Genomic DNA, 103,309 nt, shown 5'->3' with positions numbered 1-103,309 from the left:
GGACGGACCCGGGATGGCGGGATGTGCACGCCCGCGGACCCCAGGACGAGGAAGCGGCCACCGGCCTGGGGGTGGGTGGCCGCTTCCGCGTCCTGTGTCCTGCGGCGCCGACTACTTCTTGCGCGTCTTCGGGTCGAGCGCCTCGCGCAGCGACTCGCCCAGCAGGGTGAAGCCCAGCGCCGTGATGACGATGCACGCACCCGGGAGGAAGGCGAGCTGGGGCGCGACCCCGAGTTCCGCCTGCGCGTAGGTGAGCATGCGTCCCCACTCGGCGGTCTGCGGCAGCCCGCCACCGAGGCCGAGGAAGGCCAGCGCGGCGGCGTCGATCACGGCGGTAGCCAGGCTGAGGGTGGCCTGCACGATCACGGGACCCATGCTGTTGGGCAGCAGGTGGCTCATCGTGATCGTCCGGCGGCTGAGGCCCAGGGTCTGCGCCGCGAGGATGTAGTCGGCGCCCCGCTGCGACAGCATCGTGGAGCGCAGGAGCCGCGCGAAGATGGGAATCTGCGAGACGCCGATGGCGATCATGATCGCGTAGGTGCTCTGGCCCAGCATCGCGGCGATGCTCACGGCGAGGAGGAGACTGGGGACGGACAGCAGGATGTCCACGAAGCGCATGATCACGCTGTCCACCCAGCCGCCGAGACCGCCGGCCAGGACGCCGAGCAGCATGCCTCCCGCGAGACCGAGCGCTGTCGAGACGACGCCGATGAGCAGCGAGGCCCGGGCACCCCAGATGAGCTTGCTGAGGACGTCCCCGCCGAAGCGGTCCAGTCCCAGCGGGAATCCGTCGATCTCGCCGGGACCGGGAATGCTGGTGGGGGTGATCGACGTGCGTCCCGGGAGCTCGTCGCCGCCATAGGGCGCGAGGATCGGCGCGAGGATGGCCACGAGCAGGAACAGCCCGATGATGACGGCACCGACGATCGCCTGCGGGTTCCGGCGCAGCCGGAGGTAGGCGTCCTTCCACAGGCCGGTGCCGCGCCCGGTGTCGATGGCGGGATCGTTCGGGGCCACGGAACCGTCCGCGGCGGGGGGCAGGATGGTACTCATTGCACACGCACCCTCGGGTCGATGACGGAGTAGGAGAGGTCGACGATCAGGTTGATCAGCGCGTAGAGGACGGCGATGAAGATGATGAAGCCCTGGAGGACCGGGTAGTCCAGGCCGAAGATGGCATCCCGCAGGAACCGGCCGATCCCGTTGAAGGCGAACACCGTCTCGGTCAGCACCGCACCGGAGATGAGCAGGCCCAGCTGGAGGCCGATCGTCGTGACGACGGGGAGCATCGCGTTCCGCAGGATGAAGCTGCCGCGGATGGTGCTCTCCCTGAGCCCCTTGGCCCGAGCGGTGCGCACGTAGTCGGCGTTCTGCACCTCCAGGACCGAGGCGCGGGTGATGCGGACGATGATCGCGAGCGGGATGGTGCCGAGGGCGAGCCCGGGCAGGATCAGATGCAGGAAGGCGTCCCAGGCGGCGTCGTACTCGCCGGTCAGCAGGCCGTCCAACACATAGAACTGCGTGTAGTGGGTGGCATCCATCCGGGGGTCCTGTCGTCCGTCCGGGGGCAGGAGCGACCACTGGATCGCGAACAGGTACTTGAGGATGAACGCCAGGAAGAAGACCGGCACGGTGATGCCGATCAGGCTGAGGACCACCGAGCCGTGGTCGATGAACCGGCCGTTGTGCCGCGCGGCGAGGTACCCGAGCGGGACGCCGACACCGATGGCGAAGATCAGGGCGATGATCGTCAGTTCGACGGTGGCGGGGAACCGGGTGGCGAACTCCTCGAGGACGGGACGACCGGTGTTGATCGAGACGCCGAAGTCGCCCTGGAGCAGCCTGCCGATATAGGTGAGGTACTGGGTGATCAGCGGGCGGTCGAACCCGTACAGCTCGTTGATCCGGGCGACGGCCTCCGGGGTCGCCTTCTCCCCGAGGAGGGCCGTGGCCGGACCTCCGGGAAGGCTCCGGACCCACAGGAACAGCAGGACGGACAGGCCGAACAGGGTGGGGATGAGCAGGGCTAGCCGCTTACCGATGACGCGTAACACTGGGGATCCTTCCGGGGAAACCGGGATGCAGGGCGGGGGTAGGACAGAGCGGGCCGGCCACCGGGATCAGTGGCCGGCCCGCACTGGGTGAGGCTACTACTCGCTCAGCTCGATCTCGGTGAAGACCTCGTCGTTGACGGGGCTCGCCGGGTAGGAGGTGACGCGCGGCGCGAACGCCAGCGACGGAGCGGGATGGGCGAGCGGGATGGCCGGGTTGAACTCGGCGATCTGCTCATTGATCTCCTTGTACAGCTCGGTCTGCTCGTCGCGGTCGCTCATTCCGCGGGCCTCGTCGAGGGCCTCGAACAGCTCGGGGTTGTCGAAGCCGAACTCCAGCTTCTCCTGGCCGAAGAAGACGCCGATGAAGTTGTCGGTGTCGTTGTAGTCGCCCGTCCAGCCGAGCAGGTGCAGGCCGTGGTCGGGCGTCGCCTGGATCTGGTTCAGGTAGTCCGGTGACCAGGCGGCGGGAGCAGGCGTCACCGTGATGCCCACCTCGCTGAGCTGGGCCTGCAGGTTGGTGAAGACCTGCTCCGGGGTGGGCATGTACGGACGCGAGACGTTCGTCGGGTAGTTGAACGTGACCTCGAAACCGTCGGGGTAGCCGGCCTCGGCGAGCAGTTCCTTGGCGCGCTCGGGATCGAAGTCGTAGGTGGTGATGTCCTCGTTGTACCCGTCGACGACGTCGGGGATGAACTGCGTGGCCACCTTGGTGCCTTCGGGCAGGGTCTGCGCCACAAGGGCTTCCTTGTCGATCGCGTGGGCGATGGCCTCGCGGACCTTCGGTTCCTTGAGCTCGGGGATGGCCTGGTTCATGCCCAGGTAGAGGATGGTGAACGGATCACGGGGCGTGATGTTGTAGCCGGCGTCCTTCAGGGACTGCGTGTCGGCGGGCGCCACGAGGTCGTACCCGTCGATGTCGCCGGCTTCGAGGGCCTGGCGGCGTGCCTGCGGGTCGTCGATGATCCGGAAGATCGTCTTGGTGATCTGGCCCTTCTCGCCCCAGTAGTCGTCGTAGATCGAGATCTCGAGCTGCTGGCCGACGTCCCACGAGTCGAACTTGAAGGGGCCGGTACCCACGGGGTGGCCGAGGGCGTATTCGCTCAGCGAGGGAGCTTCAGCGGTGCCGCCGATCTCGTCGGCCGAGTACTCCTCGAGCGCCGTCGGGCTCTGCATGGCGAAGGCCGGCAGCGAGAGCGCCGGGATGAAGCCGGCGAAGGGCTTGGCGAGGTTGATGGTGACTTCGTTGTCCCCATTGGCCTCGCACGACTCGTAGATGGCGTTCTCGGGGCTGTCGGCGAAGCCCCGGAACAGCGACCCGTAGTAGTACGACGTCGACTCGGCCTGCTGGATGCCGGTCCAGTTGTACCAGCGGTCGAAGTTGAAGCAGACGGCCTCGGCGTTGAACGGGGTGCCGTCGTGGAAGGTGACGCCCTCCTTGAGCTGGAAGACCGTGGACAGGCCGTCCTCGGAGGTCTCCCAGGACTCCGCGAGCAGCGGCGCGGGGTCGGCGGTGCCGGGTTCTACGCCGATGAGGCCCTCGAAGATCTGCCGGCTGACGCGGAAGGACTCGCCGTCGCTCGCGAAGGCGGGGTCGAGCGACTTCGGGTCGGAGGACGCGGCGAAGACGAAGGTGGAGTCGACGGCGGAGTCGCCCTCGGCGCCGGTGTTCTCCTCGCGCTGGCTCTGGACGCAGCCGGTGAGGAGGAGTGCAGCGATGGAGATTCCCGCGGTGAGTGCAGCGCGTTTCCTGGCGAAACCTGCGCCGCGCACGGATGTGCCTCGGTTGGACATGTAGTACTCCCTGGTGACGAGTGATTCCTGGCGGCTGTGCCGGATCCCGGGAGACCGCGACGACGAACGCGCTGATAGGTGTGATGAGCCTAACTTCCAGACGGGGTCCGGACAGCATTTCGGAAGACCGGGTGGTTACGATTTGATATCGACGACACGCCCCGCGGGCCCGCCGACGGCGCCAGGGACCAGGAGGACCGCCGGCCCGTCCTCCTCCTCGGTGCCGCGCGCTGCGCCGGGGCACCCCTCGGCGACTACTCCACCTTCCGCTCCTTCGTCCTCGCCCAGTGGAAGCCCATCCGGGAGGTCATGGGGCGCCGGACCACCCAGACCGACGAAGCCGGACCGGGACCGCTTCGCCGGAACCATGCTGAGGCTCACGGCAGGCAGGGCGAGAGGGACGGCCTGTTCGTGCTGCGGCACAACGGCCGGTCGGTGGCCCGGACGGGCCCGCACGGACAGTCCACCACCTGGCTCCGGGCCCTCCCGGTCAGGCGACTATCCGCGCGTGCACTGTCCCGCGGAGACGGTGTCGCCCAGGTTCCCTGCGCTCTCGGCGATGGGTTGCAGTTCCTCGAGGGAGAGCGCATACCCGACGGGCGCGTCCGCCGTGGACTTCGCGAAGACGACGCCGACCACCCGGCCCTGCAGGTCCAGCAGCGGACCTCCCGAATTCCCCTGCTGCACGTTGGCGGCGAGGCTGTAGATCTGCAGGGGTTGGGGGTCCGCGCCGTAGATGTTGTTGACGAGCACGGGCGAGAGGACCTGGACGCTCGCCGGTTGGATCCGGTAGGGGCCGCCCGCGGGGTAGCCGGCGAAGGCCGCCGTCGACCCGTTGGAGAGCTCCTCGCCGAGGGGCAGCGGCGGGGCCTGCAAGCCGTCGACGGCGATCACGGCGACGTCGCGCACGGTGTCGAGCTGCACCACCCGGCCCTGCAGCGCGCCACCGCCCGGTACCTCCACGACGGGCCGTTCGACGCCGGCGACGACGTGCGCGTTCGTGATGACTCGGCCGGGCGCGATGACGAAGCCCGAGCCGGTCTGGTTCTGCCCGCACTGGAAGGCCGTCCCGGTGATGCGGACCACCGACGCGCCCGCTTCAGCGAGCTCGGGCGTGTCCACCGAGGCGTCGGGGACCTCGGCGGGGGCTGCGGGCCCCACGCTCTCGAGGATGGTGGGGATGCCGTCGTCGACCGCGATGGACCTCAGCTGGGCCATCCACGTGCGGACAGGCCCGGGGGTCGCCGAATCGATGGTCCGGATGACCTGCGAGGACGCGAGCTGCTGGGACAGGAACGGAACGCCCAGGGTCCCGACGCTGAAGGCCAGCATCGACAGCACCAGGGCTGCGACGACGACGTTCACCACCCCGCCGAGGATGCGGTCGATGAGCCGCAGGGGCGGGAAATCGGACCAGCGGCGGATGGACGCCCCGAGGGCGGAGCCGATGCCCTGCCCGACGATGACGAGCACGATGACCGTGCCGATGACCGCGATCAGGCGCCACGGATTGTCGGGCACCCAGCCGCTGACCAATGGCACGGCGAAGAAGGCGGCGACGGCTCCGGCGACGAAACCGGCGATGCCGCCGAGGGTCACGAGGAAGCCGTTTCGGAGCCCGGCGACGAGATAACCGAGGAGGACCACCACGAGGATGATGTCGAGGAGGGTGAACTCCCCGAGGTTGACTTCCGGCACGTACATTCTCCCCTGGCTTCGGGTGCGGGACGGCGGCGCGGGTCCCGGCACTGCGAGCGATTCTAGCGGCGAAGCTTGGGAGAAGGCGGGGAGGAATCCCCGCTCCCCGCCTGCAATCCGGGCCGGGAACGTGTAGCGGTCGTCACAACAGCCCGGGTACGGCAAGATGGACAGGAGAAGGCGGCGGTGACCGCCGCGGGACGACGCACTACACACGCATCAGGAGAATCAATGGACATCGAGGTACTGCGCCGGGCACCCCTCTTCGCATCACTGGGAGACGACGTCTTCGCTGCGCTCACGGACGAGCTGATCGAGGTCGATCTGCCCCGCGGGTCGTCGGTCTTCCGCGAGGGCGATCAGGGCGATCAGCTGTACTTCATCGTGTCCGGCAAGATCAAGCTCGGACGCACCGCCCAGGACGGGCGCGAGAACCTCCTCGCGATCCTCGGCCCCGGCGAGCTGTTCGGCGAAATGGCGCTCTTCGATCCGAGCCCCCGCACCGCGACCGCGACGGCCGTGTCCGAGACGCGTCTCGCCGGGCTGAAGAACGAGAACCTCCGCGCCCTGCTCGAGACGCGCCCCGAGGTCTCGGCCCAGCTGCTGCAGGCCCTGGCCCGCCGCCTGCGCCGCACCAACGAATCGCTGGCCGACCTCGTGTTCTCGGACGTCCCGGGCCGCGTCGCGAAGGCCCTGCTCGACCTCGCTGACCGGTTCGGTCGACCGGCCACCGACGGCGTCCTCGTGGCCCACGAACTGACGCAGGAGGAACTGGCGCAGCTCGTGGGGGCGTCCCGCGAGACGGTCAACAAGGCCCTGGCCGAGTTCGTCCAGCGCGGCTGGCTCCGCCTCGAGGCGCGCGCCGTCGTCATCCTCGACATCCAGCGGCTGCGCCAGCGCAGCCGCTGATCGACGGCGCCTTGTCGGCGCCGTCCGCCCCTCTCCCAGCGCGCGGCACCGGACGGGGAAGAGGGGAAGTCCCGGCGAACGCCGGAGCCGGGACGCCCGAGGAGCACAGGAGCCGCGGTCAGCGCCCGCGCTGGACCGACCCGCCCTCAGTGAGCTTGGGGCACTCGACCTGCAGCATGAGGTCGCCGTCGTGCTCGGCGAGCTCCGGATAGTAGAGCTTCACCGGGCGCTTGTGGGAGAGGTAGGCGATGCAGCCGCGCGAGGAGCCGATCTTCTCGAGGATGATCTCCACAGCCGGTACCGCGAGCTCGCTCAATGTGCAGCCCACGGTATTCGGCTGGGCCACCTCGTCGCCGAGCCGGGTGGTGTCGCGGTCGGCCACCTCCTGGGCGGCCCACCGCCATCCGCCCCAGACACCCTTGCTCTCGAGGATGCTCGGCTCCTGGTTCACGGGCTGCGCGGCGGCGAAATAGTGCGTGTCGAACCGGCGGTGGGCGAAATCCGGGGTGACCCAGTGCGACAGTGGCTTGATGAGGTCCGTCCGGACACCGAGACCACGTCGGCTGAGGATGTCCGTGAACCGGCATTCCCCCTCGTTGATGGCCTCGCGTGCTCTCATCCACTCCCTGGCCTGGGTGCCCTCGACCATCGACGACGCATCAGGCCCGGCCAGCAGGACACCTGTCTCCTCGAAGAGCTCACGGATGGCACACAGCACGTGACGCCTCGCCACCCGGTGGTCCTCCATGCCGAGCGTCTTCGCCCACATCGCCGGTGTCGGGCCGTACCAGGGGAGCTCGTCGTCGTCGGACTCCTCGATGCTGCCGCCCGGGAAGCCGATCACGCCCAGCGGGGACTGCCCGCGGCGGTAGGAGAGGTAGGTCTCGGTGCCGATCGCACTGTCTCGCAGCAGGACCACGGACGACGCCGGACGCGCCTTGAGCGGCGTGCGTTCCCCGTGGTCGACCCAGCTCTGCGCTGCCGTGCGCTGGTCAGGGTGTACAGGGAAGAACCTGGTGCTGAGACGGTCCACGATCTAGGCGAACTCCGCGATGATCTCGACCTCGACGGGCGAGTCGAGAGGCAGGACGACCACACCGACGGCGGACCGGGCGTGCACGCCGGCGTCACCGAGGGCGTCGCCCAGGAGGTCCGACGCACCGTTGATCACACCCGGCTGGCCGGTGAACGAGGGATCGGAGGCGACGAAGCCCACGACCTTCACGATCCGCGTGATGCGGTCGAGATCGCCGATCGCGCTCTTGATCGCTGCCAGCGCGTTCACCGCGCAGATCGCCGCGAGGTTCGTGGCGGTCGCGGCGTCGACACCCGCTCCGACCTTGCCGGAAGCTGTGAGTTTGCCGTCAATGAAGGGGAGCTGCCCCGACGTGTAGACGTGCTGGCCGCTCACGACGGCGGGGACATACGAGGCGACCGGCGGGACGACGGCGGGAAGGGTGACCCCGAGGTCGGCGAGACGCGCCTCGACCCCGGAGATCACGGGATTTCCTGCGGACACTGCTAGCTCTTTTCCCTCTTGAGATAGGCGACGAGGCCGTTGCCGTCGGGTCCGGGAACTACCTGCACCAGCTCCCATCCATCGTCACCCCACTGATCCAGTATCTGCTTCGTCGCGTGGATGATGAGCGGAATCGTGGAGTACTCCCATTTGGTCATGAAGAAAGCCTAGCGCGTGCTTGTAAACTGGAATAATGGCTGCGCGCAAATCACCCCTCTTCGACACGGCTACCACTCTCGGCAAGATCATTGCATTCCTCGGAATCAGTGGGCTCGCCGGTGTGCTCGCCGCAGGCCTCCTCGTACCGGTTGCCGCGGCTGCCGGAACGGGGGCTTCCGCTTCGATCCAGTTCTTCGAGGAACTACCGGCCGAGCTGGAACGCGAGGCACTGGCCCAGCCCACGAAGATCCTCGCGGCCGACAACTCCCTCATCGCTACCCTGTACGAGGAGAACCGGCAGCCGGTCACGCTCGACCAGGTGTCGCCGTCCATGAAGGACGCCCTCATCGCGATCGAGGACTATCGCTTCTACGACCACGGCGGGGTGGACCTCGAAGGGATCTTCGGTGCGATCGCCAGCAACCTCACGAGCGACACGACCCGCGGAGCCTCGACCCTCACGCAGCAGTTCGTCACCAACGTCCTCAACGATACGGCCCGCCAGAACGGCGGCACCGTCACGCTGAGCGGCGGGAAGTCCGTGGGCGACAAGCTCCGTGAGATGAAACTCGCCATCGCCGTCGAGAAGGAGCTGTCGAAGGAGGAGATCCTCGAGGGGTACCTCAACATCGTGCAGTTCAGCGGCACGAGCTACGGGGTCCAGGCGGCCTCGAAGTACTTCTTCAACGTGGACGCGAAGGACCTCAACATCCAGCAGAGCGCCCTGCTCGCAGGCGTCGTCAACGGGCCCACCGTCTACAGCCCCATCGAGAACCCCGAAGGTGCCCTGCAGCGCCGCAACCTCGTCATCGACGCCATGCTCACGCGCGGCAAGATCACGCAGGAGGAGCACGACGCCGCCATCGTGACGGACCTCGGCCTGAACGTCACCCCGACGCTGAGCGGCTGCGTCGGTGCGGCCCAGGCGCCGTACTTCTGCGACTACGTCTCCCACCTCATCCTGAACGACCCTGCTTACGGCGAGACCCAGGAGGACCGCCAGAAGGTGCTCTACCGCTCCGGGCTCACGATCAAGACCACGCTCGACGCCCGCGTCCAGGCCGCTGCGCAGACCGCTGTGACCGAGACCGCCAACCCGGACACGACCGACGGCAAGGTGGGGCACACGATGGTGAGCCTCGACCCGAAGACCGGCAACATCCTCTCCATGGCCCAGAACACCCGGTACAACCCGGAAGCGGGCTCGGGCAACACGGTCCTGAACTTCAACGTCGACCAGTTCGACGGCGGCGACCCCACCAAGAGCCTCGGCGGCGGCGGCGGCTTCCAGCCCGGCTCGACCTACAAGCCCTTCACGGTCGCGGCATGGCTCGAGGACGGCAGGGCACTCAACCAGTACGTCGACGGCAGCAAGCGCACCTACCCGCAGGGCGATGAGTGGGATGCCAGCTGCGCACGCGGAGGCGAGTTCGAGATCCAGGAGGAGGACGGCTACACACCGCAGAACTACGGCGACACGAACTACACCGACACCACGATCCTCGACGGCCTCGCGAAGTCCCTGAACACCATCACCATGTCCAGCGCGCGGGAGCTCGATCTGTGCCGCATCCGCGACATCGGCTACGACCTCGGCGTCCACCAGGCCAAGAGCTCCGAGGGCGAGGAGGAACGCTTCGCCTACCAGCCCTCCGCCCTCATCGGCGGCGGCGGCGAAGCGGCTCCCATCTCGATGGCCAAGGCCTTCGGTGGCTTCGCCAACGAAGGCGTGGTGTGCGACCCCCGCGCCCTGACCGAGGTCACCGCGGTGGACGGCACGAGCTACCCGGTCCCCGCCGTCGCCTGCGAGCGGAAGATCCCCCAGGACGTGGCACGCGGCGTGAACTACGCCACCCAGCGCGTGATGACCCAGGGCTCGGGCCAGCTGCTCGAGTACGGCGACATCCCGATGGCCGGCAAGACGGGCACCAACGACGCCCGGTCGCAGACCTGGTTCATGGGGTACAACTCGGGCATGGTCACCGCGAGCTGGATCGGCAACTGGCAGGGCGAGGGCCCCGACAGCTCACTGAGCGGCCTGCAGATCGGCGGCCAGGTCTACCCCGAGATCGACGGCTCGCTCATCGCCGGCCCCTCCTGGGCCCGCTTCATGCAGCAGATCCCGGGACTGTACGAAGGGAAACCCTTCGCTGATCCTCCGGCCCGTATGATCAACGGTCCGCAGCGCGGCACCACGCCGGGCGGGAACAACCGCGGGAATGGCACGGGCGGGTCCCCCGGTGGTACCACTGGTGGAACGGACAACAACAACGGAGGAAACGACTAGCGTGACATCGACTCAGACATCCCGGAGCGGGGCACCGCTCGGCTGGGCGGCAGGGCTCATCCTGACCGCCGGGGCCGCAACCCTCGCCTATGCTTCGGCCGTCGAGCGCACGCTCTATGAGGTGCGGGAGGAGACGCTTCCCCTCCTCCCGCCGGGCGCGGCTCCCCTGCGGGTCCTGCACCTGTCGGACATCCACATGGTGCCGGGGCAGAAGTCGAAGGCCGACTGGCTGCGGAGTCTCGCGAGCCTGAAGCCCGATCTCGTGGTCAATACGGGTGACAACCTCAGCCACAAGAAGGCCCTGGGTCCCCTCCTCGATGCACTCGAACCGCTCCTGTCGGTTCCCGGTGTCTTCGTCCCCGGCTCCAACGACTACTACGCGCCGATGCTCAAGAATCCGCTGCGCTACTTCGCGGGTCCGTCGATCGCACCCAAGGAGTCGACGCCGCAGGATCTGCCGTGGGCGGACATGTTCAGCGCGTTCGGTGCGGCCGGGTGGGTGGACCTGACGAACCGGTCCCAATCGATCGGCTTCGGGAACCTGCGCATCGATTTCACCGGTGTGGACGACCCGCACCTGGCCCGGGACCGGTACGTGCCCTACCCGTCCGGAAGCAGCACGTCGGCCGAGGCGCCACACATCCGGGTGGCCGTAGCGCATGCGCCCTACCAGCGCGTCCTCGACTACTTCACGACCGGCGGCGCGGAGCTCATCCTGGCCGGGCACACGCACGGCGGACAGGTCTGTGTGCCGGGCTACGGCGCCCTGCTCAGCAACTGCGACCTGCCGACCTGGCGCGCCCGCGGGCTCACCCAGTGGGAGTCGGACGGGCGCTCCGTCCCCCTCAACGTTTCGGCGGGCATCGGGACCTCCCGCTTCGCACCCATCCGTTTCGCCTGCCGGCCCGAAGCCGTGCTGTTGACGCTCACGGCCCGGAGCGGCAACTAACCGGTACCCGCCTGCCTGCTCGCCACGGAGGCTGTGACCCGCGTTACAGCCTCCGTGGCCTAGGATCGTTGCTGAGGGACACCAACAACCATCGATCACCGAAGAGTTGGCATGAAGAAGCAGAACACCCTGTGGGAATCGCTCGGCCGTCTGTACCCGCACGTCAAACCCATCGTTCCCCGGCTGCTCCTCGGGCTGCTCTGCGCGCTCGGCGCGAGCCTCATGGCCCTCGCGATCCCCCAGGTGCTCCGCGTCCTCATCAACGACGCCCTGGCGGAGGGCGGGTCCGCGCGCACGGTCTGGATCGCATCCGGCGTCGTCCTGCTCCTCGGCGTCCTCGAGGCGACCTTCGTGGCGCTGCGGCGCCAGTTCGTCATCGCACCGGCGACGACGGTCGAGACGGCGATGCGCACGTCCTTCTACCGCCACCTGCAGAACCTCACGGTCGAGTTCCACGACCGCTGGGGCAGCGGGCAGCTCCTCTCCCGCGCGATGAGCGACCTCAACCTGATGCGGCGGTGGATGGCCTTCGGCCTCATCATGCTGGTGGTCACGTCACTGACCGTGGTGATCGGCGTCGTCATCATGTTCTTCATGAGCTGGATCCTGGCCCTGATCTTCCTCGCGGCCGCCGTGCCGCTGATGGTCTACGGCTACCGCTTCCGCACCTCCTACAGCCGGGTGTCCCGCAAGAGCCAGGACCAGGCCGGCGACCTCGCGACGACGGTCGAGGAATCCGTCCACGGCATCCGGGTGCTGAAGGCGTTCGGCCGCAGCCGCGAGGCCCTCGAAGGCTTCGAGGAGCAGGCCGAGGAGCTCCGCCAGACCGAGATCCACAAGGCGAAGTCCCTCGCGACCTTCTCCATGGTCGTCACGCTGCTGCCCGAACTCGCCCTCGGCGCCTCCCTGATCGTCGGAGTGATGCTGGCCGCGGCCGGTGACGTGAGCATCGGCGCCCTCGTGGCGTTCTTCGCGACCGCCGCCGCGGTGGCCGGGCCGGTCGAATTCATCGGCCCGCTGCTCGCCATGACCTTCACGGCGAAGACCGCGATCGACAGGCACTACGAGGTCATGGAGTCGGAGAACACCATCACCGACCCGGCCACACCCGTGCACCTCGAGGCGCCCCGCGGCGACGTCGTGTTCCATGCGGTCCACTTCCGCTACCCCGACGCGCAGGACGACACCGGTGACGTGATCGCCGGCGTCGACCTGACCCTGCGCGCCGGCGAGACCATGGCGCTGGTCGGGGTGACGGGGTGCGGCAAGAGCACGCTCCTGCAGCTCGTCCCCCGCCTGCACGATGTGACGGCCGGCAGCATCACCATCGATGGCGTCGACCTCCGGGAGTTCACACTCGGCGAACTGCGGACCCTCGTCGCGGTCGCCTTCGAGGACACCACGCTGTTCTCGAACTCCGTCCGCGACAACGTCCTCATGGGTTCCGACGCCACGGGCGCGGAGGCCGAGCGGGTCCTCGCCGAGGCCCTCGACGTCGCGCAGGCCCGGTTCGCCTACGACCTTCCCGAGGGCCTCGACACCCTCATCGGCGAGGAGGGCCTCAGCCTCTCCGGCGGCCAGCGCCAGCGCCTCGCACTGGCCCGCGCGATCGCCGCGCAGCCGACCGTCCTGGTCCTCGACGACCCCCTGTCCGCGCTCGACGTCGCCACCGAGGAGCGCGTCGAGGTGGGCCTCCGCGCCATGCTCCGCGCCACCACGACGCTCATCGTCGCGCACCGGCCGTCCACCGTCGCCCTCGCCGACCGGGTGGCCCTGATGCAGGACGGGCGGATCGCCGACGTCGGCACCCACTCCGAGCTGCTCGCCCGCAACGACCACTACCGCTACGTCATCGCCAGCCTCGACGACGAGGAGATCGCCCAGCTCGGGCGCATCGGTGAACCCGTGCACGACGACGAGGAGGCGCTGGCATGAGCCGCACCACGTCGGCGCCCGGCGAGGCGCCGAAGGACAGGGACGGGCGGGGCTCCACCTCCGCCGGCGTCCTCAACGAGGACGACGTCCTCCTGAACCGGGCGCAGAGCAAGTCCGTCCGGTCGCGGTCCTTCCGCCTCCTCGGCTCGCTGATCCGACCCAACCGCCGCCAGTTCCTCTGGACCGTCCTGCTCGTCGTCGTCTCGCAGGCGGCCCGGGTGGCCGGACCGGCGATCATCGCGTTCGGCATCGACCGCGCCCTGCCCGCCCTCCTGGCTGGCGATCCCCGCCTGCTGTGGTTCGCCGGCGGCACCTATCTCCTGGCGGCGGTCCTCGCAGCCGTCCTGACGGCGGGCTACGTGCGGGCGACGGCGCAGCTCAGCCAGGCGATGCTGCTGGATCTCCGCGTACGGGTCTTCCGGCACACGCAGCGCCTCAGCCTCGAGTTCCACGAGAAGTACACCTCCGGGCGCATCATCTCCCGGCAGACCTCCGACCTCGAGGCGCTCCGGGAGCTGCTCGACTCCGGCGTCAGCTCCCTGGCCTCCGGCGCCATCTTCATGCTGTTCACCGCCGCCACGATCTTCGCCCTCGACTGGCGTACTGGCCTGCTGATCCTGGCCGCGGCGATCCCCATGTTCTTCCTCGCCCGCTGGTACCAGAAGCACTCGCAGATCGCCTACCGGGAGTCCCGCGTGGTGTCCGCGAGACTCATCGTCCACTTCATCGAGACGATGACCGGCATCCGCGCCGTCAAGGCGTTCCGCCGGGAGAAGGTCAACGCCGATCGCTACGACGAGCTGGCGGAGGACTACCGCCGGGTCACGGTCCGTTCCATCAACCTCAACGGCGTCTTCCAGCCCGGGCTCGTGCTGATCGGCAACGTGACCCTGGCCGTCGTCCTCGTGGTCGGCGGCTTCCGGGTCCTCGACGGCACCCTCGAGGTCGGGGCGCTGCTCGCGCTGCTGCTCTACAGCAAGCGGTTCTTCCAGCCCGTGGACCAGATGGCCATGTTCTACAACTCCTTCCAGTCCGCCGCCGCGGCACTGGAGAAGGTCTCGGGCCTGCTCGAGGAGGTCCCGACCGTACGCCCCCCGAAGCATCCGGTCCCCCTCCCCGATCCCCGGGGCGCCATCGAGTTCCGCGACGTCGAGTTCCGCTACGGCACCGGACCCGTGGTGCTGCCACGCCTGGACCTGACCATCCATGCCGGGCAGACAGTGGCCCTCGTCGGCCAGACCGGGGCCGGCAAGTCCACGCTGGCCAAGCTCATCGCCCGGTTCTACGACGTGTCCGAAGGCCGCCTCACGCTCGATGACGTCGACCTCCGCGATCTCGCGCCTGCTGACCTCCGGCGCGCCGTCGTCATGGTCACCCAGGAGGCCTTCCTCTTCAGTGGCTCCGTGGCGGACAACATCGCCCTCGGCAAGCCCGAGGCCCGCCGTGAGGAGATCGTCGCGGCCGCGCGCGCCGTGGGGGCCGAGGAGTTCATCCTCGAGTTGCCCGAGGGCTTCGATACGGACGTCAACAAGCGCGGCGGCCGCGTCTCGGCAGGGCAGCGGCAGCTCATCAGCTTCGCCCGCGCGTTCCTCGCCGATCCGGCGGTCCTGATCCTCGACGAGGCGACGTCGTCCCTGGACATCCCGAGCGAGCGCCTGGTGCAGGAGGGACTGCAGAAGCTCCTCGGGAACCGGACGGCGCTGATCATCGCACACCGGCTCTCCACCGTGGCCATCGCCGACCGCGTGCTCGTGGTCCACGACGGCCGGGTCGTGGAGGACGGGACGCCCGCCGAACTGATCGGCGGCACGGGACGCTTCGCCACGCTGCATGCGGCGTGGAAGGACTCGCTGGTCTGACGCCCGGCGGGTCCGGTGCCGGTTTTCCTCGCCGCTCATCCTCCGCTATCCTTGGACAGTTGATGTTCGGGAGGTCAGCCTCCCGGAAGCGACATCGGGGTGTGGCGCAGCTTGGTAGCGCGCGTCGTTCGGGACGACGAGGTCGCAGGTTCAAATCCTGTCACCCCGACCACTGGCACGAAGGGCCGTTGACCTGCACACATGCAGGTCAACGGCCCTTCGCGTTTCGCGGCTCGTTCGTGGAGCCCGGATCCACGGCCTACCTCGGCGTGCGGTGTGGCTCCTTGTCGGGGGTGGTCGGCATGGTCGCCGATGATGCCGCGCCGCGGGGCCAGGTCCAGGCGGAGCGCAGGATGAAGGCCAGGAGCAACACTTCGACTCCGATGGAGACGCCGTAGAAGGCGGCCCACTCCCAGGTCGCGCCCGCAGCGTTGAACATCGAGTACGGGATGAGGAGCGCTGCGACGACGAGGTTCGTCACGCGGCTCACCCGGGCGGGCAGCGTCATGGAGAGCACCACCATCAGGGCAGGGACCGACACGGACACGAGGAAGACGGTCAGCAGCGTCGCGCTGATGTCGAACTCCCAGACGAGGCCGTTCAGGATGCCGTCGACGACGCCGGGCTTGTAGAAGTTGAAGATGTCGACATAGACGTAGAGAAACGTGAAGCTGGTCCATGCGGCGGCGATCCTGGCCTGCACGGGCATGCGCCGGTCCTCCAGCGGGGAGCGGGACTGCGGGTCCTTCGACGCGGTGTGGGATTGAGATGTTCTCATCGGAAGCTCCATCTGCAGTGGTCGGGTGGGTGCTTCCACCTTCACGGATGCCGGCGTCGGGCACATCGGCCCGAGGGCCTGATCCGACCTGGCCGTCGGCAGGGCCGAGCTCCTGTACTTTCGGCCGATACCCCGATCACGCGCGCTGCCTAGACTGATCAGATGGCCATCACCGCACTCCACGCGCTGTGGGCCGAACCTCGACCACTGCACCCCCCGGACCCGGGGCCGAGGGACTGGGCGCTTGTTACTGCACTGCTCTGCTGGTCCGTGCTGGAAGCCGTCCTTGGTCAGGACCTGGCACCGCGCCCGCTGCTGCTCATCGCTACGCTCGCGGTCCTCGGCCCCCTGCTGTGGCGACGCACGCATCCGCTCGTCGCGGTTGTGGTGTCCTTCGGCACACTGGCGATCATCGAGACCGTCAGAGTCCTCACCGGGCTGCATGGCGCTCTGCCCTCAAGCGTCTCGGCCACCCTGGTCCTGACCTACGCCCTGTTCCGCTGGGGTTCCGGTCGGGAGGCCGCAGGTGGCCTGGGCGTGATTCTGGTGTGGCTGCCTATCACCCTCGTCGCCAACCCCGCCGGCCTGGTCGAAGCGGTCGCCGGATACGCCTTCTTCCTGTTCGCCGCAGCTCTGGGCGCCGCGATCCGCTATCGCGCGACGACCCGCATCCGCGACATCGACCAGGCCAAGGCCCGCGAACGCGAACAGCTCGCTCGGGAGCTCCACGACACCGTCGCCCACCACGTCTCGGGCATCGCCATCCAGGCCCAGGCAGGACGCGCCATCGCGGCCTCCCACCCCGAGCGCGCCGTCGAGGCCCTGGCCATCATCGAGGATGCGGCGACCCGGACCCTCACCGAGATGCGCGCCCTTGTCGGCGTGCTCCGCGGCTCACAGGACACCGAGTTCGCGCCGCAGCCGGGCGTCGCCGAGGTCGAGCAGCTCGCCACGGACGGCCGGACGCGCCCCCGCGTCACGGTGACGCTCTCCGGAGAGTTCGACGACCTCAGCCCGGCGGTCGGGGCGGCGATCTACCGCATGGCGCAGGAGTCCATCACCAACGCACGACGGCATGCCCGCCACGCGACCCGGATCACCGTCGCCGTCACCGGTGGCGCCGACCGGGTACGGCTGACCATCGACGACGACGGCTCCTCCGGCGCCGGCGGCCGCGCCCCAGCAGGCTTCGGCCTGGTGGGGATGCGGGAACGCGCGTCACTGCTCGGCGGAACCTTCGATGCAGGCCCCGCCGAGCGGGGCTGGCGCGTGGAGGCGGTCCTGCCCCGAACCGGGACGCCAGGATGAGCATCAGGGTCCTCATCGCCGACGACCAGCCCATCGTGCGCACCGGGCTGACGATGCTGCTCGACGCACAGCCCGACATCGACGTGGTCGGCGCTGCCGCTGATGGGCGCGAGGCAGTCCGTCTGGCACTCGAGCTGCGCCCCGACGTCGGCCTGTTCGACATCCGCATGCCGCTGATGGACGGCATCGAAGCCACCCGCCGTCTCGCGGGCCCCGACGTCGCCGACCCCCTGCCGATCGTGGTGATCACCACCTTCGACCTCGACGAGTATGTCCACGGAGCGCTCAAGGCCGGCGCCCGGGGGTTCCTGCTCAAGGATGCCGGACCCACCCTGCTGACCCAGGCCATCCACGCGGCCGCCGACGGAGACGCGCTGATCGCACCGAGCGTGACCGTCAGACTCCTCGCAGCGTTCGCCCACGCACAGCCCTCGGCACCGAGGCAGCCGCTGGAGCCCCTCACCACCCGGGAGGAGGAAGTCCTCGTGCCTGTAGCCCAGGGCCGCACCAACAACGAGATCGCCGGCGAGCTCTACATCACTCCGAGCACCGTCAAGGCGCACGTCGCCAGCGTCATGCGGAAACTCGGCGCCCGGAACCGCGTCGAGGTCGCCATGTGGGCCCACGAGACCGGCCGCATCTGACGCCGCAGGCTCCCGCCGTCTGGGCAACAGCCCGCACGGGCGGGCCGCTTGCCCGGGTGAGGTCGGCAGCCCCGGGGCCCATCACCAGGCATCACCCCTCACGGATGAGGCCCCACTCCGGGCGCACCGGAACGGCGGCCCGGAGAGGGGTGGCGGACCGGCGGCGGTCAGCGCGCGGAGACGGTCACCACCTCGTACCCGTCGGGATCGACGACGCCGAACTTCGCGTTGACGAGGGCCAGGGTGTTGCCGAACAGCGCCACCGTGGTCGGCACCTCGAACAGGGGGCTCGTGATGATGTCCTCGACCTCTCCGCGGGTCAGGTCCCTCGACAGATCGATCCGGCTGACCTGGTTGATCCTGTTCTGGACGGCGTACACGGTGTCCCCCTTGGCGAGGATGCCGTCCACGTTGGGGAGCGCCCCAGTGGCGATGTCCGCGCTGATCCCCGTGTGCGGGTCGACGGTGTAGATGGCCTGGTTCGCCGAATGCGCCACGATCAGCGTCCTGCCGCGGTCGACCGACGTGATGCCGTTGAGGTTGAAGCCGGGCGTCACCGCTGCTGCGGGCCCGGACAGGGCGATCGTCTCGGGTTCGCCGAGTGCCCCGTCACGGCCCACGGGGACGAAGTACAGCTCCGCACTCCGCGAATTGGTGAAGTAGGCGCCGTCCCTCGTGAGTGTGACGTCGTTGATGAAGGCATCGCCCGTAGCGAGCTGGAAGTCCGCTACGGGCGCGCCCGTGTCGGTGTCGTAGACATAGGCCTGGCCCGTCGGTCCGCCCGAGACGAACAGGAGGCCGTTCCGCACATCCGCCTCGAGGCCGACGGCGGCCCTGCCGTCGGGTGCGTCGATGAACAGTTCGGCCGTCCCCTTCCGGAGGTCGCCGCGGAAGATGTCGCCGAGGCCGAGGTCTCCCGCATAGAACGTGGAGCCCTTGCCCTTGGCGATGCCCTCGGCGGAAGAGGCACCGGGCAGCGGGATGCTGGTGTCCTGCTGCCGATGGGACGACACCGCCGCCGGGAAAGACGACGTCGGGGGTGCGGCCACGGCGCCCCCCGCCGGCAACAGGAAGGCTGTCGCAGCGAGGGCGACGGCCGCCCGGGTCGCGTGTCGGGTGGCCGGCGTGCGGCGCGGGGTGTGCTGGGTGCTGTTCACGGTGCTCCTCGAAGGGTCGGCGCCGGTCGCGACCTCGAGGATCGGCACGGCGCTGGGTCGAACAGGGCTGGACCGAACAAAGCTGTGCCTGTGGAGCCGGGGCGGATGAAGCTGGGTGGAGCCTCCACCGACCGGTCGGGCATTACTCCGGACCGACACGACAACGATCCGCACCCCGGCATCGTCCCCGGGGCGAGCCGCGGTCGCCGTCACCGTCGGGCGCCGTCGGGAGGAGGGCCGTCAGGCGAAGGTGAGGCCGGTCAGGCGCTCGTACGCCTCGATGTAGCGGGCGCGCGTACGGTCCACGACGTCGGCGGGTAGCGCCGGGGGTTCCGACTGCCGGTCCCAGCCGGAGGCGTCGGACGACAGCCAGTCCCGGACGAACTGCTTGTCGAACGAGGGCTGCGCCTGCCCGGGCGCGTACAGGGCGGCGTCCCAGAACCGGGAGGAATCCGGCGTCAGCACCTCGTCGCCGAGGGTGATGCGGCCCGTGGACGGATCGAGGCCGAACTCCACCTTCGTGTCGGCGAGGATGATGCCGCGCTCCCGGGCGATCGCCTCCGCCGCGGTGTAGATGTCCAGAGTGAGCGTCCGCAGCTGTGCCGCCGCGTCGTCGCCCACCGCCATGACGACGGCGTCGTAGGTGATGTTCTCGTCGTGCTCGCCCACCTCCGCCTTCGCCGACGGCGTGAAGAGTGCCGGCTCGAGCCGGGAGCCGTCCACGAGCCCTTCGGGCAGCGGCAGGGAGCACACGGTCCGGGACCGCCGGTACTCCAGCAGTCCGCTGCCGGTCAGGTAGCCGCGGGCGATGCACTCGATCGGGTACATGACGAGGCGGCGGCAGATCATGGCCCGACCCTCGACGGCGGCGGGCACACCGCCGGCGACGTCGGACGCGATCACGTGGTTCGGGATCCCGGCGAGCCGCTCGAACCACCAGAGGCTCAGCTGCGTGAGCACGCGCCCCTTGTCCGGGATCTCGGTGGCCAGGACGTGGTCGTAGGCGCTGATGCGGTCGCTCGCCAGCACGAGCACGACGTCGTCGCGCCCGTCCTCCGGCTCGTACAGGTCACGGACCTTGCCGGAGTAGACATGCCGCCAGCCCGGCAGGTCCGGGTGCTCGGGCGCGAAGGTGCTCATGCCGTGGCGGCCGCGACGCCCGCGACCTCGACCTCGGAGCGGGAGGCCTTGAGCGCGATGTCCGTGCGGGACTGCCCGCCTGCGAGGTCGATGCACTGCAGGCTCTCGTAGGCGGTGGCCCGCGCGTCCGCCAGTGAGTCCCCGAGCCCCACGACGGCCAGCACGCGGCCGCCCGAGCTCACCACCTTGCCGTTCCGCAGGGCGGTGCCGGCGTGCAGGACGTGCGCGCGTTCCACCTGCGCGGCCCGCTTGAGCCCGCGCACGCGCCGGCCCGTGACCGGGGCGTCGGGATAGTTCTCGGAGGCGAGCACGACGGCGACGGCGGTCTCGGGCGACCAGTTGAGCGGGTCGATCTGGTCGAGATCGCCCCGTGCGGCGGCGAGGAGCACCCCGCCGAGCGGTGTGGTGAGGCGCGCGAGGACGGCCTGCGTCTCCGGATCCCCGAACCGTGCGTTGAACTCGATGACCCGCAGTCCCCGCGCCGTGAGCGCCAGACCGACGTAGAGGACACCCGCGAAGGGTGTGCCGCGGTGCGCCATCTCGTCGATCACGGGTTGCGCCACGCGCGTGACGACCTCCTCCACGAGGCCGGCCGGCACCCACTCGAGCGGCGAGTAGGCGCCCATGCCGCCCGTGTTCGGGCCCTGATCGCCGTCGTGGATGCGCTTGAAGTCCTGGGCGGGCGCCAACGGGACCACGGTGTGCCCGTCGGAGAGGACGAACAGGGAGACCTCGGGACCGTCGAGGTACTCCTCGATGACCACGGTCCCTCCCGCCGCGAAGCACGCGGATGCGTGGGCGCGGGCTTCGGCGAGATCCTCGGTGACCACCACTCCCTTGCCCGCGGCGAGGCCGTCGTCCTTGACGACGTAGGGGGCGCCGAAGGTGCAGAGCGCCTCGTTGGCCTCCTCGTCCGTGGCGGCGACCCGGGCCATCGCGGTCGGCACGCCCGCGGCCGCCATGACCTGCTTGGCGAAGGCCTTGGAGGCCTCGAGCTGCGCGGCGGCGCGCGTGGGGCCGAAGACGGGGATGTCGGCGTCGAGCAGGGCGTCCGCGACGCCGGCGGCGAGCGGCGCCTCGGGTCCGATCACCACGAGGCTCGATTCCAGGCGGCGGGCCAGCCCGACGACGGCGGCGGGATCGCTCGCGTCGATGTCGTGCGTGGGCACGTCCGCGGCGATTCCGGCGTTGCCGGGGGCCGCATGCACCTCCCGGACGAAGGGGTCGGCCACCAGGGCCCGGACGATGGCGTGTTCGCGGCCTCCGGGGCCCAGCACAAGAACCTTCACAGTCCCCCAGCGTACTGGAGGGTCCTCCCACCCGACACCTGAAATATGCCGCGTTACGGCAGACGGTGCGACCCATACCGTCCACGGGCCTCTCCGAATACTTCCCATGAGCAACCTTCCGACGTCCCGCCGCGGTCCGACCCCGCTGGCGGCACTCGCCGGCATCATCGCCGCCGGCGTGGTGCTCGGCGTTGCCGAACTCGTAGGCGCCTTCTTCCGGGCGAGCGCCACTCCCGTCATCGCCATGGGCTCCACCTTCATCGACTTCACCCCGCCGTGGCTGAAGGACTTCGCCATCGCGACGTTCGGAACCAACGACAAGACGGCGCTGCTCGTCGGCATGGGCATCACGATCACGCTGCTGGCCGCCGTCCTCGGCATCGTGGCGTTCCGGCGGTGGGCGCTCGGCGTCGCCGGGGTGCTGGTCATGGGTGCCGTCATCCTGGCCTGCGTCCTCTCCCGGGCCGGCGCCTCCCTGCCCGACGCCCTGCCGACCGTCGTCGGCACCGCCGCCGGGCTGCTGGCGCTGCGCCTGCTGACCGCCCGACTGCGGCGTGCCGCCGTACTCCCCGCGGCCGACGACGCCGACGCAGGGGACGCCGCCGGTCCGGCAGCCGTCCGCATCGGGGATCCCGCCGGGAGCGACACCGCCCGTACCGGGTCCGTCGCGACGGCGCCGCCGAACTCCGGCGCACAGGCCTCCGGCGGAACATCGCGCCGCGGGTTCTTCGCCGCCGCGGCAGTCACCGCCGTCGTCGCAGCGGCCGCTGCCGGCGGCGGCCGGCTGCTCGCGGGGGCACGCACCAACGTCGCCGCCCTTCGCGACGGCCTCCGGTTCCCCGCTCCGGCCAGTCCTGCTCCGGCACTGCCCGCCGGCGTGCAGTCGCCCGTCCCGGGCGTGACACCCTTCGTCACCCCGAACGCCGACTTCTACCGGATCGACACGGCGCTCAGGGTCCCGCAGCTCAGCACCGACGACTGGGTGCTCCGCGTGCACGGCATGGTGGAGGAGGAGTTCGAGCTCTCGTTCCAGGACCTCCTGGACGCCGATCTGATCGAGCGCCACATCACCCTCACCTGCGTCTCCAACCCCGTGGGAGGCTACCTCGCCGGAACGGCGAAATGGCTCGGCTACCCGCTGCGTGAGGTCCTCGCGCGGGCCAGGCCCCTCGACGGTGCGGACATGGTCCTGTCCACGAGTTCGGACGGCTTCAGCGCGTCCACCCCCCTGCCCGTGCTGCAGGACGACCGCGACGCCATCCTCGCAGTCGCCATGAACGACGAGCCGCTGCCCGCGGAGCACGGCTTCCCGGTCCGCATGGTGGTCCCCGGACTGTACGGCTACGTCTCGGCGACGAAATGGGTGGTGGACCTCGAGGTCACGCGCTTCGCCGACCGCACGGCGTACTGGACCGACCGCGGCTGGTCCGAGAAGGGCCCCATCAAGACGATGGCGCGCGTGGAGGTGCCCAAGTCCTTCGCGCAGGTGGACGGCGGCACCGTGATGCTCGGCGGCGTCGCCTGGTCCCAGCAGCGGGGCATCACCGCGGTCGAGGTCTCGGTCGACGGCGGTGACTGGGAGCCCGTGGACCTCGCCGCCGAAGCCTCCGTGGACACCTGGCGCCAGTGGTCGCACGAGGTCTCCCTCGGGTCCGGACTGCACACGGTGAGGGCGCGGGCCACGGACGCCGTCGACGGCCTCCAGACCGAGGAACGAGCCGACACCGTCCCGAACGGCGCGTCCGGATGGCAGTCGGTGCAGTTCACGGTGACGTAGTGCCAGGTCCCCGGGGGACCTCGCGTTAGATAGGGGATACTGGCATCATGCCCTCCACTTTCACTACGGCTGACGCCGTGGACTTCGCCGTCCTGGAACGCAACGGTTTCATCGAGTCCCGCCACGTCGGGGCCGCCGTCGTCCTCGCCGCCGACGGCGCCGTGGTGACCGAACTCGGCGATGTCACGAGCCCGATCTTCCCGCGCTCCACGCTCAAGCCGTTCCAGGCCCTCGCCAGCATGAAGGCGGGGGTCCCGCTGCGCGGACCGCAGGTGGCCCTCGCGGCGGCCAGCCACGTGGCCAGCCGGGAGCACATGGACGTGGTGCGGACCATGCTCGACGCCGCCGGTGTCACCGAGGACCACCTGCAGTGCCCGGAGGACTGGCCGCAGGACGAGGAGGCCCGCCACGAGCTCGTCCGCAGCGGCAAGGGCAGGCAGCGCATCGCCTTCAACTGCTCCGGCAAGCACGCGGCGTTCCTGTGGGCGTGCACGGAGAACGGCTGGGACACCGACACCTACCTCGACCCCACGCACCCGTTGCAGCGCTCCGTGGCCTCCGTCATCGAGGAGTACACGGAGGAGTCCGTGGCCGCGTGGGGCGTCGACGGCTGCGGTGCGCCCGTCGCCGCCGTGTCGCTGACCGGCCTCGCCCGCGGGATCGGGAAGGTCGCGAAGGCCCCCTCCGACAAGCACGCAGACGCCCGGGCCGCGACGATCGCCACCGCGATGCTGGACTACCCCTGGGCGGTCCACGGCCACGGTATGGAGAATTCGGTGGTCATGGAGGACCTCGGCGTGCTCGCCAAGAGCGGGGCCGAGGGCGTCCTCGTCCTCGCAGCCCCGACCGGCGCCTGCCTGGCCCTGAAGGTCCTCGACGGCAACGCCCGCGCGGCGACCCTCGTGGGCCTCACACTCCTCGCGGCGTCCGGGGCGATCGACGCCGACAAGGTCGGGGCCACCCTCGAGAAGGTCGTCACCCCGATCCTGGGCGGCGGCCGCTCCGTGGGCAGCCTGCGCCTCGCCGCCCCCGTCCTGGCCCTGCTCGACTAGGAGCGGCAGCGCATGGCACGACGACGCATCACCGGTGAGGACGGCCACCGCGCCCTGGCACAGGTGGCCGAGGGCTCGGCCGGCCGGCCAGAACTCGCCATGGCAGTGCGATTCACCCTCGAGGAGCTTGCGGAGATCGCGCCCGGGAACAGCGTCGAGGTGCGGGTCCCCCCGTTCGGCGTCACGCAGTGCGTCGAGGGCCCGCGCCACACCCGCGGCACGCCGCCGAACGTGGTAGAGACCGACGCCGCCACCTGGCTCGCGCTGGTCACCGGAACCACGGCGTGGCCCGACGCCGTCGCGGCGGGTCAGGTGGCGGCCTCCGGCCAGCGCGCAGACCTCAGCGCGTGGCTGCCCCTCGTCGGGCGCCGCCCGTGACCGGTGACGCGCCGAGCGCCGACCTGACGCCGTCGAGTCCGACGCCCACCGCGGGATCGGCTCCGGGTCCGACGCCCGCCGCGTCGGCTCCGGGAGCAACGCCGGCCGCCCGGCGGCGTCGCGCCGACAGCCCGGACCCGACGCAGGAGGACCGCTCGTCCCTGCTGGGCCGCACGGGAGCGGCGCTCCGCCGGCAGCCGCCCGGCGCGTGGCTGACCGGCGTCGCGGCCACCCTCGTCTACACCCTGTTCTCCGTCACCCAGTGGAACCGGCTCGATTCCCCGTCCTGGGACCTCGGGATCTTCACGCAGCTCGCGAAGGCCTATGCGGGCCTCGACGCCCCGATCGTCCCCATCAAGGGCGAGGACTTCAACCTCCTGGGGGACCACTTCCACCCGTTGCTCGTGCTGCTGGGGCCCGCGTACGCGGTCGCGCCGTCGGGCCTGACCCTCCTGATCGTGCAGAACCTGCTCTTCGGGCTGTCCGTCGCGATCGTCACCCGTGCCGGCGTGCGGATCCTCGGGACGGCCGCCGGGATCGCCGTCGGGATCGCCTACGCGCTGTCCTGGGGCCTGCAGTCCGCCGTCGCGGCGCAGTTCCACGAGATCGCGTTCGCCGTACCGCTCCTGGCCCTCAGCCTCGAAGCGGTGCTGGCGCGGCGCGTGCTGCCCGCCGTCCTCTGGGGCGGGCTGCTCGTCTTCGTCAAGGAGGACCTCGGGCTCACCGTCATGGCCCTCGGGCTGGTCGTCGCGTGGCGGCTCCGGACGGTGGCCGGCCTGTGGCTCACCGCCTGGGGCGCGTTGTGGCTGGTCCTCTCCGTGCGCGTCATCCTGCCGGCGCTCAACACCGCCGGCCAGTACGACTACGCGGACCGGATCGACGCCGGGGCCATGATCGCGGACCCCGCCGGCGCCGTCGTCGACCTCCTCACCGGCACCGCGAAGCATGAGACCCTCCTGCTGCTCCTGCTCGCCGGGGGCATCCTGTTCCTCCGCTCGCCGCTCGGCCTGATCCTGCTGCCGACGCTGCTGTGGCGGTTCGCCGCCGGCCAGGACGAGTACTGGGGCTCCGACTGGCACTACAGCGCGGTGCTCATGCCCGTGCTCTTCCTCGGCCTGATGGACGGTGTGCACTCTCTCCGGACGAGACCGCGGCGCTGGGTGCGGTCCGCGGCGCTACTCGGCGTCCCTGCCGCCGTCACCGCCTGCCTGATCCTGCTGCCCAGCCAGAAGTTCGCCGTCCTCGCCGAACCGGACACGTACCGGCAGTCCGACCGCTGGGAGGCCGCCCATCGCATGATGGACCTCATCCCCGAGGGCTCCACGGTGGAGAGCGGCGTGGTCCTCATGGCGTACCTCGCTCCGGAGACCCGTGTGTACTGGCTCGGCAACACCAACCCCGCACCGGACTACCTCGTCGTCGATGCCGACGACTGGAGCTGGGGCGCAACCCGTCCGGCCGACGCCGAGGCCCACGCCGAGCAGCGGTTCCCGGGGACGGACTACACGCTGGTGTTCGACGAAGCCGGCTACCAGCTCGTCCGGCTGGCACGCTGACGCCCGGTAGCCTTAAACCATGACCTCCGAGCAGCAGCCGCCGCCTCCCTCCCCCGAACAGCCGGATGCACCGGCCGACGGCGCCCGTCCCGTCGTGGGCACACCGGTCGCCCGTCCCGCGGACGCCGCACCGGCTGCCCGCACCGTTGACGCCCGGCCTGCCGCTCCGGCCGTCCGCGAGGTGACCGTCCGCCGGGCGCCGAAGTTCGTGCCCTTCATGCTGCTCGGCGCGCTCCTCGGCTTCCTCGCGGCCCTGGTGCTCGCCTACACCGGCCCGGTGGACCCGACCCTCACGCGCGAATCGATCCTCGGCTTCTTCACCGTGGCCTTCGCCCTGCCCGGGGTGCTCCTCGCCGCCCTGCTGGTGCTCCTCATCGACCGCCGGAGTGTGAAGCGCGCCGAGCGGGCGCGGGCCGAGCGCACCGACGACGCCTGAGGTCCCCTGCCCGGATACTGCTTACACCGCGGCCCCGGGTGACGACAGTAGGGACCGATGGGGGGTCATCGAGCCGGAGAAGAGGACTGTGCCATGAAGGCATTCGCGTGTGGAGATGTCGTACCGGGCTGCGAGGCCCGCTGGGTCTGCAGCACCGCGGACGAGGTGCTCGCCCAGGTCGGCGCGCACGCGGCGTCGGCGCACGGCCTGACCGAGATCACGCCCGAGCTCGTCGGCGCGGTCCGCGGCAGCATCGTCACCGTCTGATCCCCCTCCCGATGGCGGCCCTGGGCCAGGCACCGGCCGCGCAGGAGGCCTCCGAGCTCGCCGCCGCGTGCCTCGGTGAGGGCATCACCTCCGCCTACCAGCCCATCATCGACACCGCCCGGGGCACGGTGGTCGGCTACGAGGCCCTCGTGCGCTTCCCCGGGTACACGGAGAAGAATCCCGAGGTGTGGTTCGCCCGTGCGCGGCGGCAGGGGTGCGCGGCGGCACTCGAGGCGGCAGCGCTCCGCAGCGCCTTCGTGCACCGGGGGGCCCTCCCGGTGAACTGCTTCCTCACCGTCAACGTCTCCCCCGCCCTGCTCTTCTCACCCCTCGTGCGGCAGGTCTGGGCCGAGCAGGGGAACCTCGCGGGCGTCGTCGTGGAACTGACCGAGCAGTCGCCCATCGAGTCCTACCTCGCCCTGGAACCCCACCTGGACACGCTGCGTGCGGCCGGCGCCCTGATCGCGGTCGACGACGCCGGGTCCGGCTACGCGGGCCTGCAGCACCTGCTCGCCCTGCGGCCCGCCATCATCAAGATGGATCGGGAGCTCGTGCGTGACATCGACACGGACGAGGCCAAGCGTGCACTGATGGAGATGATCGGGCTCTTCGCCGGCCGGGTGGACGCCTGGCTGCTCGCCGAGGGCATCGAGCGGGTCGAGGAACTCGACACCCTCGCCGCCCTCGGGGTCCCCCTCGTGCAGGGGTACCTCCTGGGCCGGCCCGCGCCGCCCTGGCAGGACCTCGATCCCGACCTCGCGCTCCGCCTGGCCGCCCGGGAGCGCGGGACCACCGCGTCGACGGTGCGCGGCGTCGTCGAACCGGCGGCGACAGCACCCTCCCCGGGCGCGGCGGCGGCCCTGTTCGCCGAGAACCCGCACCTCACCGACGTCGTCCTCCTCGACGGGCGGAGGCCGCAGGCGGTCCTCACCGAGGACGCGGCGCGCCTCGGCGTCGTCACCACCGGCCTGGTCGTCAACGTGGACACCCCGATCGACGAGGCCCTCACGCGCTCCGTCACCCGGGAGGCGGCCTCCCGCTTCGCCCCGCTGCTCGTGACGGACAACGCCGGGCGGTTCGTCGGGATCGCCCGGATGGAACGGCTGATCGGGAAGCTGGCCGGCACGCAACAGGCGCATCCGGAAGAGGGTCGGCAGTCCGTGGCGTGAGAGAATGGCGGCATGCTGCGCGGCGACGGACAACTCTCCCACGATCTTCTTCCCGGCGAAAAAGGACCCCAGGACGCCTGCGGCGTGTTCGGCGTCTGGGCCCCCGGTGAAGAGGTCGCCAAACTCGCCTACTACGGCCTGTACGCGCTGCAGCACCGCGGCCAGGAGTCGGCGGGCATCGCCACGAGCGACGGCCACCGCATCAACGTCTATAAGGACATGGGCCTCGTGTCCCAGGTCTTCGACGAGGCCACGCTCAACACCCTGACCGGCCACATCGCCGTCGGCCACTGCCGCTACTCCACGACCGGCTCCTCCCACTGGGCCAACGCGCAGCCCACCCTCGGCGCTACCGCGGCGGGCACCGTGGCCCTCGCCCACAACGGCAACCTCACCAACTCGGCCGAGCTCTACGAGATGGTCCTCGCGCGCCACGGCAAGCCGCGCGCCGGCGAGATGGCACAGGGCAACACCACGGACACCGCCCTCGTCACCGCGCTCCTCGACGGCGACGACGACCGCTCCCTCGAACAGACGGCCCTCGCCCTGCTGCCGAGCATCCGCGGCGCGTTCTGCTTCGTCTTCATGGACGAGGGGACGCTCTACGCGGCACGGGACACCTACGGCGTCCGGCCCCTCGTCCTCGGCCGCCTCGAGCGCGGGTGGGTCGTCGCCTCGGAGCAGGCCGCGCTCGCCACCGTCGGCGCGAGCTTCATCCGCGAGATCGAGCCCGGGGAGTTCATCGCGATCGACGAGGACGGCGTGCGCAGCAGCCGCTTCGGTTCCCCCACCCCCGCGGGATGCGTCTTCGAGTACGTGTACCTCGCCCGGCCCGACGCCGCGATCGCCGGGCGCTCCGTGTACGAGGCCCGCGTGGAGATGGGTCGCCAGCTCGCCCGCGAGAACACGGCAGAGGCGGACATCGTGATCCCGGTCCCCGAATCCGGGACGCCCGCCGCCGTCGGCTTCGCGGAGGAGTCCGGCATCCCGTTCGCCCACGGTTTCGTGAAGAACGCCTATGTAGGGCGCACGTTCATCCAGCCCAGCCAGACGCTGCGCCAGCTCGGCATCCGGCTCAAGCTCAACGCCCTCGAATCCGTCATCCGCGGCAAGCGCATCATCGTCGTCGACGATTCGATCGTGCGCGGCAATACGCAGCGCGCCGTCGTCCGGATGCTGCGCGAGGCCGGCGCCGCGGAGGTCCACGTCAAGATCTCCTCGCCGCCCGTGCGCTGGCCTTGCTTCTACGGCATCGACTTCGCGTCCCGTGCGGAGCTCATCGCGAACGGCGCGGCGATCGACGAGATCAGCAAGTCCGTGGGCGCCGACAGCCTCGCCTACATCTCCGAGGACGGCATGATCGACGCCACGCAGCAGCCCCGCGAGCGCCTCTGCACGGCCTGCTTCACCGGGACCTACCCCATCGAACTGCCCGTCGACGACCGCCTGGGCAAGAACCTGCTGGAGCGCCTCGATCCGGCCGACCGGTCGGGTGCCGGGGGCTGCGACCCGGGGCCGGACGCCGAATTCGAAGCCGTACTGACCGCCGACGACAAGAAGGAGCGGGTATGAGCGCCCCCAACCCCATCACCTACGCCAGCGCCGGAGTGGACGTCGAGGCGGGTGACCGCGCCGTCGAACTCATGAAGGACGCCGTCCGGGCCACGCACGGCGCGCAGGTCATCGGCGGGGTGGGCGGTTTCGCCGGGCTCTTCGATGCCTCCCGCCTCCTCACCTACACGCGGCCGCTGCTCGCGACGTCGACGGACGGCGTGGGCACCAAGGTCGCCATCGCGCAGGCCCTGGACATCCACGACACCATCGGGTTCGACCTCGTGGGCATGGTCGTGGACGACATCGTGGTGGTCGGTGCGGAGCCGCTGTTCATGACGGACTACATCGCCTGCGGGAAGGTGGTCCCCGAGCGCATCGCGGACATCGTCCGCGGTATCGCGGCCGGCTGCTCGGTGGCCGGCACCGCCCTGGTGGGTGGGGAGACGGCGGAGCACCCGGGGCTGCTCGGCGAGCACGAGTACGACGTCGCCGGAGCGGCGACCGGCGTCGTCGAGGCGGACCGCGTCCTCGGCCCCGACCGCGTCCTGGCCGGCGACGTCGTGATCGGCATGGCCTCCTCCGGCCTGCACTCCAACGGCTACTCCCTGGTCCGCCGGGTCATCGACCAGGCGGGGTGGGCGCTGGACCGGCAGGTCCCCGACTTCGGGCGGACGCTCGGCGAGGAACTGCTCGAGCCCACCCGTGTCTACGCCTCGGACTGCCTCGCCCTCGCACGGAACGACGCCGCGCAGGTGCACGGGTTCAGCCACGTCACCGGTGGCGGGCTCGCGGCGAATCTCGCCCGCGTGCTGCCCCGCGGACTGGAGGCCACCGTGGATCGCTCCACCTGGGCGGTGCCTCCGGTCTTCAGGACCGTCGCACAGCTCGGATCCGTCCCCCTGCCGGACCTCGAACGCACCCTCAACCTCGGCGTCGGGATGGTCGCGATCGTCGGAGCCTCGGGCGCCGACGCCGCCCTCGCGCAGCTGAACGCGGCCGGTGTGCCGTCCTGGGTCATGGGCAGCGTGCAGGTCGCCGGTGACGGGAGCACCGACGGACCGGACTACGTCCAGGGCGCCAAGGGCGTGGACGGCGGTTCCGTGCGGCTCCTCGGCGCGTACGCTTCCTGACCCAGGAGCCGTCGTCGCCGGCTCTGCCCATCTCCGCGGCATCGGTGCGCGTCATGCAGCACCCGCAGTCGCGCTTCCGCCCAGCGACTCGCCCGGACCGGTGGGCATCCGCGCTCATGCCCGCCGGGCAGCCCGCTCGAATGGGCAGAAGCGCGGCGCCCAGCACGCGGACCACGACGAAGCCCCCGCCCTCAGACGAGGACAGGGGCTTCGTGCGACCCGGGTGCCGGAATCGTCAGGGCTTCCCGGGCTGCTTGCGGGTCACGACGACGTCGAACGAGCTGGTCCGGGTGTTGCCGGCCTCGTCCGTGGCGGTGCACGTCACCGTGGTGGTGCCGATGACGAAGCGTGCGCCCGGCGCCGGATCGCAGTCCAGCGGGACCGCGCCGTCGAGGGTGTCGATCGCGGACGGCAGGGTGTACTTCACCTTCGCGCCGCTGGCACCGCTGGAGACCGCATGGATGTCCGACTGGCCGGCGATCCGCGGCGCCAGCACGTCGGCCGGCCGCGCCGGGAGCCTGGCCGGGTCGACGATCCCCCAGTACGCCGGGGTGACCTGCAGGTCGTCGTCGAACGGCAGCGGCTGTTCCCACGGCCGGGCCATCGGCCACGTCCGCAGCCAGGTGCGGGCATTGCTGATGCCCCAGAAGGTCACCGAATCGACGGACTCGTTGTGTTCGCGCAGCATGGCGAACAGGTCGCGGTAGTAGTACCCGACCTCGGCCGCCGCGTCCGCATCGTCCTCGAACGCCGGACTGTACGGATCCTGCGGGGCACCGCTGACATCGGCGCCCTGATTCTCCGTGGAGGCGTTCACGTCGAGTTCGGTGATGGCCTGCAGCAGGTCCGGGTTCAGGCGCTCGACGGCCACGATGGAATCCTCGAGCCACTCCACCGGCCGGGCGACGTCCACGTGCGCCTGGTGCCCCACCCCGTCGATCGGCACGTTCCGTGCCTCCAGCGCGCTGATCAGTGAGAGGTAGTCGGCGCGCTTCTCCGGCATCTCGGTGTTGTAGTCGTTGATGAACAGGGCCGCATCGGGGAAGTAGCGGTCGGCGAGGCGGAAGGCCTCGTCCACGAACCCCTCGCCGAGCACCTGGAACCACCGGCTGTCCCGCATGTCGTGCGGATTGGCGGTGTCGCCGTCGGCGATGACCTCGTTGACGACGTCCCAGGCCCAGATGGGGCTGTCGCCGTCGGGGTAGCGGGCGTCGATGTGGTCCGCGATGCCCTTGATGTGGGCTTCCAGGCGGGCCTTCAGCAGTGCCTGGTCGGCGGGGCTGTCCGTCAGGTCGCGGGTACCGTCCTTGAAGAACCACGCCGGGGTCTGCGAGTGCCACGCCAGGACGTGCCCGTAGACCTGCACATCATTGGCATCGGCGAAGTCCAACAGCTGGTCCAGCTGCGCGAAGGAGAACTGACCCTCGACCGGTTGCACGCTCTCGGGCTTGCCTGCGTTCTCGGGGGTGACGGCGTCGTAGTGCTTCCGCACGAGGTCCGCCGCCGTCCCCACGGTCTCCCGGGCGTCGATGGCCACACCGACGTGCTCGATCCCCTCCGCCCCGAGGACGTCCTTGAGCCCGGGTACATCGGTCTGGATGGGCTTCTCGCCGAAGGCCGCAAGGCTGAAGTCGTCGAGGAGGAAGTCGACGCCGACGGGCCCCTCGACGTAGATCTGGGCCTTGTCGGCTGCCGCCCCGAGGGTGTACGTACCCTTCAGCTGCGTCCAGCTGTCGGCCGTGACGGTCGCTGCGGCGCCGGCCACACCCTCGTACGCACTCGCGCCGCCGTTGTCGCGCTGCACGGACACCTTGAGGGAGGCAGGTGGCTGGCCCGGAGCGAGTTTCGCCCAGACCGACACCTCCACCGCTGATCCCACGGCCAGTCCCGCGGTGACGTCGAGTGCCGCGCCGTGCCAGGGCTGGGTGCGGTGGGTGACGAGCAGACTGCCGGTCCCGGTGCGGGTGTCGCTGCCGGGAGCGACCTGCACGCCGTCGCCCCGGGCCGTCCAGCCGTCGGTCCCGGTCTCGAACCCGCTCGTGACCCCGGTCGCCTGCCCGGCGCCGCCGGTGGGCAGGGCGAAGGTCCAGCCCTCGGCCTGCTTCTCGCTCACGACCGTCGCCACGGCCTTCACGGTGTTGGAGCGGTCGCCACCGCCGTCGTGCGCGAGCACCACGGCGCCGGGGGTGAACGCCCCACGGAGATTCGCGGTCAGTGTCGCCTCACTGAGGTCGTTGCCGTCCCAGTCGGCGATGACGTTCCCCAGGCCGAGCGGCTGCATGCCGAGCGCCGCAGCAACCTCGCCGGTGGCACCCCAGCTGCCGTTCGGCGCCCGGAAGTAGGGCACCTGCAGGGAAGGGTCCCCCGCAGCCGCACGGATGATGCGGAGGTTCTCCTTCAGGTCCGCCTCGACCTGCTCCTGCGTCCACGACCCCATGTCCGCAAAGGACGTGCCGTGGTTGCACACCGTGTGCCCTTCGGCGACGATCCGCTTCAGCAGGTCCGCCCCACCGTCCGCCTGGATGTTCTGTCCGATGACGCAGAAGGTCGCGGTGATCCCCTTGCTCGTCAGGAGGTCGAGGAGGGCGGCGGTCTCACCTGGATTGGGGCCGTCGTCGAAGGTGAGGGCGACGACGTTCCCGGTGCCGCGGGCCGCGGCGAGAGGCGTGGAGGTGGGGTTGGCGGCACCGCCCGGAACGAAGGCGGGATCCGGCGTGGGCTGCCAGGTCCCACCGTCCCCCGGCGCGACGGTGCCGGTGATCACGACGTCGTCCACGAGGTAGTCGTACGGTGCACCGAGGTCTCCTGTCCCGAGGAAGGCACGCAGCGCAGACGGGTCGGCGCCGGCAGGGGCGGTGAACGTCCCGCTCACCGTGGTCCACGCGTCGGCCGACACCGTGGTGTTGCCCACCCAGGTGTACGCGGGTTCGACGACGAAGCGTGCCGACGTCGTCGTCCCGGCAGCGGCAGCGAGCTTCACCTGCGCGGAGAAGGAGTAGGTGCCACCGGCCTGCAGGAGGTCGGCGGGCGTCTTCACGCCGTCGTAGTCGTTGGTCCTGCCCTTGACCAGCAGGGCCTTGTCACCGTCGGCGTCGACCACCGACAGGGTTGCCCCGCCGTTCTGGACCAGCGGCCCGAAGGCGCCGTCCTCGAAGTCCTCGGTGAGGAGCACCGCGGGCTCCTCTGCGTTCGCCGGCAGCGCCAATGCACCGGCCCCGGCCACCAGGCCGAAGGCCGTGGCGCCCGCGATCAGACAACGTCGTCTCATGGTTGTTCCTGTTCTGTCGTCGATCACGGGTCAGCGGTTGCCGCGCCCGGGGGATGCCTGCTCGAGGGTGTCCTGCAGCGCGTAGTAGGCGGGCTTGCGGGTGAAGTCGTTCCACATGACCGTCGCCTCACCCTCGCCGCTGAAGAACACGGGCACCCAGGAGTACTTGTCGGTGAAGCCCCAGATGGTGAACGAGTTGCACTCGTCCACGGAGACGCAGGCCTCGAGGGCCCGCTGGTAGTAGCTCGCCTGCGTCGCGAGCTGCGCATCCGTGGGCGACGTCCCCGCGGCCACGTCCATGCGCACGTCGATCTCGGTGATCGCCGTCTCCAGGCCGAGATCGTCGAAGCGCTGCAGGTTCGCCTGCAGGTCGCCCGGGAACCCGTAGCGGGTGCTGAGGTGGCCCTGGATGGCGAAGCCGTCCACGGGCACGCCCTGGGCCTGGAGCCGAGGGATCAGTTCGAGGTAGGCGTTGCTCTTCGCATTGATGCCCTCGACGCCGTAGTCGTTGAAGAACAGCTTCGCCGTGGGATCCGCCTCGTGTGCCCAGCGGAAGGCGTCAGCGATGATCTCCGGGCCGAGCTCGCGGATCCAGATGTTGTCGGTGGTGCGCAGCGTCCCGTCGCCGTTGAAGATCTCGTTCGCGACGTCCCACTGCTGGATCGTGCCCGCGTACCGTCCCACCACCGTCTGGATGTGGTCCTTGAGGATGGCGCGCAGTTCGTCCTTCGTGAAGTCGCCCTCCTCGAGCCAGGCCGGGTTCTGGCTGTGCCAGAACAGGGTGTGGCCGCGGACCACCTGCTTGTTCTCCTGCGCGAACTCCACGATCGCGTCCATCTCGGCGAACCGGTAGGTGCCCTGCTCGGGGTGGACGAATTCCCACTTGAGCTGGTTCTCCGGCGAGACGGAGCTGAACTCGGCCGCGAGGCGCTTCCGGTACTCCTGGTCGAAGGTGAAGGGATCGGGGTAGGGCTGGGTCTCGTGGTGGCCGCCGCCCGCGACTGCAGTGCCGATCTTCAGGTCCTGCGGTGCCACCCAGCGGAGGGTGTCCTTCTTCTCGATCCCCTGCGGGCGGGGCGGCTGGTGATGCGCGGCGAGGGCGGGCGCTGCCGCGGGAAGGACCATGGCGGACGCCAGGACTGCTGCGGCGATGGACGAACGAACCTGCATGAGCTCTCCTTTGAGGTACCTGAGGCATGACGACCGATCCGGTGATCAGTCCATTTCCGGAAACTTCCGGAAATGCCGTTGCTGTAGGTTAGGAACACCGCACCCCGGAGGTCAAGGGTGTGGAGGTTTTCGACCCCGGCGACGCCCTGCTGTGGCGTCGGGGCTTCCCGAGGAGGACGACATGCAGGACAATGCCCGGCCCGCGGTGACGATCTCCGCCATCGCCTCCGCGGCGGGCGTGTCGATCCCCACGGTGTCCCGCGTCCTGAACGGTCGGTCCGACGTTGCCCCCGCGACCCGCGAGCGCGTCGAGGTCCTGTTGCGGGAGTACGGCTATCGGCGGCGCGGGGCGGGGCGACCGGCGCCGTCCGGACTCGTGGACCTCGTGTTCAACGACCTCGACAGCCCCTGGGCGGTGGAGATCATCCGGGGCGTCGAGGAGTCGCTCAACGCGGAGGGCCTGTCCGTGGTGGTCTCCGCGATCCACCGCCGCGGTGGCAGCGAATCGACGCGTCGGTGGCTCGACACCCTGGGCGCCCGCCCGAGCGACGGCGCCATCCTCGTGACGACCGATCTGGACTCGTTCCTGCATGCGGAACTGCAGCGCCTCAATCTGCCCCTGGTCGTCGTCGACCCGGCCGGGGTGCCGGATCTGGAGGTGCCGACCATCGGGGCAACCAACTGGACGGGCGCCGTCACCGCCACCGAGCACCTCCTCCACCACAATCACCGCCGAGTCGGATTCGTGGCCGGTCGCCCGGGTCTGTGGTGCAGCAGGGCGCGCCTCGACGGTTACCGGGCGGGGCTCGATGCCGCCGGGGTCGCCTTCGACCCGGCGCTCGTCGTCGGCGGCGACTTCGACTACGCGTCCGGATTCTCCGCCGGCACGGAACTCCTCGCGCTACCCGACCGGCCGACCGCCATCTTCGCGGCCAGCGACCAGATGGCCCTCGGGGTGTACGAGGCCGCCCGCCGGCAGGGACTGCGCATCCCGGACGACCTCAGCGTCATCGGCTTCGACGACCTCCCCGAGGCCGGCTGGGCCTCACCGCCCCTGACGACCGTCCGCCAACCCCTCTCCGAGATGGGAAGTCTCGCGGCCCGCACCCTCGTCCGGCTCATCGAGGGCCAGACGGTCGAGAGCCCGCGGGTCGAGCTCTCCACACGGCTGGTCCAGCGCGCGAGCGTCCGCGCACTGCACGGATAGAGTCCTCGGGAAGCGCGCTGACCCACTTGACTCTGGGCGCAAACCTAATATGTTTGTAACGGCAACATATTGGTCACACACACTTCCTGGAGCACTCAATGACGATCGAGCCCACCCGCGACGACAAATTCTCCTTCGGCCTCTGGACGGTGGGCTGGGAGGCCCAGGACCAGTTCGGTTCCGCGACCCGCCCTCCCCTCGACGTCGTCGAGGCCGTCAACCGCCTGAGCGACCTCGGCGCCTACGGCATCACCTTCCACGACGACGACCTCTTCCCCTTCGGCTCGAGCGCCGGCGAGCGGCAGGCGCAGATCGACCGCCTCAAGGGAGCCCTCGGCTCCACCGGATTGATCGTCCCGATGGTGACGACGAACCTCTTCAGCCACCCGGTCTTCAAGGACGGCGGCTTCACCAGCAACGACCGCGGCGTGCGCCGCTTCGCCCTGCGCAAGGTGCTGGACAACATCGACCTTGCCGCCGAGCTCGGCGCCACGACGTTCGTCATGTGGGGCGGCCGTGAAGGCAGCGAGTACGACGCCGCCAAGGACATCCGCGGCGCCCTCGAGCGCTACCGCGAGGCCGTGAATCTGCTCGGCGACTACGTCACCGACAAGGGCTACGACATCCGCTTCGCGATCGAACCGAAGCCGAACGAGCCCCGCGGCGACATCCTCCTGCCGACGCTGGGGCACGCGATGGCCTTCATCGAGACCCTCGAGCGCCCCGAGCTCGTGGGCATCAACCCGGAGACAGGCCACGAGCAGATGGCGGGCCTGAACTTCACGCATGGCATCGCCCAGGCCCTCTACCAGGGCAAGCTGTTCCACATCGACCTGAACGGGCAGCGCAGCATCAAGTTCGACCAGGACCTCGTCTTCGGCCACGGCGACCTGCAGAACGCGTTCTCGCTCGTCGACCTGCTGGAGAACGGCGGCCCCACCGGCGGCCCGTCCTACGACGGACCCCGCCACTTCGACTACAAGCCCAGCCGCACCGAGGACATGGACGGCGTGTGGGACTCCGCGGCCGCGAACATGCAGACCTACCTGCTGCTCAAGGAGCGCGCGGCCGCCTTCCGCGCCGACCCCGAGGTCCAGGCGGCGCTCACGGCGTCCCGGGTGTCCGAGATCAACGAGCCCACGCTCAACGAGGGCGAGGGTTACGAGGCCCTCCGCGCCGACCGGGCCTCGTACGAGGACTTCGACGCCGACGCCTACTTCAACGGCAAGGGCTTCGGATTCGTGAAGCTCCAGCAGCTCTTCATCGAGCACCTGCTCGGAGCCCGCTGACCCATGGCCCTCGTCGCCGGCGTCGACTCCTCGACGCAGAGCTGCAAGGTCGTCGTCATCGACACCGCCACGGGCGCCGAGGTCCGCACCGGCCGTGCCCTCCACCCGGAGGGCACGGAGGTGGACCCCGAAGCGTGGTGGCAGGCGCTGCGCACGGCGCTGGGCGCCGCGGACGGACTCGGGGACGACGTCGACGCCCTCGCCATCGCGGGCCAGCAGCACGGGATGGTGCTGCTCGGCCATGACGGCAGGGTCCTCCGCGACGCGCTGCTGTGGAACGACACCCGGTCCGCGGACGCCGCCCGGGACCTGATCGGCGAGCTCGGCCTGGGGGAGATCGTCGCCCGCACGGGGTCCGCGCCCGTCGCGTCCTTCACCGGCACGAAGGTGCGGTGGGTACGTGACGCCGAACCCGACGTCGTCCCCGCCATCGCCGCGGTGGCACTCCCCCACGACTGGCTCACCTGGCGGTTGCGCGGATTCGGCCCCGAGGGCGAGTCGCCGCTCGGTCCGGTGCTCGAGGAACTCGTGACCGATCGCTCCGACGCGAGCGGCACCGGCTACTGGAGCCCCGCGGCGGACGCGTACGACCTCGCGTTGTTCGAGCACATCCTGGGACGCCCGGCCCGCGAAGCTCAGACCGACCCCGCCGCGGACGCGGTGATCCTCCCCCGCGTGCTCCGTGCGGCTCAGACCGCCGGCGCCGTCCACCCCTCGTTCGCGGCCTCGGGCGACCGGCGCATCGTGGTCGGCGCGGGTGCGGGTGATAACGCGGGGGCGGCGCTCGGGCTCGGCGCGGAGGAGGGCGACGTCGTCGTGTCCCTCGGCACCAGCGGAACCGTCTTCGCCGTCGCGGCCGACCCCGTCGCGGATGAGAACGGGGCTGTCGCCGGTTTCGCCGACGCCAGCGGGCTCTTCCTGCCTCTCGTGGCCACCCTCAACGCGGCCCGCGTCCTGTCCTCGGTGGCGGGGATCCTCGGGGTGGACCACGACGGCCTGGCGGAGCTTGCGAGAACCGCCGCGCCAGGCTCGGACGGCGTGGTTCTCGTGCCGTACTTCGAGGGGGAGCGCACGCCCAACCTCCCGACGGCGAAGGCCAGCTTCCACAACCTCAGCATCGCCTCTGCCACCCCGCCGAACCTGGCCCGGGCGGCGATCGAGGGCATGCTGTGCGGGCTGGCTGACGCCCTGGACGCGGTGCGTGCCACGGGCGTGCAGCCGCGCCACCTGCTGCTCATCGGTGGTGCCGCCCAGAACCCCGCCGTGCAGGAGGTGGCGTCCCAGGTGTTCGACCTGCCCGTACGCATCCCGGCACCCGGCGAATACGTGGCGCGGGGCGCGGCCGTGCAGGCCGCGTGGGCCCTGACGGGCTCGCGGCCGTCCTGGTCGCTCGACGCCGGGAACCGCGCTGTCGACTGTCGACCCGTGATCCGCGACCAGTACCGGACGGCGACCGGTTCTCTCCGGTTCTGAGGCCCGGAACGCCGAGAGGCACCACCCGTCCGGGTGGTGCCTCTCGTGGTCTGCGGTGTGCGGTGTCTGCTAGCCGCGGGTGCGGTGGTCGATGCCGACCTGGTCGACCTTGCGGTGGAAGTGCATGCCGGCCTTGCCGCCGAGGATCGCCGCAATCAGCGGGACCAGGACGGCGATGGCGAGGCCGATCAGTCCGCTCGCGGTGAGGGCGCTGCCGTCCACGGGGATGCTCGGTGCACCGTTGAGGTTGGACAGCACGTTGAACTGGTCACCGGCGATGACGGCGAGGATCGCGAGGACGATAGCGATGATGATGCCCCAGAGCCAGACGGCGAGGCCCTGCTTGGCACCGTCGAAGCGGGCCATGCGGCCGGCCACGTAGCCGCCGCAGTAGTAGGCGACGAAGAGGATGATCGCCAGGACGATCCCGCTGACGATGCCGATGGTCTCGGCGTTCTCGGCAGCCTGGTTCGCGGCCTCGCTCGCCGTGCTCGACTCGGAAGCCCCGATGCCGACGCCGATCGCCGTCGCGAGGGCGCTGAGGATGACGGTCAGGCCGATGGCCGTCAGCCAGCCGAAGAACGCCGACCCGAACTTGATGCCGCCGAACTGCTCCTTCTCGGCGGCCACGACGTCGTTGCGGCGCCCCTTCGGGGTGCTCGCGCCTGCTGTGTTCTCTGATGCCATGATGCTGGTCCTCCTCGATAGTGGGGATGATCGTGCCCTGCGCGGATTTCACTGCGCGACAACGTAATCAGTCTGCTTACTATGTTGGTGGACGTGGGCGCCGGATGCAACCGGCCACGTCGGGTTGACCCGTCGGGCGCGGTGTGAAGCCCTCCTAGGAAGCGTTCTCCTGCGCGGGGAGCTCACCGCTGGTGAGGAGGTGATCGGCGACGTCCTTCAGCGTGGTATCGGTCCTCTGGCTGGTCATCGACAGCACCAGGAAGGCCTGGTCTCCGGTGACCTTGTGCCGTTCCATGAGGATGCCCTTGGCCTGACCCGTCTCCGTCTGCAGGGCATCGATGCGCGCCGGAATATCGCCCGACGCGCCACGCGAGCCGATGCTCTCCCGTCCGACGACGATGCTGACCGACCCCTCATCGGCCCCAGGGACCAACGGACGCATCGCTCGCATCACGGGCTGTCCCCGTCGGACCGGCACGGCCGCGATGAGCACGTGGCACGGCCGGCCCGTCGGGGTTACCCGGTCCGACCGTGCCGCAGGAAGCCGGTGATGGCGGTTGCCACGGCACCGGCGGCGCTGTGGTGCGCGGCGTGGGGCGCACCGCCGATGGTGGCGGATTCGCCGCGTTGCGCAGTGCGCGCCAGGCGGTCCGACCAGCCGGCGCCTGCCACGACGTCGCGCGAACCGCGTAGGACGAGCACAGGCTGCTCCGCCCTGGGCAGCCGTTCCTCGAGGGGGTAGCTCATGGCCAGTCCGAGCTGGGCGACGTACCACCGCGGACCGCACCGCAGGACGTCCAGGAACTGCACCGCGCTCAGCAGCGGCTTCTCGAGGATGGAGTTCACACCGAGCCTCAGGGCCTGCTGGTGGGTGGTGCGGCGCTCGACGTCCACAGCCGCGCCGATGAGCACCAGGTGGGAGACCAGGTCCGGGCGTTCGATCGCCAGCTCCGTCGCGCTCTGCACGCCCATGGAGTGGCCGACGACGACGCAGGACGAGTGGCCGGCTTCGTCGAGCAGCTTCCCGATCAGATCCGCCGTCCCCTCGTTGGTCGTCGCGTGTGCCGGTCGCCGCGTCCATCCGTAACCCGGCAGATCGATGAGATGCACCTCGCCGTACGCGGAGAGGAGCGAGCCGAGCCGTCTGAAGTACCGGTGGGACATGCCGATCCCATGGATCAGCACGAAGACCGGCGCGGGTGCCCCGTCGTCACCTGCGACAGGGCCGATGTCCGGGTCGGGACCGTCGGGGTAGGAGCGGCACTGCCGGTCACGCACCGTCACGCTGCGCATCTCGACGACCTCGTCGGGCGTGCGCGGTCCCGGAGCGTAGGTCCGCGACGTGAGCCTGCCGTGGGTCGGAGCCTGGTCCGCGTGCCCGGACGCAGCGGACCACGACGATCCGTGGGGTGGCCCCTCGCGGCCGGGGAGGGACGCGAGGATCGCGTCCGCGATGGCTACGGCGCCTCCCCGGTGCGCAGTGTGCGGCCGGCCCTCGAGCTCGACGAGGCGGCCATGGCGGGCCGAGCTGCTGAGCCTTTCGCACCAGTCGTGTCGCGCGATGGTGTCGAGGGCGCCCCGGACCACCAGGACGGGACAGTCGACCAGCGGCAGTCTCTCGTCGAGGCGGTAGCCGAGCATGACCTGCAGCTCCTTCAGATACCAGCGGATGCCGCATCGGGCGTACGCCGCCGCGACCATCAGGGTGTTGATCGGGGGTTCCACGAGCGAATCGGCGGCGAGCATGAGGGCGTGCCGACCCACGGAGTTGCGGGCAGTGTCGGTGACCGGACCGATCAGCACGAGTCGTGACACCAGATCGGGCCGGCTGACGGCGAGTTCGGTCGCGAACTGGGCGCCCATCGAATGGCCGATGGCGATACACCCCTGCGCTCCCTCCTCGTCCAGCATCCGGGCGATGACCGCCGCGTAGTCGTCGACGCCGAGCTGACGCTCCGGGGTGGGTGTGCCGCCGAAGCCGGGAAGATCCAGGACGAGGGTGTCGCCGTGCTCGATGAGCGCGCGCTGCAGCCGGTCGAAGTAGCGGGAGGACATTCCGAGCCCGTGCACCAGCACGAAGAGCTGCCGCGGGACCCCTGGTTCCGGTGCGCGCCGGGCACGGTGTACGCGACAGGACAGCCCGTCCTGCAGCGGCAGGTCGGTAACCGCGGCGGCGGGGACAGGGGTGTCGTCGAGGGTGCCGCCGGTGCTGCCGGCGGAGGGATGAAGTGTGGTCATGGTGTTCCGGTGGTTCGCGATCGGTCCCTCATGGGCGGCGGTAGCGGTTGAGCATGGGGCAGTCGAAGGGGTCGCGGGCGGCGAGGCCCACGCGGTTGAGGTAGCCCACGACGGCGCCGTAGGACGCGGCGACGCCGACCTCGGTGTAGGGGACGCGGAGGCGTTCGCAGTGTTCCTTCACGATGACGGCGGCGCGACGCAGGTGCGGACGCGGCATGTCGGGGAAGAGGTGGTGTTCGATCTGGAAGTTCAGCCCGCCGAGGGCGTTGTTCACGAAGGAACCGCCGCGGATGTTGCGGGACGTCAGGACCTGCTTCTGGAAGAAATCCAGGGTGCTGTCCTTCGGGAGGACGGGCATGCCCTTGTGGTTGGGCGCGAAGCTGGCTCCCATGTAGACGCCGAACACGGCGAGCTGAACGCCGAGGAACGCGAACGCCAGGCCCACGGGAAGGAACCAGAACAGGACGCCCAGATAGGCGCCGAACCGGGCGCCCAGGAGGGCCAGTTCCACCCAGCGGCCGGTGACGGTGCGGCGGGCGAAGAGGGTGGCGATGGAGCGGGCGTGGAGGTTGATGCCCTCCAGCGTCAGCAGGGGGAAGAACAGATAGCCCTGGCGGCGGGTGATCCAGGCCTGGACGCCGCGGGCCTTGGCAGCGTCCTCGGCGAGGAACGAGATCGTATCGACCTCGATGTCGGGGTCCTTGCCGCGGGTGTTGGGATCGTTGTGATGGCGGGTGTGTTTGTCCATCCACCAGGCGTAGCTGATGCCCACGACGCCGGCGGCCAGGACGCGTCCGGACCAGTCGTTCGCCCCGCGGGTGGTGAAGATCTGCCGGTGGGAGGCTTCATGGGCGAGGAACGCGACCTGGGTCAGGACGATGCCCAGGACGGCGGCGACGAGGAGCTGGAACCAGCTGTCACCCAGCAGCGCGAAGCCGGTCCACGCAGCCCCCAGGGCGAGGGCCAGGGCCGCGAACACGGAGACGTAGAAGCGCCGCCGTCGGGCCAGCAGGCCCTCCTTGCGCACCTGCTTCAGCAGCACCGAGTAGGAGGCCACCACATCGTTCGGCCGGGACAGGCGGACGGTACGCGGGGCTGCGGGCGTGGGATGCGGGACGGCGAGATCGCTCATGGGTGTCCTTGGCGGTGGTGATGGGTACTGCGTGGGTCGGAGCCGGCGAAGGGCGGTGGCCGTCAGACGGAGAGGTGGCGCTGGATACAGGTCATCCCCGTGCCGGAGGATTCCAGGCACGGGGATGACGATGCAGGCTAGGCGTTGTAGTGCTCGCGGCTTCCGGACTTCGCCAGTCCGCGGGCCACCATGTAGCCGATGGTGAGGTACGTGATCAGCTGCATGGCGTCGCGGCCATCGAAGATGTCGTCGCCGCCGCCGTCACCATTGCCTACCATGACCGACGTGATGATCGTGGCGAGGACCATGGCGATGTACGCGAAGAATTCGGTGGTCTTGGTCGACGCCTTCGTCTCGGTGGAGCGGCGGACCTCCGCAGCGTGATCACCGGTGAGGGTGGTCGAGTGGGTGTTGTTGTGCGCGTTGTTGTGAGCCAAGGGGTTTCTCCTGAGAAGTAAAGGGGCCGGAATCCGGCGATGGATGCCCTGATCGGGCTCGTCCATGGGTAAGAGCTGGAAGGTCCGCAGTGTGCTCTACGACCGCTCTACTCCGCTGACACTACGGCCCTCCACCGCAGATAGCAAGTCGGCTTACTAAATACCGCTGGTCAGCGCACTGCCCCGTCGGCGCAGCAGCGCGGCTGACCAGCGGCGCCCCGGGAAAGGGGTTGGATACGATGGGGCAGGCGAGGCGCAGGAGGCTCCTGCAGGACGAAGGAGAATCCGAGATCGTGCGGTCACTACCCGGCGGGACGAACGGCACCGAGGGACTGCGTGCGCAGAACCTCTCCCAGATCCTCACGATGGTCCACCGCAACGGCCCACTGTCCCGCGCCGAGCTCACCCGGCGCAGCGGCTTCAACCGCTCCACGGTGGGGGCCCTGGTCTCGGCACTGACCGAGAAGAACCTCGTCCGCGAGACGGAACCGGCCGTGGGCGGCCGGGTGGGCCGGCCGAGCCCGATCGTGCAGGCGAACCCGGACGTGGCGGTCATCGCGGTCAACCCTGACATCGATGCCCTGACCGTCGGCGTCGTCGGACTGGGCGGTCACGTCCATGCGAGGGTCCGCCGTGAGACCCGGGGTGTCCCCTCGCTCGATGACGCGGTCCGGCTCACCCAGGAGATGGTGGCGGGCCTCCGGCCCGTCCTCGCCGGACTCGACCGGGTGCTCGGCGCCGGGATCGCGCTCCCCGGACTGGTCAACGCGAGTACGGGGCGCGTGCTCGTCGCACCGCACCTCGGCTGGCGCGACGTCGACCTCACGGGTCCGTTCGGCACCGCACTCGGGCTTCCGGCCGTGGCCGCCAATGACGCCTCCCTCGGATCGCTCGCCGAGAGCATCTTCGGCGCGGCGCTCGGCATCCGCGATGCCGTCTACCTCAACGGCAGTGCCAGCGGCATCGGCGGCGGCATCGTGAGCGGGGGCGCGCAACTGGTCGGCAGCCGGGGGTACGGCGGCGAACTGGGCCACACGCTCGTCAGCCCGGGCGGTCGGGCGTGCCATTGCGGCCGTGCGGGGTGCCTCGACGCGGAGGTCCGCCTCGAGCGGTTGCTCGAGGCGGCGGGCCTGGACGGTGGGGGCATCGAGGCCCTCGAACGGGTGCTGGCGGACGACCCGCCCGACGCCGTGCAGGCGGAGGCCGACCGTCAACTGGACCTGCTCGCGGCTGCACTGACCGACGTCGTCAACATCTTCGACCCTGAGCTGATCGTCCTAGGCGGGTTCCTCGGATCACTCGTCGGTCGTCGTGGAGACCGGCTCGCCGACGCCGTCAACGCGGACTCGCTCGCCGGCCGGGTGATGGTGCGGCGTGCTGCGCTCGGACCGGAACTCCTGCTCGTCGGCGCCGCGGAGCTGGCCTTCCAGCCCCTCCTCGCGTTCCCGGCCTGACGCCGACCCTCCGGGACGTCCCGTCCCCGCACGCAGAACGGCGCACCGTCCCCGAAGGGTCGATGCGCCGTGCGGTTCTGGATGTTCCGATCGGCAGGACCGTCCGGTCCGGGAGGAACACCGACCGGCGTCAGCCGGTGCGGCGCGAGCCGCTCTCCTCGCCGTCGTCGTCGATCTCGTCGGCGTACTTGTCCGCGTACTCCGAGTAGTCGGGCTCGACCGGCTCGAGAGGTTCCGAACGCCGGGTGGATGCACGACTGCCCGGGCCTGTGAGCTCTCGCTGCAGTGCCGAATAGTCCGTGGCCGGGCTGAAATACTTCATGTCCCTGGCCTGCTTGGTAGCTTTTGCCTTTTGACGGCCGCGCCCCATGGCGTGACCCCCTTTGTGCGTCGATCCGAGGTGGTCACTGGGGCACGAGGCCCAAGGCTGCAGCTAGGCCCCGGAGTATTTGGTCGATTTGTCGTAAGTATAGGTTACATGTTTTCGAAGGCACCCGAGTGCGCCTCCGTCGGGGCCCGGGAAGGAACCACCGGGCGCCGTCCGCGGCGGAGAATCTCCGCCGGACCGTCCGTTCCGCAGGCGATCTTGGATAGAGTCGACCCCACGTCGGAACGCCGGCCATGGTGGCGACCATCCGGCCAGGAGTGCAAGGAGACAGCAGCCCACCATGAGCAACGAGGAGCAGGCGCCGGCGGATCGCCGTCACGAGCCCGGTCGCGACCCGGAACTGGACAGTGTCGACGGCGCCGAGGACGCTGCGGGCGACGCCGTCCTGGACCCGGACACCGTGGTCCTCGACGATCCGGACATCTCCGTCGAGACGCTGGAACCCGAACTGACGGTCTCCCCGGGCAGCCTCGACCTCGAGGAACCCGCCCTCGAACCGGCGCAGATCAGTCCGGAGGTCGCTGAGGCGGCATCGCTGGATGAAGCCGCCGCGGAGGCCCGTGCCGTCGCCGCCGCGGCCGAGCAGGCCGGATCCCTGGTGGGCGGCCCGATGCCGGCCGACGCACCCTCGGTCAAGGCCGCGCCGGCCGGCACGGCGCCCGCAGGAGGGACCGCCGGAGATCCGGCCGGCCCCGCAGGAGGTCGGGTGGACGACGGCGCGAACGACGCGGGAGCGACGCCGGAGAACCCGATCCCCTACGTTCTTCCGCCGCGGGGCGGCGCCGGCTCGGGACTTCCGGGCACCTCTCCCGGCGTCGATCCCGACACCCTGCCGGACCGCACCGGTTCCTCGGCGGCCGGGGCGCCACCGGAATCCCGCGCCGACCCCGACGGCGACCCTGCACCCCGTGCGGGCCGGGTCACGACGACGCCGGCGGTGGACCCAACGGGCGAGCCCGCCGGCGCACAGGCGGTCGACCCGACCGGCGCCCTGGCCAGCGCACAGGCCGTGGACCCGACGGGCGAACCCGCCGGCGCACAGGCGGTCGACCCGACAAGCGAACCGGACATGGACCCGACGGGCGAACCCGCCGGCGCACAGGCGGTCGACCCGACAAGCGAACCGGACATGGACCCGACGGACGACCGGGTCGGCGAACCCACGGGCGATACGCACCCGGAACGGGACCGGACCCCCTCCGGGAGCGGCATCCTCCCGCTCGCGCTGCTCGTCGGCGGCGCCCTGCTCCTGCTCGGACTCCTCGTCTGGCTCCTCATCTCGCTGCTGGGCGGACCGGAGGACGAGAACCGGGTGGATCCGTCGTCGCTCGCAGCCGGGGAATGCCTGGCGGAGTTCACGGACATCACGGAGGAGGCCGTGCTGGTCGACTGCGCGGAGCCGCACAACGCACAGCTGGTCGGGAACGAGACCTACGCCGACGGCGCCGCGTTCCCGGGACGCGCCCAGCTGGGCCTGCGTGCCGAGGCGGCGTGTGCCGCGGCATCGGCCGGCATCGACCCCGACGCCGTCACCGAGGACCTCGGGGTGACGCTCCTGCACGCCACCCCGACGGAGGCGACCTGGGCGGACGGCGACCGCCGCGTGGACTGCTTCGCGGTCGTCGAGGACGGCGGCCCGGTCAGCCGGAGTCTGCTGAGCCGCTGACAGGAAGCGACGGCGCACCCGCAGGGCGACCGAGAGGCGGTCGCCCTGCCACCCCTCGTCGGCCCGGTCAGCGGACGGCGTGCACCACGAGGCCATCGGCCTCCGGGCCGGCCTCGCCGAGCGCGTCCACCTCCGGTGCGGGGCGGTCGACGAGGACCGTGTCGCCGTCGACGATCTCCCCGGCGAGGATGCCCTTCGCCAGCCGGTCACCGATCTCGCGCTGTACGAGCCGGCGGAGCGGGCGGGCGCCGTACGCCGGGTCGAAACCGGTGAGGGCCAGCCATTCGCCGGCCGCCGCCGTGACGTCGAGCTCGAGGCGGCGCTCGTGCAGCCGGTCGGCGAGCGCCCTGACCTGGAGGTCGACGATCCTCGAGAGTTCGTCCAGGCTCAGCGGATCGAAGACCACGACGTCGTCGAGGCGGTTGAGGAATTCGGGCCGGAAGTTCGCGTTCACCGCGGACATCACGGCGGCGCGCTTCGCGGCGTCGTCGAGGGCGGGGTCGACGAGGAACTGCGAGCCGAGGTTGGACGTCAGCACGAGGATGACGTTCCGGAAGTCGACCGTCCGGCCCTGGCCGTCGGTCAGCCGCCCGTCGTCGAGCACCTGCAGCAGCAGGTCGAAGACCTCGGGGTGCGCCTTCTCCACCTCGTCCAGCAGCACCACGCTGTAGGGGCGGCGCCGCACGGCCTCCGTGAGCTGGCCGCCCTCCTCGTAGCCGACGTATCCCGGAGGGGCGCCGACGAGGCGCGCCACGGAGTGCTTCTCCGAGTACTCGGACATGTCGATGCGGATCATCGCGCGTTCGTCGTCGAACAGGAAGTCTGCGAGCGCCTTCGCGAGTTCCGTCTTGCCCACGCCCGTCGGCCCGAGGAACAGGAAGGACCCGGTGGGCCGGTTCGGATCCGAGACACCGGCCCGCGCGCGCCGGACGGCGTCGGACACCGCGGACACCGCCCGTTGCTGGCCGATCAGTCGGGCGCCGATGGCCTGCTCCATGGCGAGGAGTTTCTCGCTCTCGCCCTGGAGCATGCGTCCTGCCGGGATGCCCGTCCAGGCGGAGATGACCTCGGCGATGTCGTTCGCCGTGACCTCCTCGGCAACCATCAGCTCGGGCGCGCTCGCGGTCTGCTCCTCGGCGGCCTGGGCTTCGCGCAGTTCGTGGTCGACGCGCGGGATCTCGCCGTAGAGGATGCGCGACGCCGTCTCGAGGTCGCCCTCGCGCTGCGCGCGGTCGGCCTGCGAGCGCAGCTCGTCGAGGGAGGCCTTGAGGTCACCCACGCGATTGAGGCCCGCCTTCTCGGCCTCCCAGCGTGCGTTCAGGGCGTTGAGCTCCTCCTGGCGATCGGCCATCTCGGCCCGCAGGGACTGCAGCCGCTCGATGGATGCCTCGTCCTTCTCGCGGGAGAGGGCCATCTCCTCCATGTTCATGCGCTCGAGGGAGCGGCGCAGCTCGTCGATCTCCACAGGGGCCGAGTCGATCTCCATGCGCAGGTGCGAGGCGGCCTCGTCCACGAGGTCGATCGCCTTGTCCGGGAGCTGCCGTCCGGGGATGTAGCGGTGGGAGAGGGTGGCTGCTGCGACGAGCGCGGAGTCCGCGATGGAGACCTTGTGGTGCGCCTCGTAGCGTTGCTTCAACCCGCGCAGGATGCCGACGGTGTCCGCCACGGACGGCTCGCCCACGTAGACCTGCTGGAACCGGCGCTCGAGCGCCGGGTCCTTCTCGACGTTCTCGCGGTACTCGTCCAGCGTCGTCGCACCGATCAGCCGGAGCTCACCGCGCGCCAGCATGGGCTTGAGCATGTTGCCTGCGTCCATCGAACCCTCGGACGCGCCGGCCCCCACCACGGTGTGGAGTTCGTCGATGAAGGTCACCACCTGGCCGTCGGAGCCCTTGATCTCCTCGAGCACGGCCTTCAACCGCTCTTCGAACTCGCCGCGGTACTTGGCACCCGCGATCATCGACCCGAGGTCGAGGCTGATGAGCCTCTTGCCGCGGAGCGATTCGGGGACGTCCCCCGCAACCATGCGCTGCGCCAGCCCCTCGACGACGGCGGTCTTGCCGACGCCGGGCTCGCCGATGAGGACGGGGTTGTTCTTGGTGCGGCGGCTGAGCACCTGCACCACGCGGCGGATCTCGGTGTCCCGCCCGATCACCGGGTCGAGCTTCCCGCTGCGGGCCACCTCGGTGAGGTCCACGCCGAACTTCTCGAGCGCCTGGAACGTGTTCTCGGGGTCCGGCGTCGTGACCCGCTTGTCGCCCCGCACGCCCGGCAGTTCGGCGGCGAGGGCCTCGCGGGTGAGGCCGACGGACCGGAGGATTCCGCCGGCCGCTCCCCCATCGGCTGCCAGGGCCAGCAGGAGGTGCTCGGTGGACACGAACTGGTCCCCGAGCGTTTCCGCTTCCTGCTGCGCCGCGCTGACCATCTGCAGGGCGCCGCGCGAGAACTGCGGCTGCGCCACGGACGATCCGGACGACGATGGCAGCGCCTTGATCGCGGAGCTCGCCTGGCCACTCACGGTGTCGGGATCCGCGCCCGCCGCCCGGAGCAGGGCGACGGCGATGCCGTCCCGCTGGTCGAGCAGCGCCTTGAGGAAATGGGGCGTCTCGATCTGGGCGTTGCCCGCCGTGGACGCGTTCATCGCAGCGGCTGACAACACCTCACGGCTCCTGGTGGTGAAGTTGGTATCCACGCGCGGTTCCTTCCGGTCTGATGGTCGATGCAGGTGGTGCCTTGAGTGTACTCGACTCAACTTTCGGCGTCGGGAGGATATTCCGGTGCGGCGGATCCTCGGACGGCCCGCTGCGTGGCGTGGCGTAGAGCACGTCACGGCGATCGGTCCACCTGTGATCGGGATCAAGTTTTTCCCGACCCCGAACGTGCTTCTTGTAGCGTTGGTGGCCCACGGGGAAGGTCCATGGACGCCGCGCGCCCGGGCGGGCGCGCTTCGCTCGTGCCATTCCGCCCCACGAACAGCGTCAAGAAGCGGCGCCGACGAAAGGGACGACATGAGTTCGACCGCCGATGCTCCACCCGCGACGGGCGCGGGAGGCGACGACCCACCGATCGCCGCCGATGCCCCCCGGACCCGCATCAACTGGACCGTCCTGATCGGATCGGCCACCGGGATCCTCGCCATCGCCATCTGGGCCATCGCCGACGCGCCGGGCGCCGAAGCCGTCATCGGATCACTCGTCACCTGGGTCTCCACGAACATGGGGTGGTACTACTTCCTCATCGTGACCCTGGTGGTCGTGTTCGTCCTGGTCCTCGCGCTGACCCGGGTGGGCAAGACGAAGCTGGGCCCCGACCACTCGACGCCGCAGTTCAGCATGTTCACCTGGGCGTCGATGCTCTTCGCCGCAGGCATCGGCATCGACCTGATGTTCTTCTCCGTGTCCGAACCCGTGACGCAGTACCTCGCTCCCCCGCAGGGCGACGGCAGCACCGTCGAGGCCGCACGGCAGGCCATGGTCCTCACGCTCTTCCACTACGGCATCACCGGCTGGGCGCTGTACGCACTCATGGGCCTCGCCCTCGGCTACTTCGCCTACCGGCACAATCTGCCCCTGAGCATCCGCAGCGCGCTCTACCCCATCTTCGGCAGGAAGGTCGACGGTCCGCTCGGCCACGGCGTGGACATCGCCGCCCTCCTCGGCACCATCTTCGGCATCGCCACGTCGCTGGGCATCGGGGTCGTGCAACTGAACTACGGGCTGAGCCTCATGTTCGGCCTGCCCGAGAACGTCTCCGTGCAGATCGGGCTGATCGCCGTCGCGGTCGTCATGGCGACGGCCTCGGTCCTCTCGGGCGTGGAGAAGGGCATCCGGAGGCTCGCGGAACTGAATGTCCTTCTCGCCCTCGCGCTGATGGTGTTCATCCTGGCCACCGGGAAGACCAGCTTCCTGCTCGACGGCATCATCCAGAACACCGGTGACGTCCTCAGCCGCTTCCCCGGCATGACGCTGGACACCTTCGCCTACGACCGGCCGGGCGACTGGCTGCAGGGCTGGACGCTCTTCTTCTGGGCGTGGTGGATCGCGTGGGCACCCTTCGTCGGGCTCTTCCTCGCCCGCATCTCCCGGGGCCGCACCATCCGCCAGTTCGTCCTGGGGACCCTCCTGGTGCCCTTCACCTTCATCGTGCTGTTCATCTCGATCTTCGGGAACAGTGCCCTCGACATCGTGATGAACGGCAACGCCGCCTTCGGGGAGACGGCGATGGCACAACCGGAGCGGGCGTTCTACGGCCTGCTCGAGCAGTACCCCGCCGCACCGCTCATCATCGGCGTCGCGACCTTCACCGGCCTGCTCTTCTACGTGACCTCCGCCGACTCGGGGGCGCTGGTCATGGCCAACTTCACCAGCCACCTCAAGGATGCCCAGGCGGACGGGCCCAAGTGGCTGCGCGTGTTCTGGGCCGTCGTGACCGGCCTGCTGACGCTCGCGATGCTGACCGTGGGCGGGGTGACCACCCTGCAGAACGCGACGATCATCATGGGACTGCCCCTGTCGATCCTGCTGCTGTTCATCATGCTCGGCCTGTACCGGGCCCTCCGCGTGGAGATCTCCCTGGCGGACAGCTACCGGGCGAGCCTGCCGGGCATCATCTCGGGACGGAGCACGGGCGGACCCTCGGCGCGCACCTGGCGACAGCGCCTCAGCCGCGCCATGAGCTACCCGGGACCGCGGCAGGCCAACCACTTCGTGGACACGGTCGCGCTCCCCGCCCTGCAGGAAGTGCACGACGAACTGCGCGCGCAGGGCGCGGACGTCGCCCTGACGACCGACGTCGTCGAGCCCTGCGGGATCCGCCACGTGGACCTCCAGGTGGAGCTCGGCGACGAGCGCCCGTTCAAGTACCAGATCTACCCCGTCCAGTACGACGTGCCGTCCTACGCCCGGGGCGAGGCCTCGATGGACGCCAAGTACTACCGCATGGAGGTCTTCTCCCTGGAGGGGAGCCACAGCTACGACCTCGCGGGCTACAGCAGGGACCAGGTCATCACCGACGTCCTGGACCACTACGAGACCCACCTCGAATTCCTGCACCTGAACCGGGCGCTGCCGGGCAACACGGCCTTCACCGAGGATCAGGCGGCCAGGGACAACTGGGAATCCGATTTCGCACACCAGGAGGACACGAAGTGACCGACGCACCATCCGCGGCAACGCCCGCCACCCTGTTCATCGACGGCGCCTGGGTCCCCGCGTCCGACGGCGGTACCCGCACCATCAGCTGCCCGGCCGACGGCTCCTTCGTCGCCGAGGTGTCCGAGGGCACCCGGGAGGACACCGAGCGGGCCATCGCGGCCGCGCGGCGCGCGTTCGACGGCGGTGAATGGGCCGCGACGCCCGCCCCGCAGCGCGGCGACTTCCTGCTCAGGGTGGCCGCTGAACTGCGCGCCCGCAAGGACGAGTTCGCGCGGGCCGAGACCCTGGACACCGGCAAGCGCCTCGTGGAGAGCGAGGTGGACATGGACGACATCGCCGACTGCTTCGCGTACTTCGGCAAGCTCGCCGGGCAGAGCGCGGGCCGCATCGTCGACGCCGGCAACAACAGCGTGGTCAGCAGGATCGTCTACGAGCCCGTGGGCGTCTGCGGCCTCATCTCACCGTGGAACTATCCGCTGCTGCAGGCCGCCTGGAAGATCGCGCCCGCGCTCGGCGCCGGGTGCTCGATCGTGCTCAAGCCCAGCGAGCTCACGCCGTCGACCGCCATCCTGATGATGGACCTCCTCGACACGCTCGGGATCCCGAAGGGCGTCGCGAACCTCGTCCTCGGCGCCGGCGCCGTCGTCGGGGCACCGCTCTCGGAGAGCCCCGACGTCGACATGGTGTCCTTCACCGGGGGCCTGGAGACGGGACGCACGATCGCCGCGACCGCGGCCGGCACGGTCAAGAAGGTGGCCCTGGAACTCGGTGGCAAGAACCCGAACATCGTGTTCGCGGACGCGGACTTCGATGCCGCCCTCGACAACGCGCTGAATGCGGCGTTCGTGCACTCCGGCCAGGTCTGCTCTGCCGGCGCGCGGCTCCTCGTCGAGGAGCCGATCGCCGAACGATTCACCGACGAACTCGTGCGCCGCGCACGGCAGATCCGGCTGGGCGGCCCGTTCGACGAGGCGGCCGAGACCGGCCCCCTGATCTCGGCCGCGCACCGGGACAAGGTCACGGCCTACGTGGAGAAGGGTGTCGCGGAGGGTGCGCGGCTACGCTGCGGCGGGACCTGGGGCGAGGGTGAGCTGGAATCGGGCTTCTACTACACACCGACGGTCCTCGATCAGGTGACGCGTGGTTCGTCGGTGCTCGTGGAGGAGGCGTTCGGGCCCGTCGTGACCGTGGAGACGTTCAACGGGGAGGACGAGGCCGTGGAGCTCGGCAACGACACCCACTACGGGCTCGCCGGCGCGGTGTGGAGCCAGGACGCCGGCAAGGGCCAGCGCGTCGCGGCCCGCCTGCGCCACGGCACCATCTGGATCAACGACTTCCACCCCTATCTGCCGCAGGCGGAGTGGGGCGGTTTCAAGCACTCCGGCGTCGGCCGCGAGCTCGGGCCCACCGGTTTCGCGGAGTACCAGGAGGCCAAGCACATCTACCACAACATCGACCCGGCGGTCACGGGCTGGTTCGCGGCCCGGATCGAGGAGGAATCCGCATGAGCACCCCCGAAGAGCTGTTGCACAAGACCGAGTTCGACTACGTCGTCGTCGGCGGAGGGTCCGCCGGAGCGGCCGTCGCCGCGCGTCTCAGCGAGGACCCCGACGTCGAGGTGGCCCTCGTCGAGGCAGGGCCTGACGACCGCGGCCAGGAAGTCATCCTCCGCCTCGACCGCTGGATGGAACTGCTGGAGTCCGGGTACGACTGGGACTACCCGATCGAACCGCAGGAGAACGGCAACTCGTTCATGCGCCACGCGCGCGCCAAGGTCATGGGCGGGTGCTCGAGCCACAACTCGTGCATCGCGTTCTGGGCGCCGCGCGAGGACATCGACGAGTGGGAGCAGCGCTTCGGGGCCACCGGCTGGAACGCGGAGACGGCCTACGCGCTGTTCAGGCGGCTCGAGCGGAACGAGGACGCCGGAGAGGACGCCCCGCACCACGGCGACAGCGGCCCCGTCCACCTGATGAACATCCCCCCGGAGGATCCCTCCGGGCAGGCACTGCTCGATGCCTGCGAGCAGGCCGGCATTCCCCGGACCCGGTTCAACACGGGCGAGACGGTCATCAACGGCGCCGGCCTGTTCCAGATCAACCGGCAGGCCGACGGCACCCGGGCGTCCTCCTCGGTGTCCTACATCCACCCCATCCTGGACCGCCCCAACTTCACGCTGCTCACGGATTTCCGGGCGCGGGAGCTGCGGATCGACGGGGACGACGTCTGCACCGGCGTCGACGTCGTGGACAGTGTCGTCGGACGCACGCACGCGCTGACCGCGCGGCACGAGGTCATCGTGTCCACCGGCGCCATCGACACGCCGAAGCTGCTGATGCTCTCGGGAATCGGCCCCGCAGCCCACCTCGAGGAGCACGGCGTGCGCGTGCGCGTCGACTCCCCCGGCGTGGGCGAACACCTGCAGGACCACCCCGAGGGTGTGATCCAGTGGGAGGCGAAGAAGCCCATGTCGCAGACCTCCACCCAGTGGTGGGAGATCGGGATCTTCACCACCACCGAGGAGGGGCTCGACCGGCCGGACCTCATGTTCCACTACGGAACGGTCCCGTTCGACATGCACACGCTGCGGCAGGGCTACCCGACCACGGAGAACGGCTTCTGCCTCACACCGAACGTCACGCACGCCCGCTCACGCGGCACGGTCCGGCTCCGCAGCCGGGACTTCCGCGACAAGCCGATGGTGGATCCGCGCTACTTCACCGACCCGCACGACATGCGCGTCATGATCGCCGGTATCCGCAAGGCCCGCGAGATCGTCGCCCAGCCGGCCATGGCCGAATGGGCCGGGCGGGAGCTGTATCCCGGGGACGAGGTGCAGACCGACGAGCAGCTGCAGGACTACATCCGCAGGACCCACAACACCGTCTACCACCCGGCCGGAAGTGTGCGCATGGGACCGGCCGACGACCCCATGTCCCCGCTGGATCCCGACCTGCGGGTGAAGGGTGTCCGGAACCTGCGGGTCGCCGACGCCTCGGTGATGCCCGAGCTCACCACCGTGAACCCGAACATCACCACCATGATGATCGGCGAGCGCTGCGCCGACCTCGTGAAGCAGGCACGCGTCCTCGCGGGCAGCACCAGGACGGTCGCGACCGCCTGACGTCGCCCGGCACGGCGCCGCAACGCCCCGCCCGGCGCGCCGCCGGCGCGGCGGGGCGTGGCGGCGTTCTCCGACATAATGGGCCGCATGGGGAAACTTCTGCGCGCCACGTCCGTCCTGACCACCGTCGCCCTCGGCCTCACCCTCGCGGCCTGCACGGATGACCGGCCGACAGCCCAGGACGCCGCCGGCACGCTGGCCGAGGGACTCTCCCGGCTCGACGTCGGACCGTCGGCCTTCACCTCCGCGGAGTCCGCCGAGGTCACCGCCCAGCTCGCCGCGATCACGGAGGGTTTCGCGCCGGAACCGCCGCAGGTCACCGTGGCCGGTGTCGAGGAGACCGGCGAGGACACGGCGACGGTGACGCTGGAGTACGTGTGGGACCTCGACGCGACCGACGCCGACTGGACCTACAGCACGACGGCGGACCTCACGCGCGTCGAGGACACGTGGCAGACCGGTTGGGACCCGGGCCTGTTCGTCCCGGACCTCCTGCCGGAGGAGAAGCTCACCGTGACGCGCGTGCCCGGCGACCGCGGCGACATCACGGGCGCGGGCGGCGCGGTCATCGTCACGCAGCGGCCCGTGGTCCGCGTCGGCATCGACAAGACCCTGGTACCCGAGGCACAGCAGCCCGCCTCCGCCCGTGCCCTCGCGACGCTGCTCGACCTCGACCCCGCCGGCTACGAGGAGCAAGTAGCCGCGGCCGGCGCGGAAGCCTTCGTCGTGGCCCTCGTGCTGCGCGACGACGCCGACCGGACCGTGACCGACGCGCAGATCGATGCCATCCCGGGCGCCCTCCGCCAGGCCGACACCCTCGAGCTCGCCCCCACCCGCACGTTCGCGCGCGAGCTGCTCGGCGGTGTCGGGGAAGCCACCGCCGAGCTCGTGGAGCAGTCCGACGGCGCACTCCGCGCCGGGGACGTCACCGGCCTGTCCGGTCTCCAGCTGCAGCACAACGCCCGGCTCGCGGGCACCCCGGGCCTGTCGGTGACCGCGGTGCCCGCGGGTGACGCGCAGACCGCACCGAAAAACCTCTTCACCACCGTCCCCGTGGACGGCGAAGACCTCGCCACGACGCTCGACCCCCGGCTGCAGAGCCTCGGTGAGGAGGTGCTCGCGGACGAGCCGTCGGCGTCGGCGATCGTGGCCATCCGTCCCAGCACGGGCGAGATCCTCGCGGCCGCCAACGGGCCGGGCAGCGAAGGCCTGCAGACGGCACTCCTCGGCCAGTACCCGCCGGGGTCCACCTTCAAGATCGCCACGAGCCTCGCCCTGCTGCGCGCAGGGTTCACACCCCGGACGCCCACCGAGTGCAGCGAAGAGGTCGTGGTGGACGGCCGGAGGTTCAACAACGCCGGCACCTTCCCTGCGGAATCCCTCGGCACCATCCCGCTCCTCGAGACCTTCGCCCAGTCCTGCAACACCGGGTTCATCTCCGCGCGGGACGAGGTCGGCCAGACCGAGCTGGTGAGCGCTGCCGCAGATCTCGGCGTCGGCGTCGAGGCGGCCATCGGGACACCCGCCTTCTTCGGTTCCGTCCCGAGCGAGGCGGAGGGCACCGCCCACGCCGCGGCCATGATCGGCCAGGGCGAGGTGCTCGTCTCGCCCCTCGCCCTCGCCACCATGACGGCGTCCGTCGGCGCGGGCGACCGCGTCACCCCCACCCTCCTCGCGCCCGGCGATGCGTCCGGGTCACCGTCCGGGTCACCGTCCGGGTCGCCGTCCGCCATCGCGGGCGCGTCCTCGACCGCCGCTCCCACCGACGCTGCTCCCTCCGACGGCGCGTCCTCGACCGCCGCTCCCTCCGGGGCCGCGACGCCGAGTGCGTTCACCCCCGCGGAGTCCGCGACCCTGAAGACGCTCATGGGCGCCGTCGTCGCCCAGGGCGGCGCGCAGCTGCTGCAGGACGTTCCCGGGCCCCCCGTGCTGGCCAAGACCGGCACCGCCGAATTCGGCAGCGAGACTCCCCCGCGCACCCACGCGTGGGTCGTCGCCCTCCAGGGAGACCTCGCCGTCGCCGTCTTCGTCGAGGAGGGCGAGCTGGGCTCCACCTCCGGCGGGCCCCTCATGCAGGCGTTCCTCACCGGGGCCGCCTCCTAGAACCACGGGCCCGCAGCGCGGGTCATCCACTTCGACGACTTGGGGGTCAGATCAGCACGGTGCACGCAACAGCTTGATCACGCTCCGGCGCGCACCTGAGCCGCCGGGGCTTCTTCGAAGACCATTGAAAGGGTCGCAAGTGGATCTCACGTTCCCGCTCATCATCGGCGCGGTACTCCTGCTCCTCGTCGTCATCGTCGGCGTCGTCCTCGCCCGCATGGCGCTGCACATCGCCAGCCCGGACCAGGCACTCATCATCTCGTCCAAGGACAGCAAGGGGCAGCCCGATCCGGACAGCCAGCGCGTCGTCTTCGGCCGCATCTTCATCAACCCGTTCTCCCAGCGGGCCTACCCGCTGTCCCTGGCCTCCCGGCAGGTGTCCCTGCGCATCGAGGGCATCTCCAAGAACGGCATCAAGCTCCACCTGACCGGCGTGGCGCAGGTCAAGGTGGGCGGCGACGCCGACGCCGTCCGCAAGGCGGCACAGCGTTTCCTCAACCAGCAGGACGCCATCGACCACTACACGCAGGAGACGCTGTCGGGTTCGCTGCGCTCCATCGTGGGTACCCTGACCGTCGAATCGATCATCCGGGACCGCGCCACCTTCGCCAAGAGCGTCAAGGAGGAGGCCGAGCACTCCATGCACAACCAGGGGCTGGAGATCGACACGTTCCAGATCCAGTCCGTGGACGACGACTCCGGGTACCTGAAGAACCTCGGCCGCCCCGAGGCCGCCCTCGCCGAGCGCAACGCGAAGATCGCGGAGGCGCGGTCCATGCAGGAGTCGGAGCAGGCACGGGCCCTGTCCGACGAGCAGGTGGCCCTCGCGCAGCAGCAGCTGATCATCCGCCGCGCGGAGCTCAAGGAGGAGGCCGACGCCCGCCAGGCGCGGGCCGATGCCTCGGGTCCGCTCGCGCAGGCGGAACAGCAGGAGCAGGTCATCATGCGCGAGCAGCAGGTGGCGCAGCGGCGTGCGGAGCTGCGTGAGCGCGAACTCGACACCGAGGTGCGCAAGCCCGCGGACGCCGAGAAGTACCGTCTCATCCAGCAGGCCGACGCGAAGCTCGAGGAGCGCCGTCGTGCCTCCGAGGCCACCGAGATCGAGGCGCGCGTGGACCTTGCCCGCCGCAAGCTCGTCGCCGAGGGTGACCGCGTGGCCGCCGAGGCCGACGCCGCCGCGAACACCGCGCGCGGCACCGCCGAGGCGTCCATCAGCGAGGCCAGGGGCCGCGCCGATGCCGCCGTCATCGCGTCCCGCGGTGATGCCGAGGCCGGATCCGCGGAAGCCCGCGGCAAGGCGGAGGCCGCGGGTATCGCCGCGCAGGCGGAGGCCTACGAGAAGTTCAACCAGGCCGCCATCCTGTCGAAGGTGCTCGAGGTCCTGCCGGCCATGGCCCGGGAGATCGCAGCGCCGATGTCCGCGATCGATACCATGACCGTGGTCTCCAACGACGGCGCGAGCCAGCTCAGCAAGAACGTCTCGAGCGGCGTCCACCAGACCACGCAGATGGTCAAGGACACCACCGGGCTCGACATCATCGCGCTGCTCGGCGACCTGCTGAAGAACGCCGACAGGGCCGGGCAGAACGGGTCGGCGGCCCACAGCTCCGCGGCAGACTAGCGCCCATGGTCGGTGCCGCCGACGGTGATCTGGCGGCGGCACCGTCAGCAGCGGGTCAGCGGTACGTCTGCAGCAAGGGCCCCTGGGACGGGACGATGACCTTGCCGAGCGGTGCCAGCGACACCGGGATCAGCTTGAGGTTCGCGATGCCCAGCGGGATCCCGATGATGCTCAGGAACATCGGGATGGCCGTGAGCACGTGGCCGATGGCGATCCAGATGCCCGCGACGAGTACCCAGATCACGTTCCCGATCGTGGACCACGCCCCCATGCGGACATCCCGGTTCACGACGGTCTGGCCGAACGGCCATAGCGCGTACACGCCGATCCGGAACGACGCGATGCCGAAGGGGATGGTCACGATCAGCAGGCAGCAGATCACGCCCGCCGCAAAATAGCCGAGGGCGAGCCAGATGCCGCCGAACAGGAGCCAGATGATGTTCAGGAGTGCGTTCATCCGGCCATTGTTCCGCACCCGGCGCAGGCCCGCACCATCCGGGACGCGTGAGGCCCCCTACCCGGAGGGGTAGGGGGCCTCAGCGACGACGCGGAGTGCTAGCGGGGTCGACGGTCGTTCGATGCCGGCGCGCTCGCCCTGCGGGAGCCGCCGGAGCGGCGGGCACCCTCGGAGCGTGCGCCCTCCGAGCGGGGGGACGACGGCGCGTGGCTGCGCTGGCCCGCGGCTGCGGGAGCCCCGGAAGCCGGGCGGCGGACCGCGTCGCCCACGCGCTGGCCCGACGACGGACGGCGGCTGCGCGACGTCGTCTCGGAGGCCGTGCGCGGCTCCTCGGTGCGACGGCGGGACCCACCTGACGTAGCGGCGGCACCGGAGTCGCTGCCGAAGCGGGGTGCCTGCGGCTGGTCCTTGCGGCGCTCGGCGCGGTTGCCCTGCGCGGCCTGCGGATCGGCGGAGACACGTCCCCGACCGCCGCGGCCACCACGGCCACCCGCGGTGGGTGCTGCTGCACCGCGGCGGGCACGCTTCCGCTCGGCGTTCGCGCCGGTGGAGGTGCCCTGGCCGCGCGCGGCGTCGCGGGAGACGAGGAGCGCCGCGCGGGTGCGCGGGTCGATCTTCTCCGCGAGGTCGCCGGTCAGCGACAGGACCAGCGGTGAGCTCGCCTTCACGTTCTCGAACGCGACGTCCACACCCGCGGCCTTCATGAGCTTCTGCACCTCGGACTTCTGCTCGGGCAGCGTGATCGTGACCACGGTTCCCGACGAGCCGGCGCGTGCCGTACGGCCCGAGCGGTGCAGGTACGCCTTGTGCTCCGTGGGCGGATCCACATGGACCACCAGTTCGACGTCGTCCACGTGCACGCCGCGGGCTGCGACGTCGGTGGCGACGAGCACGCGCACGTCACCGGAGGAGAATTCCGCGAGGTTGCGGTCGCGGGCGTTCTGCGACAGGTTGCCGTGCAGGTCGACGGCGGGGATCCCGGCGTCGGTGAGGGTCTTGGCGAGCTTCCGCGCGTGGTGCTTGGTGCGCATGAAGAGCAGTCGGCGGCCCGAGCCGGAGGCGAGCTGGACGATGAGCTGCTTCTTCTGCGTCTGGTCGCCGATCAGCAGCACGTGGTGCTCCATCGTGGTGACGGCCGCCTGCGGGTCGTCGACCGAGTGGGTGACCGGGTTGGTCATGTACCGGTTGACCACCTTGTCCACGCCGTTGTCCAGGGTGGCCGAGAACAGCAGGCGCTGGCCGTCGGCGGGGGTGGTGTCGAGCAGCTTCTTCACGACGGGGAGGAAGCCGAGGTCCGCCATGTGGTCGGCCTCGTCGAGGATGGTGATTTCCACGGACTCGAGCGTGATGAGCTTCTGCCGCATCAGGTCCTCGAGGCGCCCGGGGCAGGCGATGACGATGTCGACGCCGGCACGCAGGGCCTTCTCCTGGCGCTGCTGGGAGACCCCGCCGTAGATGACGGTGGTGGTCAGGCCCAGTTCCTTGGCCAGGGGCTCGACCGTGGCGTTGATCTGGGTGGCGAGCTCACGCGTGGGGGCGAGGACCAGGGCCAGCGGGCGCCCGGGCTTGCGGCGGTAGGCCGCCTCCTGCTCGGCGAGACGCGCGACCATGGGGAGGGCGAAGGCGAGGGTCTTGCCCGAGCCGGTGCGGCCGCGGCCGAGGACGTCGCGCCCCGCGAGGGAGTCGGGCAGCGACTTGACCTGGATGGGGAAGGGTTCGGCGATGCCCTGCGCGGCGAGGTTCTCGACCAGCGCCTTGGGCACACCGAGGGCGGCAAAAGTAGTCATGTGGAGTACACGAACTTTCTTCTCATGTTCCCCGGCGCCGGTCGGCGCAGGGGTTCGCCGAAGAAGAGTCAGACAGTGTCCACCGCGCTCACGATCGTGCGAGCTGGATGCGGGACAAAAGAATGCGTTCTATCGACGCAGGCTGCGCGCTGTTCTGGATGACGCCAGTCTGGATGACATGGTCGGCCGTGCGCAGGCAAGTCCTCCCAGTTTACCAGCCGGAGCGCCGGAAGCCCGCATCGTGGGCCCCGCCGGCGCCCCGCCGCGACCCCCTGCCGGTAGCCTTGGGAGTGATGGATCCTCACGTACAGACCCCCGACCAGCCGCACCGCACGCAGCCCGTGTCCTTCGTCCGGCGCGGTTCGCGCCTGCAGGGCAGGCGGCGGGAGGCGTGGGACGAACTGGCCGAGGCCTTCCTCCTGGACGTCCCGCGCGTGCATGACGCCGACACCTCGGTGGCGCCCGGCTTCGTGCTCGACGTCGAAGCCGCCTTCGGCCGGTCCGCGCCGCTCGTCGTCGAGGTGGGATCGGGGCTGGGCGAAGCGATCACCCACGCCGCCGAGCTCGACCCGGACCGCGACTACCTGGCCCTCGAGGTGTACCGGCCCGGACTCGCCCAGACCATGCTGCGCGTCAGCCAGAAGGACCTGACGAACGTGCGGACCGCGCAGGTCGACGCGGCGGCGGCCTTCGCGGGAATGATCCCGGCGTCGTCCGTCGCCGAGCTCTGGACCTTCTTCCCCGACCCCTGGCACAAGGCCCGCCACCAGAAGCGCCGGCTGGTGAAGGAGGACTACGTCGAGCTCGCCGCCCGCGTCATCGCCCCGGGCGGGCTGTTCCGCCTCGCCACGGACTGGTCCAGCTACGCCGTGCAGATGCGCGCCGTCCTGGACGCCCATCCGGAGTTCGAGAACCTGCACGCGGGCGAGCGCCATGGCGCGGAGAGCCCGCTCACCCAGGTCTGGGCGAGCGGCGTGGAATCGGTGGTCGGCGGCGCTCCCGTGCGCGAGGGCCGCGACCCGGTGAGCACCGGGAACACGGGCGTCAACGAGGGGACGGACACGCTCGGCGGCTGGGCTCCCCGCTTCGAGGGCCGCCCCCTCACCAGCTTCGAGAACAAGGCCATCCACGCCGGACGCATGGTGTTCGACCTCACCTACCGCCGCCGCTGAGCGGCCGCCGGCACCGGGGGGATGCAGGAATGATGGGTATTTTCAGCCGCCGCAGGACATCCGCCCGCAGGGCCGGGGCGGACCCGATCGAGGCCTTCTGGCGATGGTGGGCCGACGACGGCGAGGAGCTGCTGACCGACGCCACGCGGGCCGGGGACTTCGACGCCTACGTGGACGTCATGACCCGGCGCGTGCGGGCGATCGCGCGCGGCCTCGAGTGGGAGACCAGGACGGGCACGGGCGCCGAGCACACGCTCTGCGTCTCGAGCGGTGGCGATGCGTCACTGCGCCCGGTGGCCGAGCGCTGGTACCGCGCGTCCCCGCCGCCGGGCCCGCGCTGGGACTTCGTGCCGGCCCGCAGCGCGAAGCCGGACATGCTGGAGTCGACCATCACCTACCGCCGTCGGACGTTCGACCTCCGCCGGACCCGCGTGCACGCCGCGGTGACCCGCGCAGGTGACGGCTTCATCGTCTCGGTGTACAACCCGGGTTTCACCGGACAGTGGGACGACGAGTACGGGCTGTGCGTCCTGCTGCTCGAGTGGCTGCTCGGCGAGGACGACGTGGAACGCTGGGTGCGCCGCGTGGACTGCATCGTCCACGACGTGGCGGACAGCATCCCCGCCGCGGAGCTGCCGGCCCGGGTGGCGGACTTCGCCCGCACCCTGCCCGAACCGAGCTGGCGGCTCATGCAGGGCACGCTCGGCGCGGGCGACCCGATCCTCGTGCGGGTCCTGCGCCCGCTGCGGTGGATCGACCATCCGCGCTTCGACCTCCACACGGCGCTGCGGGTCCCGTTCGACGCCGACGAGCAGGGCCTCCCCCGCCCCACTGCGTTCGACGCCCTGAACGACCTCGAGGACTCACTCGTCACGGCGCTCGGGATCCGGGGGATGCTGGTGGCCACCGAGACGTCCAGGGGCGTGCGGACCCTCCACTTCTACTCCGATTCGGAGGACCAGAACGGGAAGGACGTGCTCGACGCCGCGGCCTCCGACCAGCGCGCCGTCACCGCGAAGCACGCGCTCGATCCCGGCTGGAAGAAGGTTCAGGACTTCGCCTGACGCTGCTCCGCGGCCCTGCGCACCGCGGCACTTCTCCCCACTGTGCGGCCCTTCCCGTGGGCATGTCTGACCATGCCCACTGTCAGCCCGTGCTCGGTGGGCAGGGAGGACGCGCGGTCCGTGGGCGGGTGCCCGTCAGCGCCCGGGCGGGAGGGTCAGAACGACGACGACGGCAGATCCCGCTCGCCGTCGCGGATGGCGGTGACGATGCGTCCGACGACGGCCGCCGGATCCTTCCCCTGCGGCAGCTTCGGCGCTTCGCCCGCGATCGGCCGGGTGGCGAGGCCGGTCTCCGTGTGCGGCGGACGGACATCCAGAACGCGGACGCCCTGCCGGCGCAGTTCCAGCGTCAGCGCCTTCCCGTACGCGCTCAGCCCCGCCTTCGTGGCCGAGTACGCGGCCATGCCCGCCGTCGGGCTCTCCGCGACGACGGCGCTGATCTGCACGATGAACGAGTCCTTGCCGAGCGAGGGTGCGACCGCGCGGACGAGCCGCATCCAGCCGAGCAGGTTCACGAGCATGAGCTCGTCGAGGGTGTCGTCGTCCACCTCCGTGGCCGGCCCGAAAGCCACCACACCGGACGCGAACACGAGTCCGTCCAGCTCCCGGCCGTACACCGCGGCGGCGATGTCCGCCGGGCCCGCGGGCTTGCCCAGATCAGCGGCGACGGTCCCGACGACGGCCTCCCCGAGTTCCTCCGCGAGGCCTGCCAGTTTGTCCTCCGACCGCCCGGACAGCGTCACCCTGGCGCCCTGGGCAGCGAGCTGCCGCGACAGTTCCGCCCCGAGGACCCCGGTGGCGCCGACGACGAGGACATGGGCACCGCTCAGCTCAGTCATGCGCCGAGTGTAGCAACGCTCCTCGACGCCCTTCCGGGGTGGGGGCCGGGCTCGGGGACTCCGAGGATCATGCCCCATCGCTGCCACTACAGTGTGGGCATGACCGAGATGCGGAGCTGGCAGTCGATGGTGGACACGAACGCGGCACGCCTGCTGCGTACCACCGGGCGGACGCCGTCGGACTGGGCCGGGGAGGCCCGCGCCGCGGGCATCACGACGCGCGAGGAACTGTCCCGCTGGCTCAGGGAACAGGGGGTCACCGGGTACAACCTGATGAGCGTCGACTGGGAGGTCTTCGGGATCCCCGAGTTCTTCCTCCGGTCCGCCGACGAACTCTACGCCGGCCAGTACGCGGACCGGCCGGCCCTCAAGCCCGTCGCCGACCGGATCCTGCTCTGGGCCGCGGCGACACCCGGGACGATCATCCAGATGCGCAAGACGTACGTCTCACTGCAGTCGTCACGGCGGAAATTCGCCCAGCTCACCCCGACAACCCGTACCGCCGTCGATCTGTCCTTCCGCCTGGCGGTGCCGGACCTGCCCGGACTCGAACCGGTCCGCGCCAACGATCCGTTCGCCTGGCGCATCCGGCTCCGGCACGAGGACGACGTCGACGACGCCGTCCTGCGGGCGCTCAGCGCTGCGCTGGAGGATAGCGCCGCGCGTTCCTCCGCTTGAGCTCCTCGAGCTCCTGCTGGGTCGCCGCTTCGGCCTCGAGTTCCTCGAAGGCCTGCTGAAGGCGCGGGGAGGACGGATCGGTCCAGGAGAGCTCCTCGCGCGCCTGCGCCTGCGCCTCGAACCGCCGCACCTCGAGTTCGGCGTTCCGACGTGCGGCGTCGATCGCCGCCGCGTCCCGCGAGGAGGAGGCGAGGGCGTCGTGCACGCCGATCGCGGCCTGCGCTGCAGCGCGCCGGGCCAGCATGGCGTCGTACTCCAGCGCGTTCTGCTGCACACGCTGTTCGAGCCGCCGGACGTCCTGCTGCAGCCGGCGGGACTGCTCCTCCGCTTCCCGTAACTGCCGTGTGAGCGTCTCGAGGCGTCGGCGGGCGGTCATCGACTCCCGGATCGCCGCACGCGCGGCGTCGTCGTCCCCGCGCTGGACGGCGGCCGCGGCGGCTGCTTCCACCCGGTTCAGGTAGGCGGCGGCGTCATTGGCGGCCAAGCCCACCCGGTGATGGTGCGCTGCGACGTCGGCCGCCCCGCGACGCGCCTGGTCCAGCAGCGAGTGCTGGGTCGCCTGGGCGTTCTGCGCCTGGACCCGAGGATCCTGCTTCGCTTCGACGGCCGCGTTCCGGTTGGCCTGCACGATGCGCGTGATGCGGCGTTTGATCGACATTGCTCGGACCCCTGGCTGGTTGTGGTGTGGCTACCTTCTCGAACCTCTCACCACGTCTGCCCGTTCCCGTACGTGTCCCGCCATGCCCCCATGGCCGAGATCTCGGTGCGCAGACGAGTGGTGGCACGCTCGAGCTGGAGCGTGTCGATGGACCGCGAGGTCTGCAGGAGACTCCGGCGCAGGTCGGCGGAGAGTTCGTCGAGGGCATGCGCCTGGGCGGACAGTTCCCTGGTCCATTCCTGCTTGAGCGCCCGGTTGGGCTCCCGGTCCGCCGCCCGCAGGAGGTTCTCCAGGGACGCGGCCGCCTGGTCGATCTCCGTGGCGGCCCGCGGCAGGTCGCCCACCGGTCGGCCCTGCGCCTTCGCCTCTGCGAGGGCGAGGTGCGTGGCGCGCGAGGACCGGGCGAGGTTGCCGATCAGCCGGGCGGGCTCCCGGGTCAGCGCATCCGGGGAGTAGGCGCGGGCGGCCAGCATGCCGCGCTCCCTGGTCCGTTCGATGATGCGCGAGCTCCTGACCTTCCGCACCGTGAGCCAGCCGGCGACGCCGGTGCCGGCGCCGAGGGCGAGGAGCACCCCGAGACCGACGGCGAAGGCTTCGACGAGCTCCTCAAGCATGATGGTTCCCCGGGATGTGGTTCATCCATCCAGTCTGCCCGGCTCCCCTGACAAATTCCAGCCGTCAGGGGCTCTCCCATCCCCGGCGGGCGGACGTGAGGACGCCGGGAAGACGCCACACCGCGACGCCCGGCCCGCGGCCCGAGAGGACGAGGGCGCCCTCCACCTCCTCCGCCGAAGCGGGCTGCCGACCCGGATCGACGCGCTCGGCCTCGGCCCACGGGCCGGGCAGCAGGTCGAGTGGCACCCGCATGCCGTCGTGGTCCGCCCGGGCTGCCACGACCACGAGGCATTCCTCCTCGTGTTCACGCACGAACACGACGACGTCGGGCGTCGCGGCCAGCCAGCGCACCGCCCCGTCCCGGAGCGACGGGGAGGCACGTCGAAGCGCCGCCAGGTCCGCGATCAGGGCTCGCACGTCGGCGGGGCGACCGTCCGGACCGTCCCATGGCATGGGCGTGCGGGAGTCCTCACCGTTGGTGCCCCGCAGGCCGAACTCGTCGCCGGCGAAGAGCGTGGGCAGCCCCGGCAACAGGAAGGCGAGGGCGAGCCCGACGGCGGTGCCGCCGTCGACCATCACCGAGGCGGCGCGCGCGGTGTCATGGGTGTTCAGCGCCGTCATGTTCTGCGAGCGGACGCGCCAGGAGAACCCGGAGGACAGCGCCGTGTGGGTGGCGACGAGGTCTCCGCCGTCGATCCGGGGGACGCCCGGTGCGGGCGTGCCGAAGAAGTTGATGCCCTCCGTGGCCCGGTCCTCGCGGGCCAGCCACTGCCAGAGCGGGCGGGTGAAGTTCGAGTAGGTCATGCCGCCGTCCCACGTCCTTCCGGACAGGTCCTCGGTGGCGTCGCCCGTCGACTCGGCGAGCAGCATGAGCCCGGGCCTGACAGCGTCCATGGTGCCCCGGATGAGCGCGGCGACCTCCCGGTTGAGGTCCACGCGCCCGTGCCGACCGGTCATGTTGGCGACGTCGATGCGCCAGCCGTCGAGGTTGTACGGCGGGAGCAGCCACCGGGCCACCACCGACTCCGGGCCCTCGACGAAGCGCCGCCTCAGTTCCTCGGAGGACCAGTCGAGCTTCGGCAGGCTCGGGACGCCGAACCAGCTGGCGTACTCCGTACCGTCCTCGCTGAAGTAGTAGAAGCCGGCTTCCCGGCAGGTCGGATCGGCGACCGCCGTGCGGAACCAGTCGTGGGCGTCGCCGGTGTGGTTGACCGTGAGGTCACCGAGGACGGCGATGCCGCGCGCATGGGCGGCCTCGACGAGCCGGACGAGGGCGGCGTTCCCGCCGAGGAGCGGGTCGACCTCGTCGAACGTCGAGGCGTCGTACCGGTGGTTGGACCGCGCGGGGAAGAAGGGCGTGAGGTACAGGACCGTCGCACCCAGCGCCTGGATGTGGTCGAGGCGCCCGGTGATGCCGTCGAGGTCTCCTCCGTAGACCTGCCGGGGTGTCAGCGCGCCGCGCGGCTGGACCGGATCGTCCCACCGGCAGCCGACCGCCCAGTCCGGGAGGGCGTCGAGGGGCACCGCCGCGGACGACCGCGCGTACCGGTCGGGGAAGACCTGGTAGATCACGGCGTCCCGGGCCCAGGGCGCGGGCGCCGGACGGCAGTCGATCCGGAAGTCGTCGCGGTCCGGGGTGTCCCGGCGGAACGTGCCGACGGCGTTGAGCCACCGGAGCTCGGGGCCGCGGGCGCCCGGAAGCTCGAACAGGAACCGGTAGCGGAGCGTGGGGTTGACGGCGGTGACGCGCGCCTCCCAGCACGCCCACGCGCCGTCGTCCCCCTCCCCGGGAAGGAGCCGCGCCTCGTCGTAGTGCCCCTCGCCGTCGCGGACGGACCGGACGAACACCCGTCCGGGCGTCCCCCACCGGACGGGGACCCGCACGCGCAGGTCGAGGCTGTCCCCCACGCCCGGCGACTGCTCGGGCACGTACAGGGGCGAGCCGTCGTGGTGGGGTGCGAGGAACGGGTCCTGCACGGGTCAGCCCTTGACGGAGCCGGAGACGAGACCGGTGGTGATGTACTTCTGCAGGAAGAGGAACAGGGCCATGACCGGCACGGCCGCGAGTACCGCGCCGGCCGCGAAGACGCCCCAGTTCTCGGACCGCTGCTGCGCCACGTAGGAGTACAGGCCGACGGCGAGGGTCTGCGAGTCGGGGTCGGTCAGCACCACGCTGGCGATCACGAATTCGCTGCTCAGGCCGATGAACGCCAGGAGCCCCACGACGGCGAGGATGGGCGTGACGAGCGGGAGGATGATCGTGAAGAACACCTGCACGTGGCTGGCGCCGTCGATGCGGGCGGCCTCGTCGAGGGACTTCGGGACGGTGTTGAAGAACCCGTACATGAGGTACGTGTTCACGCCCAGCGCTCCGCCCAGGTAGACCATGATGAGGCCGAGCTGGCTGCCGAGGCCGAGCCACGGCACCACGTCGGTGATCGCGTTCAGGAGCAGGAAGATGGCGACGACGGCAAGCAGCTGCGGGAACATCTGCAGGATCAGCAGCGAGAGCAGGCTGACGCGGCGGCCCTTGAAGCGCATACGGCTGAACGCGTAGGCGGCGAGGGCGCCGAGGAACACGGTGGCCGCGGACGTCACCACGCCGATGACCATGGTGTTCATGAACCACCGCCCGAAGGGCCGGTTCGGGTTGGTGAACAGGGCCTCGAAGTTGCCGGTGTCGAACCTGCTGAACAGGACGTTGGAACCGGCCATGGTCCCGTTGGAGTTGAGGGCCGCGGAGAGCACGTAGAGCAGCGGGAACACGGCGAAGAGCGTGGTCACGACGCCGACGACATGGCGCCAGCCCTTGTGCCTGAACCACTGGCCGAAGCTGCGCCTGCGCTGCGCCGGGGCCCGGTGGGACCCGGTGGGCGTCTCGGCGGGGGTGGCTGCCGGGGTGTCGGTGAACGTGGTCATCAGTTGATGTCCTCCAGAGCCTTGGTCTGCCGGAAGCTGATGGCGGAGATCACGGCGACGATGAGAAAGATGATGATGGACAGGGCGCTGGCCAGGCCGTAGTCGCGGCCCACACCGGTACCGAACGCGATCTCGTAGACCATCGTGATCAGGATGTCGGTGTGGCCGATGTTCGCGGTCGTGCCCGAGAAGCGGGGGCCGCCGTCGGTCAGCATGTAGATGACGTTGAAGTTGTTGAAGTTGAACGCGAAGCTCGCGATCAGCAGCGGCGCGACCGAGACCAGCAGCAGGGGCAGCTTGATGGCCGTGAAGATGCGCCAGCCGGTCGCGCCGTCCATGCGGGCGGCTTCGTCGACCTCCTCGGGCAGGGACTGCAGGGCCCCCGTGCACACCAGGAACATGTAGGGGAAGCCGAGCCAGAGGTTCACGACGAGCACGCTGATCTTCGCGAGCAGCGGGTCGGTCAGCCACGGGATGTCCGCGCCGCCGAAGAAGGTGTTGTTCACGAACCCGAATTCGGGGTTCAGCAGCCCGGACCACACGAGGCCGGCGAGGAAGGCCGGGAAGGCGTAGGGCAGGATCATCAGGATGCGGTAGATCCGCTTGCCGCGCAGGTCCGGCAGGTTGAAGGCGTTCGCGAGGAACAGGCCGAGCGCGAACGTGGACAGGACGGAGACGATGGCGAAGGTGAAGGTCCACAGGACCACCTGCAGCAACGGGCCGCGGATGTTCGGATCCGTGAACGCCTTCACGAAGTTGTCGAAGCCGACGTTGATCTTCCAGCCGGTGCTCAGCTGCTCGCCGTCCGCGGACCGGAAGGAGCCCTCGCCCGTGTCGGAGTAGGTGGTCCCGGTCTCGAGGTCGGTGAACGTGCTCGTGGTCTCGTCGTAGCTCAGCGCCGGGCGATAGACGTACGCGTTCGAGCCGTCACTGGTCTTGAGGCTGCCGTCCTCCGGGTCGTCGGAGAACGGGACGGTGAGCGCCAGGATGTCCTCCTGGTTCGCGAGGACCTCCCCGAACTGCAGCGTGCGGTAGCCCTCGAGCTCCACGCCCTTGCCGGTGCCGTCGGTGACGGCGTCCTCGGCCTCCTCGAGCGGCACGCCGGTGGTACCCACGGACACGCCGCCGTCGGGATCGGTGGCGAGGAGGTGGTACTCGCCGTCGGCCTCCAGGACCGAGACCCGGTAGGCGGGGGAATCGGGGACCCGCTGCTGCGCGGAGAGCTGGATGGCGCTCACGGCGTCGTCCTTGGTGCTGTTGTGGCCGTCACCGTAGTTGGTGAAGGCCACGTAGCCGCTGTAGACCATGACGAACACCTGGAAGATCACCAGGAAGAAGATGCCGGGGGCCAGATACTTCGCCGGCAGGCCGCCCCTGCGCAGGTAGATCCAGTTGACGAGGACGGTCACGGCCGCACCGACGAGGAGGATCACCCACTTCTCCTGCAGGAAGAGCGTGATGAGCACGTAGACCGCGAAGGCGTCCACGAGGCCGAGCAGCACGATCTTCGCGAGCAGGCCGAGGGTCGAATCGGAGCGGGCGGCTGTCTTCTTGGGGCGCGTTGCGGCCGGGCCGGGAGGGGCCGATGTGAGCATGGCGGAGGCTTTCGGTGTTCGGCGCGGAAGGCCGCTGCTGTGGTGCCGCCACCTCGAAGGGGTGGCGATGAGAAGGGTGGCGGGAGGGAGCAGAAAAGAAAGAAAAAAAAGAAGACAGATACTCCCACACCGCCCCCCCCCCCCCCCCCCTCCCTCCCCCCCCCCCCCCCAGGGTACTGCGGGTACTACTGCGCGGCGATCTTCGCCTCGATGTTGCTCACCATGGTGGTCCAGGCTTCGGCGGGGTCGGCGTCGCCCTTGATCAGCGCGAGCTCGGTTCCGCCCCAGTCGGCCCAGACGGCCTGCATCTCGGGCAGCGCGGGCATCGGGACGCCGTTGGCGCCGATCTCGCCGAACGCGGCGACGATGGGATCGGACGCGGCCTTGTCGAAGCTGGCCTTCAGGGCGGGCGGGCGGCCTCCGACGTCGTACATGGCGTCCTGGGCGGCTTCGGTGCTGAGGTAGTTGACGGCGAACTCGTTCGCGGCGAGCGCGTTGGCGCTCTTCGACGAGATGAAGAAGCCGTTGACACCGATGAAGGGCTGGGCCTCCTGGTCACCGACCGTGGGGAGCTTGTCCACGGCGAGGTTCAGGCCCGCGGCCTCCGCGTCGGGGACGTTCCACGGGCCGGTCAGGAAGTACGGCGACTCGCCGGCGTTGAACTTCTCCTTGGCGATGTCACCCGTGATGTTCGAGTTAATGACCTTCGATCCGGTGTCGCCCCACTCCACGAGCTTCTTGGCGAATTCCACGCCGTTCGGTTCGCCGAGCAGCAGTTCGTCGGCGTTGTAGCTGCCGTCCTCGTTCTGCCCGAACACCGGCACACCCATCGAGGTCTGCAGCGGGTACAGGTGGTAGGGATCGCCCTGCTTGGGGTCCATGCCCACCAGGAACGGGTAGGTCGCCTTCCCGTCCGCGACGGCGGCCTCGCCGTTGGCGATGACCTCGTCGAACGTGTCCGCAGCCTCGGGAACGAGGTCCGTGTTGCGCAGCAGCGCGATGTTCTCCAGCGCGTAGGGCACGCCGTAGACGCTGCCGTCGTAGGTCATGGCCTGGACCGCGGACTCCTGGAACTCGGAGGCCTTGTCGCCGAGTTCCACGGGGGCGACGACGCCGTTCTGGACGAACGTGCCCAGCCAGTCGTGGGGGCCCACGATCAGGTCCGGTCCCTTGCCGGTGGGCACCTGGGTGATGAAGTCGTCCCGAACCGCGGCGAAGTCCTTCACCGCGAGCTTGACCTCGATACCGGTGTCCTCCTTGAAGGACTTGGTGATCTCCTCGAGGGCGGGCGCGCGCTCGGCGTCGACCCACATGGTGAGGGTGGTGGCGCCACCCTCGGCGAGATTCGGGGCTGCGGAACTGGACGTGGCCGAGGGGGAGTCGGCGGCTCCTCCGCCGCAGGCCGTGAGGGCCAGGACGGCCACCGACATCACGCCGGTGAGCAGAGCGTGCCGACGGGTCGGCTGGGGGGATCGCACCTTCATTGGTGAACCTTTCATGAGCGGCTTCTGTCGATCCTCCGGAGGAAGCGCGGGGCTTCGCCGGCCGGAAGACGTGGGTGTCGACAGCCGCTCCCTCCTGGGAGCGACGGTGACCCGAGTCACAACTGTAAACGCTTGCATCGGGTTTACCCAACGCCGGGCCTCCGACGCGCCGGTACCCGAGAAAAGTCGGAAGGACAAGGCTTCTTCTCCTGCAAACGCTTCCATAATCCGGCGCCGGGCAGTCTAGGATGATCCGCATGTCTGAGATCGCCCCCCTCCTGTCCGGCGAGGACCTGTCCTCCCCCGACGCCTTCCACGCACCGCTCCACACCCCGTCCGAGGGCGACCAGTGGTGGCGCTCGTCCGTCATCTACCAGGTGTACCCGCGCTCCTTCCGGGATTCGAACGGTGATGGCATGGGTGACCTCCCGGGCGTCACGGCGGAGCTTGCGCATCTCGCCGAGCTCAGCATCGACGCGGTCTGGCTCTCGCCGTTCTTCACCTCGCCCCAGCGCGACGGCGGCTACGACGTCGCCGACTACTGCGACGTCGACCCGCTGTTCGGCACCCTCGCCGACTTCGACGCGCTCGTGGCCCGCGCGGACAGCCTCGGCATCCGCGTGATCGTCGACCTCGTCCCCAACCACTGCTCCAGCGAGCACGCGCTCTTCCAGGCCGCCCTCGCGGCGCCGGCAGGTTCGGCGGAACGCGCGATGTTCATCTTCCGGGACGGTCTCGGCGCCGACGGCAGCGAGCCGCCCAACAACTGGCAGTCGCACTTCGGCGGGCCGGCCTGGACACGCGTCATCGACGCCGACGGCACGGCGGGCCAGTGGTACCTCCACCTGTTCGACTCCTCGCAGCCCGATTTCAACTGGGACAACCCCGCGGTGCGGGCCGAGTTCGAGCGCGTCCTGCGCTTCTGGCTCGACCGCGGCGTCGGCGGCTTCCGCGTCGACGTGGCCCACGCCCTCATCAAGGCCGAGGGTCTCCCGGACTGGGGCGGACGCGCCGACGGCGGATCCTCCGAGGGCTTCCCCGGCTGGGAGGCGCCCATGTTCGGCCAGAAGGAGATCCACGACATCTACCGGCAGTGGCGGGCCATCCTCGCCGAGTACGACGGCGAGCGCATCCTGTGCGCGGAGGCCTCGATCGACCCCCTGCCGCGGCTCACGAACTGGGTCCGCTCCGACCAGATGCACCAGGCGTTCAACTTCGCCTACCTCCACCACCCCTGGGACGCCCATGGTCTCCGGCACGTCATCTCCTCCTCCCTCACCGCGTTCGACGCCGTCGACGCCCCCACCACGTGGGTGCTCAGCAACCACGACGTCGTGCGGCACGCCAGCCGCTTCGGGCTGACGGACGGCCCGCCGCGCGGCGGCGACGGCATCGGCCGCGCGGACGCGCAGCCCGACACCGCGACCGGCCTCGCCCGCGCCCGCGCCGCGTCGCTCGCCATGTTCGCCCTGCCCGGCGGCATCTACCTGTACCAGGGCGAGGAGCTCGGGCTGCCCGACCACACCGCCATGCCCGACGACGCACGGCAGGACCCGACCTTCGTCCGCACGGCCGGCGAGAGGATCGGCCGCGACGGATGCCGCGTCCCCCTCCCCTGGCAGTCCCAGGCGCCGGCCTTCGGGTTCGGGGACGCCGCGGCGCCCGCGACACCGTGGCTGCCGCAACCCGAGGGCTGGGCGGAGTACGCACGCGACGTGCAGTCCGCCGATCCCGAATCCACCCTCTCGCTGTACCGGACGGCCCTGCAGCTCCGCCGGGACCTGCGCCTGGGTGCCGGGTCGCTCAGCTGGTCCAGGGACTTCGAGTGCTCCGACGTCGTCGCGTTCCGCAACGGCGACGTGCTGGTGGTGCTGAACATGGGCGAGTTCGCCGCCCCCGTGCCGGAGGGCACCGTGCTCGCCGTCAGCACGCCGGGCTCGGTCACCGACGGCATGCTCGCCCCGGACGCCTGTGTCTGGCTGATGTCCGCCGGGTAGGAGATCAGCGCAGGATCCGCAATGATCGGACGGGGCCCTCCCGGGGTCCCCGTCACTGCTGCCGGACGGAAGGGGGACCATGGCCGGGATCAAGGACGTCGCCCAGCTGGCGGGCGTGTCCACCGCCACCGTCTCCCGTGCCCTCAGCGGCAACGGCCGGGTCTCCGAGCGGTCGCGCGCGCGCGTGCTCCAGGCGGCGAGGGAGCTCGACTTCGTCGTCAGTTCGACGGCGTCCTCGCTGGCCTCCGGGCGCCACCGCAACATCGGCGTCGTCGTCCCGTCGGTCGCCCGCTGGTACTACTCCCAGATCGTGGACAGCCTCGCGGCGTCGCTCCTCACCGCCGGATACGACCTCACGCTGTACAACCTGAACGAGGACGCCGGTATCCGCGACCGCGTCCTCTCCGAGTTCCTGCTGCGCCAACGCTGTGACGGCGTCATCCCGGTCTCTCTCGAGCTGAGCCGCGAGGAGCTGGGGCAGCTCCTCGCCGTGGGCAAGCCCGTCGTCGGGATCGGTGGGCCGCTCCCGGGCGCCGAGACCTACAGCGTCAACGACCGCGAGATCGCCGAGCTCGCCACCGAGCACCTGATCACCCTCGGGCACCGGCGCATCGCCCACCTCGGCGGGTCGGACGCCTTCGAGAACGATTTCCGGATCGCGGGAACGCGCCGGCAGGGCTACGAAGCGGCGATGGCCGCGGCGGGCCTGGAGATCCTCGACTCCTGGCGTATAAACGCCGACTTCACGATCCAGGGCGCGCACAGCCAGGCGAAGCAGCTTCTCGGCTACCCGCGGGACACCCCGACCGCCGTCTTCTGCGCCTCCGACGAGATGGCCGTCGGCACCATCCTCGCCGCCCGCGAGCTGGGCCTCCGCGTCCCGGAGGACGTCTCGGTGATCGGCATCGACGGCCACGAGCTCGGCGAGGCGCTCGGCCTGACCACCGTGGCCCAGTTCCCGCAGCAGCAGGGCAAGCGTGCCGTCGAGCGCCTGCTGCAGATCCTGCAGGACCCGGGCGCGTACCGCCCCGTGAACCACGCCGCCCGGACCGCCCTGATCATCCGTTCGAGCACCGCCGCCCCGTCCGCCTGACGCGATCCTCGTACCGTTCCGGGGAACTTCCACCCCCGGACGTGCATGCCGGGCCGCGACACGCCGTGGCCCCGGCCCGGAGCCGGCCCGACGTCCCCGCGGTCGGCCCGGGACGCAGGAGGGCCCGACACCCCGGGCGGGATGCCGGGCCCCGTGGGGGTACGGCTACTTCGCCTCGAACACCGCCACCGTGCGGGCCGGGACGGTGAAGGTCCCGTCCTCGGTGGCCGTGGCCTGCCGGACGACGTCGTCGCTGCCGTCCGCCTGGACGGCGTGCAGCGCGAAGCCCTGGCCTGCGGCGGGGACGTGCTGGGTGGTGGGCTCGGCGGAGGCGTTGAAGACCACCACGATGCCCGTCCGCTCGGGGTCGACGTCGGGGCCGACGGTGTCGTCGAGGTGCATCACGATCACGCCGGGCTCCTGGTCGGCGCCACTGCCCGGGAAGGACAGCTTCTCCTGGACGAGGGCAGCGGTCCCGAGGCTGAACAGCGGGCTGCCCTGCCGGATCCGCAGCAGCTCCTGCGCCTGCCCGCGCGCGGCCGCGATGTCGGCCGGTGTCGGTTTGAGCGCCGGGTCGGCCAGCAGCGGGCGCATGAACGCGTACTTGCCCTCGTTGTCAGCCCGCGGCGGCAGGCCCCGGCCGAAGCCGTTGTCCGTGCCCGTGTGGTCGAGGACGTTGAACCAGTCGCCGGAGTCGTAACTGTTGCGATCCAGCGACTTGCTGCGCAGCGCCTCGCCACCGGCGTGCCAGAAGGAGATGCCCTGGCCGAAGGCCGTGGTGGAGAGCGCCAGGGTCTGCATCCTGATGCGGTCGGCCATCGGGGTGTCGGTCGGCAGCTTGAACGCGAGCGCGTCGAAGAGCGTCTCGTTGTCATGCGCCTCGACGTAGGTGACGCTTTCCTGCGGGTCCGCGGTGTACCCGGTGGGTGACCCGTTGTAGTCCACGTCGGCGCCCGTGACCTGCGCGCCGGTGCGGTCGGTGAACGTGTAGTCCCTCAGGTTGCCCGTCAGGCCCACCCGGATCTGGTCCTGCGACAGCAGCAGTTCGGCGCGCTGTTCGGCCTCGGTCCCGTTGCCGGCGACGCCGTTCGGGTCGGTCAGCAGCCCGGAGGCGAAACCCTGGATCCGCGGGTCGTCGTCGAACGGTCCGCCACCGCGCACGGCGTCGCGGAGCCGGTCGTTGAACGTGCCGATGCCGGTGCCGGCCATGTTCGCCTGGGTCGCCTGGACGAACCGGGCGTTGTCCGCGACCTCCCCGAAGTTCCAGCCCTCGCCGTAGAGGTAGATGGATCTGCCGTCCACGCCGTCACGCTTCAGTGTCAGCTTGTCGAGCGCGGCACGGACATCGAGGATGTTCTGCTTGGTGTGGTGCCCCATGAGGTCGAACCGGAACCCGTCGAGCTTGTAGGTGCGCGCGAGCGTCACGATCGAGTCGACCATCAGCTTGCCCATCATGGTGTGCTCGGTCGCCGTGTTCGGGCAGCAGGTCGAGGTCTCGACAGCACCCGACGCGGGGTCCAGGCGGTGGTAGTAGCCGGGGACGATCCGGTCGAGGTTGTTGTCCGAGGACTGGCCGGCACCCGCGGTGTGGTTGTAGACGATGTCCTGGATGACCCGCAGCCCCGACTCGTTGAGCGAGGCGACCATCCCCCGGAACTCGCGGATGCGCGTGGCGTCCCCGGGATTCGTCGAGTAGGAGCCCTCGGGTGTCGTGTAGTGCAGCGGATCGTAGCCCCAGTTGAAGCCGTCCCGGCCCGCGACCGCGCTGACGCACTGCTGCTGTTCGGTGCTGTCGGGGGCGAACGCCTCGAGGTCGCACGCGGGTTCGGCCTGCTGCGCCCGGTCCTCCTCGATGGTGCCGATGTCGTTCACGGGCAGGAGGTGGACGGCGTTGAGCCCGCTGTCCGCCAGCTCCGAGAGCCGCTGCATGCCGGCACTGTCCGTCCTGCTGAACGCGGCGTAGGTGCCGCGCTCCGCTTCGGGCACGGTGGTGTCGGAGACCGAGAAATCGCGCACGTGGAGTTCGTAGACGGACAGCTCCTCCGGTCGCTCGAGCGCCGGTTTCGGCAGGGCCGACCACGACGACGGCATGAGTGCCGGATCGGCGAGGTCCACGATCAGCGAACGCTCCGAGTTCGTGGAGAGCCCGACGCTGTAGGGGTCGGTCACGAGGTTGTGCTCGACGGCGCCGGTCTCGGGGACGAAGACCTCGACGTCGTAGAGGTAGTACGCACCGTTCCAGTCCTTCTCGCCCTTGATGCTCCACACGCCGTCCTTGCCCGCGCGCAGGGGGCGGGTGGCGATCGGGTCCCCGCCGGAGCCGTCGCGGAAGACCTGCACGGACACGCTGCGCGCCGTGGGGGCCCAGAGCTGAAGCTCGGGCTTCTTACCCTTCCAGCTGAGGCCGAGCTCCTGGCGTGCCGCGCTCGCGTACAGGTCGTCGAGCACGCCGGGCACCTGGACGCCCGTGGATGCGAGGAGGTCTCCCTCCGGCGAGACGGCGGCCAGGAGCAGTTGCCCCTTCAGCAGGTCCCCAGCCGTCCGCGCGTCCTTCGTGCCGAGGGTCACGGTCGGCAGCTCCGCCAGATGCGGGTAGCGGGCCGCGAGATCCGCGGGCAGGGCGTCGCCGCCGCGGTCGAGGTCGATGTAGGTGCCGCCCGTGACGGCGTCGTCGGCGGCGGCGAGCCCGCCCTCCGGAGCGGAGTAGAGCCGGAAGCGGGCGTCGGCGGGCACGTCCGCACCCCAGGCGAGGGTGTCTGCCGTCAGCCAGTGCGCCGCCGTCGACCCCGTCGGCGCACTGGGCGCGTCGCTCGAGATGACGTGCGTGCGGTGGTTGTACGTGAAGGTCACGGGGCCGCCCGGGGCCTGGAGCGCCAGGTTCGCGCCACCGGCAGCGCCGTCGGCGCCGTAGTTCTCACCCCAGGACCCGTTGAGCGCCACCTTGTACTCGTAGGCTCCGGCGGGGACGTCGAAGGTCGCCGACCACGTGTCCGGAGAGCCGTCCACGGGGACGAGCGTCGTGGCGGCGCACTCCGGCTGCCAGTCGTCGGGGCAGCCGAGTTCCGCCTGCAGGGAGCCGACCAGCGCCACCGTGCCCGGCGGGGTCGTGTGGTCGGCCAGCGCGGGCGCCGGCATGAAGGTCGCGAGGAGCGGGGCGGTCAGGACGACGGCGGCCAGTCGGGAGCGGCGCCGCAGCGCTGGTCTCCCGCCGGTCCGGCCCGTGTCCAAGCTGTTCAGGGTCATGGTGGTCCTTCCCCGGCATGCGTCGCTGCAGGCCGGACGGGGGGTGGATATCCCGACCCTAAGGAGGGCACGCGGCCATCGTCAAGGAATTTACAAAACTTTCACGCAATCTTTCCAACCGGACCGGGGGCTGCGCTAGATTGGGGCCATGACTCCCGGCAAGCGTAACGAGCGGCCGCGCCTGGACGACGTCGCCCGCACCGCCGGCGTCAGCGTCCCCACGGTGTCGCGGGTCCTGAACGGCAAGGGCGGCGCCTCCCAGGAGACCCGGGAAGCCGTCCTCGCGGCGATGGACAGCCTGGGCTACGAGCGGCCGTCCCGGACGGCCGGACGCTCCAAGGGGCAGATCGGCGTCGTCGTCCCGGATCTCGTGAATCCGATCTTCCCGGCGTTCGCCGGCGCGATCGCCGCACTCCTGGCGCCGAACGACTACATTCCTGCCCTGTGCACCCTGCCGGGTGGCGGCATCACCGAGGACGAGTACGTCGCCCTCATGCTGGATCAGGGCGTGAGCGGGATCATCTTCGTCTGCGCCGCCCACTCCGACGGCCGGGCGAGCATGGAGCGCTATCGTCGCCTGCGCGGCCGCGTGCCGTTCGTCCTCGTCAACGGCGCCAGGCCCGAGATCGACGCACCGTCCGTCTCGAACGACGACGCCACGGCCATCCGCACGGCCGTCCGGCACCTCGTGGCACAGGGCCATCAGCGCGTCGGCTTCGCGTCCGGCCCCGACCGGTTCATCCCGAGCCGACGAAAGCTGGAGGGCTTCCACTCCGGGCTTCTCCAGTTCCTCGGGGAGGACGACGCCGGACCGCACATCGCGACGAGCATGTTCAGTATCGAGGGCGGACAGAGTGCGGCCAACGAGCTCATCGATTCGGGACACACAGGAATCGTCTGCGCTTCGGACGTCATGGCCCTCGGGGCCGTACGCGCCGCACAGACCCGGGGCCTCCGGGTGCCGGAGGACATCTCGGTGGTCGGGTTCGACGACTCGCCGCTCATGGCCTTCACCGATCCTCCGCTGACGACGCTGCGGCAGAACGTGGCGGCGATGGCCGAGGCGGCCGTCCACGCCCTGGTCACGGAACTGGACGGGGACCGCACCACGCGCACGGAGATCCTGTTCCAGTCGGACCTGGTGGTCCGCGGCTCCACCGGGGCGGGACCGGCGGTGCGGTCGGGCGCCTAGGTGTAGGGGGGCCGGTTGTACGCGGTGCGGGCCGGTTCGGGACGCCACACCATGAGGGCCTGACTGCGGGGCCGCGGGCGCTGCCCGCGGGCGAGGGTGACGACGTCCCCCGCGAGCCCGGCGGCGAACACCCGGCTCGACTCCGCCTGGACCCGGCGGGCCGCCAGTTCGGCGGACAGTTCCACGACGCGGGACTGCAGGGCAGCAACCTGGTTCTCGAGGTCGAGGATCCTCCGGATGCCCTCGAGCGACACGCCCTCCTGCGAGAGTCGCTGGACCTGGCGGAGGGTGCTGACGTCCTTCTGCGAGTAGCGCCGCGCACGGCCCGGCGCCCGGCTCGGCGTGACGAGGCCGAGGCGGTCGTACTGGCGGAGGGTCTGCGGATGCATGTCGGCGAGCTCGGCGGCCACCGAGATGACGTAGATGGGCAGGGTGTGGTCCATTGCGGGCAGCCCTCCTTCCGTTACCGATGCTCCCGGGTCCTGCTCGAGCGTGCTGCTACAGGCGCGCCTTCGCGGCAAGACCGGCGCGGGGATCCGCGTCCTTCGTGGCCGCGCGGAAGGTCTCCACGGCGGCCTGGGCCTCCTTGGACAGGTTCTGCGGAACGACGACGTCGACGGTCACGAGCAGGTCGCCGGTCGCCTTCGACGTCTTCACACCCCGGCCCTTGAGCCGGAGCGTCCTGCCGGACGGCGTGCCGGCGGGCACCCGCATGGTGACCATCTCACCGGAGAGCGTCGGGACCTGGATCTCGGCACCGAGCGCAGCCTCCGGGAAGCTGACGGGCACGTGGACGCGGATGTTGTCGCCGTCGCGCTTGAAGAGCGGGTGCTCCTTCACGCTGACGCTGACCATGAGATCACCAGGGCCGGCCTGGCCCGGCTGGCCCTTGCCCTTGACGCGGACTTTCTGGCCGTCACGGATGCCCGCGGGGATGCGGACGTCGATCTGCTCCCCGGAGGGCTCGCGCAGTCCGATCGTCGTGCCGTTGATGGCACCGGCGAAGGAGATGGACGTGCTCGCCGTGCGGTCGGCGCCCTTCTGCGGGCGGGTGGACTGGAATCCGCCCGGGAAGCCACCGCCGCCCATGCCCCCGCCGCCGCCGAACAGGTCGGCGAACTCGGGGGGCAGGTTGCTGTTGGAGAAGCCGGTACGCTGGCGGCTTCCCGCACCCTGGCCGAAGAGGTTGCCGAAGACGTCCTCGAAGCCGGCGTTGCCGCCGGCGCCGCCGCCCGCTCCACCCGCCGAGAAGCGCGCGCCGCCGCCCATCGCGCGGATGGCGTCGTACTGCTGGCGCTCTTCGGGATCGGACAGCACGGAGTAGGCCTCCGACACGTCCTTGAAGGTGCGCTCCGACGCTGCGGCCCCCTGGTTCTGGTCAGGGTGGTGCTTGCGGGCGAGCTTCCGGTACGCCTTCTTGATCTCGTCACCGGACGCGTCCTTGGAGACACCGAGGATCTTGTAGAAATCCTTGTCGACCCAATCCTGACTGGCCAATTGGTGTCTCCTTCCTAGGTACTGCTGAAAGTGTGGGGCCCGAAGCGTCGGGGTACAGCTTCCTGTATCCGCCACATCGGGGAGAACCGGGTGGGGTGGTCTTCCGTAGGGCCTTTAATATTCCTTCGCGAGCTCTGCGAGCGCAGGAATTTCGTTGGCCCGGGAAGACCATCCCACCCGGCGGGTACAACTACTCCGGCACTGCCACGATCACCTGGGCGGCACGGAGGACGCGCTCGCCCTTGCGGTAGCCCGCACGGAGGATCTGGCTGACGCTGTCGGCCTGGACCTCGGCGCTCGGCTGCTGCATGAGTGCCTCGTGGATGTTCGGGTCGAACACGACACCCACTTCGTCGATGCGGGCCAGTTCGTACGCCTTCAGGACGTTCTCGAGCTTTCCCGCGATGGCCGCGAACGGGCCCTCCGCGAGATCGCCGTGCTGGCGCGCGGCGTCGATGTCGTCGAGGACGGGCATCAGCGAGTTGAGGACGCCGATGACCGCCTGGTCGCGGGCGACGTCCCGGTCACGCTCCACCCGACGCCGGTAGTTGACGTACTCCGCCTGCAGGCGGAGCAGGTCGGTGCGGAGTTCCGCGACGACGTCCACCGCCGGGTTGGTCTCGCCCTCGGCGCCGGCCTCGTTCAGGATGGCCTCGGCCTGGGCCAGTGCATCCCCCTCGGAGGCGTCGGCTACGGGCGTGTCCTGCGCACCGGCCGCGGATTCCTCCGCGACCGGCTCGCCGGCATCCTGCTGCTGCCCACGGACGTCGCCTGTCTCAGGGTCGATGTTCCGGCTGTCGGACGGGTTCACCGGCTCTGACTGGTGCTCTTCTTCATTTCCGTGGTGCGGCATGTTACTTCTTCTCGCTGGTGTCTTCGTCGACCACTTCGGCGTCGACGATGTCCTCGTCGGTGCCCGCGGAGGCCGGCTGGTCGTCGGCGGGGGCGGCACCGGGCTGGCCGGCGTCCTGCTGGGCCGAGGCGTAGATCGCTTCACCGAGCTTGGACTGCGACGCCTGCAGCTTCTCGTAAGCCACCTTCACCTCGTCGTCGTTGTCCTGCGTCTCGAGAGCCTTCTTGAGGGCGTCGACGTCGGCCTGGACCTCGGTCCTGACCTCTTCCGGCAGCTTGTCCGCGTTGTCGGCGATCAGCTTGTCCACCGAGTAGGCGAGCTGCTCGGCACCGTTGCGGACGTCGGCGGCCTCGCGGCGCTGCTTGTCCTCGGCGGCGTGCTCCTCGGCCTCCCGCACCATGCGGTCGATGTCCTCCTTGGAGAGGGAGGAACCACCGGTGATGGTCATCGACTGCTCGGTGCCGGTGCCCTTGTCCTTGGCGGACACGTGCACGATGCCGTTGGCGTCGATGTCGAAGGTGACCTCGACCTGCGGGACGCCGCGCGGCGCCGGCGCGATGCCGGTCAGCTCGAACGTGCCCAGCGGCTTGTTGTCGCGGGTGAACTCGCGCTCGCCCTGGAACACCTGGATGGCCACGGACGGCTGGTTGTCGTCCGCCGTGGTGAAGGTCTCGCTGCGCTTGGTGGGGATGGCCGTGTTGCGCTCGATGAGCTTGGTCATCATGCCGCCCTTGGTCTCGATACCGAGGGACAGCGGGGTGACGTCGATGAGGAGGACGTCCTTGCGCTCGCCCTTCAGCACACCGGCCTGCAGTGCGGCACCGACGGCCACGACCTCGTCCGGGTTGACGCCCTTGTTGGGCTCCTTGCCGCCGGCGAGTTCCTTGACGAGCTCGCTGACCGCGGGCATGCGGGTGGAACCGCCGACGAGGACGATGTGGTCGATGTCGGCCACCTTGATACCGGCTTCGGTGATGACGTCGTGGAACGGCTTCTTCGTGCGGTCCAGCAGATCCTTGGTGAGGTCCTGGAACTTGGCGCGGGAGAGGTGCTCGTCGAGGTGGACGGGTCCGTCCGGCGTCACGGAGAGGTACTGCAGGGAGATGTTGGTGGAGGTCGCCGAGGACAGCTCCTTCTTAGCCTGCTCGGCGGCTTCCTTGAGCCTCTGCAGCGCGATCTTGTCCTTGGACAGATCGGCGCCCTTGGCCTTGGCCTGCGAGAGGAGGTAGTCCACGACGCGCTGGTCCCAGTCGTCGCCACCGAGGCGGTTGTCACCGGAGGTCGAGCGGACCTGGATGGTGGAGAAGGCGTCCTCGTCCTTGCCGACCTCCAGCAGGGAGACGTCGAACGTTCCGCCGCCGAGGTCGAACACGAGGATCAGCTCGTCTTCCTTGCCCTTGTCGAGGCCGTACGCGAGGGCTGCGGCCGTGGGCTCGTTGACGATGCGCAGCACCTTCAGTCCTGCGACCTCGCCGGCCTCCTTGGTGGCCTGGCGCTCGGCGTCGTTGAAGTAAGCGGGCACCGTGATCACGGCGTCGGTGACCTTCTCGCCGAGGTAGCTCTCGGCGTCGGTCTTGAGCTTCTGGAGGATACGCGCGGAGATCTCCTGCGGCGTGTACTTCTTGTCGTCGATGGCGACATCCCACTGGGTGCCCATGTGGCGCTTGACCGACGCGATGGTGCGGTCGATGTTGTTGACGGCCTGGCGCTTGGCGATCTCGCCGACCAGGACTTCGCCGGACTTGGAGAATGCGACGATCGACGGCGTGGTGCGGGCGCCTTCGGCGTTCGCGATGACGGTGGGCTCGCCACCTTCGAGAACCGAGACGACCGAGTTGGTGGTTCCGAGGTCAATACCTACTGCACGTGACATGCAAATTCCTTTCGACTGCCCGGGATTTGCGAGGCGCTCATCCGCCGGGCGCGTAGATTGAGCGTTCTGCACTCAACTATACGGGCGCGCCTCCGGAGAACAAAATGGACTTGAGTCGACGTGGCTCAACTCCTGCTGGTCAGTCGGCCGGCACCGCGGAGATGAGCCCTTCCCGGAAGGCGTCGACGAAGAGCGCGTGGTCCGTGCGCACAGTCTCCGCATACGCCTCCCCGAATCCGACGATGTCGTCGACGAAATTCTCGTGTGACCGGTCCACCGCGGCCAGGATGGCGGTCTCCGTCCGGAAGGGCACGAGGTCGTGGTCGCTGTCCTCGTCGGTGGAGCAGTGGATCTTCGCCGTGGCCTGCCCGAGCGCCTCGAGCACCGGCATCATCTGCTCCGGCTCCGTCAGGTCCTCCCAGGAGAGATCGCGCTTGTAGGGGGAGAGCTCCGACACGACGAAGGAGATCCCACGGATCGTCGTGTAGCCGAGGAACGGGTCGGTGTGGGTCTGCAGGGACCGCTGGCTGATGACGGCGCGGTGCCCGTCGTCCACGAAGTAGCCGCGGACGCGCTCGTCGTCGACGATCCGGCTGGGCGCGGCGATGTTCGACTGCTTCATGGTGAGGATGATGTCGTTCTCCTGTGCCTCGTCGAAGCCCTCGATGAGCACGTTGTAGGTCGGCAGGCCGGCGCTGCCGATCCCGAATCCCTTCTTGCCCACGATGCCCTTCACCCGGTAGAACACGCGCCGCAGGGACCGCTCGCTGTCCGGGATGGTGGAGAGGTATCGGTCGAACGCGTCCGCGACCTCCCGGTACTCGTCGTCGGGGAGCACGCGGATCGAGCCGTCGTCACGGAAGTGGCGCTCGTAGTCCTCGATGCGCGTGAGCGCGTCGAGCAGCCGCGTCCGGCGTGCCGCCCGGGCCTGCTGCAGCACCTGGTAGACGGGTCCGTCCGTATTGTCGAGCCCGAACGCGAACGTGGACTGCTCGTCGTCCACGTAGTCCCGGACACGACCGAGGTAGGCCTCCAGATAGATGCGCGAGAGGTCGCGTACCGACTGCGACGGCAATGCCTTCTGCCAGCACAGGAGCGTGAGCGAGGCGACGAAGCGGCGAAGGTCCCACGAGAAGTGGCCCACGTAGGCCTCGTCGAAGTCGTTGACGTCGAAGGTGAGGCGTCCCTCGTTGCTCATGTAGGTGCCGAAGTTCTCGGCGTGCAGGTCACCGTGGATCCACACCCGGCTGGTGCGCTCGTCCGCCCAGGCGTCGTCGAGCCGTGCCATGTCGGTGTAGAACAGGGCCGCGCTGCCCCGGTAGAAGGCATACGGGTCCGCTGCCATCTTCCGGAACCGGGCCCGGAAGGCGAGGGGGTCCACGCCCATGAGGTCCTGATGGGCCTCGACGAGCGTGCTGACGATGTGCTGCTGACGGGACTCGGTGGCTGCCATCAGCCCACCGTACGCGCGTCCTGTGCTCACGCCCCCTATGGACGGCGGCGCACCGACCACGGATCTACTCGTGGGTTCGCCGGCGAGGGACGCCCCGGTGCCATACTGTCGGCATGGATCTCGAACACTGGTGGGACAGCGTCACACAGCAGACCAGGGACTGGCTCATTGCGCACAACGGCGAAGCGCTCACGCCCGAAGTGGTCGCGGAGATCAGCGCCGCCGGCGGCCTGGTGGCTTCGGAATCCTGGTGGATGGGCGAGCGGGGGGCCGACGGCCTGTTCCTCTCGGATGCCGCGACGGACTGGATCGGGGAACGCGCCGACGGCGAATAGCCGCGGGGAGTCCACGACGGTGTCGGTCGGGGTTGCTACTATCATCGGGCGAGCAGCCGCTCGTCGACAAAGGCAAACCCGGTGCGAGCCGGGGACGCAAAGCCACGGGACCCTCGAGGTCAGCCGGGCCGCCGAAGAGAACAGGTCCACGGAATATGCCTCGGACACGCCACGTCCCCACCGTTCCCATACCCGCGCCGACGGGCGCCGGGCGCCCCACCGGGCTGTCGCTGGACAGCACGCGATGAACAGCCCCGCACCGGGCGATCGCCGGGCCGCCGTCGTCATCGAGGACGACCTCGACATCCGAAACCTGGTGTGCGCCGTTCTCGAGCAGGGCGGCTTCGCGGTCAGCGGCGCGACCACCGGGCGCGAGGGCGTCGACGTCATCCGCCAGCAGCATCCGATAGTGGTGACCCTGGACATCGGGCTCCCCGACATCGACGGCTACGAGGTCCTGCGGCGGATCCGCAGCACGACCGACTGCTACGTGATCGTGCTCAGCGGTCACAGCGACGAGATGGACATCCTCACCGCGCTCCAGGCGGGAGCCGACGACTACGTCGTGAAGCCGTTCCGGCCCCGGGAGCTGCGGGCGCGGATCGACGCCATGCTTCGCCGCCCACGCATCGGGCAGAACGCGCACCACCCTCCGGTCCAGCCCGTGGTGCCTGCCACGCCCACCCCGCCGGACCACGCCGCCCCGGCGAAGTCCGCCAACACCCTGCGGAACGGCGGCATCACCGTGGACGGAGACGCGCGCATCGCCCGGTGCGCCGGGGTGGAACTCCCGCTCACCAAGACGGAATTCAACCTGCTGTACGAGTTGATGCGGGGCAACGGCTCCGTCCGGACGAAGGAGGAACTGGTCCGCGTGTCGCGGGGTGCGGATTACCGTGGCTACAACTTCGTCAGTCGCACGGATGAGCGGGCCATCGAGGTGCACATCGCAAATCTCCGCCAGAAGCTCGCCCGCTTCGACGGCGGCGGCGAACTCATCACGACGGTGCGGGGCGTGGGTTTCCGGGTGGTGCCGCGGAGCAAGGACTAGACCGGGACCGCTCAGGATCCTCCCGGGTCGCCGTCCCGCAGTTCCCCGAGCGTATCCGCCGCACACCCGCGCAGCACGGCGACCGCGCGCCGGGCGCCGTCGAGGTCGTCGGAGCTGATCATCCGGTGGACTGCTCGCGCAGCATGGTGGAGGCGGACCGCTCCGACCATCATGGCCGACGTCGTCACGCTGAGGACGGCGTCCTCGGCACCTGCGGCGTCACCGGCCTCGATCCGCAGGTTCAATCGATCGACCTTGCCTTCGAGCGTCGCGGAGAAGTCACGCACGAACCGGGAGACGACGGCGGGATCGGAGAAGTCGCGCACCATGTCCGCGAGGACGGTGGAGTCGACGAGGGGCGCCGCCGTCCCGTGGTCCTCGAGGAACCGCGCGGCGTCGCGGCGGGGTGCCGCGCCGTCCACCGGATAACGGCCCTGATACTGGTCAGGGCTTGACGGAGTCGAAGGTAGGGGCACCATCCCAGCCTAGCGACGGCCGATGGGCGCCGTGCACCTGCAGAAAGTTCTTGCGCAAAGACTGCGCTGGAGTATGCCGTTTGCCGACATGATCACTGCGTTTCCGGTACTGAGCACTTCCCGCGACGACTTCTTCGAGCTCCTCGAGGACCCCGGGCAGCGGCCCGTCGGCATCCACGCGCCGGAAGCCGGCGACGTCGGGCAGCCCGAGGTAGCCGTCGCGGTAGGCCCGGAGGTCGTCGAGGCGTTCGGTATCGGTCCCCCGCGCCGCGATCCGACGGAAGGCCTCCTCCGGGCTGACGTCGAGGAACACGACGACGTCCGGGGCGGGCAGCCATCGCGCCAGCGCGTCCAGCAGCCGGCTGCGCTGCAGCCCGCGGGTGGCGCGCAGCGCCTGCTGGCAGTGCAGGTTCCGGTCCAGGATGACGACGCCGTCGAACCGGCGGGCGCGCAGGTGGTTGGTGAGGACATTGACCACGCGGACCCCTGATTCCAGGAGGTCCAGGACCCGTGACGGGACGGAGAGGCCGAGCCGTGCGGTCCACGCCGTCATGGTGCGCCGCCCCGACGGGTTGGCGAGCACCATGGTGGGCGTCGTCGTCGCCAGGATCCTGCCGAGCGCGGAGGCCGCCGTCGTCTTGCCCGCGCCGTCGATACCCACCAGCGCGACGACGAAGCGCCGCGACGGGCACGAGGACCTGCTGGACGTTCTCGCTCGCGGAGTCATCCTCCTGTTGTACCCGCACTTCCTAGGAGAGCTCCCGGCCCGGGATGTGCCGCGGCTGTGAGACCGGCAGGTCCACGCCGCGGCCCTGCCCCGGTCCCTGACCCGACGCCGACTACCGGGGGGACGGCACCTTGCCCAGCTCGGACGGCCACCAGATCTTGGGCCCGATGTCGTAGGACAGGGCCGGGATCAGCAGCGACCGCACCAGGATGGTGTCGAGGAGCACACCGAAGGCCACGATGAACGCGATCTGCGCAAGGAACAGGATGGGGATCACGCCCAGGGCGGCGAACGTCGCCGCGAGGACCACGCCGGCCGAGGTGATGACACCACCCGTCACGCCGAGCCCGCGCAGGATGCCCGGCCGCGTGCCGATCCGGAGGGACTCCTCGCGGACCCGGGTCATCAGGAAGATGTTGTAGTCCACGCCCAACGCCACGAGGAAGACGAAGGCGAACAGCGGCACCGACGCGTCCGCACCCTCGAACCCGAAGACGTTGTTGAAGACCAACGCCGAGACGCCCAGGGCCGTCGCATTGGAGAGCGCCACACTGGCGACGAGGAGCACCGGCGCGAGGACGGAGCGGAGCAGGACGATCAGCACGACGAGGATCACCGCCAGGACGATCGGGATGATCTTGACGAGGTCGGCCAGCGCCGTGTCGTTCGTGTCGATCGCGACCGCCGTGACCCCGCCGACCAGCGCGTCCGGACTGGCGGCGTCGAGCGCCGTCCGCAGTTCGCGCACCACCTCCTCCGCCTGCTCGGAGTCGGCCTGGTACTCGAGGGTGCCGCTGATGAGGACCCCCCCGCCCTCGACGACGGCGGCGCCGCCGGGGTCCGCGGTCAGGACGGCCTCGGCGATGCCCTCCTGTGCCGACACGACGTCGAGCGCGGCCTCCTGGTCGGCCTCGGGGGCGACGACGTAGACGGGACTGCCGGAACCGGCATCGAAGTGGCGGGCGAGGGCCTCCTGGCCGTCGACCGCGTTGGACGGGGTCAGGATCAGGGCGGACTGCGGGACGCCGTTCGCCTGCAACTGGGTCAGCCCGAGGGCGCCGGCGACCAGGATGAGCAGGGACGCGATCCAGACCGACCGTGGGCGCCGGCCGACGAGCAGGGCGACGCGCCGCCAGAGACCCTTGAGCCGTTCGAGCCCGGTCTCCGGGCCGGCGGCGGTCGGCGCGGCGTGCTTGCCGCGGTGCGGGGCGACGACGGCGGCCGCCTCGGGGTTGTAGCGCGGCAGCAGGGGCCAGAAGGCCGCCCTGCCGAAGAGGATCAGGAACGCGGGAAGGAGCGTGAGCGCCGCGCCGAGGGAGAAGAGGATGCCGATGGCGGCGATGGGCCCGAGGCTCTTGTTCGAGTTGAGGTCCGAGAAGAGCAGGCACAGCAGGCCGAGGATCACGGTGGCGCCGGAGGCGAGGATCGGCTCGAACGAGCCACGGTAGGCCACCCGCAGGGCCTCCCATGTCGTCTCGTGCTCCACGAGCGCCTCCCGGAACCGGGCGACGAGCAGCAGCGCATAGTCCGTGGCGGCGCCGATCACGAGGATCGACAGGATGCCCTGGCTCTGCCCGCTGAGCTGGATGAGGTCGAGTTTCGCGAGCCCGAAGATCAGCAGGATCGACGTCGCCAGCGCGAACACGGAGGTGAGCAGGACGAGGAACGGCAGCACGATGGACCGGTAGACGGCCAGGAGGATGATGAACACGGCGCCGAGCGCGACGGCGAGCAGGATGCCGTCGATGCCGCCGAAGGCCTCGACGAGGTCGTTCGTGAAACCGGCCGGACCGGTCACGTACCCCGTGACGCCGTCGGGCAGCTCGTCGTCCAGGATGGTGCGCAGTTCGCCCACCACCTCGGCGAGTTCGGCGTCGGAGGAGACGAAGGCGACGTACTGGACGGCGAAGCCGTCCTCGGACGGGATGGGCCCGGCGAGGGCCGGCGCTCCCTCGGCCGGGGATTCGAGCCCCTCGACACCGCCGAGGGTCACGCCGAGTTCCTCGTAGGAGCCGAGGTCCCGAGGGTCGATCGCGGTGTCCGACTCGGCGACGATCACGGCGGGGATGGCATCCGAGTCGCTGAACTGCTGCTGCAGCTCCCCGGCTTCCGTCGACTCGGCGCTGGCGGGCAGGAAGGACGCCTGGTCGTTGCTCGAGACCTCTTCGAGGCGTCCGAACGTCGGTCCGCCCACCGCCGCCCCGGCCAGCCAGATCAGGACCACCACGACGGGCAGCAGCACCCTCAGCCATCTGTTCTTCATCGCACTCCACGCCTCTCTCGGGTTCTCTCTGCAACAGAGTATATCTATGATAGAGATAAAGTGAACCGGCCTAAGCTGGAAGGGACAGGAGGCGAGGACCCATGTCCACGAGGGACGAACTCATGGCACTCATGCGGCAGTTCACTGTCGAGACCGAGCGCTATGTCGACGTCGCCAGCGAGCGCGACAGTCTGTACCGCACCGATCTCCATGCCCTGAGCATCATGATGGGCGCCGCGCGGGCCGGCCTCACCGTCACGCCCGGCCTGCTGCGCGAGGAGCTCAACCTGAGCTCGCCGGCCACCACGGCCCTGGTCGACCGCCTCGACTCCGCCGGTCACGTCACCCGGCGTCGCAGCGAGGTGGACCGGCGGCAGGTCCACCTCCAGCTGACCGAGAAGGCCCGGAGCACCGGCGCGATGCTGTTCGCCCCGCTCGCCCGCCACATCAACGGCGTCTTCGACCAGTACACGGAGGAGCAACTGGTCCTGCTGCGGGACATGATGCAGAAGATCACCGATGCCACGGTCTCGGCGAAGGACGACGCGCGCGAGGGCTCCGCGCCGGCCGCGGACCGCGCGACCAGTTAGCCTTCGAGGCATGAACGACGAGGTCTACTCCCACGGACACCACCCGAGCGTGACGGCGGCGCACGCGATGCGCACGGTGGCGTCGTCCGCCGCCTACCTGGAGCCCTTCCTCGAGACCGGCATGGACCTGCTGGACATCGGTTGCGGGCCGGGCAGCATCACCGCCGGGTTCGCGGACCTCGTGGCCCCCGGGTCGGTGACCGGCATCGACCGGTCGGCCGACGTCGTCGCGCAGGCGTCCGCGACCCACGTGGACGTGGCCAACGTGGAGTTCCGCGAGGGCAACGTGTACGACCTCGACCTCCCCGACGAGTCGTTCGACGTGGTCCACGCGCACCAGGTGCTGCAGCACCTCGCGGATCCGGTGGCCGCGCTCCGGGAGATGCGACGCGTGGTGCGGCCCGGCGGCCTCGTGGCCGCGCGCGAGGCGGATTTCGGCGCGATGACCTGGTTTCCCGCGGCCGTGGAGCTCGACGAGTGGCGGGAGCTCTACGGGCAGCTGGCCCGCGGGAACGGCGGCGAGCCCGACGCCGGCCGGCGCCTGCCGGGGTGGGCGTCCGCGGCGGGCTTCGCGGACGTCGAGGTCTCGTCGTCGACCTGGGTGTACGCCACCGCCGAGGACAGGCGCGCGCATGCGGAGTCCTGGGCCGAGCGCGTGCAGCACTCGGCCTTCGCGGCGCAGACCATTGAGCGGGGCCTCACCGACCGGCAGGGCCTGCAGCGCCTGGCCGAGGGATGGCGCCGCTGGGGGCGCGCGGAGGACGGCGTGTTCCTCCTGCCGAGCGTCGAGATTCTCGCCCGCGCCTGAGCCGACCGCCGATAGGCTGGCGGGATGTACCGCATCGTCGCCGTCTGCACGGGCAACATCTGCCGCTCGCCCATGGCGGAACTCATGCTCGTCCACGCCTTCGCCCAGGCGGGGCTGCAACACGACGTCGCCGTCGACTCCGCCGGGACCACCGACTGGGAAGCCGGCAAGCCCATCGACGAGCGGGCGGCGGCGAAGCTGGCCGAACTCGGCATCGAGAGCCACCTGCACCGCGCCCGACGCTTCGAGGCCGCCTGGTACCGCGAACGGGACCTCATCCTGGCCCTGGACCTGGACCACTACCGCGAACTGCGCCGGGACGCCCCGGACGCCGACGCACGGGACAGGATCCACCTCCTGCGCGAGTTCGATCCGACGACGACGGACGCCGACCTCGAGGACCTCGGGATCTACGACCCCTGGTACGGCGACGCCAGCGACTTCGACGCCACCTGGCGGATGGTCCACGGCGCGGTGGAGGGCGTCGTCCGGTTCGTCCGCCACGAACTCGACGCCTGACGTCCGCCCCGCCCGGGGACGCTTACCATGAACGGGTGAACCCCTCCCTCTGGCTGGCGCTGCTCGGCGCCCAGACCCTGATCAGCTTCATGCCCGGGGCCGGTGCGGTGAACACCATGAGCAACGCCCTGACGGTCGGATTCCGCCGTTCCATCTGGGGGATCCTCGGCCAGCAGGCGGCGCTCCTCGTGCACATCGGCGTCGCCGCGGCGGGTGTCGGGCTGCTCGTCGCCAACTCGCCGCTGGCATTCGACCTCATCCGCTACATCGGTGCCGCGTACCTGATCTATCTGGGCGTGCGGAAATTCCTGCAGCGGCCCGAGCACAGCGATGTCCGCGCCCTGCAGGTCAGAGAGGGCGCGTTCTCCATGGTCCGTCGCGGGCTCTGGGTGAACCTGCTCAACCCGAAGGCCATCGTGTTCTTCCTCGCCCTGATCCCGCAGTTCATCCGCCCGGACCGCCCGCTGCTCGGCCAGTACGCCGTCCTCGCCGCGACCGTCCTGGTCATCGACATGCTCGTCATGTGGTTCTTCTACGCCGGGGCCGCCCGCTCGTTCCGGCGCTTCACGCAGGACGACCGCGGGCAGGTCACCCTCAACCGCGTCTTCGGGTCGCTCTTCGTGGGCGTCGGCGCCCTGCTCGCCGTGGCCTGATCCGTGCCCTCCGACGCGCCCCTGCTCATCGCCGTGGACGGGCGGTCCGGAGCGGGCAAGACCACCCTCGCCGTCGAACTCGCCGCGCTCCTCCGGGAGCACCACAGTGTCAGCCTCTTCCACCTCGAGGACATCTACCCGGGTTGGGACGGGCTCGACGACGGCATCGACCGCTACCTGGAACGCGTCCTCCTCCCCCTGCGGGCCGGGCGGCCGGCGCACTGGAACGCCTGGGACTGGGATCGCGGACAGGACGGCGCCGCACGGACCACGGCGGCGGCCGAGATCGTACTCCTCGAAGGGGTGGGAGCGGCGGCGGCTGCGGCGCGGCCCCATCTCGACGCGGTGATCTGGGTCGAGGCGGACGCCGGGGTACGACGCCGGACCGCGATAGAGCGTGACGGCGACGCCTATGCGCCCTTCTGGCAGCGCTGGGCCGACCAGGAGGACGCCTGGCTGGCAGGCGACGATCCCGGGGCGGCCGCCGACGTCGTCGTGCACGGCCATCACGGACCCCCGTCTCCGCACGCCGTCCGCCTGGCACTCACGGGATTGCCGGCGTGCGCGATCCTGCTCGCGCCGGAGCGCGCGGGCCGGCGCGGGCTCCGGCTGGACTGCGAGCGCATCGACGCGACGCCGGACACCTCCACGCTGTTCTCCACCCTGTACGGGGCCTCCCCCGCCGCGGTCTGGCTGGACAGTTCCGACGCCGGGACCATCACGCCCACGTCCGAGGGCCGCAGCCGCTTCAGCATCCTGGCGGACGCGTCGGGCGCATTCGGGCAGCAGGCCCTGCACCGGGACGGCACCACGGAGATCGCAGCGGGCCCGGTCACCACGCGCATCCGTGAGCCCTTCTTCCGTTGGCTCGACGACGTCTGGGGCCGCCGGGCGGTCCGCACTCCGGAGGGCTTCGCGTGCGGGTTCGGGCTGGGGTGGCTGGGCTACCTCGGCTACGAGCTCAAGCGGGAGACGGGCGGCGCTTCCGTGCCCCTGCCGGCCGACGCCCTCCCGGACGCGGCGCTGATCTTCGCGGGCCGCGCCGTCGTCGTGGACCACGCCGAGTCGGCCGTCTTCCTGCTCACGCTCACGGACGGGCAGCGCGACCCGGACCGCGAGGCCTGGCTGACGAGGGCCCGCCGCGCCGTCACGGCGCCGTCGCCCCTCACCCCTCCCCCCGTCCGCTCGAGCCCCGGCGTCCCGCCCCCGCCTCGGTTCACGACCCGGGACTCCCGCGACGAGTACCTCGCGAAGACCCGGCGCGCGCAGGCGGAGATCGCCGACGGCAACACCTACGAGGTGTGCCTGACGACCTCGCTCACGGCCCGAGTGGAACGCCTCGACCCGCTGGCGACGTATCTGCGCCTGCGTACCGCGAGCCCGGCGCCGTTCGCGCACTACCTCCGCTTCCCCGGCTTCGCCGTCGCCAGCACCTCCCCCGAACGCTTCCTGAAACTCACCCAGGACGGCCTGATGCGGGCGGAGCCGATCAAGGGCACCCGCGGGCGGTCGGCGGACCCGGCGGAGGACGCGGCCCTGTTCGAGGACCTCCGGACCTCGGCGAAGGACCAAGCGGAGAACATCATGATCGTCGACCTGCTCCGCAACGACCTCTCGCACCACGCGCTCCCGGGCACGGTCACCGTGAGCCGGCTGTGCGACATCGAGACCTACGCCACCGTGCACCAGATGGTGAGCAGCATCGACGCCCGCCTGAAGCCGGGCAGCGCGCGCGCCGGGGTGATCGGGTCCGCCTTCCCCGCCGGCTCGATGACGGGTGCGCCGAAGATCAGCACCATGGCCATCCTCGACCGCCTGGAGCAGGCCCCGCGCGGGCCCTACTCGGGCGCCGCCGGATACTTCAGCCTGACCGGCGCCGCGGATCTCGCCGTCGTCATCCGCACCCTCGTCCTGGCCGAGGACGACGACGCCACGCGTCTCACCCTGGGCGTCGGCGGGGCGATCACCGCAGACTCCGACCCGGCCGAGGAGTGGGCCGAGGTGCGCACGAAGACGCGCGGCGTCCTGTCCGCCCTGGGCTCCGACTTCCCGTCCGACGACCCGCCGACCGGGCACGACTGACCGGCCCGACGGCGGTCGTCCGGTTCCTCCTGCCTTCCCGGAACCGCTCCCCGGTGCGGCGCCGGGCGCTAGGGTCGGAGCATGACGGCCCTCCACCCGGCGACCCTGCGCGGCACGCGCGTCCTCCTCGAACCCCTCGCCCTCGAGCACCACGACGGGCTCGTCGCGGCCGCCCGCGACGGCGCGCTGTGGACCCTCTGGTACACCTCGGTGCCCACGCCGGAGGGGATGCGCCGGGAGATCGACCGCCGGCTCGCCCTCCAGGAGGGCGGGTCGATGCTGCCGTTCACTGCGCGGCGTGTCGATCCCGGCACCGGGGAGGCCGGACCGATCATCGGCATGACCACCTACATGAACATCGACCAGAACACCCCGCGGGTGGAGATCGGATCCACGTGGAACGCCGCATCCGCACAGCGGACCGGCACCAACGCGGAGTCCAAGTACCTGCTGCTGCGCCACGCCTTCGAGCAGTTCGGCTGCCCGGCGGTGGAGTTCCGGACGCACTGGATGAACCACCAGTCACGGGAAACGATCGAGCGTCTCGGCGCGAAGCAGGACGGCGTGCTCCGCAGCCACAGCCGGACGCGGGACGGCGAGCTGCGGGACACCGTCGTCTACTCCGTCCTGGCCCACGAGTGGCCCATGGTGCGCGACAACCTCCTGTACCGGATGGCGCGGCACGCCTGAGCACCGGGGGATACGCTGTGGGCCATGACTGTTCTCGTGTTCCTGGACCCGGCCCATGACGACGGCAGGGTCGTCGACGCGTCCCAGCCGCAGCTGATGGCCACCGACCTCGGCGCCACCCGCGGGGACGGCCTGTTCGAATCCCTGCTCGCCGTCGACGGGGCGCCCCGCAAGGAGCAGGCACACCTGGACCGCCTCGCGTCGTCGGCCGCCGCCCTGGATCTCGCCGTGCCGGACGCCGGGGCGTGGAGCCGCGCGATCCGCACGGGGCTGCGCGAGTTCGCGGCGGAGGAACCCGACCAGCGGAACGCCGTCGTGAAGCTGATCGCCACGCGCGGCGTGGAGGGCGCCGGACGGGCCACGGCCTGGGTCCAGGTGGCCCGCGTGCCGGACGCCACCCTCCGGCAGCGCGAAACCGGCCTGAAGGTCCTGTTCCTCGAGCGCGGCTATGACAGCACCGTCGCCCAGCGGGCACCCTGGCTGCTCCTGGGCGCCAAGACCCTCTCGTACGCGGTCAACATGGCTGCCGTCCGGTATGCGAAGGCGCACGGGGCCGACGACGTCATCTTCACCTCCTCCGACGGCAAGGTCCTGGAGGGACCGACGTCGACCGTCCTCCTCGCCTACGACCGCGACGGCCGGAAAACCCTCCTCACGCCGCAGCTCGAGAGCGGGATCCTCGCGGGGACCTCGCAGAGCGCATTGTTCGCCGCGGCGAAGGAGCAGGGGTGGGAGCTCGGCTACGGACCGCTGGAGCCGCGCCACCTCCTGGACGCCGATGCCGTGTGGCTGATCTCGAGCATCCGGCTGCTCGCGCCGGTGCTCTCGATCGACGGCCAGGAGCTCCGTACCTCGAGGGCCCTGACCGCCGAGCTGGGCGACCTCGTGGACCGCTTCGTGTAATCTCCGCCACAAAACCGCCCTCCGGGGCCCTTCTGCTACGTCAAGTGTCGGATTCCGGTCCTCCTCGTTTTGACCCGGTGCTTCGTGCTGCCCTAGCGTTTTGCCTGCAATCAAGAGTTCCAGCCATCGGCCCTGGCCGGCTGGACAGCAACCCTCTCCCGTAGTGGGGTGCTCCAGGTGAAGATTCGGCCGCCGGGACCAGTCCCCCGGTTGGCAAGTACGGCGTCGTGCGGCCTGTCCCGGACCATTCCCCGGTGACGGCACCCGTACCCGCGCACACCCCAGAACAGTGAGCGTGTCACCCAGCAGCCTGTCCCCCCGCCGTGACCCGGCATCCCCGTACCACCCCGTTCCCCGCGCCCTCCTCCGGGCCGGCACTCCGAAGGACACCATGAACATCTCCCGCAAGGTCCTGGCGGCATTCGCCGTCCCCTTCCTCGCCCTGACCGTCTCCTGCGGCAGCGGCAGCAGCGAACCCGCCGAGACCACCGACGCCCTGGCCGGCAGCGACCAGCAGTCGCTCGACCAGTACACGACCGAGACCACGACGTCGATCGACGAGATCGACACGGCGGAGCTCGGCCTCATCACCGACGGCACGCTGCGTGTCGGCACCCTCTCCGACGCCCCGCCGAACATCTTCCTCGAGGACGGCGTGTTCACCGGCTACGACAACGAACTGCTGCGCGCCATCGGCGACAAGCTGGGCCTCGAGGTCGAGTTCGCGTCCACGGACTTCTCCGCGCTCCTCGCCCAGGTGCAGAACAAGCAGTTCGACGTCGGATCCTCCTCGATCTCCACCACCGCGGAGCGCCGCGAGAACGTCGGGTTCACCAACGGCTACGACTTCGGGTACATGGCCGTCGTCGCGAAGAACGGTTCCTCCGTCACGGGCTTCGACTCCCTCTCGGAGGACACCCGCGTCGGCGTCGTCCAGGGCACCGTCCAGGACGACTACGTGTCCAACACCCTCGGCCTCGAGCCCGTGCGCTTCCCCGACTACAACACCGTCTACGCGAACGTGAAGAACGGGCAGGTCGACGCCTGGGTGGCTCCGTCGCAGCAGGCCACCGGCCAGGTGAAGGACGGCGACGACACCACGATCGCCGAGACCATCATCAACACGGAGAACTTCACCGCGTACGCCGTGAACAGCGACAACCAGCCGCTCATCGACGCCCTCAACGCGGGCCTCGACGCCGTCGTCGCCGACGGCACCTGGACCGAGCTCACCCAGGAGTGGTACCCGGACCGCGAGATGCCTTCCGACTGGAAGCCCGGCAGCAAAGCCGTGGACGTAAAGTAGCGGTCCCTGCATGGATGCCCTCGAACAGCTCGGCAAGACCTTCTTCGACTGGGAGGCGATGGCTGCGGTCCTGCCGGACCTCCTGACCGTCGGACTGCCCAACACGCTCATGCTCGCCCTGGCCTCGGGGATCATCGGCACCATCGTCGGCATGATCCTCGCCGTCATGGGCATCTCCCGCAACCGCGTGCTGCGGTGGATCGCCCGCGTCTACACGGACATCTTCCGCGGCCTGCCCGCGGTGGTGATCATCCTGCTCATCGGCCTCGGTCTCGGACCGATCCTCCGGGAGATCACGGGCAGCACGAGCCCGTACCCGCTGGGCATCCTCGCCCTGTCCCTGATCGCCTCCGCCTACATCGGGGAGATCTTCCGCTCCGGGATCCAGAGCGTGGAGAAGGGACAGCTGGAGGCGTCACGCGCCCTCGGCTTCAGCTACGGCGCGTCGATGCAGCTGGTGGTGATCCCGCAGGGCGTGCGGCGCGTGCTGCCCGCCCTGGTGAACCAGTTCATCTCGCTCATCAAGGAGTCCTCGCTCATCTACTTCATCGGCCTCGTCGCCAGTGAACGCGAGCTCTTCCGGGTGGGCAACGACGCCGCGAGCAACACCGGCAACCTGTCACCGCTCATCGCCGCCGGCGTGCTCTACCTGTGCCTGACCATCCCGCTCACGCACCTGGTCAACTTCATCGACAACCGGCTCCGCGTGGGCAAGCAGCAGAAGCTCGAGCCGGACGAACTGGCCGCACCGATCGGCGAAGGAGCGAAGGCATGAGAACCCCGGAATCAGGCACCCTGACGGGCAGGAACCTGCACCTGTCCTTCGGCTCCAACCACGTGCTGCGCGGCATCGACCTGCATGTGGAGCGGGGCACGACGGCGTCGGTCATCGGCCCCTCCGGGTCCGGCAAGTCCACCCTCCTGCGCGTCCTGAACCGGCTGATCGAACCGGACCAGGGGGACATCCTGCTGGACGGCCGGTCCGTCCTGAAGGACAACCCGGACGAGCTGCGACGGCGCATCGGCATGGTGTTCCAGCAGTTCAACCTGTTCCCGCACAAGACCGTGCTGGACAACGTGTCGCTGGCCCTGCGCAAGCTCCGGAAGATGTCGGCGGAGGAGGCCCGGGGCAAGGCCCTCGCCCAGCTTGACCTCGTGGGCCTGAAACACAAGGCCGACGTCCGCCCCGGCAACCTCTCCGGCGGCCAGCAGCAGCGCGTCGCGATCGCCCGCGCGCTGGCCATGGACCCCGAGGTGATGTTCTTCGACGAGGCCACCTCCGCCCTGGATCCCGAGCTCGTCAAGGGCGTCCTGGCGCTCATGACGGACCTCGCGGCGGCGGGCATGACCATGGTCGTGGTCACCCACGAGATGGGCTTCTCGCGCAACGTCTCCGACACCGTGACGTTCATGGACGGCGGCGTCGTGGTGGAGTCGGGTCCTCCGGCGGCGATCTTCGACGACGCGCAGACGCCCCGCCTGAGGTCGTTCCTCTCGGACGTGCTCTGACCACCTCCAGCACGGCACCGGGGGTCCGCTCGTGCGGGCCCCCGGTGCCGTCCCCGGGGACTTCGGCGGTCAGGACAGGATGAAGTTCCATGTCCCGGCGAGAACCGCCGCCGTCGTCGCGCCCGCCGCGATGCCCAGACCGACGCCGGCCACGACGGCGTCGAGCGCCGTGAACGTGCTCGTCCTCGCCCACGTGCGCGTGGTGCCGCCGAAGCCCCGTGCCTCCATGGCCGTCGCGAGCCGCGTGGCGCGCCGGATGGCCTGCACGATCAGACCGAACGACTGCCCCAGCAGGTTCCGGGTCCGGGCGAGGAGCGAGCCGTCCGACCCGATGCCGCGGGCATGCCGGGCGAGCCCGAGCATCTGCCACTGCTCCACCAGCAGGCCCACGAGCCGCAGCGACGCCAGCGCCCCCAGCACGAAGCGGTGCGGGAGGTGGAGCTTCTGCGCGAGGGCGTCGGCCAGGTCCGTGGGGTCCGTGGTGAGCAGGATGAAGATCCCCGGCAGGGCGAGCGCCAGTCCGCGCAGCCCGACGGCGATCCCCGCCGCGACGGAGCCCTCGGTGAACAGGAGCGGCCCGACGTCGAGCAGTACCCCGCCCGTCTTCTCGGCGAGCAGCGCCGTCCCGTAGGCACCGAGCAGGGCGGCCACCAGCAGGGGCCAGATGCGCCGGGCGAGCCCGGCCACGCTGATGCCCAGCAGCGGCATCAGGGCGAGCTCGCAGGCGAGGACCACCGCGGCGCTGACCCAGTCGATGCTGGCCAGAAGCGCGAGGGTGATGACCACGGCGGCGAACAGCTTGGACACCGGGTTGGCCCGCAGCAGCGTCCTGCCGGTGAGGACCGGCGTCAGGTAGTCGGCGCTCACCGGGCCACCAGCTGTCCGGCCCCGCCGGAGACGTGCAGGGTCTCCCCGCCGAGTGCCGCGATGAAGTCGGCGTCGTGCGTCACGGAGACGACGGCGACGCCGTCGTCGATCAGCTCGCGCAGGAGGGTCACGAGTTCCGCCCAGGTGAGGGCGTCCTGGCCGAACGTCGGTTCGTCGAGGATGAGGATGCGCGGCGCGGTGGCGAGCATCGTCGCCACCGACAGGCGCCGCTTCTCCCCGCCGGAGAGCGTAAAGGGGTTGGCCCGCAGCAGATGCGTGAGGCGCAGCCGTTCGGCGAGCTCCGCGGTACGCCGGGGGTCCGCGGTGCCGTCGACCCGCCGCGACCCGAACTCGAGTTCCTCCCCCACGCTCGGGGTGAGGAACTGGTGCTCGGGTTCCTGGAAGACGGTGCCGATGCGCTGCACGAGCTGCGCCGAGCGCCAGCGGAAAGGGTCCGATCCCGCAGCGCCGGCGAGATCGGGGAACGCCTCGAGCCGTCCCGCGCGGGGGCGCAGCAGGCCGCCGAGGGTGAGGGCGGCCGTGGACTTCCCGGCCCCGTTGGGCCCGGTGATGCTCAGCGCCTGCCCGGCGCGGACGTCCAGCCCGAGGCCCTCGACGGCCGTCGGGCCCCGTTTCGTCCGGGCGACCGTCAGGTCCTGCGCGGACAGCAGCACCCCGCCGCCGGCGTCGGGCACGGGCCCTCCGACGGCCGGCCGCCGGCCCGGGATCCACACGCCGGCGTCCGCGAGCCGGGCGCGCGTTCCCTCCTGGACCAGGACCGTCCCCGGGGCGCCGTCGGCGAGGATTCCTCCGTCGGCGTCGAGCACGATCACGCGCTCGACGACGTCGGCCCAGACGGCAACGCGGTGTTCGACGACGACGAGTGTGGCGCCCGTCCGGTCGAGGGCGCGGACGACGGCGTCGCGGACCTCCAGCACGCCGTCGGGGTCGAGGTTCGCGGTCGGCTCGTCGAGCAGGAGCAGCCCGGGCTCCATGGCGAGTACCGCGGCGAGGGCGAGGCGCTGCTTCTGGCCGCCCGAGAGCGCGCTGGTGGGGTGATCGAGCGGGACCTCGAGTCCGACGTCGTCGAGCGCGCGGTGCACCCGTTGCCAGATCTCCTCCCGCGGGACGGCGAGGTTCTCGGCGGCGAAGGCCACCTCGTCGCCCACGCGTGCGAGGACCACCTGCGTCTCGGGGTCCTGCAGCACGAGGCCGGCACGGCCGCGGGCGTCGGCGGGGCGGACGCCGTCGAGCAGCAACTCGCCCTCCTGCTCGCCCTCGTCCTGGCTGCCCAGCAGCCCGGCCAGTCCGTGCAGCACGGTGGACTTCCCCGCCCCGGACGCGCCGAGGAGCAGCACGCGCTCGCCCGGCCGGAGGTCGAGGTCGAGGTGGCGGGCGGCGAAGGCCTTCCGGCCCGCGTGGCGCCAGCCCCATCCCCGGGCGCGAACGGATGCGGCGCCCGGGGACGGCGTCTGCGCTGGTGTCACACGTCCACCGTGCGGCCGGCGGCGAAGGAGGACAACACGCCCGTCCTCGCGAGTCCGCGCATGGCCAGCCAGGAGAGCAGTCCCGCGATGACCACGCCGGAGAGTGAGGCGAAGACGGTATACAGGAGTTTGAACTCGAAGCTCCAGAGCGCGTTGTAGAGGATGTTCTCGCTGATCGCGAGCGCCAGGCCCGCGCCGAGTCCGGCGAGGAGGGCGACCGGCAGGTTCCACTTCCGGTAGAGGAAGAGCAGGAACACGAGTTCGGCCCCCGCCCCCTGGATGGCCCCGGAGATGAGGACGCCGACACCCCACTGGGTGCCGATCAGGGCGGAGACCGCCGCGGCGAGGACCTCGCAGTAGATCGCGGCGCCCGGTTTGCGGATGATCAGACCGCCCAGCACGCCGGCGACGAGCCAGCCGCCGGAGTAGAGGCCCGCGAGCGGCGGGAAGCCTGCGGTGAGCAGGCTGATGCCGGAGTAGCCGGCGGACCAGACGAAGAACAGTACGCCGACGGCGACGCCGATGACCGAGGCCACCACGATGTCGACGACGCGCCACTGGCTGGTGCGGGGGGAGAGGCCTTCGAGGGCCGTTGATGATGCCATGGTGATTCCTCCTGGGTTGCAGGAGGGGAGGGTGCACAACCGGTGCGCACCCCGAGAACTCGACTCCCTTCGCCGGTACTAACCGGATCAGGTTCGAGGGTCTGCGGCAATCCGCACTCTCAGCGCTCGCTCCGGCAGCATGCTGCGGATCGGCGCTCCCCTGTCGTGTATTGGTTGAGCGCTCCCGATCCTACACCTGCCCTCCGTCTGCGGGGAGGAGATCGGCCCGGCTAGGCTAGGCGCAGACCATCGGACTAGAAGGAGAAACCATGAACGTAGTGTTCAAGCTGCTGGGTGTGGGCATGAGTGTCGGCGCAGGCTTCGTCGGGACGAAGCTCGTCGACTTCCTGTGGGAGAGGATCACGGGCGAAGCGCCGCCCAAGAGCAAGGACGGCCTGGAGAACACGCTCCGCTCCGCGCTGGTGTTCGCCATCATCTCGGGTGCGGTCAGCACGACCATCCAGGTCCTGACCAACCGGTCCACGCAGAAGGCCATCGAGCGCTATTCGAAGACCCGCGACCTCACCTGAGGCGTACGAACGGGGGAAGGGGCGCTCTTTGAACTGCTCCCCGGAAGTTGGACTGAGAAATTCAGTTTCGACTCCCGGGGAGCTTTTTCATGGATGCACGTAGTTCGTTGTCGGTGGAGCAGCGTGAGGCCGCTGTAGCGTGGTTTGAGAAGGGCATCGCGGATATGGGCGTGTCGACGTTGCTGGGTGTGGCTCGTCAGCCGGTCGGGCGTTTGTACCAGCGGTGGAGGATCC

General features: G+C 70.3%; 86 protein-coding genes, 1 tRNA gene and 3 riboswitches. Of the genes, 46 read left to right on the top strand and 41 right to left on the bottom strand.

Going from position 1 to position 103,309, the window contains the following annotated elements; translation table 11 throughout:
- Window positions 1–111: 111 nt before the first annotated feature.
- The 4 genes from ACX80F_RS13665 to ACX80F_RS13650 form a co-directional block, all read right to left on the bottom strand.
- Window positions 112–1,053, bottom strand: a complete 942-nt coding sequence (locus tag ACX80F_RS13665) for an ABC transporter permease (protein ID WP_459336952.1) — start codon at window positions 1,051–1,053, stop codon at window positions 112–114.
- Entirely contained in the window at window positions 1,050–2,054 is a 1,005-nt protein-coding gene (locus tag ACX80F_RS13660; protein WP_459336951.1) for an ABC transporter permease, read from the bottom strand. The genes ACX80F_RS13665 and ACX80F_RS13660 overlap by 4 nt, the downstream gene beginning before the upstream one ends.
- Before the next feature lie 96 nt (window positions 2,055–2,150).
- A complete protein-coding gene (locus ACX80F_RS13655; protein WP_459336950.1) occupies window positions 2,151–3,845 on the bottom strand; it encodes an ABC transporter substrate-binding protein in 1,695 nt (564 codons plus the stop codon).
- A gap of 498 nt (window positions 3,846–4,343) precedes the next feature.
- Window positions 4,344–5,543, bottom strand: coding sequence for a MarP family serine protease (locus tag ACX80F_RS13650; protein WP_459336949.1), 1,200 nt, complete (start codon window positions 5,541–5,543; stop codon window positions 4,344–4,346).
- A 231-nt stretch (window positions 5,544–5,774) separates the two neighbouring features.
- Here ACX80F_RS13650 and ACX80F_RS13645 point away from each other — a divergent pair, with 231 nt between their 5' ends.
- A complete protein-coding gene (locus ACX80F_RS13645; RefSeq protein ID WP_459336948.1) occupies window positions 5,775–6,452 on the top strand; it encodes a Crp/Fnr family transcriptional regulator in 678 nt (225 codons plus the stop codon).
- Window positions 6,453–6,570: 118 nt separating this feature from the next.
- On the opposite strand, the gene ACX80F_RS13640 is transcribed toward ACX80F_RS13645, so the two are convergent.
- From ACX80F_RS13640 to ACX80F_RS13630, 3 genes are read right to left on the bottom strand one after another with little or no spacing between them, the layout of a single operon-like run.
- Window positions 6,571–7,485 (bottom strand): NUDIX hydrolase, encoded by a 915-nt coding sequence (locus tag ACX80F_RS13640; RefSeq protein WP_459336947.1) that lies wholly within the window; start codon window positions 7,483–7,485, stop codon window positions 6,571–6,573.
- Window positions 7,486–7,488: 3 nt separating this feature from the next.
- Complete coding sequence (locus ACX80F_RS13635; protein ID WP_459336946.1) at window positions 7,489–7,971, bottom strand: RidA family protein; 483 nt, start codon at window positions 7,969–7,971, stop codon at window positions 7,489–7,491.
- A gap of 2 nt (window positions 7,972–7,973) precedes the next feature.
- Entirely contained in the window at window positions 7,974–8,129 is a 156-nt protein-coding gene (locus ACX80F_RS13630; protein WP_137370103.1) for a DUF4177 domain-containing protein, read from the bottom strand.
- A gap of 35 nt (window positions 8,130–8,164) precedes the next feature.
- Here ACX80F_RS13630 and ACX80F_RS13625 point away from each other — a divergent pair, with 35 nt between their 5' ends.
- The 5 genes from ACX80F_RS13625 to ACX80F_RS13605 all read left to right on the top strand — a co-directional run bounded on the left by ACX80F_RS13625 (window position 8,165) and on the right by ACX80F_RS13605 (window position 15,332).
- Window positions 8,165–10,417, top strand: a complete 2,253-nt coding sequence (locus ACX80F_RS13625) for a transglycosylase domain-containing protein (RefSeq protein ID WP_459336945.1) — start codon at window positions 8,165–8,167, stop codon at window positions 10,415–10,417.
- 1 nt (window position 10,418) lies between these two features.
- A complete protein-coding gene (locus tag ACX80F_RS13620; protein WP_459336944.1) occupies window positions 10,419–11,366 on the top strand; it encodes a metallophosphoesterase in 948 nt (315 codons plus the stop codon).
- Window positions 11,367–11,477: 111 nt separating this feature from the next.
- On the top strand, window positions 11,478–13,301 hold the full coding sequence (locus ACX80F_RS13615; protein ID WP_459336943.1) for an ABC transporter ATP-binding protein: 1,824 nt from the start codon (window positions 11,478–11,480) through the stop codon (window positions 13,299–13,301).
- On the top strand, window positions 13,298–15,160 hold the full coding sequence (locus ACX80F_RS13610; RefSeq protein ID WP_459336942.1) for an ABC transporter ATP-binding protein: 1,863 nt from the start codon (window positions 13,298–13,300) through the stop codon (window positions 15,158–15,160). Before ACX80F_RS13615 ends, ACX80F_RS13610 begins: the two co-directional genes overlap by 4 nt.
- Window positions 15,161–15,255: 95 nt before the next feature.
- Window positions 15,256–15,332, top strand: a tRNA-Pro gene (locus ACX80F_RS13605).
- An 87-nt stretch (window positions 15,333–15,419) separates the two neighbouring features.
- On the opposite strand, the gene ACX80F_RS13600 is transcribed toward ACX80F_RS13605, so the two are convergent.
- On the bottom strand, window positions 15,420–15,938 hold the full coding sequence (locus ACX80F_RS13600) for a DUF6326 family protein (RefSeq protein WP_459336941.1): 519 nt from the start codon (window positions 15,936–15,938) through the stop codon (window positions 15,420–15,422).
- A 162-nt stretch (window positions 15,939–16,100) separates the two neighbouring features.
- Between ACX80F_RS13600 and ACX80F_RS13595 the strand changes: the two genes are divergently transcribed.
- Window positions 16,101–17,246: a sensor histidine kinase gene (locus tag ACX80F_RS13595; protein ID WP_459336940.1), complete on the top strand. Its 1,146-nt coding sequence runs from the start codon at window positions 16,101–16,103 to the stop codon at window positions 17,244–17,246.
- The gene (locus ACX80F_RS13590) at window positions 17,243–17,890 is read left to right on the top strand and encodes a response regulator (RefSeq protein ID WP_459336939.1); all 648 of its coding nucleotides are present in this window, start codon (window positions 17,243–17,245) and stop codon (window positions 17,888–17,890) included. The genes ACX80F_RS13595 and ACX80F_RS13590 overlap by 4 nt, the downstream gene beginning before the upstream one ends.
- 167 nt (window positions 17,891–18,057) lie before the next feature.
- On the opposite strand, the gene ACX80F_RS13585 is transcribed toward ACX80F_RS13590, so the two are convergent.
- From ACX80F_RS13585 to purD, 3 genes are all read right to left on the bottom strand, one after another.
- A complete protein-coding gene (locus ACX80F_RS13585; RefSeq protein ID WP_459336938.1) occupies window positions 18,058–19,047 on the bottom strand; it encodes an SMP-30/gluconolactonase/LRE family protein in 990 nt (329 codons plus the stop codon).
- 240 nt (window positions 19,048–19,287) lie between these two features.
- Complete coding sequence (locus ACX80F_RS13580) at window positions 19,288–20,187, bottom strand: phosphoribosylaminoimidazolesuccinocarboxamide synthase (protein ID WP_459336937.1); 900 nt, start codon at window positions 20,185–20,187, stop codon at window positions 19,288–19,290.
- Window positions 20,184–21,476, bottom strand: a complete 1,293-nt coding sequence (gene purD / locus ACX80F_RS13575; RefSeq protein WP_459336936.1) for a phosphoribosylamine--glycine ligase — start codon at window positions 21,474–21,476, stop codon at window positions 20,184–20,186. The genes ACX80F_RS13580 and purD overlap by 4 nt, the downstream gene beginning before the upstream one ends.
- Window positions 21,477–21,582: 106 nt before the next feature.
- Here purD and ACX80F_RS13570 point away from each other — a divergent pair, with 106 nt between their 5' ends.
- The 9 genes from ACX80F_RS13570 (at window position 21,583) to purM (ending at window position 30,795) form a co-directional block, all read left to right on the top strand.
- The gene (locus tag ACX80F_RS13570) at window positions 21,583–23,253 is read left to right on the top strand and encodes a molybdopterin-dependent oxidoreductase (protein WP_459336935.1); all 1,671 of its coding nucleotides are present in this window, start codon (window positions 21,583–21,585) and stop codon (window positions 23,251–23,253) included.
- A gap of 47 nt (window positions 23,254–23,300) precedes the next feature.
- Window positions 23,301–24,305, top strand: a complete 1,005-nt coding sequence (locus ACX80F_RS13565; protein ID WP_459336934.1) for an asparaginase — start codon at window positions 23,301–23,303, stop codon at window positions 24,303–24,305.
- Window positions 24,306–24,317: 12 nt separating this feature from the next.
- A complete protein-coding gene (locus ACX80F_RS13560) occupies window positions 24,318–24,683 on the top strand; it encodes a sterol carrier family protein (protein WP_459336933.1) in 366 nt (121 codons plus the stop codon).
- On the top strand, window positions 24,653–26,239 hold the full coding sequence (locus tag ACX80F_RS13555) for a DUF2079 domain-containing protein (protein WP_459336932.1): 1,587 nt from the start codon (window positions 24,653–24,655) through the stop codon (window positions 26,237–26,239). Before ACX80F_RS13560 ends, ACX80F_RS13555 begins: the two co-directional genes overlap by 31 nt.
- Before the next feature lie 19 nt (window positions 26,240–26,258).
- Complete coding sequence (locus tag ACX80F_RS13550) at window positions 26,259–26,675, top strand: hypothetical protein (protein WP_459336931.1); 417 nt, start codon at window positions 26,259–26,261, stop codon at window positions 26,673–26,675.
- A 93-nt stretch (window positions 26,676–26,768) separates the two neighbouring features.
- Window positions 26,769–26,942 carry a DUF1059 domain-containing protein gene (locus ACX80F_RS13545; protein WP_459336930.1) on the top strand — a complete coding sequence of 58 codons (174 nt, stop codon included), beginning with the start codon at window positions 26,769–26,771 and terminating at the stop codon, window positions 26,940–26,942.
- A gap of 11 nt (window positions 26,943–26,953) precedes the next feature.
- On the top strand, window positions 26,954–28,111 hold the full coding sequence (locus ACX80F_RS13540; RefSeq protein ID WP_459336929.1) for an EAL domain-containing protein: 1,158 nt from the start codon (window positions 26,954–26,956) through the stop codon (window positions 28,109–28,111).
- A 12-nt stretch (window positions 28,112–28,123) separates the two neighbouring features.
- Window positions 28,124–29,683, top strand: coding sequence for an amidophosphoribosyltransferase (gene purF, locus ACX80F_RS13535; RefSeq protein ID WP_459336928.1), 1,560 nt, complete (start codon window positions 28,124–28,126; stop codon window positions 29,681–29,683).
- Window positions 29,680–30,795: a phosphoribosylformylglycinamidine cyclo-ligase gene (gene purM, locus ACX80F_RS13530; RefSeq protein WP_459336927.1), complete on the top strand. Its 1,116-nt coding sequence runs from the start codon at window positions 29,680–29,682 to the stop codon at window positions 30,793–30,795. Before purF ends, purM begins: the two co-directional genes overlap by 4 nt.
- 235 nt (window positions 30,796–31,030) lie before the next feature.
- Here purM and ACX80F_RS13525 read toward each other — a convergent pair whose 3' ends face one another.
- Window positions 31,031–34,063, bottom strand: a complete 3,033-nt coding sequence (locus ACX80F_RS13525) for an endo-1,4-beta-xylanase (RefSeq protein ID WP_459336926.1) — start codon at window positions 34,061–34,063, stop codon at window positions 31,031–31,033.
- A 30-nt stretch (window positions 34,064–34,093) separates the two neighbouring features.
- On the bottom strand, window positions 34,094–35,233 hold the full coding sequence (locus ACX80F_RS13520) for an endo-1,4-beta-xylanase (protein WP_459336925.1): 1,140 nt from the start codon (window positions 35,231–35,233) through the stop codon (window positions 34,094–34,096).
- A 181-nt stretch (window positions 35,234–35,414) separates the two neighbouring features.
- Between ACX80F_RS13520 and ACX80F_RS13515 the strand changes: the two genes are divergently transcribed.
- From ACX80F_RS13515 to ACX80F_RS13505, 3 genes are all read left to right on the top strand, one after another.
- Window positions 35,415–36,440, top strand: coding sequence for a LacI family DNA-binding transcriptional regulator (locus ACX80F_RS13515; protein WP_459336924.1), 1,026 nt, complete (start codon window positions 35,415–35,417; stop codon window positions 36,438–36,440).
- A gap of 98 nt (window positions 36,441–36,538) precedes the next feature.
- The gene (xylA, locus tag ACX80F_RS13510; RefSeq protein ID WP_459336923.1) at window positions 36,539–37,729 is read left to right on the top strand and encodes a xylose isomerase; all 1,191 of its coding nucleotides are present in this window, start codon (window positions 36,539–36,541) and stop codon (window positions 37,727–37,729) included.
- A 3-nt stretch (window positions 37,730–37,732) separates the two neighbouring features.
- Window positions 37,733–39,202, top strand: a complete 1,470-nt coding sequence (locus ACX80F_RS13505) for a xylulokinase (RefSeq protein ID WP_459336922.1) — start codon at window positions 37,733–37,735, stop codon at window positions 39,200–39,202.
- Between the two features lie 69 nt (window positions 39,203–39,271).
- On the opposite strand, the gene ACX80F_RS13500 is transcribed toward ACX80F_RS13505, so the two are convergent.
- The 5 genes from ACX80F_RS13500 to ACX80F_RS13480 all read right to left on the bottom strand — a co-directional run bounded on the left by ACX80F_RS13500 (window position 39,272) and on the right by ACX80F_RS13480 (window position 43,696).
- Complete coding sequence (locus ACX80F_RS13500) at window positions 39,272–39,889, bottom strand: hypothetical protein (protein ID WP_459336921.1); 618 nt, start codon at window positions 39,887–39,889, stop codon at window positions 39,272–39,274.
- A gap of 154 nt (window positions 39,890–40,043) precedes the next feature.
- Window positions 40,044–40,331, bottom strand: coding sequence for an ANTAR domain-containing protein (locus ACX80F_RS13495; RefSeq protein ID WP_459336920.1), 288 nt, complete (start codon window positions 40,329–40,331; stop codon window positions 40,044–40,046).
- A 74-nt stretch (window positions 40,332–40,405) separates the two neighbouring features.
- Window positions 40,406–42,127 (bottom strand): alpha/beta fold hydrolase, encoded by a 1,722-nt coding sequence (locus ACX80F_RS13490; RefSeq protein ID WP_459336919.1) that lies wholly within the window; start codon window positions 42,125–42,127, stop codon window positions 40,406–40,408.
- A gap of 28 nt (window positions 42,128–42,155) precedes the next feature.
- The gene (locus ACX80F_RS13485; protein WP_459336918.1) at window positions 42,156–43,259 is read right to left on the bottom strand and encodes a fatty acid desaturase family protein; all 1,104 of its coding nucleotides are present in this window, start codon (window positions 43,257–43,259) and stop codon (window positions 42,156–42,158) included.
- A 137-nt stretch (window positions 43,260–43,396) separates the two neighbouring features.
- A complete protein-coding gene (locus ACX80F_RS13480) occupies window positions 43,397–43,696 on the bottom strand; it encodes a hypothetical protein (RefSeq protein WP_459336917.1) in 300 nt (99 codons plus the stop codon).
- Window positions 43,697–43,935: 239 nt separating this feature from the next.
- Here ACX80F_RS13480 and ACX80F_RS13475 point away from each other — a divergent pair, with 239 nt between their 5' ends.
- Entirely contained in the window at window positions 43,936–45,150 is a 1,215-nt protein-coding gene (locus ACX80F_RS13475; RefSeq protein WP_459336916.1) for an ROK family transcriptional regulator, read from the top strand.
- Window positions 45,151–45,280: 130 nt separating this feature from the next.
- Here the strand turns inward: ACX80F_RS13475 and ACX80F_RS13470 are convergent, their stop codons facing one another.
- Window positions 45,281–45,520 carry a DUF3073 domain-containing protein gene (locus ACX80F_RS13470; protein ID WP_459336915.1) on the bottom strand — a complete coding sequence of 80 codons (240 nt, stop codon included), beginning with the start codon at window positions 45,518–45,520 and terminating at the stop codon, window positions 45,281–45,283.
- A gap of 298 nt (window positions 45,521–45,818) precedes the next feature.
- Between ACX80F_RS13470 and ACX80F_RS13465 the strand changes: the two genes are divergently transcribed.
- Window positions 45,819–47,204: a septum formation family protein gene (locus ACX80F_RS13465; protein WP_459336914.1), complete on the top strand. Its 1,386-nt coding sequence runs from the start codon at window positions 45,819–45,821 to the stop codon at window positions 47,202–47,204.
- Between the two features lie 67 nt (window positions 47,205–47,271).
- Here the strand turns inward: ACX80F_RS13465 and clpB are convergent, their stop codons facing one another.
- Window positions 47,272–49,896 carry an ATP-dependent chaperone ClpB gene (gene clpB, locus ACX80F_RS13460; RefSeq protein WP_459336913.1) on the bottom strand — a complete coding sequence of 875 codons (2,625 nt, stop codon included), beginning with the start codon at window positions 49,894–49,896 and terminating at the stop codon, window positions 47,272–47,274.
- Between the two features lie 316 nt (window positions 49,897–50,212).
- On the opposite strand from clpB, the gene betT reads away from it, so the two are divergent.
- The 5 genes from betT (at window position 50,213) to ACX80F_RS13435 (ending at window position 59,205) form a co-directional block, all read left to right on the top strand.
- Window positions 50,213–52,354 carry a choline BCCT transporter BetT gene (gene betT, locus ACX80F_RS13455; RefSeq protein WP_459336912.1) on the top strand — a complete coding sequence of 714 codons (2,142 nt, stop codon included), beginning with the start codon at window positions 50,213–50,215 and terminating at the stop codon, window positions 52,352–52,354.
- The gene (locus ACX80F_RS13450) at window positions 52,351–53,865 is read left to right on the top strand and encodes an aldehyde dehydrogenase family protein (RefSeq protein ID WP_459336911.1); all 1,515 of its coding nucleotides are present in this window, start codon (window positions 52,351–52,353) and stop codon (window positions 53,863–53,865) included. Before betT ends, ACX80F_RS13450 begins: the two co-directional genes overlap by 4 nt.
- Window positions 53,862–55,481, top strand: a complete 1,620-nt coding sequence (locus tag ACX80F_RS13445) for a GMC family oxidoreductase (protein WP_459336910.1) — start codon at window positions 53,862–53,864, stop codon at window positions 55,479–55,481. Before ACX80F_RS13450 ends, ACX80F_RS13445 begins: the two co-directional genes overlap by 4 nt.
- An 87-nt stretch (window positions 55,482–55,568) precedes the next feature.
- On the top strand, window positions 55,569–57,584 hold the full coding sequence (locus ACX80F_RS13440) for a penicillin-binding transpeptidase domain-containing protein (protein WP_459336909.1): 2,016 nt from the start codon (window positions 55,569–55,571) through the stop codon (window positions 57,582–57,584).
- A 139-nt stretch (window positions 57,585–57,723) separates the two neighbouring features.
- Window positions 57,724–59,205: a flotillin family protein gene (locus tag ACX80F_RS13435; protein WP_459336908.1), complete on the top strand. Its 1,482-nt coding sequence runs from the start codon at window positions 57,724–57,726 to the stop codon at window positions 59,203–59,205.
- Window positions 59,206–59,260: 55 nt separating this feature from the next.
- Here the strand turns inward: ACX80F_RS13435 and ACX80F_RS13430 are convergent, their stop codons facing one another.
- Together ACX80F_RS13430 and ACX80F_RS13425 are read right to left on the bottom strand one after the other, a co-directional pair.
- Window positions 59,261–59,662 (bottom strand): YccF domain-containing protein, encoded by a 402-nt coding sequence (locus tag ACX80F_RS13430; RefSeq protein WP_459336907.1) that lies wholly within the window; start codon window positions 59,660–59,662, stop codon window positions 59,261–59,263.
- A 98-nt stretch (window positions 59,663–59,760) separates the two neighbouring features.
- A complete protein-coding gene (locus tag ACX80F_RS13425) occupies window positions 59,761–61,449 on the bottom strand; it encodes a DEAD/DEAH box helicase (protein ID WP_459336906.1) in 1,689 nt (562 codons plus the stop codon).
- Window positions 61,450–61,742: 293 nt separating this feature from the next.
- Here ACX80F_RS13425 and trmB point away from each other — a divergent pair, with 293 nt between their 5' ends.
- Both trmB and ACX80F_RS13415 read left to right on the top strand, forming a co-directional pair.
- Window positions 61,743–62,621: a tRNA (guanosine(46)-N7)-methyltransferase TrmB gene (gene trmB / locus ACX80F_RS13420; protein ID WP_459336905.1), complete on the top strand. Its 879-nt coding sequence runs from the start codon at window positions 61,743–61,745 to the stop codon at window positions 62,619–62,621.
- A 29-nt stretch (window positions 62,622–62,650) separates the two neighbouring features.
- Window positions 62,651–63,685 carry a DUF695 domain-containing protein gene (locus ACX80F_RS13415; protein ID WP_459336904.1) on the top strand — a complete coding sequence of 345 codons (1,035 nt, stop codon included), beginning with the start codon at window positions 62,651–62,653 and terminating at the stop codon, window positions 63,683–63,685.
- A gap of 155 nt (window positions 63,686–63,840) precedes the next feature.
- Here the strand turns inward: ACX80F_RS13415 and ACX80F_RS13410 are convergent, their stop codons facing one another.
- Window positions 63,841–64,524 carry an SDR family NAD(P)-dependent oxidoreductase gene (locus tag ACX80F_RS13410; RefSeq protein ID WP_459336903.1) on the bottom strand — a complete coding sequence of 228 codons (684 nt, stop codon included), beginning with the start codon at window positions 64,522–64,524 and terminating at the stop codon, window positions 63,841–63,843.
- A gap of 99 nt (window positions 64,525–64,623) precedes the next feature.
- On the opposite strand from ACX80F_RS13410, the gene ACX80F_RS13405 reads away from it, so the two are divergent.
- The gene (locus ACX80F_RS13405; RefSeq protein ID WP_459336902.1) at window positions 64,624–65,202 is read left to right on the top strand and encodes a DUF5655 domain-containing protein; all 579 of its coding nucleotides are present in this window, start codon (window positions 64,624–64,626) and stop codon (window positions 65,200–65,202) included.
- Here the strand turns inward: ACX80F_RS13405 and ACX80F_RS13400 are convergent.
- The 6 genes from ACX80F_RS13400 to ACX80F_RS13375 form a co-directional block, all read right to left on the bottom strand.
- The gene (locus ACX80F_RS13400; protein ID WP_459336901.1) at window positions 65,159–65,860 is read right to left on the bottom strand and encodes a PspA/IM30 family protein; all 702 of its coding nucleotides are present in this window, start codon (window positions 65,858–65,860) and stop codon (window positions 65,159–65,161) included. The two genes, ACX80F_RS13405 and ACX80F_RS13400, sit on opposite strands and share 44 nt — an antisense overlap.
- 47 nt (window positions 65,861–65,907) lie before the next feature.
- Entirely contained in the window at window positions 65,908–66,474 is a 567-nt protein-coding gene (locus ACX80F_RS13395; RefSeq protein ID WP_459336900.1) for a hypothetical protein, read from the bottom strand.
- A 64-nt stretch (window positions 66,475–66,538) separates the two neighbouring features.
- Window positions 66,539–68,452: a glycoside hydrolase family 13 protein gene (locus tag ACX80F_RS13390; protein ID WP_459336899.1), complete on the bottom strand. Its 1,914-nt coding sequence runs from the start codon at window positions 68,450–68,452 to the stop codon at window positions 66,539–66,541.
- A gap of 3 nt (window positions 68,453–68,455) precedes the next feature.
- Entirely contained in the window at window positions 68,456–69,394 is a 939-nt protein-coding gene (locus ACX80F_RS13385; RefSeq protein WP_459336898.1) for a sugar ABC transporter permease, read from the bottom strand.
- A complete protein-coding gene (locus ACX80F_RS13380; RefSeq protein WP_459336897.1) occupies window positions 69,394–70,989 on the bottom strand; it encodes an ABC transporter permease subunit in 1,596 nt (531 codons plus the stop codon). Before ACX80F_RS13380 ends, ACX80F_RS13385 begins: the two co-directional genes overlap by 1 nt.
- Window positions 70,990–71,174: 185 nt before the next feature.
- Window positions 71,175–72,473 (bottom strand): sugar ABC transporter substrate-binding protein, encoded by a 1,299-nt coding sequence (locus tag ACX80F_RS13375; protein WP_459336896.1) that lies wholly within the window; start codon window positions 72,471–72,473, stop codon window positions 71,175–71,177.
- Window positions 72,474–72,730: 257 nt separating this feature from the next.
- Here ACX80F_RS13375 and ACX80F_RS13370 point away from each other — a divergent pair, with 257 nt between their 5' ends.
- Window positions 72,731–74,470: a glycoside hydrolase family 13 protein gene (locus ACX80F_RS13370; protein WP_459336895.1), complete on the top strand. Its 1,740-nt coding sequence runs from the start codon at window positions 72,731–72,733 to the stop codon at window positions 74,468–74,470.
- Window positions 74,471–74,549: 79 nt separating this feature from the next.
- Window positions 74,550–75,563 (top strand): LacI family DNA-binding transcriptional regulator, encoded by a 1,014-nt coding sequence (locus tag ACX80F_RS13365; RefSeq protein WP_459336894.1) that lies wholly within the window; start codon window positions 74,550–74,552, stop codon window positions 75,561–75,563.
- 165 nt (window positions 75,564–75,728) lie between these two features.
- Here ACX80F_RS13365 and pulA read toward each other — a convergent pair whose 3' ends face one another.
- A complete protein-coding gene (gene pulA / locus ACX80F_RS13360; RefSeq protein WP_459336893.1) occupies window positions 75,729–78,806 on the bottom strand; it encodes a pullulanase-type alpha-1,6-glucosidase in 3,078 nt (1,025 codons plus the stop codon).
- Between the two features lie 148 nt (window positions 78,807–78,954).
- Here pulA and ACX80F_RS13355 point away from each other — a divergent pair, with 148 nt between their 5' ends.
- On the top strand, window positions 78,955–79,998 hold the full coding sequence (locus ACX80F_RS13355; RefSeq protein WP_459336892.1) for a LacI family DNA-binding transcriptional regulator: 1,044 nt from the start codon (window positions 78,955–78,957) through the stop codon (window positions 79,996–79,998).
- Here the strand turns inward: ACX80F_RS13355 and ACX80F_RS13350 are convergent.
- The 5 genes from ACX80F_RS13350 to ACX80F_RS13330 all read right to left on the bottom strand — a co-directional run bounded on the left by ACX80F_RS13350 (window position 79,995) and on the right by ACX80F_RS13330 (window position 85,674).
- Entirely contained in the window at window positions 79,995–80,441 is a 447-nt protein-coding gene (locus tag ACX80F_RS13350; RefSeq protein WP_459336891.1) for a heat shock protein transcriptional repressor HspR, read from the bottom strand. The genes ACX80F_RS13355 and ACX80F_RS13350 overlap by 4 nt on opposite strands.
- A gap of 55 nt (window positions 80,442–80,496) precedes the next feature.
- Window positions 80,497–81,495: a DnaJ C-terminal domain-containing protein gene (locus ACX80F_RS13345; RefSeq protein WP_459336890.1), complete on the bottom strand. Its 999-nt coding sequence runs from the start codon at window positions 81,493–81,495 to the stop codon at window positions 80,497–80,499.
- 190 nt (window positions 81,496–81,685) lie between these two features.
- Window positions 81,686–82,348 carry a nucleotide exchange factor GrpE gene (locus ACX80F_RS13340; protein WP_459336889.1) on the bottom strand — a complete coding sequence of 221 codons (663 nt, stop codon included), beginning with the start codon at window positions 82,346–82,348 and terminating at the stop codon, window positions 81,686–81,688.
- Window position 82,349: 1 nt separating this feature from the next.
- Window positions 82,350–84,221 (bottom strand): molecular chaperone DnaK, encoded by a 1,872-nt coding sequence (gene dnaK / locus ACX80F_RS13335; RefSeq protein WP_459336888.1) that lies wholly within the window; start codon window positions 84,219–84,221, stop codon window positions 82,350–82,352.
- A gap of 139 nt (window positions 84,222–84,360) precedes the next feature.
- Complete coding sequence (locus ACX80F_RS13330; RefSeq protein ID WP_459336887.1) at window positions 84,361–85,674, bottom strand: DUF2252 domain-containing protein; 1,314 nt, start codon at window positions 85,672–85,674, stop codon at window positions 84,361–84,363.
- Between the two features lie 113 nt (window positions 85,675–85,787).
- Here ACX80F_RS13330 and ACX80F_RS13325 point away from each other — a divergent pair, with 113 nt between their 5' ends.
- Complete coding sequence (locus tag ACX80F_RS13325) at window positions 85,788–86,009, top strand: hypothetical protein (RefSeq protein WP_459336886.1); 222 nt, start codon at window positions 85,788–85,790, stop codon at window positions 86,007–86,009.
- 61 nt (window positions 86,010–86,070) lie between these two features.
- Window positions 86,071–86,145, top strand: a riboswitch (cyclic di-GMP riboswitch).
- A gap of 108 nt (window positions 86,146–86,253) precedes the next feature.
- Entirely contained in the window at window positions 86,254–87,060 is an 807-nt protein-coding gene (locus tag ACX80F_RS13320) for a response regulator transcription factor (protein ID WP_459336885.1), read from the top strand.
- An 11-nt stretch (window positions 87,061–87,071) separates the two neighbouring features.
- Here the strand turns inward: ACX80F_RS13320 and ACX80F_RS13315 are convergent, their stop codons facing one another.
- From ACX80F_RS13315 to ACX80F_RS13305, 3 genes are all read right to left on the bottom strand, one after another.
- The gene (locus ACX80F_RS13315) at window positions 87,072–87,482 is read right to left on the bottom strand and encodes a hypothetical protein (protein WP_459336884.1); all 411 of its coding nucleotides are present in this window, start codon (window positions 87,480–87,482) and stop codon (window positions 87,072–87,074) included.
- 22 nt (window positions 87,483–87,504) lie between these two features.
- Window positions 87,505–88,263 (bottom strand): AAA family ATPase, encoded by a 759-nt coding sequence (locus tag ACX80F_RS13310; RefSeq protein WP_459336883.1) that lies wholly within the window; start codon window positions 88,261–88,263, stop codon window positions 87,505–87,507.
- A gap of 112 nt (window positions 88,264–88,375) precedes the next feature.
- Window positions 88,376–90,526, bottom strand: a complete 2,151-nt coding sequence (locus ACX80F_RS13305) for an MMPL family transporter (RefSeq protein ID WP_459336882.1) — start codon at window positions 90,524–90,526, stop codon at window positions 88,376–88,378.
- 101 nt (window positions 90,527–90,627) lie between these two features.
- Between ACX80F_RS13305 and ACX80F_RS13300 the strand changes: the two genes are divergently transcribed.
- The 10 genes from ACX80F_RS13300 to ACX80F_RS13255 all read left to right on the top strand — a co-directional run bounded on the left by ACX80F_RS13300 (window position 90,628) and on the right by ACX80F_RS13255 (window position 99,586).
- A complete protein-coding gene (locus tag ACX80F_RS13300; RefSeq protein ID WP_459336881.1) occupies window positions 90,628–91,116 on the top strand; it encodes a MarR family winged helix-turn-helix transcriptional regulator in 489 nt (162 codons plus the stop codon).
- 10 nt (window positions 91,117–91,126) lie between these two features.
- Window positions 91,127–91,924: a methyltransferase domain-containing protein gene (locus ACX80F_RS13295; protein WP_459336880.1), complete on the top strand. Its 798-nt coding sequence runs from the start codon at window positions 91,127–91,129 to the stop codon at window positions 91,922–91,924.
- Between the two features lie 24 nt (window positions 91,925–91,948).
- Window positions 91,949–92,443 carry a low molecular weight protein-tyrosine-phosphatase gene (locus ACX80F_RS13290; RefSeq protein ID WP_459336879.1) on the top strand — a complete coding sequence of 165 codons (495 nt, stop codon included), beginning with the start codon at window positions 91,949–91,951 and terminating at the stop codon, window positions 92,441–92,443.
- Window positions 92,444–92,478: 35 nt separating this feature from the next.
- Window positions 92,479–93,096: a LysE family transporter gene (locus ACX80F_RS13285; RefSeq protein ID WP_459336878.1), complete on the top strand. Its 618-nt coding sequence runs from the start codon at window positions 92,479–92,481 to the stop codon at window positions 93,094–93,096.
- 3 nt (window positions 93,097–93,099) lie between these two features.
- A complete protein-coding gene (locus tag ACX80F_RS13280; protein ID WP_459336877.1) occupies window positions 93,100–95,178 on the top strand; it encodes a chorismate-binding protein in 2,079 nt (692 codons plus the stop codon).
- Between the two features lie 81 nt (window positions 95,179–95,259).
- Window positions 95,260–95,868, top strand: a complete 609-nt coding sequence (locus ACX80F_RS13275) for a GNAT family N-acetyltransferase (RefSeq protein WP_459336876.1) — start codon at window positions 95,260–95,262, stop codon at window positions 95,866–95,868.
- A 24-nt stretch (window positions 95,869–95,892) separates the two neighbouring features.
- The gene (locus tag ACX80F_RS13270; protein WP_459336875.1) at window positions 95,893–96,771 is read left to right on the top strand and encodes an aminodeoxychorismate lyase; all 879 of its coding nucleotides are present in this window, start codon (window positions 95,893–95,895) and stop codon (window positions 96,769–96,771) included.
- 108 nt (window positions 96,772–96,879) lie between these two features.
- Window positions 96,880–96,997: riboswitch (SAM riboswitch) on the top strand.
- Between the two features lie 165 nt (window positions 96,998–97,162).
- Window positions 97,163–98,077, top strand: coding sequence for an ABC transporter substrate-binding protein (locus ACX80F_RS13265; RefSeq protein WP_459336953.1), 915 nt, complete (start codon window positions 97,163–97,165; stop codon window positions 98,075–98,077).
- Between the two features lie 10 nt (window positions 98,078–98,087).
- Window positions 98,088–98,852, top strand: a complete 765-nt coding sequence (locus ACX80F_RS13260; RefSeq protein WP_459336874.1) for an amino acid ABC transporter permease — start codon at window positions 98,088–98,090, stop codon at window positions 98,850–98,852.
- Window positions 98,849–99,586, top strand: a complete 738-nt coding sequence (locus ACX80F_RS13255; protein ID WP_459336873.1) for an amino acid ABC transporter ATP-binding protein — start codon at window positions 98,849–98,851, stop codon at window positions 99,584–99,586. The genes ACX80F_RS13260 and ACX80F_RS13255 overlap by 4 nt, the downstream gene beginning before the upstream one ends.
- Before the next feature lie 69 nt (window positions 99,587–99,655).
- Here ACX80F_RS13255 and ACX80F_RS13250 read toward each other — a convergent pair whose 3' ends face one another.
- The 3 genes from ACX80F_RS13250 to ACX80F_RS13240 are packed head-to-tail and all read right to left on the bottom strand — an operon-like array spanning window position 99,656 to window position 102,545.
- The gene (locus tag ACX80F_RS13250; RefSeq protein ID WP_459336872.1) at window positions 99,656–100,453 is read right to left on the bottom strand and encodes an energy-coupling factor transporter transmembrane component T family protein; all 798 of its coding nucleotides are present in this window, start codon (window positions 100,451–100,453) and stop codon (window positions 99,656–99,658) included.
- Window positions 100,450–101,940 carry an ABC transporter ATP-binding protein gene (locus tag ACX80F_RS13245; protein WP_459336871.1) on the bottom strand — a complete coding sequence of 497 codons (1,491 nt, stop codon included), beginning with the start codon at window positions 101,938–101,940 and terminating at the stop codon, window positions 100,450–100,452. The genes ACX80F_RS13250 and ACX80F_RS13245 overlap by 4 nt, the downstream gene beginning before the upstream one ends.
- A complete protein-coding gene (locus tag ACX80F_RS13240) occupies window positions 101,937–102,545 on the bottom strand; it encodes an ECF transporter S component (protein WP_459336870.1) in 609 nt (202 codons plus the stop codon). Before ACX80F_RS13240 ends, ACX80F_RS13245 begins: the two co-directional genes overlap by 4 nt.
- A gap of 47 nt (window positions 102,546–102,592) precedes the next feature.
- A riboswitch (TPP riboswitch) is annotated at window positions 102,593–102,717 on the bottom strand.
- 97 nt (window positions 102,718–102,814) lie between these two features.
- On the opposite strand from ACX80F_RS13240, the gene ACX80F_RS13235 reads away from it, so the two are divergent.
- On the top strand, window positions 102,815–103,075 hold the full coding sequence (locus ACX80F_RS13235) for a DUF4235 domain-containing protein (protein ID WP_459336869.1): 261 nt from the start codon (window positions 102,815–102,817) through the stop codon (window positions 103,073–103,075).
- Window positions 103,076–103,309 lie beyond the last annotated feature (234 nt).

This window comes from Arthrobacter sp. TMS2-4 (assembly GCF_054511075.1).
This window is presented reverse-complemented; position numbering and strand designations above follow the sequence as displayed.

Excerpts from the sequence above, each read along its gene's own strand:
- ACX80F_RS13505 (WP_459336922.1), top strand. The coding sequence starts at position 37,733 with ATGGCCCTCGTCGCCGGCGTCGACTCCTCGACGCAGAGCTGCAAGGTC.
- ACX80F_RS13415 (WP_459336904.1), top strand. The coding sequence starts at position 62,651 with ATGATGGGTATTTTCAGCCGCCGCAGGACATCCGCCCGCAGGGCCGGG.
- pulA (WP_459336893.1), bottom strand. The coding sequence starts at position 78,806 with ATGACCCTGAACAGCTTGGACACGGGCCGGACCGGCGGGAGACCAGCG.
- ACX80F_RS13375 (WP_459336896.1), bottom strand. The coding sequence starts at position 72,473 with ATGAAGGTGCGATCCCCCCAGCCGACCCGTCGGCACGCTCTGCTCACC.
- ACX80F_RS13610 (WP_459336942.1), top strand. The coding sequence starts at position 13,298 with ATGAGCCGCACCACGTCGGCGCCCGGCGAGGCGCCGAAGGACAGGGAC.
- dnaK (WP_459336888.1), bottom strand. The coding sequence starts at position 84,221 with ATGTCACGTGCAGTAGGTATTGACCTCGGAACCACCAACTCGGTCGTC.
- ACX80F_RS13630 (WP_137370103.1), bottom strand. The coding sequence starts at position 8,129 with ATGACCAAATGGGAGTACTCCACGATTCCGCTCATCATCCACGCGACG.
- ACX80F_RS13290 (WP_459336879.1), top strand. The coding sequence starts at position 91,949 with ATGTACCGCATCGTCGCCGTCTGCACGGGCAACATCTGCCGCTCGCCC.
- ACX80F_RS13475 (WP_459336916.1), top strand. The coding sequence starts at position 43,936 with ATGGGGCAGGCGAGGCGCAGGAGGCTCCTGCAGGACGAAGGAGAATCC.
- ACX80F_RS13410 (WP_459336903.1), bottom strand. The coding sequence starts at position 64,524 with ATGACTGAGCTGAGCGGTGCCCATGTCCTCGTCGTCGGCGCCACCGGG.
- ACX80F_RS13470 (WP_459336915.1), bottom strand. The coding sequence starts at position 45,520 with ATGGGGCGCGGCCGTCAAAAGGCAAAAGCTACCAAGCAGGCCAGGGAC.
- ACX80F_RS13325 (WP_459336886.1), top strand. The coding sequence starts at position 85,788 with ATGGATCTCGAACACTGGTGGGACAGCGTCACACAGCAGACCAGGGAC.
- ACX80F_RS13515 (WP_459336924.1), top strand. The coding sequence starts at position 35,415 with ATGCAGGACAATGCCCGGCCCGCGGTGACGATCTCCGCCATCGCCTCC.
- ACX80F_RS13590 (WP_459336939.1), top strand. The coding sequence starts at position 17,243 with ATGAGCATCAGGGTCCTCATCGCCGACGACCAGCCCATCGTGCGCACC.
- ACX80F_RS13260 (WP_459336874.1), top strand. The coding sequence starts at position 98,088 with ATGGATGCCCTCGAACAGCTCGGCAAGACCTTCTTCGACTGGGAGGCG.
- ACX80F_RS13440 (WP_459336909.1), top strand. The coding sequence starts at position 55,569 with ATGGGGAAACTTCTGCGCGCCACGTCCGTCCTGACCACCGTCGCCCTC.
- xylA (WP_459336923.1), top strand. The coding sequence starts at position 36,539 with ATGACGATCGAGCCCACCCGCGACGACAAATTCTCCTTCGGCCTCTGG.
- ACX80F_RS13560 (WP_459336933.1), top strand. The coding sequence starts at position 24,318 with ATGGCACGACGACGCATCACCGGTGAGGACGGCCACCGCGCCCTGGCA.
- trmB (WP_459336905.1), top strand. The coding sequence starts at position 61,743 with ATGGATCCTCACGTACAGACCCCCGACCAGCCGCACCGCACGCAGCCC.
- ACX80F_RS13655 (WP_459336950.1), bottom strand. The coding sequence starts at position 3,845 with ATGTCCAACCGAGGCACATCCGTGCGCGGCGCAGGTTTCGCCAGGAAA.
- ACX80F_RS13350 (WP_459336891.1), bottom strand. The coding sequence starts at position 80,441 with ATGGACCACACCCTGCCCATCTACGTCATCTCGGTGGCCGCCGAGCTC.
- ACX80F_RS13665 (WP_459336952.1), bottom strand. The coding sequence starts at position 1,053 with ATGAGTACCATCCTGCCCCCCGCCGCGGACGGTTCCGTGGCCCCGAAC.
- ACX80F_RS13580 (WP_459336937.1), bottom strand. The coding sequence starts at position 20,187 with ATGAGCACCTTCGCGCCCGAGCACCCGGACCTGCCGGGCTGGCGGCAT.
- ACX80F_RS13365 (WP_459336894.1), top strand. The coding sequence starts at position 74,550 with ATGGCCGGGATCAAGGACGTCGCCCAGCTGGCGGGCGTGTCCACCGCC.
- ACX80F_RS13485 (WP_459336918.1), bottom strand. The coding sequence starts at position 43,259 with ATGAGCGATCTCGCCGTCCCGCATCCCACGCCCGCAGCCCCGCGTACC.
- ACX80F_RS13355 (WP_459336892.1), top strand. The coding sequence starts at position 78,955 with ATGACTCCCGGCAAGCGTAACGAGCGGCCGCGCCTGGACGACGTCGCC.
- ACX80F_RS13300 (WP_459336881.1), top strand. The coding sequence starts at position 90,628 with ATGTCCACGAGGGACGAACTCATGGCACTCATGCGGCAGTTCACTGTC.
- ACX80F_RS13240 (WP_459336870.1), bottom strand. The coding sequence starts at position 102,545 with ATGGCATCATCAACGGCCCTCGAAGGCCTCTCCCCCCGCACCAGCCAG.
- ACX80F_RS13405 (WP_459336902.1), top strand. The coding sequence starts at position 64,624 with ATGACCGAGATGCGGAGCTGGCAGTCGATGGTGGACACGAACGCGGCA.
- ACX80F_RS13340 (WP_459336889.1), bottom strand. The coding sequence starts at position 82,348 with ATGCCGCACCACGGAAATGAAGAAGAGCACCAGTCAGAGCCGGTGAAC.
- ACX80F_RS13385 (WP_459336898.1), bottom strand. The coding sequence starts at position 69,394 with ATGACCACGTTCACCGACACCCCGGCAGCCACCCCCGCCGAGACGCCC.
- ACX80F_RS13430 (WP_459336907.1), bottom strand. The coding sequence starts at position 59,662 with ATGAACGCACTCCTGAACATCATCTGGCTCCTGTTCGGCGGCATCTGG.
- ACX80F_RS13615 (WP_459336943.1), top strand. The coding sequence starts at position 11,478 with ATGAAGAAGCAGAACACCCTGTGGGAATCGCTCGGCCGTCTGTACCCG.
- ACX80F_RS13255 (WP_459336873.1), top strand. The coding sequence starts at position 98,849 with ATGAGAACCCCGGAATCAGGCACCCTGACGGGCAGGAACCTGCACCTG.
- ACX80F_RS13305 (WP_459336882.1), bottom strand. The coding sequence starts at position 90,526 with ATGAAGAACAGATGGCTGAGGGTGCTGCTGCCCGTCGTGGTGGTCCTG.
- ACX80F_RS13600 (WP_459336941.1), bottom strand. The coding sequence starts at position 15,938 with ATGAGAACATCTCAATCCCACACCGCGTCGAAGGACCCGCAGTCCCGC.
- ACX80F_RS13565 (WP_459336934.1), top strand. The coding sequence starts at position 23,301 with ATGCCCTCCACTTTCACTACGGCTGACGCCGTGGACTTCGCCGTCCTG.
- ACX80F_RS13370 (WP_459336895.1), top strand. The coding sequence starts at position 72,731 with ATGTCTGAGATCGCCCCCCTCCTGTCCGGCGAGGACCTGTCCTCCCCC.
- ACX80F_RS13270 (WP_459336875.1), top strand. The coding sequence starts at position 95,893 with ATGACTGTTCTCGTGTTCCTGGACCCGGCCCATGACGACGGCAGGGTC.
- ACX80F_RS13520 (WP_459336925.1), bottom strand. The coding sequence starts at position 35,233 with ATGCAGGTTCGTTCGTCCATCGCCGCAGCAGTCCTGGCGTCCGCCATG.
- betT (WP_459336912.1), top strand. The coding sequence starts at position 50,213 with ATGAGTTCGACCGCCGATGCTCCACCCGCGACGGGCGCGGGAGGCGAC.
- ACX80F_RS13500 (WP_459336921.1), bottom strand. The coding sequence starts at position 39,889 with ATGGCATCAGAGAACACAGCAGGCGCGAGCACCCCGAAGGGGCGCCGC.
- ACX80F_RS13380 (WP_459336897.1), bottom strand. The coding sequence starts at position 70,989 with ATGCTCACATCGGCCCCTCCCGGCCCGGCCGCAACGCGCCCCAAGAAG.
- ACX80F_RS13235 (WP_459336869.1), top strand. The coding sequence starts at position 102,815 with ATGAACGTAGTGTTCAAGCTGCTGGGTGTGGGCATGAGTGTCGGCGCA.
- ACX80F_RS13295 (WP_459336880.1), top strand. The coding sequence starts at position 91,127 with ATGAACGACGAGGTCTACTCCCACGGACACCACCCGAGCGTGACGGCG.
- ACX80F_RS13265 (WP_459336953.1), top strand. The coding sequence starts at position 97,163 with ATGAACATCTCCCGCAAGGTCCTGGCGGCATTCGCCGTCCCCTTCCTC.
- purM (WP_459336927.1), top strand. The coding sequence starts at position 29,680 with ATGAGCGCCCCCAACCCCATCACCTACGCCAGCGCCGGAGTGGACGTC.
- ACX80F_RS13545 (WP_459336930.1), top strand. The coding sequence starts at position 26,769 with ATGAAGGCATTCGCGTGTGGAGATGTCGTACCGGGCTGCGAGGCCCGC.
- ACX80F_RS13495 (WP_459336920.1), bottom strand. The coding sequence starts at position 40,331 with ATGCGTCCGTTGGTCCCTGGGGCCGATGAGGGGTCGGTCAGCATCGTC.
- ACX80F_RS13570 (WP_459336935.1), top strand. The coding sequence starts at position 21,583 with ATGAGCAACCTTCCGACGTCCCGCCGCGGTCCGACCCCGCTGGCGGCA.
- ACX80F_RS13320 (WP_459336885.1), top strand. The coding sequence starts at position 86,254 with ATGAACAGCCCCGCACCGGGCGATCGCCGGGCCGCCGTCGTCATCGAG.
- ACX80F_RS13425 (WP_459336906.1), bottom strand. The coding sequence starts at position 61,449 with ATGACTACTTTTGCCGCCCTCGGTGTGCCCAAGGCGCTGGTCGAGAAC.
- ACX80F_RS13395 (WP_459336900.1), bottom strand. The coding sequence starts at position 66,474 with ATGCTTGAGGAGCTCGTCGAAGCCTTCGCCGTCGGTCTCGGGGTGCTC.
- purF (WP_459336928.1), top strand. The coding sequence starts at position 28,124 with ATGCTGCGCGGCGACGGACAACTCTCCCACGATCTTCTTCCCGGCGAA.
- ACX80F_RS13540 (WP_459336929.1), top strand. The coding sequence starts at position 26,954 with ATGGCGGCCCTGGGCCAGGCACCGGCCGCGCAGGAGGCCTCCGAGCTC.
- ACX80F_RS13525 (WP_459336926.1), bottom strand. The coding sequence starts at position 34,063 with ATGAGACGACGTTGTCTGATCGCGGGCGCCACGGCCTTCGGCCTGGTG.
- ACX80F_RS13275 (WP_459336876.1), top strand. The coding sequence starts at position 95,260 with ATGACGGCCCTCCACCCGGCGACCCTGCGCGGCACGCGCGTCCTCCTC.
- ACX80F_RS13400 (WP_459336901.1), bottom strand. The coding sequence starts at position 65,860 with ATGTCGATCAAACGCCGCATCACGCGCATCGTGCAGGCCAACCGGAAC.
- ACX80F_RS13645 (WP_459336948.1), top strand. The coding sequence starts at position 5,775 with ATGGACATCGAGGTACTGCGCCGGGCACCCCTCTTCGCATCACTGGGA.
- ACX80F_RS13595 (WP_459336940.1), top strand. The coding sequence starts at position 16,101 with ATGGCCATCACCGCACTCCACGCGCTGTGGGCCGAACCTCGACCACTG.
- ACX80F_RS13550 (WP_459336931.1), top strand. The coding sequence starts at position 26,259 with ATGACCTCCGAGCAGCAGCCGCCGCCTCCCTCCCCCGAACAGCCGGAT.
- ACX80F_RS13625 (WP_459336945.1), top strand. The coding sequence starts at position 8,165 with ATGGCTGCGCGCAAATCACCCCTCTTCGACACGGCTACCACTCTCGGC.
- ACX80F_RS13310 (WP_459336883.1), bottom strand. The coding sequence starts at position 88,263 with ATGACTCCGCGAGCGAGAACGTCCAGCAGGTCCTCGTGCCCGTCGCGG.
- ACX80F_RS13330 (WP_459336887.1), bottom strand. The coding sequence starts at position 85,674 with ATGGCAGCCACCGAGTCCCGTCAGCAGCACATCGTCAGCACGCTCGTC.
- ACX80F_RS13490 (WP_459336919.1), bottom strand. The coding sequence starts at position 42,127 with ATGACCACACTTCATCCCTCCGCCGGCAGCACCGGCGGCACCCTCGAC.
- ACX80F_RS13465 (WP_459336914.1), top strand. The coding sequence starts at position 45,819 with ATGAGCAACGAGGAGCAGGCGCCGGCGGATCGCCGTCACGAGCCCGGT.
- ACX80F_RS13445 (WP_459336910.1), top strand. The coding sequence starts at position 53,862 with ATGAGCACCCCCGAAGAGCTGTTGCACAAGACCGAGTTCGACTACGTC.